Source organism: Deefgea sp. CFH1-16, assembly GCF_016881365.1.
In the GTDB taxonomy this organism is placed as follows: domain Bacteria; phylum Pseudomonadota; class Gammaproteobacteria; order Burkholderiales; family Chitinibacteraceae; genus Deefgea.
Window position 1 is genome coordinate 518,247 of the sequence record NZ_WLYT01000001.1, and the last position, 111,654, is coordinate 629,900.

General features: G+C 48.2%; 123 protein-coding genes, 15 pseudogenes and 1 riboswitch (2 of these 139 running past the window's edge). Of the genes and pseudogenes, 66 read left to right on the top strand and 72 right to left on the bottom strand.

What is annotated here, in order from left to right; genetic code table 11:
- On the bottom strand, window positions 1-236 hold the 5' portion of the coding sequence (locus tag GKO28_RS02710) for a ComEC/Rec2 family competence protein (RefSeq protein WP_182075271.1). Its footprint begins 1,285 nt before the window's first position; the window shows 236 of its 1,521 coding nt (coding positions 1-236); its start codon is at window positions 234-236; the stop codon falls past the left edge of the window.
- Between the two features lie 75 nt (window positions 237-311).
- On the opposite strand from GKO28_RS02710, the gene GKO28_RS02715 reads away from it, so the two are divergent.
- The 5 genes from GKO28_RS02715 (at window position 312) to GKO28_RS02735 (ending at window position 4,481) form a co-directional block, all read left to right on the top strand.
- Window positions 312-1,493 (top strand): UbiH/UbiF family hydroxylase, encoded by a 1,182-nt coding sequence (locus GKO28_RS02715; protein WP_182075272.1) that lies wholly within the window; start codon window positions 312-314, stop codon window positions 1,491-1,493.
- A 55-nt stretch (window positions 1,494-1,548) separates the two neighbouring features.
- Window positions 1,549-2,283 carry a DsbC family protein gene (locus tag GKO28_RS02720; protein ID WP_182075273.1) on the top strand — a complete coding sequence of 245 codons (735 nt, stop codon included), beginning with the start codon at window positions 1,549-1,551 and terminating at the stop codon, window positions 2,281-2,283.
- 201 nt (window positions 2,284-2,484) lie between these two features.
- The gene (locus tag GKO28_RS02725; protein ID WP_182075274.1) at window positions 2,485-2,781 is read left to right on the top strand and encodes a hypothetical protein; all 297 of its coding nucleotides are present in this window, start codon (window positions 2,485-2,487) and stop codon (window positions 2,779-2,781) included.
- A gap of 145 nt (window positions 2,782-2,926) precedes the next feature.
- Window positions 2,927-3,436, top strand: coding sequence for a hypothetical protein (locus GKO28_RS02730; RefSeq protein ID WP_182075275.1), 510 nt, complete (start codon window positions 2,927-2,929; stop codon window positions 3,434-3,436).
- Window positions 3,437-3,449: 13 nt separating this feature from the next.
- Window positions 3,450-4,481, top strand: coding sequence for a methyl-accepting chemotaxis protein (locus GKO28_RS02735; protein ID WP_182075276.1), 1,032 nt, complete (start codon window positions 3,450-3,452; stop codon window positions 4,479-4,481).
- 41 nt (window positions 4,482-4,522) lie between these two features.
- On the opposite strand, the gene bioH is transcribed toward GKO28_RS02735, so the two are convergent.
- From bioH to bioF, 4 genes are all read right to left on the bottom strand, one after another.
- A complete protein-coding gene (gene bioH / locus GKO28_RS02740) occupies window positions 4,523-5,287 on the bottom strand; it encodes a pimeloyl-ACP methyl ester esterase BioH (RefSeq protein WP_182075277.1) in 765 nt (254 codons plus the stop codon).
- A gap of 405 nt (window positions 5,288-5,692) precedes the next feature.
- Window positions 5,693-5,917: a DUF2520 domain-containing protein gene (locus GKO28_RS19070; RefSeq protein ID WP_247646302.1), complete on the bottom strand. Its 225-nt coding sequence runs from the start codon at window positions 5,915-5,917 to the stop codon at window positions 5,693-5,695.
- Window positions 5,898-6,554: a Rossmann-like and DUF2520 domain-containing protein gene (locus tag GKO28_RS02745; RefSeq protein WP_247646304.1), complete on the bottom strand. Its 657-nt coding sequence runs from the start codon at window positions 6,552-6,554 to the stop codon at window positions 5,898-5,900. Before GKO28_RS02745 ends, GKO28_RS19070 begins: the two co-directional genes overlap by 20 nt.
- Window positions 6,555-6,570: 16 nt before the next feature.
- On the bottom strand, window positions 6,571-7,785 hold the full coding sequence (gene bioF / locus GKO28_RS02750) for an 8-amino-7-oxononanoate synthase (RefSeq protein WP_182075278.1): 1,215 nt from the start codon (window positions 7,783-7,785) through the stop codon (window positions 6,571-6,573).
- 282 nt (window positions 7,786-8,067) lie between these two features.
- Here bioF and GKO28_RS19075 point away from each other — a divergent pair, with 282 nt between their 5' ends.
- From GKO28_RS19075 to GKO28_RS19085, 3 genes are all read left to right on the top strand, one after another.
- The gene (locus GKO28_RS19075; RefSeq protein WP_247646306.1) at window positions 8,068-8,478 is read left to right on the top strand and encodes a hypothetical protein; all 411 of its coding nucleotides are present in this window, start codon (window positions 8,068-8,070) and stop codon (window positions 8,476-8,478) included.
- On the top strand, window positions 8,429-9,031 hold the full coding sequence (locus tag GKO28_RS19080) for a nitronate monooxygenase (RefSeq protein WP_247646308.1): 603 nt from the start codon (window positions 8,429-8,431) through the stop codon (window positions 9,029-9,031). Before GKO28_RS19075 ends, GKO28_RS19080 begins: the two co-directional genes overlap by 50 nt.
- A 136-nt stretch (window positions 9,032-9,167) precedes the next feature.
- Window positions 9,168-9,344: a hypothetical protein gene (locus GKO28_RS19085; protein ID WP_247646310.1), complete on the top strand. Its 177-nt coding sequence runs from the start codon at window positions 9,168-9,170 to the stop codon at window positions 9,342-9,344.
- Window positions 9,345-9,418: 74 nt separating this feature from the next.
- Here the strand turns inward: GKO28_RS19085 and GKO28_RS20970 are convergent, their stop codons facing one another.
- Together GKO28_RS20970 and GKO28_RS20975 are read right to left on the bottom strand one after the other, a co-directional pair.
- Window positions 9,419-9,889, bottom strand: a complete 471-nt coding sequence (locus tag GKO28_RS20970) for a dihydrodipicolinate synthase family protein (protein ID WP_203563866.1) — start codon at window positions 9,887-9,889, stop codon at window positions 9,419-9,421.
- Between the two features lie 11 nt (window positions 9,890-9,900).
- Window positions 9,901-10,281 (bottom strand): dihydrodipicolinate synthase family protein, encoded by a 381-nt coding sequence (locus GKO28_RS20975; protein WP_182075280.1) that lies wholly within the window; start codon window positions 10,279-10,281, stop codon window positions 9,901-9,903.
- Window positions 10,282-10,363: 82 nt separating this feature from the next.
- Window positions 10,364-10,587, bottom strand: a riboswitch (Lysine riboswitch).
- A gap of 96 nt (window positions 10,588-10,683) precedes the next feature.
- Here GKO28_RS20975 and GKO28_RS02770 point away from each other — a divergent pair.
- The gene (locus tag GKO28_RS02770; RefSeq protein WP_182075281.1) at window positions 10,684-11,664 is read left to right on the top strand and encodes a type II secretion system F family protein; all 981 of its coding nucleotides are present in this window, start codon (window positions 10,684-10,686) and stop codon (window positions 11,662-11,664) included.
- Between the two features lie 82 nt (window positions 11,665-11,746).
- Here the strand turns inward: GKO28_RS02770 and GKO28_RS02775 are convergent, their stop codons facing one another.
- The 3 genes from GKO28_RS02775 to GKO28_RS02785 form a co-directional block, all read right to left on the bottom strand.
- Window positions 11,747-12,010 carry an AzlD domain-containing protein gene (locus GKO28_RS02775; protein ID WP_182075282.1) on the bottom strand — a complete coding sequence of 88 codons (264 nt, stop codon included), beginning with the start codon at window positions 12,008-12,010 and terminating at the stop codon, window positions 11,747-11,749.
- 51 nt (window positions 12,011-12,061) lie between these two features.
- A complete protein-coding gene (locus GKO28_RS02780; RefSeq protein WP_182075283.1) occupies window positions 12,062-12,745 on the bottom strand; it encodes an AzlC family ABC transporter permease in 684 nt (227 codons plus the stop codon).
- A gap of 165 nt (window positions 12,746-12,910) precedes the next feature.
- Complete coding sequence (locus tag GKO28_RS02785; protein WP_182075284.1) at window positions 12,911-14,092, bottom strand: glycoside hydrolase family 18 protein; 1,182 nt, start codon at window positions 14,090-14,092, stop codon at window positions 12,911-12,913.
- A gap of 252 nt (window positions 14,093-14,344) precedes the next feature.
- Here GKO28_RS02785 and GKO28_RS02790 point away from each other — a divergent pair, with 252 nt between their 5' ends.
- From GKO28_RS02790 to GKO28_RS02805, 4 genes are read left to right on the top strand one after another with little or no spacing between them, the layout of a single operon-like run.
- Complete coding sequence (locus tag GKO28_RS02790; RefSeq protein WP_173533543.1) at window positions 14,345-14,893, top strand: chorismate lyase; 549 nt, start codon at window positions 14,345-14,347, stop codon at window positions 14,891-14,893.
- Window positions 14,893-15,777, top strand: a complete 885-nt coding sequence (ubiA, locus tag GKO28_RS02795; protein WP_182075285.1) for a 4-hydroxybenzoate octaprenyltransferase — start codon at window positions 14,893-14,895, stop codon at window positions 15,775-15,777. Before GKO28_RS02790 ends, ubiA begins: the two co-directional genes overlap by 1 nt.
- Entirely contained in the window at window positions 15,774-16,598 is an 825-nt protein-coding gene (locus GKO28_RS02800; RefSeq protein WP_182075286.1) for a hypothetical protein, read from the top strand. The genes ubiA and GKO28_RS02800 overlap by 4 nt, the downstream gene beginning before the upstream one ends.
- Window positions 16,599-16,600: 2 nt before the next feature.
- The gene (locus GKO28_RS02805) at window positions 16,601-17,245 is read left to right on the top strand and encodes a glutathione S-transferase N-terminal domain-containing protein (protein WP_182075287.1); all 645 of its coding nucleotides are present in this window, start codon (window positions 16,601-16,603) and stop codon (window positions 17,243-17,245) included.
- A gap of 26 nt (window positions 17,246-17,271) precedes the next feature.
- Here GKO28_RS02805 and GKO28_RS02810 read toward each other — a convergent pair whose 3' ends face one another.
- The 4 genes from GKO28_RS02810 to GKO28_RS02825 all read right to left on the bottom strand — a co-directional run bounded on the left by GKO28_RS02810 (window position 17,272) and on the right by GKO28_RS02825 (window position 20,565).
- On the bottom strand, window positions 17,272-18,822 hold the full coding sequence (locus tag GKO28_RS02810) for a S41 family peptidase (RefSeq protein ID WP_182075288.1): 1,551 nt from the start codon (window positions 18,820-18,822) through the stop codon (window positions 17,272-17,274).
- 207 nt (window positions 18,823-19,029) lie between these two features.
- Entirely contained in the window at window positions 19,030-19,785 is a 756-nt protein-coding gene (locus GKO28_RS02815) for a S41 family peptidase (protein ID WP_182075289.1), read from the bottom strand.
- Window positions 19,748-19,888 (bottom strand): hypothetical protein, encoded by a 141-nt coding sequence (locus GKO28_RS02820; protein ID WP_182075290.1) that lies wholly within the window; start codon window positions 19,886-19,888, stop codon window positions 19,748-19,750. Before GKO28_RS02820 ends, GKO28_RS02815 begins: the two co-directional genes overlap by 38 nt.
- On the bottom strand, window positions 19,885-20,565 hold the full coding sequence (locus GKO28_RS02825) for a PDZ domain-containing protein (protein WP_203563867.1): 681 nt from the start codon (window positions 20,563-20,565) through the stop codon (window positions 19,885-19,887). The genes GKO28_RS02820 and GKO28_RS02825 overlap by 4 nt, the downstream gene beginning before the upstream one ends.
- A 364-nt stretch (window positions 20,566-20,929) precedes the next feature.
- On the opposite strand from GKO28_RS02825, the pseudogene GKO28_RS02830 reads away from it, so the two are divergent.
- Window positions 20,930-21,660: pseudogene (locus GKO28_RS02830) on the top strand (YebC/PmpR family DNA-binding transcriptional regulator).
- 233 nt (window positions 21,661-21,893) lie between these two features.
- Here the strand turns inward: GKO28_RS02830 and GKO28_RS02835 are convergent.
- From GKO28_RS02835 to GKO28_RS02850, 4 genes are all read right to left on the bottom strand, one after another.
- Window positions 21,894-22,739, bottom strand: a complete 846-nt coding sequence (locus tag GKO28_RS02835; RefSeq protein WP_182075292.1) for a hypothetical protein — start codon at window positions 22,737-22,739, stop codon at window positions 21,894-21,896.
- A gap of 657 nt (window positions 22,740-23,396) precedes the next feature.
- Complete coding sequence (locus GKO28_RS02840; protein WP_182075293.1) at window positions 23,397-23,645, bottom strand: C13 family peptidase; 249 nt, start codon at window positions 23,643-23,645, stop codon at window positions 23,397-23,399.
- Window positions 23,646-23,660: 15 nt separating this feature from the next.
- Window positions 23,661-23,897: a hypothetical protein gene (locus GKO28_RS02845; RefSeq protein WP_182075294.1), complete on the bottom strand. Its 237-nt coding sequence runs from the start codon at window positions 23,895-23,897 to the stop codon at window positions 23,661-23,663.
- 483 nt (window positions 23,898-24,380) lie between these two features.
- Window positions 24,381-24,686 carry a hypothetical protein gene (locus GKO28_RS02850; RefSeq protein ID WP_182077534.1) on the bottom strand — a complete coding sequence of 102 codons (306 nt, stop codon included), beginning with the start codon at window positions 24,684-24,686 and terminating at the stop codon, window positions 24,381-24,383.
- On the opposite strand from GKO28_RS02850, the pseudogene rph reads away from it, so the two are divergent.
- Window positions 24,674-25,391: pseudogene (rph, locus tag GKO28_RS02855) on the top strand (ribonuclease PH). The gene GKO28_RS02850 and the pseudogene rph overlap by 13 nt on opposite strands.
- A gap of 52 nt (window positions 25,392-25,443) precedes the next feature.
- Here the strand turns inward: rph and GKO28_RS02860 are convergent.
- On the bottom strand, window positions 25,444-26,616 hold the full coding sequence (locus GKO28_RS02860) for an HD-GYP domain-containing protein (RefSeq protein WP_182075295.1): 1,173 nt from the start codon (window positions 26,614-26,616) through the stop codon (window positions 25,444-25,446).
- A 318-nt stretch (window positions 26,617-26,934) separates the two neighbouring features.
- On the opposite strand from GKO28_RS02860, the gene GKO28_RS02865 reads away from it, so the two are divergent.
- The 7 genes and pseudogenes from GKO28_RS02865 (at window position 26,935) to GKO28_RS02890 (ending at window position 31,628) form a co-directional block, all read left to right on the top strand.
- On the top strand, window positions 26,935-27,189 hold the full coding sequence (locus GKO28_RS02865; RefSeq protein WP_182075296.1) for a hypothetical protein: 255 nt from the start codon (window positions 26,935-26,937) through the stop codon (window positions 27,187-27,189).
- Window positions 27,186-27,320 (top strand): hypothetical protein, encoded by a 135-nt coding sequence (locus GKO28_RS20980; RefSeq protein ID WP_282099212.1) that lies wholly within the window; start codon window positions 27,186-27,188, stop codon window positions 27,318-27,320. The genes GKO28_RS02865 and GKO28_RS20980 overlap by 4 nt, the downstream gene beginning before the upstream one ends.
- Before the next feature lie 21 nt (window positions 27,321-27,341).
- A pseudogene (locus tag GKO28_RS02870) lies at window positions 27,342-27,765 on the top strand (transposase); the annotation flags it as partial.
- Between the two features lie 282 nt (window positions 27,766-28,047).
- Window positions 28,048-29,535 carry a Fic family protein gene (locus GKO28_RS02875; protein ID WP_182075297.1) on the top strand — a complete coding sequence of 496 codons (1,488 nt, stop codon included), beginning with the start codon at window positions 28,048-28,050 and terminating at the stop codon, window positions 29,533-29,535.
- Between the two features lie 182 nt (window positions 29,536-29,717).
- Window positions 29,718-30,431 (top strand): DGQHR domain-containing protein, encoded by a 714-nt coding sequence (locus GKO28_RS02880; protein ID WP_203563868.1) that lies wholly within the window; start codon window positions 29,718-29,720, stop codon window positions 30,429-30,431.
- Entirely contained in the window at window positions 30,406-30,693 is a 288-nt protein-coding gene (locus GKO28_RS02885; protein ID WP_203563869.1) for a hypothetical protein, read from the top strand. The genes GKO28_RS02880 and GKO28_RS02885 overlap by 26 nt, the downstream gene beginning before the upstream one ends.
- Entirely contained in the window at window positions 30,693-31,628 is a 936-nt protein-coding gene (locus tag GKO28_RS02890) for a hypothetical protein (protein WP_182075298.1), read from the top strand. Before GKO28_RS02885 ends, GKO28_RS02890 begins: the two co-directional genes overlap by 1 nt.
- Before the next feature lie 127 nt (window positions 31,629-31,755).
- On the opposite strand, the pseudogene guaA reads toward GKO28_RS02890, so the two are convergent.
- From guaA to GKO28_RS02910, 4 genes and pseudogenes are all read right to left on the bottom strand, one after another.
- A pseudogene (gene guaA, locus GKO28_RS02895) lies at window positions 31,756-33,343 on the bottom strand (glutamine-hydrolyzing GMP synthase).
- Window positions 33,344-33,571: 228 nt separating this feature from the next.
- Entirely contained in the window at window positions 33,572-33,718 is a 147-nt protein-coding gene (locus tag GKO28_RS20985) for a hypothetical protein (RefSeq protein ID WP_307838933.1), read from the bottom strand.
- 40 nt (window positions 33,719-33,758) lie between these two features.
- A complete protein-coding gene (dacB, locus tag GKO28_RS02905) occupies window positions 33,759-35,012 on the bottom strand; it encodes a D-alanyl-D-alanine carboxypeptidase/D-alanyl-D-alanine-endopeptidase (RefSeq protein WP_203563870.1) in 1,254 nt (417 codons plus the stop codon).
- 86 nt (window positions 35,013-35,098) lie between these two features.
- On the bottom strand, window positions 35,099-35,302 hold the full coding sequence (locus GKO28_RS02910; protein WP_182077381.1) for an oxidoreductase-like domain-containing protein: 204 nt from the start codon (window positions 35,300-35,302) through the stop codon (window positions 35,099-35,101).
- Between the two features lie 36 nt (window positions 35,303-35,338).
- Between GKO28_RS02910 and dnaX the strand changes: the two genes are divergently transcribed.
- The 3 genes from dnaX to recR all read left to right on the top strand — a co-directional run bounded on the left by dnaX (window position 35,339) and on the right by recR (window position 38,263).
- A complete protein-coding gene (dnaX, locus tag GKO28_RS02915) occupies window positions 35,339-37,036 on the top strand; it encodes a DNA polymerase III subunit gamma/tau (protein WP_182075300.1) in 1,698 nt (565 codons plus the stop codon).
- Between the two features lie 100 nt (window positions 37,037-37,136).
- The gene (locus GKO28_RS02920) at window positions 37,137-37,469 is read left to right on the top strand and encodes a YbaB/EbfC family nucleoid-associated protein (protein ID WP_173531996.1); all 333 of its coding nucleotides are present in this window, start codon (window positions 37,137-37,139) and stop codon (window positions 37,467-37,469) included.
- 197 nt (window positions 37,470-37,666) lie between these two features.
- Entirely contained in the window at window positions 37,667-38,263 is a 597-nt protein-coding gene (gene recR / locus GKO28_RS02925) for a recombination mediator RecR (protein ID WP_173531997.1), read from the top strand.
- A 145-nt stretch (window positions 38,264-38,408) separates the two neighbouring features.
- Here recR and GKO28_RS02930 read toward each other — a convergent pair whose 3' ends face one another.
- Entirely contained in the window at window positions 38,409-39,098 is a 690-nt protein-coding gene (locus GKO28_RS02930) for a Bax inhibitor-1/YccA family protein (RefSeq protein ID WP_182075301.1), read from the bottom strand.
- Window positions 39,099-39,196: 98 nt separating this feature from the next.
- Window positions 39,197-40,274: pseudogene (locus GKO28_RS02940) on the bottom strand (enoyl-CoA hydratase/isomerase family protein).
- A gap of 103 nt (window positions 40,275-40,377) precedes the next feature.
- On the opposite strand from GKO28_RS02940, the gene GKO28_RS02945 reads away from it, so the two are divergent.
- Window positions 40,378-41,238, top strand: a complete 861-nt coding sequence (locus tag GKO28_RS02945; RefSeq protein ID WP_182075304.1) for a transglycosylase SLT domain-containing protein — start codon at window positions 40,378-40,380, stop codon at window positions 41,236-41,238.
- 144 nt (window positions 41,239-41,382) lie between these two features.
- Here GKO28_RS02945 and GKO28_RS02950 read toward each other — a convergent pair whose 3' ends face one another.
- The 6 genes from GKO28_RS02950 to GKO28_RS02975 all read right to left on the bottom strand — a co-directional run bounded on the left by GKO28_RS02950 (window position 41,383) and on the right by GKO28_RS02975 (window position 46,044).
- Complete coding sequence (locus GKO28_RS02950) at window positions 41,383-41,613, bottom strand: hypothetical protein (protein ID WP_182075305.1); 231 nt, start codon at window positions 41,611-41,613, stop codon at window positions 41,383-41,385.
- 54 nt (window positions 41,614-41,667) lie between these two features.
- The gene (locus GKO28_RS02955; protein ID WP_203563871.1) at window positions 41,668-42,441 is read right to left on the bottom strand and encodes a phytanoyl-CoA dioxygenase family protein; all 774 of its coding nucleotides are present in this window, start codon (window positions 42,439-42,441) and stop codon (window positions 41,668-41,670) included.
- Between the two features lie 82 nt (window positions 42,442-42,523).
- Complete coding sequence (locus tag GKO28_RS02960) at window positions 42,524-44,029, bottom strand: ATP-binding protein (RefSeq protein ID WP_182075306.1); 1,506 nt, start codon at window positions 44,027-44,029, stop codon at window positions 42,524-42,526.
- Window positions 44,022-44,738: a response regulator gene (locus GKO28_RS02965; protein WP_182075307.1), complete on the bottom strand. Its 717-nt coding sequence runs from the start codon at window positions 44,736-44,738 to the stop codon at window positions 44,022-44,024. Before GKO28_RS02965 ends, GKO28_RS02960 begins: the two co-directional genes overlap by 8 nt.
- Window positions 44,739-44,792: 54 nt before the next feature.
- Window positions 44,793-45,590, bottom strand: coding sequence for an ABC transporter substrate-binding protein (locus tag GKO28_RS02970; protein WP_203563872.1), 798 nt, complete (start codon window positions 45,588-45,590; stop codon window positions 44,793-44,795).
- A 4-nt stretch (window positions 45,591-45,594) separates the two neighbouring features.
- Window positions 45,595-46,044, bottom strand: a complete 450-nt coding sequence (locus GKO28_RS02975; protein WP_203563873.1) for a hypothetical protein — start codon at window positions 46,042-46,044, stop codon at window positions 45,595-45,597.
- Between the two features lie 354 nt (window positions 46,045-46,398).
- On the opposite strand from GKO28_RS02975, the gene GKO28_RS02980 reads away from it, so the two are divergent.
- The 7 genes from GKO28_RS02980 (at window position 46,399) to GKO28_RS03010 (ending at window position 51,337) form a co-directional block, all read left to right on the top strand.
- Window positions 46,399-46,566, top strand: a complete 168-nt coding sequence (locus GKO28_RS02980) for a hypothetical protein (RefSeq protein ID WP_203563874.1) — start codon at window positions 46,399-46,401, stop codon at window positions 46,564-46,566.
- Window positions 46,556-47,644, top strand: a complete 1,089-nt coding sequence (locus GKO28_RS02985) for an extracellular solute-binding protein (RefSeq protein WP_203564293.1) — start codon at window positions 46,556-46,558, stop codon at window positions 47,642-47,644. The genes GKO28_RS02980 and GKO28_RS02985 overlap by 11 nt, the downstream gene beginning before the upstream one ends.
- Window positions 47,645-47,933: 289 nt before the next feature.
- On the top strand, window positions 47,934-48,839 hold the full coding sequence (locus GKO28_RS02990; RefSeq protein WP_182075308.1) for a carbohydrate ABC transporter permease: 906 nt from the start codon (window positions 47,934-47,936) through the stop codon (window positions 48,837-48,839).
- 162 nt (window positions 48,840-49,001) lie between these two features.
- Window positions 49,002-49,538, top strand: coding sequence for a carbohydrate ABC transporter permease (locus tag GKO28_RS02995; RefSeq protein ID WP_203563875.1), 537 nt, complete (start codon window positions 49,002-49,004; stop codon window positions 49,536-49,538).
- A complete protein-coding gene (locus tag GKO28_RS03000; protein WP_203563876.1) occupies window positions 49,438-49,842 on the top strand; it encodes a carbohydrate ABC transporter permease in 405 nt (134 codons plus the stop codon). The genes GKO28_RS02995 and GKO28_RS03000 overlap by 101 nt, the downstream gene beginning before the upstream one ends.
- A gap of 348 nt (window positions 49,843-50,190) precedes the next feature.
- Entirely contained in the window at window positions 50,191-51,006 is an 816-nt protein-coding gene (locus GKO28_RS03005) for an ABC transporter ATP-binding protein (protein WP_182075309.1), read from the top strand.
- Window positions 50,942-51,337: a TOBE domain-containing protein gene (locus GKO28_RS03010; RefSeq protein WP_203563877.1), complete on the top strand. Its 396-nt coding sequence runs from the start codon at window positions 50,942-50,944 to the stop codon at window positions 51,335-51,337. The genes GKO28_RS03005 and GKO28_RS03010 overlap by 65 nt, the downstream gene beginning before the upstream one ends.
- Before the next feature lie 67 nt (window positions 51,338-51,404).
- Here GKO28_RS03010 and GKO28_RS03015 read toward each other — a convergent pair whose 3' ends face one another.
- The 6 genes from GKO28_RS03015 to GKO28_RS03035 form a co-directional block, all read right to left on the bottom strand.
- Window positions 51,405-51,962, bottom strand: coding sequence for a hypothetical protein (locus GKO28_RS03015; protein WP_182075311.1), 558 nt, complete (start codon window positions 51,960-51,962; stop codon window positions 51,405-51,407).
- Window positions 51,925-53,421, bottom strand: a complete 1,497-nt coding sequence (locus GKO28_RS03020) for an Ig-like domain-containing protein (protein ID WP_307839073.1) — start codon at window positions 53,419-53,421, stop codon at window positions 51,925-51,927. Before GKO28_RS03020 ends, GKO28_RS03015 begins: the two co-directional genes overlap by 38 nt.
- Window positions 53,409-54,383, bottom strand: coding sequence for a fibronectin type III domain-containing protein (locus GKO28_RS03025; protein ID WP_182075313.1), 975 nt, complete (start codon window positions 54,381-54,383; stop codon window positions 53,409-53,411). Before GKO28_RS03025 ends, GKO28_RS03020 begins: the two co-directional genes overlap by 13 nt.
- Window positions 54,296-54,847: a fibronectin type III domain-containing protein gene (locus tag GKO28_RS03030; RefSeq protein ID WP_182075314.1), complete on the bottom strand. Its 552-nt coding sequence runs from the start codon at window positions 54,845-54,847 to the stop codon at window positions 54,296-54,298. Before GKO28_RS03030 ends, GKO28_RS03025 begins: the two co-directional genes overlap by 88 nt.
- Before the next feature lie 296 nt (window positions 54,848-55,143).
- The gene (locus GKO28_RS19095; protein WP_307838934.1) at window positions 55,144-55,362 is read right to left on the bottom strand and encodes an HAD hydrolase-like protein; all 219 of its coding nucleotides are present in this window, start codon (window positions 55,360-55,362) and stop codon (window positions 55,144-55,146) included.
- On the bottom strand, window positions 55,268-55,915 hold the full coding sequence (locus GKO28_RS03035) for a hypothetical protein (RefSeq protein WP_307838935.1): 648 nt from the start codon (window positions 55,913-55,915) through the stop codon (window positions 55,268-55,270). The genes GKO28_RS19095 and GKO28_RS03035 overlap by 95 nt, the downstream gene beginning before the upstream one ends.
- Before the next feature lie 233 nt (window positions 55,916-56,148).
- Between GKO28_RS03035 and GKO28_RS03040 the strand changes: the two genes are divergently transcribed.
- From GKO28_RS03040 to GKO28_RS03075, 9 genes and pseudogenes are all read left to right on the top strand, one after another.
- Window positions 56,149-56,745, top strand: coding sequence for a YigZ family protein (locus tag GKO28_RS03040; protein ID WP_182075315.1), 597 nt, complete (start codon window positions 56,149-56,151; stop codon window positions 56,743-56,745).
- Window positions 56,746-56,824: 79 nt separating this feature from the next.
- On the top strand, window positions 56,825-57,871 hold the full coding sequence (locus GKO28_RS03045; RefSeq protein WP_182075316.1) for a hypothetical protein: 1,047 nt from the start codon (window positions 56,825-56,827) through the stop codon (window positions 57,869-57,871).
- 79 nt (window positions 57,872-57,950) lie between these two features.
- Window positions 57,951-58,433 (top strand): iron-containing alcohol dehydrogenase, encoded by a 483-nt coding sequence (locus GKO28_RS20990; RefSeq protein WP_282099213.1) that lies wholly within the window; start codon window positions 57,951-57,953, stop codon window positions 58,431-58,433.
- Entirely contained in the window at window positions 58,414-59,106 is a 693-nt protein-coding gene (locus tag GKO28_RS20995; protein ID WP_282099214.1) for an iron-containing alcohol dehydrogenase, read from the top strand. Before GKO28_RS20990 ends, GKO28_RS20995 begins: the two co-directional genes overlap by 20 nt.
- A gap of 64 nt (window positions 59,107-59,170) precedes the next feature.
- Window positions 59,171-59,482: a hypothetical protein gene (locus tag GKO28_RS03055; RefSeq protein WP_182075317.1), complete on the top strand. Its 312-nt coding sequence runs from the start codon at window positions 59,171-59,173 to the stop codon at window positions 59,480-59,482.
- The gene (locus GKO28_RS03060; protein WP_182075318.1) at window positions 59,452-60,177 is read left to right on the top strand and encodes a lipopolysaccharide assembly protein LapB; all 726 of its coding nucleotides are present in this window, start codon (window positions 59,452-59,454) and stop codon (window positions 60,175-60,177) included. Before GKO28_RS03055 ends, GKO28_RS03060 begins: the two co-directional genes overlap by 31 nt.
- Before the next feature lie 293 nt (window positions 60,178-60,470).
- Window positions 60,471-64,333 (top strand): annotated as a pseudogene (locus GKO28_RS03065) (DUF3683 domain-containing protein).
- A 137-nt stretch (window positions 64,334-64,470) separates the two neighbouring features.
- A complete protein-coding gene (locus GKO28_RS03070) occupies window positions 64,471-64,884 on the top strand; it encodes an HIT family protein (protein ID WP_182075319.1) in 414 nt (137 codons plus the stop codon).
- Window positions 64,881-66,488, top strand: coding sequence for a hypothetical protein (locus GKO28_RS03075; protein ID WP_182075320.1), 1,608 nt, complete (start codon window positions 64,881-64,883; stop codon window positions 66,486-66,488). Before GKO28_RS03070 ends, GKO28_RS03075 begins: the two co-directional genes overlap by 4 nt.
- A gap of 18 nt (window positions 66,489-66,506) precedes the next feature.
- Here GKO28_RS03075 and GKO28_RS03080 read toward each other — a convergent pair whose 3' ends face one another.
- The 8 genes from GKO28_RS03080 to GKO28_RS03110 all read right to left on the bottom strand — a co-directional run bounded on the left by GKO28_RS03080 (window position 66,507) and on the right by GKO28_RS03110 (window position 71,691).
- Window positions 66,507-66,962 (bottom strand): hypothetical protein, encoded by a 456-nt coding sequence (locus GKO28_RS03080; RefSeq protein WP_203563878.1) that lies wholly within the window; start codon window positions 66,960-66,962, stop codon window positions 66,507-66,509.
- Window positions 66,963-66,987: 25 nt separating this feature from the next.
- Window positions 66,988-67,275, bottom strand: a complete 288-nt coding sequence (locus GKO28_RS03085; protein WP_203563879.1) for an MBL fold metallo-hydrolase — start codon at window positions 67,273-67,275, stop codon at window positions 66,988-66,990.
- 3 nt (window positions 67,276-67,278) lie between these two features.
- Complete coding sequence (locus GKO28_RS03090; protein WP_182075321.1) at window positions 67,279-67,878, bottom strand: FHA domain-containing protein; 600 nt, start codon at window positions 67,876-67,878, stop codon at window positions 67,279-67,281.
- Window positions 67,879-68,098: 220 nt separating this feature from the next.
- Entirely contained in the window at window positions 68,099-68,869 is a 771-nt protein-coding gene (locus GKO28_RS03095) for a Stp1/IreP family PP2C-type Ser/Thr phosphatase (protein ID WP_203563880.1), read from the bottom strand.
- 535 nt (window positions 68,870-69,404) lie between these two features.
- The gene (mtgA, locus tag GKO28_RS03100) at window positions 69,405-70,106 is read right to left on the bottom strand and encodes a monofunctional biosynthetic peptidoglycan transglycosylase (RefSeq protein ID WP_182075322.1); all 702 of its coding nucleotides are present in this window, start codon (window positions 70,104-70,106) and stop codon (window positions 69,405-69,407) included.
- Window positions 70,107-70,168: 62 nt separating this feature from the next.
- Window positions 70,169-70,774: a shikimate dehydrogenase gene (gene aroE / locus GKO28_RS03105; protein ID WP_374220706.1), complete on the bottom strand. Its 606-nt coding sequence runs from the start codon at window positions 70,772-70,774 to the stop codon at window positions 70,169-70,171.
- Window positions 70,771-71,052 carry a hypothetical protein gene (locus GKO28_RS22615; RefSeq protein ID WP_374220707.1) on the bottom strand — a complete coding sequence of 94 codons (282 nt, stop codon included), beginning with the start codon at window positions 71,050-71,052 and terminating at the stop codon, window positions 70,771-70,773. The genes aroE and GKO28_RS22615 overlap by 4 nt, the downstream gene beginning before the upstream one ends.
- A gap of 162 nt (window positions 71,053-71,214) precedes the next feature.
- On the bottom strand, window positions 71,215-71,691 hold the full coding sequence (locus GKO28_RS03110) for a rhodanese-like domain-containing protein (RefSeq protein ID WP_247646314.1): 477 nt from the start codon (window positions 71,689-71,691) through the stop codon (window positions 71,215-71,217).
- A 281-nt stretch (window positions 71,692-71,972) separates the two neighbouring features.
- Between GKO28_RS03110 and glnA the strand changes: the two are divergent.
- Window positions 71,973-73,383: pseudogene (gene glnA / locus GKO28_RS03115) on the top strand (type I glutamate--ammonia ligase).
- Window positions 73,384-73,626: 243 nt separating this feature from the next.
- On the opposite strand, the gene GKO28_RS03120 reads toward glnA, so the two are convergent.
- From GKO28_RS03120 to GKO28_RS03125, 3 genes and pseudogenes are all read right to left on the bottom strand, one after another.
- Window positions 73,627-73,965: a hypothetical protein gene (locus GKO28_RS03120; protein ID WP_203563881.1), complete on the bottom strand. Its 339-nt coding sequence runs from the start codon at window positions 73,963-73,965 to the stop codon at window positions 73,627-73,629.
- A pseudogene (locus tag GKO28_RS22620) lies at window positions 73,853-74,281 on the bottom strand (hypothetical protein); the annotation flags it as partial. The gene GKO28_RS03120 and the pseudogene GKO28_RS22620, both read right to left, overlap by 113 nt.
- A gap of 132 nt (window positions 74,282-74,413) precedes the next feature.
- Entirely contained in the window at window positions 74,414-74,605 is a 192-nt protein-coding gene (locus GKO28_RS03125) for a hypothetical protein (RefSeq protein WP_182075325.1), read from the bottom strand.
- 430 nt (window positions 74,606-75,035) lie between these two features.
- On the opposite strand from GKO28_RS03125, the gene GKO28_RS03130 reads away from it, so the two are divergent.
- The 8 genes and pseudogenes from GKO28_RS03130 to ntrC all read left to right on the top strand — a co-directional run bounded on the left by GKO28_RS03130 (window position 75,036) and on the right by ntrC (window position 81,584).
- On the top strand, window positions 75,036-75,260 hold the full coding sequence (locus GKO28_RS03130) for a hypothetical protein (protein WP_182075326.1): 225 nt from the start codon (window positions 75,036-75,038) through the stop codon (window positions 75,258-75,260).
- Window positions 75,261-75,552: 292 nt separating this feature from the next.
- Window positions 75,553-76,362, top strand: a complete 810-nt coding sequence (locus tag GKO28_RS03135; RefSeq protein WP_182075327.1) for a transporter substrate-binding domain-containing protein — start codon at window positions 75,553-75,555, stop codon at window positions 76,360-76,362.
- A 223-nt stretch (window positions 76,363-76,585) separates the two neighbouring features.
- On the top strand, window positions 76,586-77,428 hold the full coding sequence (locus GKO28_RS03140; RefSeq protein ID WP_182075328.1) for an MASE1 domain-containing protein: 843 nt from the start codon (window positions 76,586-76,588) through the stop codon (window positions 77,426-77,428).
- Window positions 77,410-78,069 carry a GGDEF domain-containing protein gene (locus GKO28_RS03145; protein WP_203563882.1) on the top strand — a complete coding sequence of 220 codons (660 nt, stop codon included), beginning with the start codon at window positions 77,410-77,412 and terminating at the stop codon, window positions 78,067-78,069. The genes GKO28_RS03140 and GKO28_RS03145 overlap by 19 nt, the downstream gene beginning before the upstream one ends.
- 62 nt (window positions 78,070-78,131) lie before the next feature.
- Window positions 78,132-78,425, top strand: coding sequence for a SelT/SelW/SelH family protein (locus GKO28_RS03150; RefSeq protein ID WP_173532027.1), 294 nt, complete (start codon window positions 78,132-78,134; stop codon window positions 78,423-78,425).
- A 68-nt stretch (window positions 78,426-78,493) separates the two neighbouring features.
- On the top strand, window positions 78,494-79,015 hold the full coding sequence (locus GKO28_RS03155; protein WP_282099215.1) for a DUF4124 domain-containing protein: 522 nt from the start codon (window positions 78,494-78,496) through the stop codon (window positions 79,013-79,015).
- A gap of 114 nt (window positions 79,016-79,129) precedes the next feature.
- Window positions 79,130-80,188: a nitrogen regulation protein NR(II) gene (gene glnL, locus GKO28_RS03160; RefSeq protein WP_173532029.1), complete on the top strand. Its 1,059-nt coding sequence runs from the start codon at window positions 79,130-79,132 to the stop codon at window positions 80,186-80,188.
- A pseudogene (gene ntrC, locus GKO28_RS03165) lies at window positions 80,185-81,584 on the top strand (nitrogen regulation protein NR(I)). The gene glnL and the pseudogene ntrC overlap by 4 nt, the downstream one beginning before the upstream one ends.
- Window positions 81,585-81,721: 137 nt before the next feature.
- Here ntrC and GKO28_RS03170 read toward each other — a convergent pair.
- From GKO28_RS03170 to GKO28_RS03185, 4 genes and pseudogenes are all read right to left on the bottom strand, one after another.
- Window positions 81,722-82,021: an STAS domain-containing protein gene (locus GKO28_RS03170; protein ID WP_173532031.1), complete on the bottom strand. Its 300-nt coding sequence runs from the start codon at window positions 82,019-82,021 to the stop codon at window positions 81,722-81,724.
- Window positions 82,022-82,124: 103 nt separating this feature from the next.
- The gene (locus GKO28_RS03175; RefSeq protein ID WP_173532032.1) at window positions 82,125-82,901 is read right to left on the bottom strand and encodes a ferredoxin--NADP reductase; all 777 of its coding nucleotides are present in this window, start codon (window positions 82,899-82,901) and stop codon (window positions 82,125-82,127) included.
- 127 nt (window positions 82,902-83,028) lie between these two features.
- Window positions 83,029-83,970, bottom strand: a pseudogene (locus GKO28_RS03180) (electron transfer flavoprotein subunit alpha/FixB family protein).
- Window positions 83,967-84,713, bottom strand: coding sequence for an electron transfer flavoprotein subunit beta/FixA family protein (locus tag GKO28_RS03185; RefSeq protein ID WP_182075331.1), 747 nt, complete (start codon window positions 84,711-84,713; stop codon window positions 83,967-83,969). Before GKO28_RS03185 ends, GKO28_RS03180 begins: the two are co-directional and overlap by 4 nt.
- Before the next feature lie 156 nt (window positions 84,714-84,869).
- On the opposite strand from GKO28_RS03185, the gene GKO28_RS03190 reads away from it, so the two are divergent.
- On the top strand, window positions 84,870-86,510 hold the full coding sequence (locus GKO28_RS03190) for an electron transfer flavoprotein-ubiquinone oxidoreductase (protein WP_182075332.1): 1,641 nt from the start codon (window positions 84,870-84,872) through the stop codon (window positions 86,508-86,510).
- A gap of 47 nt (window positions 86,511-86,557) precedes the next feature.
- Here the strand turns inward: GKO28_RS03190 and GKO28_RS03195 are convergent, their stop codons facing one another.
- Both GKO28_RS03195 and asd read right to left on the bottom strand, forming a co-directional pair.
- A complete protein-coding gene (locus GKO28_RS03195; protein ID WP_182075333.1) occupies window positions 86,558-86,836 on the bottom strand; it encodes a SemiSWEET transporter in 279 nt (92 codons plus the stop codon).
- Window positions 86,837-86,988: 152 nt separating this feature from the next.
- Window positions 86,989-88,096 (bottom strand): annotated as a pseudogene (gene asd, locus GKO28_RS03200) (aspartate-semialdehyde dehydrogenase).
- Window positions 88,097-88,292: 196 nt separating this feature from the next.
- Between asd and GKO28_RS22115 the strand changes: the two are divergent.
- The 4 genes from GKO28_RS22115 (at window position 88,293) to GKO28_RS03215 (ending at window position 90,663) form a co-directional block, all read left to right on the top strand.
- Window positions 88,293-88,613: a D-aminoacyl-tRNA deacylase gene (locus GKO28_RS22115; protein ID WP_307838936.1), complete on the top strand. Its 321-nt coding sequence runs from the start codon at window positions 88,293-88,295 to the stop codon at window positions 88,611-88,613.
- Window positions 88,543-88,743, top strand: coding sequence for a D-aminoacyl-tRNA deacylase (locus GKO28_RS22120; RefSeq protein WP_307838937.1), 201 nt, complete (start codon window positions 88,543-88,545; stop codon window positions 88,741-88,743). The genes GKO28_RS22115 and GKO28_RS22120 overlap by 71 nt, the downstream gene beginning before the upstream one ends.
- A gap of 247 nt (window positions 88,744-88,990) precedes the next feature.
- Window positions 88,991-89,302 (top strand): hypothetical protein, encoded by a 312-nt coding sequence (locus GKO28_RS03210; RefSeq protein WP_182075334.1) that lies wholly within the window; start codon window positions 88,991-88,993, stop codon window positions 89,300-89,302.
- 2 nt (window positions 89,303-89,304) lie between these two features.
- The gene (locus GKO28_RS03215; RefSeq protein ID WP_182075335.1) at window positions 89,305-90,663 is read left to right on the top strand and encodes an MATE family efflux transporter; all 1,359 of its coding nucleotides are present in this window, start codon (window positions 89,305-89,307) and stop codon (window positions 90,661-90,663) included.
- 152 nt (window positions 90,664-90,815) lie between these two features.
- Here the strand turns inward: GKO28_RS03215 and GKO28_RS03220 are convergent, their stop codons facing one another.
- From GKO28_RS03220 to GKO28_RS03280, 13 genes and pseudogenes are all read right to left on the bottom strand, one after another.
- Window positions 90,816-91,418, bottom strand: coding sequence for a flavin prenyltransferase UbiX (locus GKO28_RS03220; protein WP_182075336.1), 603 nt, complete (start codon window positions 91,416-91,418; stop codon window positions 90,816-90,818).
- Complete coding sequence (locus GKO28_RS03225) at window positions 91,415-91,954, bottom strand: Gx transporter family protein (protein ID WP_182075337.1); 540 nt, start codon at window positions 91,952-91,954, stop codon at window positions 91,415-91,417. Before GKO28_RS03225 ends, GKO28_RS03220 begins: the two co-directional genes overlap by 4 nt.
- A complete protein-coding gene (locus GKO28_RS03230) occupies window positions 91,935-92,342 on the bottom strand; it encodes a NusG domain II-containing protein (RefSeq protein ID WP_307838938.1) in 408 nt (135 codons plus the stop codon). Before GKO28_RS03230 ends, GKO28_RS03225 begins: the two co-directional genes overlap by 20 nt.
- The gene (gene rapZ / locus GKO28_RS03235) at window positions 92,320-93,186 is read right to left on the bottom strand and encodes an RNase adapter RapZ (protein ID WP_182075338.1); all 867 of its coding nucleotides are present in this window, start codon (window positions 93,184-93,186) and stop codon (window positions 92,320-92,322) included. Before rapZ ends, GKO28_RS03230 begins: the two co-directional genes overlap by 23 nt.
- Window positions 93,186-94,130: pseudogene (gene hprK / locus GKO28_RS03240) on the bottom strand (HPr(Ser) kinase/phosphatase). The gene rapZ and the pseudogene hprK overlap by 1 nt, the downstream one beginning before the upstream one ends.
- A gap of 112 nt (window positions 94,131-94,242) precedes the next feature.
- Entirely contained in the window at window positions 94,243-94,716 is a 474-nt protein-coding gene (ptsN, locus tag GKO28_RS03245; protein WP_173534556.1) for a PTS IIA-like nitrogen regulatory protein PtsN, read from the bottom strand.
- A 104-nt stretch (window positions 94,717-94,820) separates the two neighbouring features.
- Window positions 94,821-95,147: a ribosome hibernation-promoting factor, HPF/YfiA family gene (gene hpf / locus GKO28_RS03250; protein ID WP_173532048.1), complete on the bottom strand. Its 327-nt coding sequence runs from the start codon at window positions 95,145-95,147 to the stop codon at window positions 94,821-94,823.
- Window positions 95,148-95,190: 43 nt separating this feature from the next.
- Window positions 95,191-96,573, bottom strand: coding sequence for an RNA polymerase factor sigma-54 (locus GKO28_RS03255; RefSeq protein WP_182075339.1), 1,383 nt, complete (start codon window positions 96,571-96,573; stop codon window positions 95,191-95,193).
- 28 nt (window positions 96,574-96,601) lie between these two features.
- Window positions 96,602-97,324 carry an LPS export ABC transporter ATP-binding protein gene (gene lptB / locus GKO28_RS03260; RefSeq protein ID WP_173532050.1) on the bottom strand — a complete coding sequence of 241 codons (723 nt, stop codon included), beginning with the start codon at window positions 97,322-97,324 and terminating at the stop codon, window positions 96,602-96,604.
- Window positions 97,321-97,707, bottom strand: coding sequence for a lipopolysaccharide transport periplasmic protein LptA (gene lptA / locus GKO28_RS03265; RefSeq protein WP_182075340.1), 387 nt, complete (start codon window positions 97,705-97,707; stop codon window positions 97,321-97,323). Before lptA ends, lptB begins: the two co-directional genes overlap by 4 nt.
- Window positions 97,708-97,773: 66 nt before the next feature.
- Window positions 97,774-98,370, bottom strand: a complete 597-nt coding sequence (lptC, locus tag GKO28_RS03270) for an LPS export ABC transporter periplasmic protein LptC (RefSeq protein ID WP_182075341.1) — start codon at window positions 98,368-98,370, stop codon at window positions 97,774-97,776.
- Window positions 98,371-98,379: 9 nt separating this feature from the next.
- Window positions 98,380-98,895 (bottom strand): HAD family hydrolase, encoded by a 516-nt coding sequence (locus GKO28_RS03275; protein WP_173532053.1) that lies wholly within the window; start codon window positions 98,893-98,895, stop codon window positions 98,380-98,382.
- Window positions 98,896-98,987: 92 nt separating this feature from the next.
- Complete coding sequence (locus GKO28_RS03280) at window positions 98,988-99,974, bottom strand: KpsF/GutQ family sugar-phosphate isomerase (RefSeq protein ID WP_182075342.1); 987 nt, start codon at window positions 99,972-99,974, stop codon at window positions 98,988-98,990.
- Window positions 99,975-100,118: 144 nt separating this feature from the next.
- Between GKO28_RS03280 and GKO28_RS21005 the strand changes: the two genes are divergently transcribed.
- Genes GKO28_RS21005 through GKO28_RS19105 form a run of 3 tightly spaced genes read left to right on the top strand, consistent with a single transcriptional unit; the run spans window position 100,119 to window position 102,124 of the window.
- Window positions 100,119-100,340, top strand: a complete 222-nt coding sequence (locus tag GKO28_RS21005) for a cation:proton antiporter (protein WP_282099217.1) — start codon at window positions 100,119-100,121, stop codon at window positions 100,338-100,340.
- Window positions 100,315-101,211, top strand: coding sequence for a cation:proton antiporter (locus GKO28_RS19100; RefSeq protein ID WP_282099380.1), 897 nt, complete (start codon window positions 100,315-100,317; stop codon window positions 101,209-101,211). Before GKO28_RS21005 ends, GKO28_RS19100 begins: the two co-directional genes overlap by 26 nt.
- Window positions 101,204-102,124, top strand: coding sequence for an NAD-binding protein (locus tag GKO28_RS19105; RefSeq protein WP_307838939.1), 921 nt, complete (start codon window positions 101,204-101,206; stop codon window positions 102,122-102,124). The genes GKO28_RS19100 and GKO28_RS19105 overlap by 8 nt, the downstream gene beginning before the upstream one ends.
- Window positions 102,125-102,250: 126 nt before the next feature.
- On the opposite strand, the gene GKO28_RS03290 is transcribed toward GKO28_RS19105, so the two are convergent.
- On the bottom strand, window positions 102,251-103,369 hold the full coding sequence (locus tag GKO28_RS03290; protein WP_182075343.1) for a trypsin-like peptidase domain-containing protein: 1,119 nt from the start codon (window positions 103,367-103,369) through the stop codon (window positions 102,251-102,253).
- A gap of 32 nt (window positions 103,370-103,401) precedes the next feature.
- Here GKO28_RS03290 and GKO28_RS03295 point away from each other — a divergent pair, with 32 nt between their 5' ends.
- The 7 genes and pseudogenes from GKO28_RS03295 to GKO28_RS03325 all read left to right on the top strand — a co-directional run bounded on the left by GKO28_RS03295 (window position 103,402) and on the right by GKO28_RS03325 (window position 108,626).
- Window positions 103,402-104,154 (top strand): Nif3-like dinuclear metal center hexameric protein, encoded by a 753-nt coding sequence (locus tag GKO28_RS03295; RefSeq protein ID WP_210768885.1) that lies wholly within the window; start codon window positions 103,402-103,404, stop codon window positions 104,152-104,154.
- On the top strand, window positions 104,151-104,636 hold the full coding sequence (locus tag GKO28_RS03300) for a hypothetical protein (RefSeq protein WP_182075344.1): 486 nt from the start codon (window positions 104,151-104,153) through the stop codon (window positions 104,634-104,636). Before GKO28_RS03295 ends, GKO28_RS03300 begins: the two co-directional genes overlap by 4 nt.
- Before the next feature lie 114 nt (window positions 104,637-104,750).
- Window positions 104,751-105,335, top strand: coding sequence for a ubiquinol-cytochrome c reductase iron-sulfur subunit (gene petA, locus GKO28_RS03305; protein WP_182075345.1), 585 nt, complete (start codon window positions 104,751-104,753; stop codon window positions 105,333-105,335).
- A gap of 11 nt (window positions 105,336-105,346) precedes the next feature.
- Window positions 105,347-106,621, top strand: a complete 1,275-nt coding sequence (locus GKO28_RS03310; protein ID WP_182075346.1) for a cytochrome bc complex cytochrome b subunit — start codon at window positions 105,347-105,349, stop codon at window positions 106,619-106,621.
- A gap of 10 nt (window positions 106,622-106,631) precedes the next feature.
- Window positions 106,632-107,390 (top strand): cytochrome c1, encoded by a 759-nt coding sequence (locus GKO28_RS03315; protein ID WP_182075347.1) that lies wholly within the window; start codon window positions 106,632-106,634, stop codon window positions 107,388-107,390.
- 149 nt (window positions 107,391-107,539) lie between these two features.
- Entirely contained in the window at window positions 107,540-108,145 is a 606-nt protein-coding gene (locus GKO28_RS03320) for a glutathione S-transferase N-terminal domain-containing protein (protein WP_182075348.1), read from the top strand.
- Window positions 108,146-108,201: 56 nt separating this feature from the next.
- Window positions 108,202-108,626 (top strand): annotated as a pseudogene (locus GKO28_RS03325) (ClpXP protease specificity-enhancing factor).
- 77 nt (window positions 108,627-108,703) lie between these two features.
- On the opposite strand, the pseudogene GKO28_RS03330 reads toward GKO28_RS03325, so the two are convergent.
- From GKO28_RS03330 to purN, 4 genes and pseudogenes are all read right to left on the bottom strand, one after another.
- A pseudogene (locus GKO28_RS03330) lies at window positions 108,704-110,024 on the bottom strand (RsmB/NOP family class I SAM-dependent RNA methyltransferase).
- A 67-nt stretch (window positions 110,025-110,091) separates the two neighbouring features.
- Window positions 110,092-110,412: a DUF3108 domain-containing protein gene (locus GKO28_RS03335; RefSeq protein WP_182075349.1), complete on the bottom strand. Its 321-nt coding sequence runs from the start codon at window positions 110,410-110,412 to the stop codon at window positions 110,092-110,094.
- Window positions 110,412-111,302, bottom strand: coding sequence for a hypothetical protein (locus GKO28_RS03340; RefSeq protein ID WP_182075350.1), 891 nt, complete (start codon window positions 111,300-111,302; stop codon window positions 110,412-110,414). Before GKO28_RS03340 ends, GKO28_RS03335 begins: the two co-directional genes overlap by 1 nt.
- 3 nt (window positions 111,303-111,305) lie before the next feature.
- A pseudogene (gene purN / locus GKO28_RS03345) lies at window positions 111,306-111,654 on the bottom strand (phosphoribosylglycinamide formyltransferase); it runs 293 nt beyond the window's last position.

The window sequence follows — 111,654 nt, forward strand, 5'->3', positions numbered from 1 at the left end:
ATCCGAATTTTCGCCCGCCATGTGGCCCAAGCAAAACCCAAACTGAACGCCACAACTATCAGCACCAGCCATTGCAGAGCGCGGCTTTGATTAAAGCGCCTCAGACAAAACCATAGCCCCAGCGCTAAGCAAGACATCGCCAGCGGCCAAGTAACCGCAGGCAAAGTCGCTTGCCATTGCAGCGTAATCACGCCAAGCACCCAAGCAAAAATAAATAATAAATAGCGACTTAACATCCATCTAGCTTAGGCAATCGAGTGCTGACTAGCCCAAGAAATCACCTTGCACGAATCATTCACAATGTTAAACTCATGCGCATGAAAAATTTCGATGCCGATATCATTATCGTGGGTGGTGGTTTAGTCGGTGCCGCTTTGGCGCTGGCCCTCAAAAAAACCTCGCTCTCGGTCATCTTGCTCGAAGGCCGTGCGCCTTGCCTAGATTTTGATCTCTCCACGTGGGACCAAAGAGTCTATGCCATTAGCCGCGCTAGTCGTCAGCTCTTAACGCAGATTGGTGCTTGGCAACGCATTCGCCCAGAACGTTTATCGCCGATTTGCTCGATGAAAATCCGCGGTGACGCCGTGGATGCCCTGTTGGAATTTAACGCCCTAGAAAGCGGCGTTGACGAGCTGGCCTTTATCGTTGAAAACCGTGAATTACAGCGCGCGCTTTGGTTGGCACTGGCTGACTGCAGCCATGTTGACATCATCACTCCCGCCAGCGCGCAAGCGCTATCGGTCGATCTGGATGCTGCTACGCTCACCTTGGCCGATCAACGCCAATTACGCGCACGTTTAGTCGTTGGCGCCGATGGGGCGCAGTCTTGGGTTCGCGGGCAAGCGGGGATTCAAGCCAGCACCAAACCCTATGCACAATTTGGCGTTGTCGCCAATTTCGCCATTGAAAAACCGCACTACGGCTGTGCCCAACAATGGTTTAAAACCGACGGAATTTTGGCGTGGCTGCCGCTCGCCGAGCAAAAAATGTCGATGGTTTGGTCGTGCGATGCCGAGCTGAAAGATGAGTTACTCAATTTAAGCCCCAGCCAACTGACAGCCAAAGTCGTTCAAGCCGGCAATGCTTCACTGGGCGAACTCACTTTAATTACCCCACCCGCTGCGTTTGAGCTAAAACTCAATCAGATTGAGCACTGCGTCAAACCGCGTTTAGCTTTGGTTGGCGATGCGGCACATACGGTGCACCCTTTAGCTGGGCAAGGCGTTAATTTAGGTTTTGGTGACGTTGCCGAACTGGCTGACTTATTAACAAAAACGCATCCGGAACGAATCGGCGATTATTTAGTCCTAAGGCGCTATGAGCGCGCCCGCCGCGAGCCGGTACGATTAATGCAATCCGTTTGTGATGGATTGCAGCAGCTCTTTAATAATCACCATCCCGTTTTAATGCGTTTACGCAATTTTGGGCTGGGCTTTACCAATGCTTTACCATGGCTAAAACGGCAATTAATTCGCCACGCAATGGATTCATAAAACCGCTGATCGCTGCTGCTGTTGCTAGCACACTTACCAGATTGAAGGAAAACACATGAAACACCTGACCCGCACCCTCATTGCCGCCGGCATGATCGCGCTCACTGCATGCAGTGCACAAGCGGACGCGCCTCCGAAAGACTTGAAAGCCAATTTGGCTAAAAAAATTGGCCAGCCGGTTGATTCTGTACGTGAAACGCCGATCAAAGGCTTGTATGAAGTCGTTTTAAACAAGCGCCATATTGTGTATTCCGATGCCAAAGGTGAATTTGTCGTCGTTGGCGATATGGTCAATGTAGCGACTAAAAAAAGCCTGACCGAAGCGCGTATGGCCGAACTCAATAAAGTGGACTTCGCCAAATTGCCACTGGCTGACGCCATCAAAGAAGTGCGCGGCAACGGTAGCCGTAAATTAGTGGTGTTCTCTGATCCAGATTGCCCATTTTGCAAACGCCTTGAAACGCAAAGTTTGGCAGGCATCGAAAACATCACGATTTACACTTTCTTGATGCCACTGGCTGGCTTGCACCCAGATGCAGCGCGTAAATCAGAGCTCATCTGGTGTAGTGTAGTGAAAAACCCACAAAAAGCATGGAGCGAATTCATGCACAACGGCAATCTGCCTACCGGCGGCAAAACCACCTGCGACAACCCAATCGCACGCAGTGTTAAACTCGGCGAATCACTCGGCATCAACGGCACGCCAGCGTTGATTTTTGCGGATGGCCAAATCGTTTCGGGTGCAATTCCAAAAGACGAAATCGAAAAAATCCTCGCTACACAAAAATAAACACCACGCTCAATTCGCTGGCAAACAAGCCTCGTTTTTCCAAATGGAAGGGCGGGGCTTTTTATTTGGCTCACCACTCAAAATCTTCGTAATTAATTCATTCCAAACCTAGCTTTAGCTAAATTCGACAAAACAATTTCACCTATCCTTCTTGAAGATTACTACTTATAGTGGACTGTCGATTGTATCGAGATTTCAGTCATGCACATGCTATTTTCACCGGCGATTGCCTTGGTTTCAAAATTACGCTTTGCGCAAAAATTCATGCTGATTGCCTGCATTTTGGCGATTCCAACATTATTTATGCTGAATCGAATTGTGGTGAATTTTAATAACGAACTCAGCACAATTGAAAACGAACGCGTTGGTTTACAGTACGCCAATGCAATGCGCGATGTCGTCAATCAATTGCAGCGCCATCGCGGGCTAACTACCGCTTTTTTGCAAAGAAAAAACCGACTTTGCACCGGCAATTACCGAGTCAGAACAAAAGCTTAAAACCGCGATTGATCAAGTTAAAACACAAGTCGACGCTGCGCCGCTCACCAACGTTGTTGAAAAATGGCAAAAACTAGAAACCGCAATCACCCCTTTAATCACACAATGGCAGCAATCAAAGAATAACTTCCAGCAACACAGTCTTGTGATTGCACAAAGCCTCTCCTTATTAGGCGATGTCGCACATCACTCGGGACTATCGTTAGACCCAGAAAGTGACAGCTACTATCTGCAAGATATTTACTTTGCTGACTTAATACCTGCCGCAGAAACCTTAGCTAAAGCACGTGGTATCGGCACTCGACTGGCCACCGAAAAAACCGCTACGCCCGAAGAGGCGATTCAAATAAGTACGCTCGCGCTTTTAGCACAACAGGCTGCAGAGCACATCAATAGCAAACTAGATCGCACCTCGGTTGAACAACTAAAAGCAGTCGGAAAAAAATCGGGAGAACAACTCAATCAAAATGCCCAATACCTTCAAAGCCAGTTTGCGAGCACCACGATTAATGTCGATCCCGCCGCCCATTTTGCACAACTCAGTAGCACTATCGACGCACTCAATCAATTCTCTGTTCAAGTGATTGCCGAAATAGAAACTGCGTTAACAATGAGAGAAAATCGAATTCTGGGTCACGCGCAATTTTATTCTTAGCCTTGCGCTTATCATGCTGGGTTTAGGTGCCTATTTATTGGTGGGGGCATATTTCTCAATCCATGGCTCGGTCAATCAATTACGTTTAGAAGCACAATTACTCGCCAATGGTGACTTAAGCCGCACGATTCATCTCAATATCAAAGATGAACTCGCTGATGTCGGCGAAAGCTTTAATATTATGGCGCTCAGCTTACGGCATTTAATCGGCCAAATTCGTCAAAACGCCAATGCCGTTTCAAACTCAGCAGATCGACTCAATCAAAACTCAGACCAAGTGGTGCAAGCCTCGCACCACCAAGCCAGTGCATCCAGTGAAATGGCCGCGGCCATGGAACAAATGAGCGTGAGCATCGCCACCGTTTCAGAACATGCCGCCTCATCAGAGCAGCAAGCGCAAGCGGCGCAAAAAGATGTACAGCAAGGGCAAACGCTGATGCAATCGGTGTTGCACGAAATCAGTGAGCTCTCCGATAACCTGCAAGATTTAGGCGGCAAAGTCGACAATATGCAAGTGCACTCCACTGAAATTGGCAGCATCGTGCAAGTCATTAAAGAAATCGCCGATCAAACCAATTTATTGGCGCTCAATGCCGCCATTGAAGCCGCCCGTGCCGGAGAGCAAGGCCGAGGGTTTGCCGTGGTAGCCGATGAAGTTCGCAAATTAGCCGAGCGCACTAGCGCATCAACCACCGAAATCACCAAACTTGTTACCACCATTCGTCAAGACACCGATGAAGCGGTCAAAGGCATGGTCATCGCTCGCGAAGAAATGGCGCGCGGTAGCGAACGCGTGAGCGATGCCAGCAAGGCGCTCAGCAATATCAATAGCAGCAGCCGCGAAGAACTGAATGCCATTGCTGAAATCAACACGGCCATGGCCGAACAAAAACTAGCCAGCCACGCCATCGCACAAAGTGTCGAAAAGATTGCCCGTTTGGCCGAAGACAATAGCCTGAGTGCCGATGCCAATGCAGATTTATCACTCGACCTGAAACGCAGCGCCACCCAATTAGATCAGCTCGTTACCCAGTTCAAGCTTTAAAAATCGATCTCGCAACACACTCCTTACCCGAGCGGCTACGATTAATTTTTAGCCAGAAACGCCAGCTGCGTCGCCAAAAATGCGTCGCGATGCGATAAAAACGGCGCGTGTGCGGCACCTTGATGAATGTCTAACGTCACATCACTCAATTGACTGGCCAGCCAATGCGCCACCGCCACTGGCGTTAAGGTATCGCGATCACCGTATTGCAGCAGCACAGGGCAATCAATTTGGCGCATTTGCGCGCGTAAATCGGTATCGCGCAATATCGCCAAGCCCTCACTCAGCGCAGTTAAACTCGGCTCACCGTGCTTGAATAAATCAGCCAATAATTCCTTGGTCACCGCGCGCGCGCTAGCGTCGCCCATTGCTTGCAAACTAATAAAGCGTTTCAGTGTACCTTGCCAATCTTGCTGCAATTGCTCGGCAAATTGCGCCAATATACCGTGGCTGGCATCGCGCTGGCCCAATCGGCTTGCTGCATAAAAACACGGACTGGATGCAATGAGGCTCAAAGACTTCACTTTTTGCGGCTGACTAATCGCCCAAGCGGCCGCCACCGCGCCGCCCAAAGACCAGCCGATCACTTGCACCGGCCAAGGAAACGCCGCATCCACCGCCGCCACCATCGCTGACAAACTTAATGGCCCTTCGGCAGGCGACGCACCATGGCCGGGTAAATCGACTAAATGCACGCAATACTCTTGCGCCAAAGCATCCGCAATCGAATTCCATACCGTGCTATTCATTGCCCAACCATGCAACAAAACCACATCAGGCCCTTGGCCCCGCGTTTCAATCCACATTCATTTATTCCCAGTCAATCGATTTAGGGCTGACATATCCCCATTATTTCAACGTGCTCAGATCTAGTGTTGATGCTATGCCGCACTCGTTGGTACGGGGCTTAAAACCCGTCCAAGCGCACCGAGTGAGTCAGAGACAAACAGCTTTATCGTTTGGCTCACGATCGATCAAGGGCACAGCGGAGCTGGGCGAGATCAAAATCGCCTTTCTTTCCCCCTCTTTCTTTGACGAGTCAAAGAAAGAGGGGGGAAAGAAAGAGGGTTCGCCACTGACTGCGACTGTAAATCACCGTACCGCAGGCACTTAAAACCATCAACATGTCATCCGAACAGCACTTATATCGTTTGGTATCTATATGCAGTGTTTTAATTTTATAGCCTGCAATCATATACCCACCCAACACCTCATTGCTTATGTAAATATTGCGCCAGCGCTTGCTGCTGCTGCGGGTTTAAACGCTCGCCAGCTAAGCATTGCGTGTGTTGCCCTAAAACTTGATACAGCACGCGATGCTGGCTGGGCAAAACCGCCAAGTGCTGGGCGACGGTGGCACTATCTCCACGCACAATCGGCCCCGTCAATGCCGCAGCAGGCCCAATGGCGACGATATTATTTAAAGTTTGCTGCATCAAAGCCCAACACCAAGCGCTGCGCCATCTCCGGCGCGATACCCGCTTGATTGGCCGTTTGCAGCGATACTTCAGCCAAAGTCACCAAATAATTGGCAGCCATCGTTAGCGCGGCGTGATACGCCGTTTTACCGCCAGCTTGCAGTGCAAATGGCACGCCGCCCACAGCACTGACCCACGCTTGCAAACGCGCACACGCCACAGCGTCGCCTTCAATCGCGCACAGCGTGCCAGCAAAAGTCGCCACGGCTCGCGCGGGATCGGCAAAAGAAAACGCCGGATGCACACTCGCTAGCTGAGCGCCTTGCGCGCGGAGTGGCGCCAGCTGTTGCGCATCTAAGGCGCCGCTAGCATGAAATACCACATTCCCTGCAGCAACTACGCCTGCCTGAGCCAGCTCGCTCGCCACCGCAGCAATGGCTGAATCGGGCACGGCAAGCAACCATAAATCAGCGGCGGGCAAAGCCGATAGCGTAGCTACCACCTGCCCTGCGCCGATAAAATCCAGCGCCTTGTGCGCCGCTGGCGTTCGCGCCAATACGCCAGCAATCTGATATTGCCCCGATAATTGCGCCAAGCGGGCCATCGATTGCCCCAAGCGGCCAGGGCCGATGAGATTGAGTTTGAGTTTGAGCATAAAAACGCCTTAATCCTTAATCGATTACGCCTGCAGCGCTTGAACCCGCCGCTGGCGTTAAATCGGCCGCAGGCAATGCCGACAAAATCAGCAACAACTGCTCACACAATGCCGCCACTTCATCCTGCGTATGCGCGGCACTGAGCACCACCCGCAAACGCGGCGTGGCCACCGTCGGTGGGCGAATTGCCGCCACCCAAAATCCAGCGGCAAATAAAGCCGCAGACACTTGCACCGCAATTTCACTGCTGGGCAAAATAATCGGCTGAATCGCCGTTTTTGATGGCAATAAAGTGCAAGCACTCGCCAAACGTTGGCGGAAATACGCAATATGCTGCTGCAAGCACTCACGCCGTGCCACATCGTGCTCAATCAAATCCAAGCTGGCATGCATCGCCGCAGCAATTAGTGGCGGCGCAGCCGTGGTATAGATATACGGCTTGGCAGTATTGACCAGATAATCAATCACCACCTGCTCTGCAGCAATATACGCCCCGGCAACGCCCGCAGCCTTACCCAACGTCGCCATATAAATAATCCGTGGCGACGATAAACCCAGCTCAGCCAAAGTGCCACGCCCATTGCCTAATACCCCAAAGCCATGCGCGTCATCGACATAAAGTAGCGCGTCGTATTGCTCGGCCAATTTCAGCATTTCGGCCAGCGGCGCAATATCGCCATCCATACTAAATACCGCGTCGACCACAATCATTTTGCGTGCAGCTTTGGATGCGGCCAGTTGCCGCGCCAAGGCTGGCAGATCGCCATGCGCAAAACGTTTTACGTCGGCACGCGACAACACCATCGCATCATTGAGCGAAGCGTGATTGAGCTTATCGGCAAAAATCGCATCGCCACGCGACATCAATCCGGTAATCACCGCCAAATTGGCCATATAACCAGTCGACAAGGTGATCGCCGCCGGTTTATTCGCCCACGCCGCCAAGCGCTCTTCCAGCTGCTGCTCCACCGCAAAATGCCCGGCCACCAAATGCGAAGCACCACTGCCGACGCCCCAACGCGCCGCGCCTGCTTGGGCTGCAGCAATCAATTGCGGGTGGTTAGCCAAGCCTAGATAATCATTACTGCAAAAATTACACAACACTCGATCTGCCACAGTGACGTGTGCGCCTTGTGGCGAAGCCAGCACCCGGCGCGATCGATAGAGATGCGCTGATTTTCGCTCGGCGAGTTCGTCTGCTAGTTGTGAAAACCAGTGCAACTGCGACATAGCAGGTCCTTTTGTATCGAAGTGAGCATTCTAAATGATTTAGATTTGAAATTCTCTTTACATCCAGCCTCTATATTTCTGACTAAAATGGAAACAACCACGACAAATACAATTAAATTTTGCAAGAAAAAAGAGTTACACAATGATGCCTTTGGCAAAATCTTGCGTATTGTCATCATTGACACAAGCCAAAAACCCCTTTTACACGTTATCATTCGCCATTGAAAAATTTTACTCATCATTGAGCTGGCCTTAAAACCAGCTTAAGAATGGAACGATCTAATGAAGCGTGTTGATGATTTTCGTCTGAAATTTGGTAAAGAAGAGTATGTGCCGATTATGATCGGTGGCATGGGGGTAGACATTTCCACAGCCGACTTAGCACTAGAAGCTTGCCGTCTTGGCGGTATCGGGCATATCTCCGATGCGATGATTAATACGGTCACCGATCGTCGCTACAACACAAAATACGTCAAAGACAAACTCAAGCAATACAAGTTCAATGTCGCCAATAGCGACAAAGCCGTGGTGCAATTCGATTTAGAACAGCTGGCCAACGCCACCCGTTTACACGTTGAAGCCACCATGGCGCGTAAGCAAGGCAATGGCATGATCTTCATCAACTGTATGGAAAAAGTTGACGATGAACGGCCCAAAAGAAACCTTGCGCGTGCGGATGAATGCTGCGCTTGATGCCGGCATCGACGGCATCACCTTAGCCGCCGGTTTGCATTTAGGCTCTTTTGCGCTGATTGAAAACCATCCGCGCTTTCATACTGCCAAGCTCGGGATTATTGTTTCCTCAGTGCGTGCCCTGCAATTGTTTATCAAAAAATCGGCCCGTACGGGCCGTTTACCCGATTTTGTCGTCGTTGAAGGCCCATTAGCTGGCGGCCATTTGGGCTTTGGCATGGATTGGGCTGATTTTAAGCTGGAAGACATCGTGGCCGACGTGCTCGCTTGGGTGCAAAAAGAAGGCTACGAGAATATGCCGGTGATTCCAGCCGGTGGTATTTTCACTGGTTCTGATGCCGTCAAATTCTTAGAAATGGGCGCAGGTGGCGTACAAGTCGCAACGCGCTTTACCGTGACCAAAGAATGTGGCTTGCCAGACGATGTGAAGCAAGAATACTTTAAAGCCGATGAAGACCTGATCGAAGTGAATCAGATTTCACCCACCGGCTACCCAATGCGGATGTTGAAAAACACACCCCGCCATTGGCTCTGGTATTCGCCCCAATTGTGAAGCGTATGGGTATTTGCTCGATGCCAGCGGCAACTGCTCTTACATTCAGGCGTATAACAAAGTGATCGAAGAAAATCCGAACGCGAAAAAGATTTCTGAAATTCACGTTTACGAAAAAACTTGCTTGTGCACGCACATGCGTAATTTTGATTGTTGGACTTGCGGCCACTACACTTACCGCCTCAAAGACACCACCAATCGCCTTGCCGATGGTCGTTATCAATTGCTCACTGCTGAGCACGTGTTTAAAGACTATCAATTTAGTACCGACAACCAAGTGGCTCTGCCCGAATTGGATGAAGCTGCGGTCTAAGTTAAGCAGCAAGCACAAAAAAACCGCCCTTTTTGATGGCGGTTTTTTTATTCCAATCGATGACTCGTTTGCGCTTAAGCCGCCGCCCATTGCAAATCAGCCGCCAATAACGGCGCCAGCGAAGCTAAATCTTCGGCGCATAACGGTAAGCGCAATACATTACTGGCAATGCGCTGCTGATAATGCATTAAAGCTTTGGTCGGAATCGGGCTTGGTGCGACAAATAAGCTCTCCGCCGTCTCGCGCAATACCGCACCAATGGCCTCGCCGGCCAAGCCTTTAGCCACAATATCGGCCACTTGCTGCGGCCAAACATTACTCGCCACCGAGACTAAACCGGCCGCACCCAATAAGGCATGCTCGGCAAACCACACGTCGTCACCCGAGTACCAGGCAATTTGCGGAAACGCTGATTTAAGTTCCGCAAAGCGCAGTGGATTGCCGCCAGACTCTTTCACCGCCCAGAAATTCGGATGCCCAATTAAAGCGGCAATCGCCGCTTCGGCCAAAGCCACGCCCGAGCGCGATGGAATGTTATATAACATACACGGTTTGCTCACCGCATCGAGTAAGGCTTAAACCAACGCTGCTGACCTTGCGCGCCGGGTTTGGCATAAATCGGCGTGACCAATAAATACGCCGACACCGGCTGCGTTTCGCAAAAGGCCAACCAATCTAATTGGCTGGCCAAATCCAAACCACCCACGCCCACCATCAGCGGCACATTCAGTTGCAAACGACAGGCATGCTCGATAATCGCTTGGCGCTCGGCCAAACTTAAATTCGCGCCTTCGCCGGTTGAGCCCAGCAAAGTAATGCCATTGCCGGCAGTAGCTTGCTCGTACAATAAACGCGTTAACGCCGCAAAATCCACGCAGCCATCGGCTTGCATCGGCGTAATCAGTGCGGTCCAAAGTGGGGTCTGGGTAACAGTCATGGTGATCTCCAATAAAAGACGCTTGGAGAGAGGAAAAGTGCGGCAATGATGCGCTGGCAACACGCCAGCTGACAATGAAATCATCACCAAGAGCACTCCAGTAATCGATGATTACTGACAGTTCAGAGGATTCAGCCTCTGTAACCAGCAATCGGAGATTCAAGTCCCCCATCGCTTCGGCCTTGCTCCCCCTAATACCACCGATGGTGCTGCATGGTTCAATTGGGGGAAGCCAACTGCGCCTAGCGCACACAGAGCTTGATCTCTGCGGTAGTACGACCTGGGCAAGGCGCCTCTCTTGTCGTTCAAGAACTGCTATTGCAACTGAAGCCGGTCTGATTGTCAACCACCTGACAGCCATCACAGTCGCCTTTTTAAGCTCAATCAGCAATACTGCAGCTTATGAGCTCATTTTCGCCACTACCGCATCCGATTCGTGCCGATTTATTCAATCAATTGGCCGTGCTTGAGCGCGCCGGCTTGCCGACAGCGCAGGCTTTTGCCAGCCTGAATCTAGCGCCGCGCTATCAGCCGCAGTTAGCCGCGATGCGTAAAGCCTTGGCGCGCGGCAAAAGCATTGCCCAAGCGGGCGTGCAGGCGGGACTATTTAATCCACTGGACGCAGCACTCATCGCAGCATCTTGCCATGCCGGCAGCCCTGCCCTGCTGTATCACCGCCTAGCCGAGCAATCGGCGCTGATTGCCCGCTTAACCAAGCAAGTTCGCGCCAAATTAGCCATGCCCGCCCTCACCCTATTACTGGCGCTACTGATTAATCCACTACCCGCATTGATAATGGGATCGCTCAGTTTATCGAGCTATGCTCTGGGGATTATTACGCCGCTGCTCTTAATTTACTTGATGTATCGGCTTGGAAGATTGGTACTGCAATCGTTTGAGCGCAATACCTCAGCAACACTGGTAAAAGCCCTGCTGCAAACGCCGCTATTGGGCGCTTGGTATTTACGCAGCAAGCAACATGATTTTATCGCCAGTTTGGCGCTGCTGCTGCACGCTGGCGTGTCGATGTTTACTGCCATACCCATTGCCCAATCGACGCTGAACTGCGCGTATTTGCAACAGCAAACTCAGCCATTATTACGGCAATTAAAGCGCGGCCAAACACTCACCGCCGCTTTCAGCGCCGTGCCATGGTTGGCCGATCCGCACTTAGTGGCGATGGTGCAAACGGGCGAAGCCAGCGGTACATTGCCGGAAATGCTGCAACGCGTTGCCAATCAACAAAGCGCCGATCTAGCGCACAGCGCCACGCAAATGGCCGCCTGGTTGCCGCGCCTCATTTATGTACTGATCGCCGGCTGGATGGCGTGGGGTATTTTGACCAGCGGCGCATTCATGCCGCAAGTGCCGGCTGATTTATAATTGCTTTGAGTTTAAAGCTGCAGCTTTTGTATTATTGCTGCTGCGCGCCTCAAACTAGGACTTAACACCATCGGCGGTAACGCTAAAGTAAGCGCAAGGCGTAATACACCGCCATGCCCAGCACAATCCCCAGCATGAGTTTTTTGCTACGCCACACGATCAAGCCGGTCGCAATACATCCGCCCAATTGTGGGCTCAATGCTTGCCAATGTCCTTGGGACATAAAAATTTCTGGGGTAATAATCGCCGTTAATACCGCCACTGGCACATAGCTTGCCGCTTGGCGTAACACCGGCGGAAAGCGCTCGCCCACGCCGGGGAGAAAAAAAACACACCCGCAAACCATAAGTCACCAAGGCCATGCCAAGCAGCAAGCCGATTGTAGTCAGTATATCCATCAAGCCTTTTCCTTAAATAGCATTGCCGCCCATACCCCAAGCAACACCGCCAACAATAGGCCTAATTTATACGGCAAGCCATGCGCCAATAGCGCCGTCGTCCCAGCCACCACCGCACATAGCACTTGTGCGCGCGACACCAGCAACGGCACCACAATGCCGATAAAAGTCGCCACCATTGCAAATTCAAGTCCCCAATGCTGCAACTGCGGAATGTTGTTGCCCAGCACAATACCGATGCCGGTAAATACAACCCACGTGCTGAAATTGACCAAACCCGAGCCCAGCATCACCGAATCAAGTGGCAGCATTTTGCGGCTGGCCGCGCTTTGCACCACGGCAAAAGTTTCGTCGGTTAAAAAAAACGCCAGCAGCGCGCGCCGCCAAAATGGCAGATGGGCAAACGGCAGCTGCAAGGTGGCGCTATACAAGGCATGGCGCAAATTAATAATCAGCGTGGTAAAAATAATCACCGGCAGCGCTGCGCCGACAGCCAGTAAGCTGAGCGCCAAAAACTGGCTGGATCCGGCGTAGACCAATACCGACATCGCCATGGTTGCCCATGGCGATAAACCTGCGGGCCCCGCCAAAGTACCAAAAATGAGCGCAAACGGGGCCACGCCCATTTGTAAAGGTAGGGTATCGAGCACACCGACTTTGAAAGCTGGATTTAAATTTTGCATTGCAACATATTATGACAGTTCAATATTACTGACAACCGCCATCAGCCAAGCCCAAGCGCTAAAACCGCCGATTACGCGCCAGCGTGCACCTCGCCAATCGCGTTTAGATATAAAAACGCCCCATTCACAGCAATGGGGCGCGGGCCAAATCCAAGCCAATAACGATCAGCTAAATGGTTTGGCGTTTAAACTTCGGCGCAAGCTTTTAAGTAAAGTAAAATCCGCATCGTCTTGCGTGATTTCCCAAATCATCACCCCACCGAGTTTTTTGTCTTTAACGAATTTGACCTTCTCAGCCAAAGAAGTCGGGTCGTCAAAGGTGATCAGCTCTTTTTTAGCGGCATGGTAAAGATACGGCGTCTGCCCTGACTCAGCATTGCGATGCACTTGCCAGCCTTGACTTGGCAACTGCGCCGCCTGCAATTGACCCCACGTCATCACGCCAACTTCCGCCTGATCGTTCAAACCCGGGCCCGACATACTTTGTGCCAAACCATCACCATTTGGCCCTGCGGCAACATTGCCTAAACCACGGGCATAAAACGGCACGCCGAGCACCAATTGCGACGGCTTAGCGCCTTGCGCCAAATAATATTCAATGGCTTTGCTGCTGGAGAAAACCCCACCATCTGGGTCGCCCGGCACCGCATGCAAGCTCGCTTGCAAGGTGGCGGTTTTACTCCAGCCGCCTGCGCGATCATAGGCCATTAAAAACACCCAATCGAGCATCGGCAACGCCGCTTTTAAGTCATACCCTTGCATCACCCAACCGCCATTATTGCCCGGGGTGGCAACGCTTAACACATAGGTTTTTTTATCTTTTTTACCCGCCGCGTCTAAGCCTTGGCGCAAATCACGAATTAAACTCACCCAGTTTTGCGCATCTGCGGGTGATGCGTCTTTGGCATAGTCGCCCCCCGTCACCGGATGCTCCCAATCCAAATCCAAACCGCTGCATTGGTAATCGCGCATAATGCCAATCGCCGATTGCACCAGTTTTTCGCGCCCCGCTTCGGTTTGCGCAGTTTTGGCGATATTGCGCGATCCGGTCCAGCCACCAATGGCCCACATACAGTTAAATTTGGGATTGACCTTTTTGGCTTTAACAAACTCAGCACGCCACAAATCAGCCCCAGCTTTAGCCGCTGGCGAAAGAAACGCTTTGCCATCGGCGTCCACTTCGATAAATGACAAAATGCCATAATCGAGCACCGGCAGTTGCTGGCCTGCTTGGCTCACTACTTTGGCATCACGCCAAGTCGGTAAATACGACACTAATTTTTCTGCGGCAAAACTTGGCGCAGTGAAAGCCAGCGCACTCAAAAATAACACCGATAATCTCATCATGATGCAGCTCGAAGGGGTTAATAAGGGGCATTACGATAGCGATACAGCAAACTCAGCTCAGAGCATACGGACTTCCTTACATGGATTAAATGTCCCAATCAACCGGCGATTTGTCTCAATCACACGGCAGACGCCCATATTCGCCCGAAATGCTTGCTCGTGAACAAATCCAGCGGCGCAATGCTGGCCCGACAGGCTAACGAGGCTTTTATGGCATAATGGCTCGGTTTTGATGAACCCCTTCTGTGCCCTATGCTGCATACCGCTTTTTGGCATACGCCCTTGGCCTTGGCGCCGTGGTCGTTGCGACCTTGGTTGAGCGAACGCGGCTCATTAACCCAACGTTTAATCGCGCATTTTCCGCAATTAACCGTGCGCGTTTTACAACAAGGCTTTCGCCGCCCACACCCAGATGAAACGCAAATTTTGCAGCTGCCAAGCGCCAGCCACGTCGCAACACGCGAAGTTTTACTGTGTAGCCAAGAGCGCCCCTTGGTATTTGCCCATAGCATTACCTGTCGACAGCACTTACAAGCCGGCTTTCATTTGTTTGAACGCTCCGGCAGCCGCCCTTTAGGCGCGCTGCTGTTTGCCGATCCGTGCATTCGTCGCTCGACATTGGCCTGGTGTAAGCTCAGCCCGCGCCATCCTTTATGGCAAAAAGCCCAAGCCGCCGTCGGCGGGCAAGCCGCGACTTTATGGGCGCGGCGCTCAGTGTTTTATTCTGGCGCGGCGCAGCTGTTGGTCACCGAAGTTTTTTTAAGTGATTTTCTTTTGCCTTCACCTTGCGAACCCATTTAATGCCAACGCCCCTTTTCAAACCGCAGCGCTGGTCGGCGTATATTCGTTTAGCCCGTATGGACAAACCCATCGGCACTTTATTACTGCTCTGGCCCACGCTCTGGGGCTTATGGATTGCCGCGCAAGGTCGGCCGGATTGGTCTTTGTTATTGATTTTTTGCCTTGGCACTTGGCTGATGCGCTCCAGTGGCTGTGTGATGAATGATTGGGCCGATCGTGATTTTGATGGCCATGTTGCGCGCACCCAAAATCGGCCTTTAGCCACTGGCGAGATTAAGCCCAAAGCCGCGCTGTATTTTGCCGCTGCCTTGGCGTTGCTGGCTTTATTGGTGGCGTTGCCGCTGAACCAGCTGGCGTTATTACTCACTATTCCTGCGGTATTTTTGGCGGGATCTTACCCTTTTACCAAGCGCTTTTTAGCCATCCCACAAGCGTATTTAGGCATTGCGTTTAGTTTTGGTATTCCAATGGCGTTTGCCGCCCAAACCGGCAGCGTGCCCTTGATTGCTTGGGCGCTGGTCGCAGCCAATCTACTCTGGACCGTGGCTTACGATACCGAATACGCCATGGTCGATAAGCCCGACGATCTAAAAATCGGCATCAAAACCTCAGCTATTACCTTTGGCCGCTTTGACGTGGCAGCGGTGATGCTGTGCTTTGGCGCATTTGTGCTGTGCATGTTGGGCATTGGTTATGCCACTGGCCGTGGGCTGATTTATTTTGCCGGTTTGGCCTTGGTGATGCTGGCCGTGATTGATCAGTATCGGCGGATTCGTGGCCGGCAGCGCGACGCCTGCTTTGCGGCTTTTTTGGCTAATAATCGCATCGGTGCACTGATTTTTGCCGCCTTAGTACTCGATTACGCTTGGCCGATTGCACTATGAACACCGCGCTGACCACAGCAGAGCAAGGCGGCTTAATGCGGCGGATTTCAGATTTAGAATCGGGTTCGGCGCGGCAATGGTATTGGCTAGAAATCGCGCAAAATTACCCGCACGGCACGGCAAGTAAAAAAGAAAAAATCCTTGGTATTGCCCTGCAGATATTTGGTATTAACGCCTGCCAAGCCATACTGCAAAGATTAGGTCTAACCGGCTTGGCGCTCTATCAAACTGCTAGCGATACTTTTTGGCGCTTGCTACAACACAAAACCAATGACGCCATCTTGATCATCGGCGGGGCATTGGCGCTGCTCATCGGCTTTAATCGCCTGCCTGCCAGCCAGCAATTGGCCGCATGGTGCTTGGCCATCGGCGGCGCATTTTGGCAAATAATTCGCATTTTTCGCAGCCCAGCAGCAGCGCCAAGCAGCGAAGCACTCGGCGCGGAAGACAGCTTAGGTTTGCAAGGACTGCTACTCACAGCGGGCGTCACGCCGGTGGTATCGAGCGCTTTAGTCAAAGGGCTGATTCAAGCGCCACAACAATTTTTAGCGCCGTTACTGGTCAACCTACCCGAACTCGCTCCCGCGAGCCAACCCAGCCGCGCGCAGCAATACTATTGCAGTGCGCTACCGTGGTTGCTCATTGGCACCACCAGTAGCGCCATCATCGGCGCATTGCCGCCGATTTGGGGCGGCATTACTGTGTTATTGCTGCTACTACTGTTGGCCTACGGCATTCACCGCAGCGCCAAACCATTGGCGTTGTTGGCAATCAGTTGGCTCACTTGTGGGCTATTGGCGCAACTTACGCACTGGATTTAAGCATGTCGCACACCCCCATTTTGTATTCATTTCGCCGCTGCCCCTACGCGATGCGCGCCCGTTGGGCCATTTGGCATACGCAACTTCGCGTTGAAATCCGTGAAGTGGTATTGCGAGAGAAACCAACTGAACTGTGGGCGGTGTCGCCCAAAGGCACGGTGCCGGTGCTATGTCTACCGGATGGCCAAGTGATCACGGAGAGCTTAGAGATTATGCTGTGGGCGCTGGGCCAAGATGCTTGGCATCCCAGCGATTTGGCTGTGCAGCAAATGGCTTTAATCTTGCAGCACGACATCGAATTTAAGCCCTTGCTCGACGCCTACAAATACCCCGAGCGGCATCTGGCATTGAGCCACCAGCAGCATCAAGACAATGCCATGTATTGGCTTGAAGCTAATATCTGCAATAGGCTAGCAGCACATACCTATTTGATCGACGCGGAGTTTCGCCTTAGCGATGCCGCCATTGCGCCGTTTATTCGGCAATTTGCAGCAGTTGCTCCAGATTGGTTTTTACAGCATGCCAATCCACTGCTACAGCAATGGCTCGCGCGCGTATTGCAGGACGATTTTTTTGACGCTGGTATGCAAAAATATCCGCGCTGGCAAGCGGGTGATGCCCCACGCTATTTTCCGACTGAGGTATAAACGCGCCATTGGACTAAGCGCAGCGCCTATTTCGGCCATGCCAAGTATTGATTTTTATACATTTCTGGTTTGGCAATATACGCAGTTGGATCAGTAGTCGCAGCACCAGCGGCACCGAGCGCTGCCCCCGTCGCCACAGAGCGATTAAGCGCAATCGGCGGCTTACACGAATTGGGGTTGCTGCGCCGATATAAAGCCGCTGCCAGCATGCCTTCGTTGATATCGCCCAAAGGCCGGCTAAAATCATCATTGGCGATGCATTGCGGCGCAAACCCTTCGGTAAAATCACTAAACCCTTTGGCATTACTGCCAATAAATTCAATCGGAAAATAAGAAATCCCGCAATTGGATTGACCAATAAAGCCGTACGGTTTGCCACAGGTGGTTTTACCAATGATTTGCACATCAACATCAATCCCGCGCAAACCATTAATGATTGCTTCACTGGCTGAACAGGTATTTTCTGTGGCTAAAATAAAAACCTGTTTTAAATTCAAATTGGGCAATAACTGCCCCGCCATTCCCGATTGTGTGGATTGTGCCGTGGCATAAAATGGGATGACATTTGACGCCGTTTGCGCGGGGCGTTGATCACTAAATTGCAAACGATCAAACACCCGATTTTGAATTTGATTCGGCCCGGCAATCATATACGCCAATTCACTGGCAATATATAAATAACCGCCACTGTTATAGCGTAAATCTAAAATTAATGATTGAACATTATTGTTTTTAAATAAATTAATCGCATCAATTAATGGTTTTTCGGCGCTGCTGATATGCGAATTAAACACCAAATACCCCACTGGCCCACTGGCGGTATTGATAATCTGTGCCGTCAATACCGGCATGGTTTTAGTGCTATCGGCTACAACATTAAAACTCAATACACTCGCGCCGCGCTGAAACACCATATTATGTGAGCTCGCGGCTTTGGGATATAGCGCAGCATTCACCGCCGCTTGATTGCTGGCCGTACCATCAGCAGGCAGACCATCAATGGTTTTTAATTGGTCCCCCCGTAACACCCCAACTAACGCCGCTTGCGAGCCGGGTGACACATACGCCACTGTCATTTGCCATGGCGCGCTAGTGCGACTGTAATGCCATTCGATACCATAATTTAAAACGGCACCGCTTTCTAAAAAACCTAGCCAATCACGCGTTAACGCCGTGAAACTAAATTGATCTTTTTTTGCACCCGACGCAGTTAAATTGGGCGATTTAAGCGCCTCGAAATAATTATCCAGCGATGCATAAGGATTGGCTTCTTGGCTAAATTGCGCCAACGCCGGATTCACATTCGGTATTTCTAGATACCATAAATATTTTTCCTGCATATTGGCTTTCAACCATGCTTTTTCGTCATTCAAAGTGCCGGTGGTACTAAAAGCGGTATCGTCAAACCGATAGGGATTATTAGGGGAGCATTTTTGCGCAATTGCCGTACCCGGAGTGGGCGTTGGGCTCGGTGTAGTCGATGTTGAACCACCACCGCCACCGCCACCGCCACCGCCGCCACAAGCAGTGAGCAAGAAAATCAGCCCGCAAAGCACAAACCCACTATTAAATTTCATTTGGCTTTCACCGATGGAAATACATACTCCATGCTAGTGGGCAAGCGACAAAAAACAAGCGACGTCAGCGTTTAAATCCCCCTCGGGTCTGTTGACGTATGGTTTGCCTGCCGCGTTTACACGGATTTTGGCCTGAGGCAAGGCAGGAAGCGCGCATAAAAAAACGCCAAGACATCACAGTCTTGGCGTTTTTTCACGTTGGCTAACTTAACGAACAGTCCAATACTTATTATTTTGCATTTCAGGTTTGATCACCAAGCCTTGCGAAGCGCCCTGCCCGATTCGAGCCGTACCGGAATAAGCCATCGCTGTAGCGGGTTTACATAAATTCGGATTGGCTTGACGATAAATCGCGGCGGCAAGTAGACCTTCGCTGCTATCGCCCAATGGCTTAGTAAAATCATCATTAGCGCTGCACTGTGGCGCAAAACCATCAGCAAAATCACCCATGCCTTTATCATTTACGCCTTTAAATTCCATCGGGAAATAAGAAATACCGCAATTGGATTTACCCATAAAGCCATAAGGTTTACCACACGTGGTATTGCCAATAATTTGTACATCAATATCAATACCGCGCAAGCTATTAATAATTGATTCACTCGCTGAACAAGTATTACCAGACGCCAAAATATAAACCCGTTTAAGATTTAAAGTCGGTAAAAATTGATTTTTATCCGTTGCATTGAAAAACGGCATTACACCATTGGCGGTGTCGACAGGACGTTTATCATTGTATTGCAAACGCTCAAATACTTTATTTTGTGTTGCTCTTTCCCCTGCAATCATATAGGCCAATTCACTGGCAATATATAAATACCCGCCGCCGTTATAGCGTAAATCCAAAATTAATTCGCTGACATTATTATCTTTAAATCCTTGCACCGCCTTAATTAAAGGCTGCTCAGCGGTTGAGATATGCGAATTAAATAATAAATACCCAGTTTTTTTTACCGGCCACATCGATGACTTTATTCATCGGCACCGGAGAAATGGTGATGTCGGCTGCGGCCATGCTAACGGGTTGCACGCTACCAGCCCGTTCAAAAATAAATTGATGCGTCACACTATTGCGTGGATAGAGTAAGGCCGAAAACCGGCAACGCTACCGTCGCCCACTACACCATCCACCGATTTCAATACATCACCGCGCACAATACCAGCCAGTGCTGCCGGTGAATTCGGTTCAACATAAGCCACCCGTATTGCCAGCGGTGGCGCGTCGCCGGTGTAGTGCCACTGAATACCGTAGTCCAGTACCTTGCCTGACTCGAATAAACCATTCCATTCGCGGGTGATTTCCATGAAACTAAATTTATCGGTTCTAGCGCCCGAAGCGGTCAGCGTCGGCGTTTTTAGCGCCTCAAAATATGCCGACAAAGCGCCATACACTTGGGATTCATTACTAAATGCCGGTGCCGCAGCATTCACCACTGGCATGTCTTTATACCAAAGGTAAGTTTTACTCATATTGTCTTTGAGCCAGGCTTTTTCATCATTCAAAGTACCGCTAGTACTCAATGGCGTGTCGTCAAAGCGATAAGGATTATTCACTGAACATTTTTGCGCCACCACCGCCGTGCTGGGTGCAGGTGTGACGACTGGCTTATTCCCCAAATCGGGTTGTGGGCCATCAAAAATCCCTGGGCCATCACCGCCACCACCGCAAGCACTCAATAACGCCGTGAAACCCATTGCCGAACAACGCAATGCCCATTTTTGCCCCTGATTAAATCGCATCATATTCACTTTTAAATGTAATTTTGAAAGATGCTAGACGCATAAACAAGAAACATCAAGCTGACTAAACAAGAAATAAATAAATAATAAAACGCTGATATGTAAATAAAAACCCTAGTGTGTTAATTCAAAGGCAAATACGCACTTTGAGCGACGAAATGCCGACAACGGCTGACAATATCTAATGCAGCATCACCGCGCTCAGCGTCGCATAAAGGTGACAATGCCACTTTATTCAAGGCAATACCGCGTCATAAACTCTGCGCCCAATCAAATGGCGAGCAATGACCGTCTGCGGATATTTTTTGCTATCGACGACCGTGCTAGAATATCGTCCTATCGACTCAATGAAAAATACAGGTGCAGCATGGCAGGTCATAGCAAGTGGGCAAATATTCAACACCGCAAGGGCCGTCAAGACGCCAAGCGCGGCCAAGTTTTCACCAAATTGATCAAAGAAATCACCGTTGCCGCCAAAATGGGCGGTGGCGATGTACTGATGAATCCTCGTTTGCGTTTGGCGATTGATAAAGCCAAAGCGCAATCGATGCCAAAAGACAATATCGAAAATGCGGTTAAACGCGGCTCAGGCTCGCTTGACGGTGTGGATTATTTAGAGACACGCTACGAAGGTTACGGTCTCAATGGCGCAGCAGTGATGGTGGATTGTCTGACTGACAATAAAGTGCGCACCGTGGCTGACGTTCGTCATGCTTTTGCCAAATACGGCGGCAATATGGGTTCGGACGGCTGCGTGTCGTTCCAATTTAAGCATTGCGGCTATTTGATTTTCGCGCCGGGTACGGATGAAGATGCGTTAATGGAAGCCGCGCGCTCGAAGCCGGTGCTGATGATGTAACGACCAATGACGACGGCTCAATCGAAGTGATCACCCCACCTTACGATTTTGTCACCATCAAAGAAACGCTCGAAGCGGCCGGTTTTAAAGCCGAAATGGGCGAATCCACCATGAAACCGCAAGCCGAGACTGAGCTTGAAGGCGATGATGCGATCAAAATGCAAAAACTGATCGACGCCCTAGAAAGCCTAGACGATGTGCAAGAGGTGTATACCACGGCGGTATTTGACGAAGAATAATTCCAGTTCTGAATTCAAACCTGACTTTGTCGGCAGCACCTTGCCGTGCTACAGCACTGTCTACGGCTCACCTTCGTGTCAGCTTTGATTCATAACTGGAATAGGCTGCGTTCAAGCATCGTGAAATTGCAGCATATAAAAAACCACCAAATATTTGGTGGTTTTTTTTTATCGCGCAAAATCGTAGGATGAGTGGAGCGAAGCGATACCCATCCATTTTCTGCGAGGTTTAATCAATACCAGATACGGATGTAATTCTGTTGTTGATTTGGATAAACCACAAATTCCTGAATCAACATACGAGTACCAGCAGTATCAGTCAGCGAATAAAACATGAAGCTGCGTTTGCCGATACCATCAGCCGTTAACACATGGCCACCATTTGCCAGCAATAGCATTTGGCTAGCGCTAATCGCTTCTGGCTGGCTGCCGCTTTGAGTGGTATTCAAAGTCACATTGCCAGAGGCATCAAATTGCATAACACTTAATGCTGCTGAACACTGACTTGCAGTAAAATTCTTAGCTTGCAAAGTTTGATTTTTAAACTGTGCCAAGCTGTCTGCAAACACCCGCTGTGCATCCGCATTCACCAGAAAATATCGCTTACCCGGCGTGCATAGCGCAATAAAATCGCGAACCGCCGTCGCCTGATTAGCCAAGCCGCCACCGATCAGACTCACCGATTTATCGTCTGGATAATCCACCGTGAATAATTTTTTACCGTTGATTCCCTGCATCGAGCGCGAGATTTTGCTCGCGTCTTCCTGCCACGGTTGACCGGCACTAAAGGCTAATTGGCCATCTGGCATTGCTGCGGCTTGGAAATTACGCCGAGTGCCATCAAGGTCAACGGCACCATCTACACTCGCAACCAATAGCTTGGTCGTGCTAGTGCCGGTTTCGGGCTGAGTAAGCATAAATTGGCTTGGACCAGTCCAAGCTTTTAATGGTGGCACAGGGGTTGGCGTAGGGTTAATCACCAGGTCGCCCCCTCCACCGCCACCACAAGCAGACAGTAGCGCAACGAGGGCCATACTGGCAGTGACAGCTTGCCATTTAGAACGAGATAAGTTTTTCATCAGTTTCAGCTTTATATTTTAAAAAAAGTGGTATGACTTACTGGAGGTGCCACCCAAGCATGGGATGTTAAAACACCAATAAGGCGTATAAAGCAGCCAAAACCACCATAAAAAACAAATCTTTTCTTAGAGGGTATGGACTTTAAGCCTCTCTAGCTGCCAAGTTAAACTCAACATCAAAGGCTAAATACGCCAGTCAACGAGCCGAATTCTATCAAATGTGTACTTTTACACATTCATACTTTTCACCAAATTTAACACAACTATTTACTTTTATTTGTCATAAAACACCACTCTCAAGCGCAAACATTTGGTGGCGCTCTAAGCATCGATTGATTTGGCCGACACGTACGCGACAGTCAACTCTGCGGTTTAACAAAGAATATGCTGAATTTGAAGCATAAAAAAAGCCCAAAAAATTTTGGTGGCTTTTTCATATCCAGCAAAAATCTAAAGTGAGCTCAGCCAAGCGATGGCCATCAATTTTCAGCTCGGGATATCAGCAAACAACGTAGTTCACGCTATTTATGGGTTTACTGTGACGACGTGATTGATTCAGCGTTAAAGCTCGCCAAATACGCCGCAAAGTCCGGTCCCATCCAAAACTGTGGATTCGAATGCTCAAAGCCTCGGCCTTGCTCTCTGTCTTTCACATTTTTAACCGTATCTTGAAAAAATCGAATACCAATCCACTGGAGCAGCAAAATTGCGATCATTGAGTAATTCATTACCAAAATAGGTATATTTCTGACCAAAATTACAGCCAAATGAAGGATGCGTGGCATCTGCCGCTGTCATCACCATCGATTTACTGGTTTTTAAGGTGTCCATAAAGACACCTGAATAGCAGGCAGAAATAAATACCGCTTTCCACGGTGTCGGCGCTTCAAGTAAGGCCAGTTGCATCTGATAAGGAGAAAGCTAAACCAATGGCACGCCACTCTGCTTTAAGGCCACGCCATCTTTACTACCGTGCGATACGATGTAGACCACCAATAAATCTTCCTCGCCATTCATTTTTTGTGAGAACTTATCAATCGCTTTCTGTAATCGAAATGGTGTTACTTGTGATATTAACTCGGCATCTTGTGTCGAATTACTCAGCAGCAAAGTCCGCGATTGCGCATTAAAAACCTTGCCCAACTGCTTAGCCGCCAATTTCATTTCATTGCTAAACACACTGCAGGTTGGTCAAACCCAGCGATCACCAATAAAAAGGCTTCTTTCTTACCTTCAACACCCGCTGGAATTTGCTTCAATTGCTGCTCAACCATCGCCTCCATTTGCAGATTCGATTGCGGTGGCACCGTGGTGCAAGCTGTAGCCAGAAGGAGCGTAAAAAGTATCAGAAGTGATTTCAAGATGACGGCTCAATAAATAAAAATGCCATTATTTATTAAGATGTAAATTTGTAGCAAGCAAAACAAACAATTAAGTTTGATTTTTCACGGATTACTTTACACAATATTTAATTATATTACATTTTAACAGTGCAAAGCATTACACACCACAGATAAGAAACTGCGAAAAAATACAAATAGTAAGTCACATTAGAGCGTCAATGCCTGTAAAAAATTGCACCGCATCACAATCCAATACACCAATTCGCTCAGCTTTTGATACACCACAAAAGCTTCCTGCTCAGCGGAACAAGAAATAATAAATCACATAAAACCAGCTCAAAAAGCCGTGAATAATCGCCCATAAAATGGAGTGATTGGCGCTCCATGACAGCGCGACGGCGATGAGAGTGCCAAGACTAAATCCACCGATAACGTTTTTCATTGTTGCTATCTCCATGTATTGATCGTAAGTCATGATAGCTGAATCCAGTTGGCTGTCATACTGCGCCAAAATGCCCGCGATGCGTCTGCGCCGAGGCAACGCGCTGCGGTATACTGGTGCGCAATTTAATCTGTCATTAGGAAATTCCCATGCGCCCTTCACAACGCCAACCGAACGAGCTTCGCACCGTCACTTTAACTCGCAATTACACCTGCCACGCCGAAGGCAGTGTGTTGATTGAGTTTGGCGCGACCAAAGTACTGTGTACCGCTAGCGTTGAAGAAAAAGTACCGCCGTTTTTAAAAGGCAAAGGCGAAGGCTGGGTGACGGCAGAATACGGCATGTTGCCACGTTCTACCGGTAGCCGGATGCGCCGTGAAGCCGCAAGTGGCAAAACAAAGCGGTCGCACCCAAGAAATCCAGCGCCTGATCGGTCGCTCATTGCGCGCGGTGGTGGATTTAAAAGCTTTGGGTGAGCGCCAAATTACGATTGATTGCGATGTAATCCAAGCCGATGGCGGCACGCGCACGGCAAGTATTACCGGTGCATTTGTTGCGTTGACTGATGCGATCAATGGCTTAATTGCCGAGGGTAAACTAGCCTCAAGCCCGATCCGTGAGTCGGTAGCGGCCATTTCAGTGGGTATTGTTGGCACAACGCCGGTGCTGGATTTGGATTACATCGAAGATTCGGGCTGTGAAACAGATATGAATGTGGTGATGACGGCGGCAGGTCAGTTTATCGAAATCCAAGGCACTGCCGAAGGTGAGGCGTTTAGTCGTGCAGAAATGAATGCATTACTTGATTTAGCTGAACTGGGCATCCAGCAATTGATCGAAAAACAAAACGTAGCGCTCGCAGTTTAAGTACCCGCGCCAGCCTGTTGCAACGCCTGCAACCGGCTGGCTCAGCATAAAATCATAACGTTGAATATTGCGGTATTGTTGGCGTCGCTTCGACCAACACATCATCTTGAAAATTGAGCGCAATCTCGCTGAACTCGTGGCTTAATTCAACTAAGGCCGCAACGCAATCGGCATCGAGTTGCCCCACTTGCACCATCCGCTTTAATTCAGCACACGCTTTTTCCATTGACCATGCCGCTTTATAAGGGCGCGGGCTAATTAAGGCATCAAAAATATCTGCGACCGTGACAATTCGCGCTTCAATTGGAATATCACTTTCAGTTAATTGCTGGGGATAGCCACTGCCATCTAAAAATTCATGATGGCATCGCACAATGTTTAATAAAATTTGTGAATCCGATAATTTCTGCAGCCCAAAATCACCAATAATTTTTTGCACCACGGCAACGCCTTTTTGTACATGAGTTTGCATAATGCGCTTTTCTTCGCTAGTCAATTTTCCAGGCTTGAGTAAAACGTGGTCAGGAATGCCAATTTTGCCAATATCGTGCAGTGGTGCAAATAAAAAAATATGCTCGATGGTTTCATCGCTTAATTGATGTTTTTCGGCAATTTTTTTGGCAATCATTCGCGAGAAACGTGCCATTCTTTCTAAATGAGCACCCGTTTCAAAATCACGTAAATTAGCAAAATCACGCGCCATATTGGCCGATGCCAGTGTAATACGCACAATAGCCAGCTCATTTGAAATCAACATATTAATCAAATTACAATACAAGATTAAATCGCGCTGTACTGCTGTCGTAAACGCCGATGGCTGTAATGAATCAAAAAAGATAAACCCTAAAAACCCCCCTTCGTCATACATTGGTACGGTAAATGATGAACGATAACCTTGCTTTAATAGCCAATCAGAATGCGCAGTACCGACACCAATCGTTTGGGATATTTCACTTAACACTCGGTACTCTGAATTTTTAGCCAACAAATTTAATTCATGGCTGGTCGATAATTTACATTGATAATTATTAATGGCTTCCCCATTACGAGTACTATTGATAAATGTTTTTAGTAAGTCTTCTTTTTCTTCATAAATTGCACAGGCAATTCGATCAATATTGGGAATGCGCACTAAAATTTGATCATGCAGCTGCACTAATTTTTGATTGAGTTTATCGCTATGCTCAAACACTGGGTTATTAAAATGATGATTGACTTGAGGCATGATGGCGATGTGCTCCTAATGCTTAAGTTACAAAACCAACAAAACCTTCCATAAATCTGACTTATATCGTTAAATATAACTTTAGTCGAAAAAAAATCCTTTACCAATCAACAAGCGATATTGCACTGCGCAATGGCGATTGACGGCTGTTTTATGCGCAGCGAATGTAAGGGCTGGCCGTTCCACCTCAATTGTCGTTTTAATTCAGGCATGCTGCGCTTTTGATTTTTGGGTGTGCCGCATGAGACGGTGGATTGATGCTTTGCAATGGGTGCAACATTGTAGGCTAGCGGTTTAACTCAAGCCGAGTTTATCCGAGTGCTCCAGCTTAAACACACTACTTTTGCCAGTTTGCAGCGCCGTAGCCGCCTCGAGTCTGCCGCCCTACCTTCAGTCACCATCGCCGAATCGCCGACCGGCCCGAAACCATCTGCTTCAAGCTTCGTGCCCGCACAATGGCCAGCCCCCATTGCGGCGCAGTTGCAGTTGAACTGCCCCTCCGGCGTAACGCTAACTTTGCCAGCTGCGACCGATCTGGCTTGGGTCGCAGCTTTATTGCGCGCTTTGGCATGATACCGCCATTGGCTTCGCTGCAATTGGTTGTCGAACCGGTCGATATGCGCCTTGGTATCGAGGGTTTGTCGGCCAAGATTCATGCCAGTTTGCAGCGTTCACCGGCTTTGTTGCACAAATCAGCGGCGTAGTGCTGCAGGTAGAATAGCGACATGAGCAAACCTGCACCCAACAAATACAAAACCACCAACTGGCCAAGCTATCACGCCGCTTTGAAATCTCGCGGCGCATTGATGATTTGTCGATCCAACACTGAAATGGGCTGCTGAGCCCACAGGCAAGCGCGGATGAAACCCCACTTTCAGTGACGCTGCAATTCAATTCTGCCTCGCATTGCGCCAAACCACAGGCATGGTGGAAAGCCTGCTTCGACTCGCCAACTTAGATTGGATCGTCTCTGATTCGAGTACGATTTCTCGTCGACAAAAAACACTGAAAGTCACAATTTCTGCCCGTCAAAGCCAAGGTGGGTTGCATTTATTGGTCGAGAGCACGGGCATCAAAATGCTCGGTGAAGGCGAATGGAAAACCAAGAAACATGGCGCTGAATATCGTCGGCGATGGCGCCTACGACACTAAAAAATGCCACAATGCCATTGCGGCCCGTGGAGCATCAGCGATCATTCCACTCAATCATTAATAAGCAGTATAAACCCATGATTTATAAGTAAAATATATAAAGCAGAAAATACGAAACCATGAAAAATACTATGATCAGTTCATCGCGTTTCTGCCCCTCTAGCACACCTCAGCGCAAGCCAGCCAACTTAGCCTACCAACCCCAAACCCGTCTGCTATAATCGTTTTTATTAAAAAACTTAAGTTTATAACTGTTTTTATGGCGGAGTAATCGATTTTATGGCTGAGATCGGGTATCAATGGCTATCGCTGACCTACAACGTGCATGCAGTACACCCGCTGGCCGTACAGAGTGAAATTGGACGTAACCGCTCCACGTCAAGTGGCGGTGACATACGTTTCGAAGTTTACCCAGAAATCTACCGCCCTCTTGACAGTTTTAGTGAGCAACTGGCGTTTGCTTTCAAATATGAAGGCATCCATCTGGAATTTCTAGCTCGGCTTTTTTCTCAAGTTTTGGCCAAGCAAGAGCTGGAACAATGGATTGCGCGAGAACCAACGGGAAGTTATGCCCGCCGCGCCTGTTTCTTGTATGAATGGTTATTGGATGACCCGCTAAATGCACCAAATCAAACGCGAGGCAACTACATTGATGCACTTGACCCCGGCCTGTATCTAGTCGGCACACCAATCAATTGCCCACGCTGGCGAGTTCGTGACAATCTGCCGGGCAATCGTGATTACTGCCCTATTGTTCGTCGAACTGCAACCATACAGGCGACTGAAACCTACGACTTGCCAGCCAAACTGGCCGAGCTGGAATCAGATTTCGGCGTTGATCTGATTTTACGCAGTACAGTTTGGCTAACAGTCAAAGAGAGCCGCGCCAGTTTTTTAATTGAGCGTGAGCAGGATAAAGAAGACCGCATTCGCCGCTTTGCCGCAGTCATGGAAAACGAATGCGGACAGCACGACAATCCATTTACTGCTGATACCTTGAGCCTATTACAACGCGGCATATTGGGCGATATGGCACTACGTTACGGGCTACGCCGCTCCCCTGTTTATGTTGGGCATTCAGCTCACTACCAAGCCGTTGTTGATTACATCGCCCCACATTGGGAACAAACAAACGCGCTACTTTCTGGGCTTGCGCATTTTCTCGAACGCAGCCAAGGCACATCGTCCATCGTGCGCGCCGCGGTCGCCTCTTTCGGCTTTGTCTATATTCACCCGATGGCGGATGGCAATGGCCGAATTTCGCGTTTTTTAATCAATGATATTTTGCGCCGCGATGGGCTTGTTCCCGCGCCAATTATCCTGCCTGTTTCGGCGACCATCGCCGATAGCACTCAGGCACGCGCCGCGTACGACAAAGTGCTTGAGCGTTTTTCGCGCCGCTTGATGCGTAAATATGCCGATCAATATGCATTTGGCGAGCAAGCCATCGCCGAAGATGGCGTTGAATACAATCTTTATTTCAGCGCTTACAACGATGCACTGCCCGCATGGCGCTACCCTGACCTCACGGCACACGCCGAATATCTCGCCAAAATCATCGACACTACGCTGACACAAGAAATGCGCAAAGAAGCCCGTTTCTTAAAAGCCAACGACCAAGCCCGCAGCGCCATCAAACAATTTTTAGAAGCGCCTGATAATGAACTCGACGGGATTATTCGCAGCATTCGGCAGAATGGGAACGCGCTGTCTAATCAGCTTTGCAAGCGCTATCCAATACTCGCTGAAAAAACCAGTGCTTGGTGAACGGGTTGTTGATGTTGTGACACAGGCTTTTGCTGATTAACGGTGTAAACTGCACCTTACCTTATGGCAAAGTTTATCATCGAGAAGCTTGCTCAAATTAATTAAAATAACTCCTTGCTGTATCGCCAAATTTTTCAGTTTTAAAAACACAAAGAAATAATTATTTTTAATAGGGATAGAAAATGACAACAGAAAATATTTCAGTAACGCTTATTACTCAAGGAAGTCATAAGTTTTACTCTGGAACTTTAGATATTGATATTATTGCAAATTCATGTTCAACAAACCCTCGAGCTAACGATCCAATTGAAGGATTTCAACGAACCTTAGATGAAGGTCGTGCAAACTCAATTGCTGAGTACATTCGTAATGGTGGCACTATTCCGTCAGGAATTATCCTGTCAGCTCAAGTGAATTCCATGCTAACTTATAACTCAAAGAATAAAACTATTACTTTTGAAGTAATACAAGGTGCATTTTTAATATTAGATGGTCAGCATAGGGCTTATGGATTTAGAAAACTATTGAATGAAGGGGTTAAATATCGCGTCCCTGTAATAATCTACAATGAACTTACACCAGTACAAGAGGCGCGATTATTTATTGATATAAACACACTTCAGCGCCCAGTCCCCAAAGAATTACTACTAGACATTAAGCGACTAGCCGAAAGAGAATCAGATGATGAGAGATTACTCGATGAACTTTTTACTAGCTTTGAAGTTGAAGTCGATAGTTATTTATTGAATAAACTTAGCCGTGTCGATAAACAGCGAGGAAAGATATCAAAAGTCACCTTTTACGACTCGATGAAACCAATCCTGAAAGAATTTAACATTTCAAGCACTGACAGGCTTTATAGAATAATAAATGCCTTCTTTTTTTGCAGCCAATGATATTGCTACTGAGAATAACTTTAATTTTGAAAGCTCGATTACAAAGGCAACCTTTTTCAAAATACTCGTATCGCACTCGCGCGCGATTATTTCTATAATATCTGACAATAATCCAGATGATCTAGATAAAATTAGCGAACATAAAAAATATTTACGCAGAACCTTACCGGGTTCATTTTCTGAAATATCAAATTCAAAGACATACTTAAAATCTGTTGAATTTCTTGATAGAAAATTACTGCGTAGAAATGTGACTATTTAATGGAACTGAACAAACTCACCCGTCTTCTTACTCCAATACTAATAGAAGGAGTATTATCTGCTCGTCGAAGCTCATACGACAGGCTAATAGAAAAAATTAATTTATTAGAATTTGTAACAAACAGCGTGGTTGTTACTACAAATGAGATTGTAATTGAATTACAGATATTGGATCTAGACTTGCTATATCAGCTTCTAGCTGGTGAAGCCAACCAATTTTTACTTGCTTCCAGAGTAACTTATGATCGTGCAACTCAGGGACAGCAAGAAAATGCTTCATGGCAAATAGTTGAGCATTATTATGCCGCCTACTATGCAATTCATTACCTTATTCGCTTAACTGGTGTAAGTCTGACCAATCTTGACTCAAGTGCAAGTCAGCGCATAAAGAGTTGCTACTTTGGAACTCAACCTATTGCTGATGTTCCTACTGGTTTATATACATTAACTTACAGCCATAGCACACATACACTTACCCTAAAGAAAAACATAAAGAAAAAAGCTGGCGGCTCTCACCAAGATGCATGGCAGCTTTGGGAGAATTTAATTGATAAACTGTCTGCGAGAAGTAATTTAGATCCAGCTGAATATGCAAACGAATCACTAGATCTGGTTGTACATAGAAAATTTTTAGTGAAATCCACTGGTAAATTCAATCCACCAGACATTCGTGGAGAAATTAATTACCAATTCAAAGGTAGTTCATGGATTTTTGAAAAAAGTGCGACAGCATCTATACGTAATATTCAGCTATTGATATCTGATTCCACCTCGTTTCAACCACTTTCAAGCCCAACAGTAGAAGGATTAATATCAAATAACAAATTAATTATCGCGCTAGCCAAATCTATATTTCTACATTCTTCTGAAAAATATCCAAAAAGCATATGCCGATCACTCAGTAATAAATTCCGTCAATACTTAGCTAAACCATGAAAAACCAATGATTGGTGGTGCTAAAACTTGCCAGTCAATGCCAAGCCAAGACGTGAAAAAGCCCGCAGGAATGCGGGCTTGAGGGATGTTTGCTGCTACTTAGTGCCGGACATTGCCAGACGCGGGATCATTCCCACTCAATCGTCGCTGGTGGTTTGCCGGATACATCGTAAACCACGCGGTTGATGCCACGGACTTCGTTGATGATGCGGTTAGACACTTTACCGAGCAAATCGTATGGCAATTCAGCCCATTTGGCGGTCATAAAGTCGCTGGTCACAACGGCACGAAGTGCAACTACGTAATCGTAGGTGCGGCCATCGCCCATGACGCCGACTGATTTCACTGGCAAGAACACCACAAACGCTTGGCTGGTCAGTTGGTACCAGTTTTTTACCGCTTTTCTCGTCTTGGGCGGCGCGCAATTCTTCGATAAAGATCGCGTCGGCACGTTTGAGTAGTTCGCAATATTCTTGCTTTACTTCACCCAAGATACGCACGCCAAGGCCTGGACCTGGGAATGGATGACGGTAAACCAATTCTGGTGCAAGACCCAAGGCAACACCGAGTTCACGCACTTCGTCTTTAAATAATTCACGCAATGGCTCAAGCAAAGAGAGTTTCATGGTTTCTGGCAAACCGCCCACATTGTGGTGGCTCTTAATTGCGTGCGCTTTACCGGTTTTGGCACCAGCCGATTCGATCACATCGGGATAAATTGTGCCTTGGGCCAACCATTTAGCGCTTGGCAATTTGGCTGATTCGGCTTGGAATACTTCAACGAATTCACGACCGATGATTTTACGCTTGGCTTCTGGATCAGAAACACCAGCGAGATGGCCCATAAACTGTGCAGTGGCATCAACGTGGATTACGCGAACACCGAGGTGCTCAGCAAAAGTTTCCATCACTTGTTTGCCTTCGTTCAAGCGCAACAAGCCGTTATCTACAAACACGCAAGTCAGTTGATCGCCAATCGCGCGGTGAATCAATGCCGCGGCAACCGATGAATCCACGCCGCCCGACAAGCCCAAAATCACTTCGTCAGTGCCGACTTGTTCGCGAATTTTGGCAACCGCTTGGTCGATGTAGTTCGGCATGGTCCAGCTTGGTTCAGACGCGCAAATATCCAATACGAAATGATTAATCATTTCGCGGCCTTTGAGCGTATGGGTGACTTCTGGGTGATATTGCACCGCGTAGAAATTACGCGTGGTATCGGCCATTGCCGCGATTGGGCAAGACGCGTTGCTGGCGATCACTTCAAAACCCGCTGGCATGGCAGTCACTTTGTCGCCGTGGCTCATCCAAACTTCAAGGCAAGTCTTCGCCAACTCACCTTCGCCGTGAACGCGGTCTGACAAATCTTTAAATAATGGGTTAGCTGGGTTAACTTCGATTTCAGCAAAGCCAAATTCGCGTACCGTGCCGGCTTCAACTTTACCGCCCAAGCTTTGCGCCATCCATTGCATGCCGTAGCAAATGCCCATCACCGGAATGCCAAGCTCAAACAATGCTGGGTCAGCTTGGTAATCTGACTCGTAAACCGAGTTAGGACCGCCAGACAAAATAATGCCCTTTGGATTAAATTCTTTAATAAAGTCGATCGAAACATCAAAAGAATGCAGTTCGCAATACACATGCGCTTCGCGCACACGACGGGCAATCAGCTGCGTAACTTGTGAGCCGAAATCAAGAATGAGAATCTTATCCATATCGAATTGTCCAATGGTGTGCGGGAAAACGCGGCATTTTACCAGCATTTAATACTTCCTTCCCAAGCTCTTTATCAATTGGGCGCTGGACTGCAAAAATACCTGTATTTTTGCCGCAATTACGGCTTAAAACCCAGTTTCAAGCCTCGAAAATGCCCTCGCTGACCGCAAAATGCCTGACTAACGGTGGCATCGAGCCAAACACCGCCGGCGCACGCCGGCTGAGGTTTAATTTAGCGCGGAGGTTTTACGTACTGATTGCAGTAATTCATCGAGTGCGGCCATGCCTGCGGGTGCGTTGTTGTGATTAATCATCGCCGCCACCGCCCACGTTTTGCCTTGTGCATCGCGGATATAGCCTGCTACCGCACGCACGTCTTTGAGGGTGCCGGTTTTAATATGCCCTTGCCCAGCGCTAGACTCGTCTTTTAGGCGTTTTTTTCATCGTGCCATCAAGACCAACAATCGGTAATGAGGCGATAAATTCAGCCGCCAATGGCGACTGCCATGCGTCTTTCAGTAGTTCTGCCAAATGTCTGGCGCTGATTTGCTCTTTACGTGATAAACCAGCGCCATTTTCCAGCACCAATTCTTGGTAATTGAACCCCTTACTTTGCAACCAACGAGCAATGACCGCATTGGCGCGCACCGCGCTATGCGCGCCGTCTTGCGGCAAGCCTTGCACGGCACCCAGCGTTAAATACAATTGCCGCGCCATCATATTGTTACTGTATTTATTAATATCGCGAATGGTATTGGTGAGCGAATCAGATTGGCTACTCGCCAGCAAGACGCTTGAGCTGGGCGTAACACCCAACTGCATTTTGCCGCTGATTTTGCCTCCGGCTTCTAACCATAAATTACGAAACAACTGATAGGTATAGGTCGGCGCATCAAATACCGACATATATTTGTCGCCAATACACCCAGCGGGTACTTCACCCACCAATTGCAGCATTAATTGTGGCGTGGCTTGCCCAGTTCGAAATTGCACGCGTTTTTGCCACGCATCACAACTGCCGCCCGCAGCAATCGCCAATTGATTACTCAGGCGCACTTCTGGCCAATCGGGCTCTGCCGACACCCTAACACGTTCGCCATCACTACGAATGCGTAAGCGAATAGACTTAAAGTTAGTCAGTAAAGCATCGGGTTTAACCATAAACGGCCGATCACTGGCCTCACCATCATCGTCAAACGCCGGCTCTTTTTCATCAATCACAAAAGCACTGCGATCGAGCACAACATCACCGCGAATTTCATCCACCCCTGCTGCTTTTAAATCGCGCACCAATAACCACATTCGCTCGAGCGTCAGCTTTGGGTCTCCCGAACCTTTTAAATACACAGGGCCTTCTAAGACGCCCTGTTTATTCGGCAAAGCATTGGCACGCAACTCAGTACGCCATTGCCATGCTGGCCCTAATAACTCTAAGCCAGCATAGGTAGTGATTAATTTCATCGTTGAGGCTGGATTGGATGGCACATCCGCCCGATAAAATTGCGCTTGCCCGGCGCCATCGAGCGGCAGCATCGCAATCGAAATCGCATCAGTTGGAATTTTGGCCGCGTTTAAAGCATTGCTCACGCCAAGCGGTAATGTCTGCGTTTGCGCCGCCCAGCTACTGTTCATGGCCAAGGCCAGCAAAGTGATCCATTTTTTCAACATGAAATTCCTGTCAACTCATAAAAAAAACAACGCTTGGTGCCCAAGCTATGCGGGCTGATGTCAAAACGAAGTTCAGTTGGGGATATTTAAATCGACTCAGGCGCTGCAATAGCGCCGCTTTGCCGCGCTTGCCACGCGGCTAAATCCAACCGATATTGCTGCAGCTCTTCGGTATACACATCAAAAATACAGGGGTAGCAGCCACTACTGCAACACGCCTCAAGTGGCGGTTCAATCGGCGCTTCAGGCTTAGGATCGTGGTTTTCTGGTAATGCTTCAGGCGGATTCATCGTCATTTCATCTATCGCATCTGTTAGAATGTCGCTATGAGCTATCAAGTACTAGCCCGTAAGTGGCGACCAAAAACTTTTGCCCAATTGGTCGGGCAAGAACACGTGATTAAAGCGCTGGCAAATGCGTTTGCCTCTGAGCGCTTGCATCATGCCTATTTGCTCACCGGCACCCGTGGTGTGGGTAAAACCACGATCGCCCGGATTATGGCCAAAGCGCTCAATTGCGAAACCGGCATTACGTCTGAGCCTTGCGGCGTTTGCTCAGCGTGTACGCAAATTGATGCGGGGCGTTTTGTCGATCTACTTGAAATCGACGCGGCGTCCAATACCGGTATCGATAATATTCGCGAAGTCTTGGACAACGCGCAGTATGCACCGACCGCTGGCCGTTTCAAAGTTTACATTATCGACGAAGTGCACATGCTCTCCAAGTCGGCATTCAATGCCATGCTGAAAACACTGGAAGAGCCGCCCAGTCACGTCAAATTTATCCTGGCCACCACCGATCCGCAAAAAGTACCGATTACGGTACTGAGCCGTTGCTTGCAGTTTTCATTACGGCAAATGACGCCACAACAAGTCACTGGCCATTTGCATCAGGTATTACAAGCCGAACAGATCGAATTTGAGCCCCTCGCACTCAATCTCATCGGTCACGCCGCCAGCGGCTCGATGCGGGATGGTTTGTCTTTGCTTGACCAAGCCATCGCCTACGGCGCGGGTAAAGTTGAAGAAGCCGACGTGCGCGCCATGCTCGGCGCGGTTGATCAAAGCTATTTATTTGATTTACTCACGGCACTGGTAGCCAAAGACGGCAGTGCCTTACTCAAAACCGCCGATGCCATTGCCGAGCGGGGCCTCTCGTACGAGGCGGCTTTGCATGAATTAGCCGCTTTATTACAACAGATTGCGCTGGTGCAAGCCGTGCCCAATGCGCTGGCAGATGATTTACCGCTGCGCGAGCAAATTGTCGCCACGGCGCAAGTCATTTCTCCCGAAGACATCCAGCTGTATTACCAAATTGCGCTGCATGGGCGACGTGATTTACCGCTGGCACCGGATGAATACGCCGGCTTTACGATGACAATTTTGCGGATGCTGGCGTTTGCGCCAAGTAGCGCAGGCCATACGGCGTTGCCAGCCACCAGTCACCCTCCCGCTGTACCGAGTGTGCCAGCGCCAACGAATCAGGCCTCAACAAATCAAGCACCAAGTAATACGGTCGCAAACAATCTAGCGCCGAGCAATCCTGCCAGCGCCCCAGCTCGCAATGAATCTCCACCTTGGCAGCAAGATGCCACGCCTGCGGCCATGTCGACGCCCGCTCGCGCCAGTGCGCCTGTCAAGCCAGCTCAGTTTAATGGTGATTGGCGTGCGTTGGTGGTGCACCTCAAATTGGGTCAGGCAGGTATGCTCGCGCAGCATTCGGAGCTACTAAGCTACAGCGACATACAGTTCAATATTAAAGTTGAAGAAGTGCATCGCAGTGTGGCAACGCGTGATTATCAAGAAAAATTACGCAGCGCACTGAGCGAGCATTTTGGTCGCGATATCGCACTCAATGTACAAATTGGCGAAGTTCAAACTGAAACGCCAGCCGATATTCATTACCGTGAAAAGCAAGAGCGCCAAGATCAAGCCGTTGCGGCAATTAATAACGATCCTTTCGTGCAAACCATGGTGAAAGAATTTGGCGCAAGTATTGCATTGGACTCAATCAAACCCATTTAAAAAAAATCAGCCAGCGAAACAAAGATGGATCGCAAGCAAACGCTTTAAGCCCCATCTTTTCGCTGGCAGCTTTTCTCTTCATGATTAAAAAGGAAATCTTATGTTTGGTGGTAAAGGCGGAATGGCTGGCTTGATGAAACAAGCGCAGCAAATGCAAGAGAATATGAAAAAAGCCCAAGACGAATTGGCCAACGTAGAAGTTGAAGGTCAATCGGGCGCTGGCATGGTTAAAATCACCATGACCTGCAGTAATGTTGTTCGCCGCGTTGCCATTGACGACAGCCTATTGTCGGATGACAAAGACATGCTCGAAGATTTGATCGCTGCCGCATTTAATGATGCGCTGCGTAAAGTAGAAGCCACCAGCCAAGCCAAAATGGGCGGTTTCACCGCCGGCATGCAATTGCCGCCTGGCTTTAAAATGCCATTTTAATGGGCTCACATCGCCATAGCGTCGCGCGCAAGTCGTGAGCAATGGCGATGCTTTACTCGTGATACGATGCAGCGCCCAAGGCGTTATCTCTACGAGATAGCGCCTTACTAATACCAACAAACAGTTATCCACGCCATAACAACACCCGTGGTATTGCTATTTAGGCACCAACCACAAACGCCACCAGAGCAATACCTATGCCTATCCCTGCCTCATTACAAAATCTGATTGATGCATTGCGCGTGTTACCCGGCGTTGGCCCCAAATCGGCGGCACGAATGGCGTTTCATTTAGTACAGCGCGATCAAGTCGGCGCGTCGGACTTGGCCCATGCCCTCGAAAATGCTTTGGGCACCCTCAAGCATTGTCGCCATTGCAATACCTTTACCGAGGCCGATACCTGCGACATTTGCTTGGATGAACAACGCAATCATGCGCAATTATGCGTGATAGAAATGCCAACCGACTTAATGTCGATTGAGCAAACACGCAGTTATGAAGGTTTGTATTTTGTCTTAATGGGTCGTTTAAGCCCACTCGATGGCATAGGCCCACACGACATTGCACTCAAACAATTACTCGAGCGCGCCAGTGATGGCCAAGTGACTGAAGTGATTTTGGCGACCAACTTCACCACCGAAGGCGAAGCCACCGCGCATTATGTCGCTGAAATGCTGCGGGCGCGCGGCCTAAAAGTCAGTCGGATTGCCCGCGGGCTCCCTGTGGGTGGCGAGCTGGAACATGTTGACCCCGGTACCTTGGCGCAAGCACTGATCGAACGCCGTGGCTTATAAAACCCTGGGGTCTGTTGACGTTTGGTTTTCCGCCACCCCTGCCCATTCGACCACAATCTACGACATTCGATAACACCAAGGCTTGGGTTTCAACATAAAAAAACGCCACTTTGACAGTGGCGTTTTTCAACACATCTAAAATGACTTAGTCTCGGCTATTGCCAGTGAACGCCATAATGATACTGAGCAAATTAACAAAAATATTGTACACATTCAGGTACAAGCTCAATGTGGCGCTGATGTAATTGGTTTCACCACCATTCACGATACGGCTCACATCGTACAAAATATACGCCGAAAAAATCATGATTACGGCAGCAGAAATCGTCAATGACAAAGCAGGAATCGCAAAGAAAATATTGGCGACTGCTGCCAACAAAACAATCACCATGCCGATAAATAAGAATTTACCCATAAAGGAAAAGTCTTTTTTAGTCACCGTTGCGATGGTCGCCAAGGTAAAGAAAATCGCGCCGGTGCCAATTGCAGCCATGCCAATCATTTCTGGACCATTGCTAAATTTCATTGCCATTTGCAAAATTTGGCTGAGCCACAAGCCCATAAAGCCAGTCCAGCCCAACAAAATAAACACGCCAGCACTGCTTTCTTTGGTTTTTTCGATGGCATAAAACGCCCCGAAGCTCACTAACATAAATAAGCCAAAACCTAAAAAGCCGCTCATACGAAACTGCATAGACATACCGAGCAAGGCGCCTGCTGCGGTTGGCAACATCGTCAAAGCTAATAAAAAGTAGGTATTACGCAGCACTTGATTGCGTTCTGCCGACAAGGTGCTATTGCCATACGTCGTGGTATTGGTATTAAAAGATTGCATTTTGAATCTCCTGATTGATCGGTGTCGATACTGTATCACCTGCTAAGAGGGCGGCAAAGACAAAAAGTTTCAAACTTTCACATCGATTATACAAATAATCAATTACATAACATCGGAAATGCTTGAGCCAAATTAGTGACTTCCAATTGATTGGCCTGACTTTGTTGCCAAACGGGGGAATGGTTGCGATCAAATAATGTGGCATAAATGCCGGCGGCAAAATCACCATAGCGTAAACAAGCCGCACTGACCTCGGTTTCTAATTGCACCGTCTGTTTAAACGACAATGCTGCACAGCGTTGTTGTAAAGTCCATGCAAGCCACAACGACGTGGGTGACGCGCGCTGCACTCGCAGTGCCGCGGCAGCGAGCCAAGCATCATCCAAAGTCGAAAAGTAACTCATGTGGTGTAAAGCATCGCTCAAACTACCGTTGCACACAAGCGCGCAGCAAATCTGGATGTGCTGGTAAATGTCCATCAGGCAACGTGAGCTCGGCTTGCTGCGCCGCTTGCGTTAAATAATCGCTCAATACAACGTGATCTAATTCTGGCTGCCCCTGCCAAGCTAAGGCGCTTAAATCCATTAACACTTGATGCCGACTTGATTCGGGCAAGGCCCACTGGGCGGCACCGCAATACAGTGCATCGCTGGCATTGATCGCCACGCCAGACAGCGCTAAAAAAGGACCGAACCCTGCCAACTCGTTCAGCCAGCGACTCGCCGCCACATCCGGAAACAAACCAATCGCCGTTTCTGGCATCGCCAATTTACTGCGTTCAGTCACAATTTTATGGCTAGCGGCAGCAAATAAACCCCAACCGCCGCCCATTACAATGCCATGCCCCCACGCCATCACAGGCTTGGCATAGTCACGAATCATTTGACAGAGTAAGTATTCTTCAGCAAAAAAAGCATCGCCTTGCGCCAACTCACCCGGCTGAGTCATCGCGGCATGTAAGGCTTTTAAATCACCACCAGCACAAAACCCACGCTCACCGGCACCAATCATCACCACGGCAACAATCTGCGCTTGATCACGCCAATCGTTTAGCGCTGCGCATATTTGCCGCACCATGCTTAAATTTTGCGCATTAATCCGCTCTGGCGCTGATAACGCTAAAATACCAATTTGAGTGCCATTGTGGCTCGTCATCAGTCGCACGTGAACTGTCATTCAAATATCCTTTTCGCTCAAAGCCTTTAATCAGACGCAATAACTCCCGCAATCGGATTAAGACTATGCTGATTCCCTATCGCCAACCATTAGGAAAACCGCCATGCTGACAACAATATTCAGCATAACCTTGGCATTGTCGGCGGTTTCTGGCGATAAAAATGAAGCGCAATGGCAATCACGACTGGAAAAAGCCACACAACAAGAAATGCATAATCCATGGGCAGCGGCAGTCACGTATTGCTATGCGGCGCGATTAGGCATTACCGAAGCCCAATATCGTTTAGCCATGCTGTATGCTTTTGGCTTTGGCGTGCCAGAAGACCGCGTGGCTGCAGCGAGTTTATTATCCATCGCCGCTGAACAAGGCCACCAAGAAGCACAAAAAATGCTAGAAACCATTCGCATTACGGGCCATCGTTTACCGCGCTGTGTTGAGTCCGATGTCGAACCCGAAATAAGCAAACCTATCGTCATTAGCCGTAAAATGAATGCCAATCAGCAAGTGGTTGCCAATATTATTAGCAAAGTCGCCACTTGGCACGGCGTTGATCCATCATTTGCACTGAGCATCGCCAAAGTTGAATCGGGCCTCAATAGCAGCGCGGTTTCCCCCAAATCAGCGATGGGCGTGATGCAGCTCATTCCCGAAACCGCAGCGCGGTTTAATGTCAAAGATGTCTTTAATACCAGCCAAAATGTAAAAGGTGGGGTGCGCTATTTGCGCTGGCTACTTGATCGCTACCAAGGCAATATCGCCTTAGTGGCCGCCAGTTACAATGCCGGGGAAGGAAAAGTAGATCACTACCGTGGGATTCCGCCTTATCCAGAAACACAGCAATACGTGAAAAAAGTGCTGCAACTCTACCCTTTTTCAGTTCACCAAACACCGAATGATCGCGGCCGCGATATCAATGTTTTTCCAGAACCAGCCAAAACTAAAAAAGCAAAGGTATATCGCTAGAGACTCTATTTTAAAAAAGCCTAGCTGCATATACCTTTATCTAGTACCACTCACAAACCTGACTTCCAAACCCGATTATTGGCTTACTTTTGCATCACGCACGCCAATAACTAAGCAGGTTTCAAGTGTTAGCAGCAGTTCGATTTAATCTTCGTCTTGATCAAACGCGTCTTCAGTGGCTGCGGCATTGGCTTTTTCAATTTCTTTGCGCTGGCGCTGAGCTTCACCCAATGCTTGCTCATAGGCATGACGCTGCTCATCGGTCATTTCCGGTTTGAGCATTTCCAGCTCTTTGGCCGCTTGATACGCCGGCATGGGCTGCAATTGAGTCACTAACTGAATCAGGGACGAGAACTGCTCTGGACTAACCGGCATCTGAATCTCCTTAAAAAACAATGAGGGTCTAAGTCAACCCAACGTCAACAAACCCTAGCAATCTACACCGGGCTCAGTCGCAGATCGACTATTTTTGAGTGGTAAATTATCACTGGCATGGTAGCTCATCACTAAAGAATACTTGGTTTTTTCGGTGCTATTGCGGCTCGCGGCATGAAAAGTGCGCGCATCAAATAACACCACATCGCCTGCGCTCAGGCGCGGAAACTGTGCTTTGGCAATCCACGGCGCAGCAACTGGATGATCAGCAAGCAAAAATTCTCGCGAATCAAAAGCAGTTTCAGGCAAGGTCAAATTATGTGATGCGGGAATAAATCCCAAGCCGCCGTTTTCTGGATTTTCATCGCCTAAGGCCAACCAGCAAGACACCAATTGCGGCCGACTAAAACGCCAATAGCGTAAATCACGATGCCATAACGTATCGCTACTAAAGCTCGGTTGCTTGGTCATCAAGCTATTGTGGTGCACCTGCGTTAAGGTAATACGCTCGCCGAGCAAAGGCCGCAATAACGCCAACAAGCGTGGATGCGTCGCCCATTGCATAAAAATAGGCGAGCGCGCCACCATGCCGCGTAAACGGCGAATTGTCTGGCCGCCTTGCGCATCAATCGACGTTGGTGCGCCCGGATACGCCAAGCTCGCTTCCAGTTCCAGCGGTTCTTGACGCGCTGCCAGCGCCTGCATTGCCGCATCTCGAATCAAAGCGACTTCAGCCGGCGGTGCAAAGCCGCGTAAAATAACCAATCCTTGCTCAGCAAACGTGGCACGCAAAGCCGATATATCCATCGGATGAGAAAATTCAAGCACCGTATTGCCTTATAAAAGATTCGAAAATTTGGATTGTACTGGAACTCTCAACGCCATGCGCCCATGGGATTTCACCCAGTTTTCAATCCTTAGGTAAAATAATCATCGCTTGCAAACCGCCTTGTGCATGATTACTTAGCTCTAAAACACCACCGTGGGCCTGAATAATATTGCGTGCAATCCCTAGGCCCAGACCATGCCCTTGATGATTGTGCTGCCGGCCATGCTCTAGCCGAACATAAGGATCAAACAACGTCGCCAGTGCCTCATCGGGAACGCCCGGCCCATGATCACGCACGACGATAACCACCTTGCCCACGCCTTCAAGCACCGAGATCTCAACCCGTTCACCGTAAAACAGCGCGTTGTCGATCAAATTACTTAAGGCGCGCTTTAATGCCAAAGGCTTAACCATCACCCATAAACCGCAGCGGCTATAGGCAATTTCATGCCCAGCCATGCGCGAGTCTCTAACCATCCGCCCAAGCAGCGCATCAAGACGAATTCGGGTGCGGTTTTCATGAATATCGCTGTCTTTCACGCTTTGCAAAGCGCCTTTGACCATCATATCGAGCTCGTCGAGGTCTTCATGAAACTCCAACCTGACCGCTTCATCGTCGAGCATTTCGGTGCGTAATTTCAGCCGAGTGATGGGGGTGCGTAAATCATGCGAAATCGCGGCAAAGAGTTTTTCACGGTCTTCTAAATAGCGTTGAATCCGCTCGCGCATCGCGCCAAACGCGTTCGCTGTGCGAATAAACTCTTCGCTACCTTCGGCTGGTAGCGGCGGCGACTCGCCCTTACCAAACGCTTCGGCCGCTTCCGATAGCGCGGCTAATGGCCGCGTAATCCAGCGCACCACCACCCAAGTCAACAGCAATACCGTAAATAAGGTAATCAATTGCAATAGCCAGCGCTCAGGCGGCATCGGATCGCTATTATCCAAAAAATAAGGATCTGGCATTAAGGTGGCCAAATACAGCCAATGCCCGGGCTCAATTTCAGTTTGAATCACCAACACCGGCGCTGGGCGCGGCGCCATCAACAAGGTGTTTTTAATCCAGTGATCGGGCAATTGCGAAACAGTCATCCCATCGCTAGACACTGCCAATTGATTGGGCCAAGCAAACGCCAAACGCAAATCAGTCAATTGCGGTAGTTTTTGTTCAAATATTTGACGTATAACCTGCAAAACTTGATTAGATAATGGCTGTGCGGCAATACCCTGCACAGGGATCGGGCTATCATTAACCGTTACAAAAAACCGCGTACCGCCCATTTCGCGCAATTGCTGAATCACCAACGGCCGATAATTGGGCGGTAAACTTTGAAAAAAATGCACCGCACTCACCGCGCCAAGCGCAATATGATCGGCCGCCGCACTGACCTCTTGCTCGGATTTATTTTGCAAATAATTGGCCCAAATTGCATTGCCAATTAATTGCGACGCCAACACCCCAACCGCCATCACCCACAATAACCGCGGCAATAATCGCGATGGCAAAATATGCTCTAGCCAACGTGGCATGCTCATTAAACGCGCACGCCGCGCCAATTCTCGCAGCCATTGCCACTGCCCTTTAAACATGACTAATGGTCACCTCGGCTGAGAGCACATAACCCGCACCGCGCACGGTTTTAATCAAATTGGGGTGCTTACCATCGTCTTCTAAGCGTTGCCGTAAGCGGCTCACTTGCACATCGAGCGAGCGATCCAGCGGCCCAGCATCACGGCCACGCGTTTCTTCGGCCAATTGGCTGCGATCCAAAATCTGCCCCGGGTGCTCTAAAAACATTTTTAACAACTGAAAATCTAAACCGGTGAGCTTCACGACATCCCCATCGGGCGACATTAAATTACGCTCAACCGTATCGAGCGTAAAACCGACAAAACGATAGTAGCGCCCAGTCCCTGTACCCGTCTCAATACCGGTACGGCGATGAATCGCTTTGATGCGCGCCAGTAATTCACGGGGGTTATACGGCTTGGCAATATAATCATCGGCGCCCAATTCAAGGCCGACAATCCGATCGGTTTCGTCCGAACTGGCGGTCAGCATAATAATGGGCACATTGCTATTTTTTCGCACCGTTTGGCATAACGCAAAGCCATCGGTATCCGGTAGCATCACATCTAAAATCACCAAACTGAGCTCGTCTTTATAACGCTCAAATTCGCTCAAAAATGTTTCGCCATCGGGGGCCAAACGCACATCATATTGATTGCGCTCCAAATACGCTTTGAGCAATGTGCGGGTTTTTAAGTCATCATCCACAATCAAAATCTTACGGCTCATTCCCTGTCCTTTTCCATCGAGCGATCCTTCGCGCCGCGGTATCCGCAGCGTCGATTACTCATCTTTGCGATTAAGCGCTTTCACCATCGCCGCTAAACGCTGCTGCGTTTCAGCGACTGAAATTTTGTCATCTAAATAAAAAGTTTGAATCTGCGCCACCACTACGTCTTTAAAGGTTTCATCGGCGGCCATTCGGTGCACTAGGCTTGGTGCCTGAAACGCGCGGCCGCGTGAAAAAGCGCGCCATGAGGCCTTACTACAACGATCCAAACTGCCAATGTCGATATCCCGTCGCACTGGAATCGAACCTTTAATCCGGTTGTAACCGATTTGCACCGCCGGTGACACCATCAATTGTGCAAAGCGCTCCTGATTGACTTGCTTGGCATAATCCCCAGCAAACATCACCAAGGTATCAATGCTGTAGAGATGCACGTCCTCGGTCTTAGGCACGACGCTACAGGCAAAATCAACGTCCAAGACCAAGCCTTGCGCCACCAGCTCGCCCTTCATCCAGTCGCCCATCACCAACATCGCCGCTTGCCCGCTAGCAAATTGCTTGGCCACTTCAGTCCACGGCAAATCACCCGTGGTTTTATGCGTATAGGTTTTCCATTCGCGTAAACGGTTTAATGCTTGCGCAAAGCGCGGGTCTAAATAGGCTTGTGGATTTTTATGCACAAATAAATCACGATAAAACGCTACGTCGCCCTCGGCCAGCACCAGCGTTTCAAATAAAGTGGCCACTTGCCAAGCTTCACTGCTTTGCGCCAAAGGGGTAATCCCAGCGGCCTGCAATATTAAAGCAATCCGGCGAAAATCGTTAAAATCACGCGGCGGTTTTAATCCCAAGCGATCAAATATTTTTTTTGTTATACAGCAAGGTATTAATGCGATGAATCCCCAAAGGCACCGCCACCGTATGTTGCCGATGCTCGACCAGATTCCACACGGTGGGAAATAGCTGGCTTTGCCAGCGTACCGCCGCGCTGTCTAATTCTAAAATCAGCCCCAGCTCAGCCCATTCATTGATGGCCGGACCAATCAACTGCGACACCGCTGGCGGCTTGCCCGATAACACGCGGCTTTTGAGCACCTTCATCGCGCCAACGCCGGCGCCACCCGGAATCGCCGAGTCTCGCCATTCAATATTGTCTTCCGCCATTTTTTGCCGCAAAAAATCCGCTGCCCGCCGCTCATTGGGCGAAGTCCACCAATGCAAGACATCCAGCGGCTCAGCCGCATGTAGTGTGCAACTGAGCAGCAACAAAACTAAACTGATTGCAGGGTATTTTATGATTTTCACTATTGATTCAAACACCTGTCGCAATTCTCCATGAATTAAGTCGACTATATCGTAAGCTTCCAAGGAAAAGCGTAATAAAACATTTCTTTTTATGCCGATATGCAATCAGCGTAAACAAGGGGATTACATAGGATAAAGCAGGCTTTGTCAGCATTTTGCCGTTTTTTGGCAATTTTCCTGTGATTTTTTGTAACGTACAAAATGCAGACCAATGTCATGTAACTCAACAAATTCAACAACATCAGCATAATTTTGCGAAAAATCCCCGCCGCTAGTGTCACAAATTACTCGATGCTAATTTAGCGCCACCGAGACAAATAGATCACGGCATACATCACACGAGGATTTAATCGCATGCGCACTCTGAACACACGTCATCTTGTACTAGCGACTTTATTGGCAGCAGGAACAGCTCAAGCGGGAACCGTGAATATCGAATCATGGCGAGTCGATGATAAAGCCCTATGGGAAGAAGTGTTAATTCCAGCGTTTCAAAAAAAAGAACCCAGGCATTCAAGTTAAATTTACGCCAACGGCTCCCACTGAATACGATTCAAGCTTAACCGCCCGCCTTACCGGTGGTACTGCTGGCGATTTAATCACTTGCCGTCCATTTGATAAATCACTGGATTTATTTAAAAAAGGTCAGCTCGAAAAACTCGACGGCAAAGCCGGCATGGAAAACTTCCCCGCCTCTGCCAAAGTGGCATGGCAAACCGATGATGGCAAAGCGACGTACTGTATGCCAATGGCCTCGGTCATTCATGGGTATTTTTACAATAAAAAAATCTTTAAAGATCTGAACTTGCCAGTACCCAAAACGCAAGCTGAGTTCTTTGCCGCCATGGAAAAAATCAAAGCCGCCGGCAAAACGCCAATCGCTTTAGGCACCGCCGATCAGTGGGAATCAAACCAAACTGTCTTGACCAATGTTGGTGCCAATAGCTGGAAAGGCGAAGAAGGCCGCAAAGCCTTAATCGCCGGTAAAGCCAAATTTACCGACCCACAATTTGTTGCCGCTTGGGAACAACTGAGCAAAATGGGCCCGTTGATGGGTAAAGGCGCTTCAGCGCAAACCTATGCTGATAGCCAAAACTTGTTTGCCATGGGCAAAGCCGGTGTGTACCCAGCCGGTAGCTGGGACATCGCTTACTTTAATAAAGAAGGCTTGGATTTTGGCGCCTTCCCACCGCCAGTCGCCAAAGCGGGTGACCAATGCTATATCTCGGATCACACCGATATTGGTATGGGCGTAAACCCAAAAGCCAAAAACAAAGCCGATGCGTATAAATTTTTGACTTGGCTTGGTTCACAAGAATTTGCCGACCTCTACACCAATAAAGTCACCGGCTTTTTCTCGCTTTCGAATCACCTGATTGCAGTACAAGACCCAGTGGCCAAACAAATGCTCGATTGGCGCAAAAGCTGCAAATCCACCATTCGTCTCAACGCGCAAATCATGAACCGTGGCACACCGGCGATGGAAAATGAATTGTGGAATGTCAGCTCGCAAGTGCTCAACGGCAAAATGGCACCGAAAGACGCCGCAGCGCAAATCCAAACTGGTTTTGCAAAATGGTACGCCCCGCAGCAAAAATAATTGATCCGCCTCTCACCCCAGCGTGAGTTTAGCTGGCGGCTTGCCGCCGGCTTTTTTTTCGTAGGCGGGGTTATTGAGCGGGGCGACAACCCATCCAATACATCCCCTGTGCTTGACCCGTCTTTTTTGATTTATTGGAGTTGCGATGCAGCGCTGGCATATCGTTTTATTTCTTGCGCCTGCGGTACTGATTGATTCGGCTCGTAGGGTGGGTTACGGAGCGTAAGCGACAACCCACCATATACATCCACTGTGATTGACCCATCTTTTTTGATTTTTGGAGTTGGCAATGAAACGCTGGCATATCGTCTTATTTCTTGCGCCTGCGGTACTGATTTATTCGGTCTTTAGCGCCTTACCTTTACTCGACACTTTGCGTCTTGGCTTTTACGCCACCAACGACACTGGTGCCAGCCATTTTTCGGGATTGAGTAATTACCTAACTATTCTCACCGACCCCGCTTGGTCAAGCGCGTTTTGGAATGCAATGGGCAATAACTTTAAGTTTTTTTTGATTCATTTACTGATTCAAAACCCAATTGGCTTGATCTTAGCCACGCTGTTATCACTCAAAGGGCTCAAGTTCACGCGGCAATACCGCACTTTTATTTTCCTCCCCACGCTGCTCTCAGTGGTGATTATTGGGTTTATTTGGCAGCTGATTTTGTCGCCACTGTGGGGCGTTTCAGAATCAATGCTCAATGCCGTCGGACTGGGGGAGTATTTTAAGCCATGGCTCGGTGAAGAAGGCTCAGCGCTGATTACCCTCGCTTTAATTTCAGTTTGGCAATTCGTTGGCATCCCAATGATGCTGATTTACGCCGCGCTACTGGCCGTACCTGAAGACATTGTCGAAGCGGCCTACGTCGAAGGCGCGTCTGCTTGGCGTATTTTCTGGGAAATCAAACTGCCACTGATTTTACCCACGCTAGGACTAGTAACGATTCTGACTTATGTCGGCAACTTTAATGCCTTTGATTTGATTTACTCGGTGAAAGGCGCGATTGCTGGGCCGAACTACAGTACCGATATTTTAGGGACTTTGTTTTACCGCACCTTCTTTGGCTACCAAAGCCAAATCGGCAGCCCAACCATGGGCGCGGCAGTGGCAACGCTGATGTTCCTGGTCATCCTCTGTGGCGTCGGCGCTTACTTTTACTTCGTGCAGCGCAAGCTGACGCGTTACGAGTTGTGATGTGAAACATGAACCACAGAGGCACAGAGACGCAGAGGAAAACCAGCCCCAGCCCTATCTCTATAAAGGCGCTGTTTAGATTTTGATTTTTCTCCGTGCCTCTGCGTCTCTGTGGTCGTTATTTGTTGCAATCTCATTTTAATCTCGTCATTAGGAATTTTTATGACACGAAAGATATACAAACCACTCTCCGCCTTTGGCGTGCATTGCATGCTCGGTGGCTACACGCTGCTGGCTTTGTTTCCGATTGTATTAATTTTAATTAACGCCTTTAAAACCAAAGCGGCGATTTTTGATAATCCGCTGGCTTTTCCCACCGCTGAAACGTTCTTTTTAGGCGGCTTTGAAAAGGTCATCGCGAAATCGCATTTCATGCTGTATTTCGGCAATAGCCTGACCGTCACGCTGGCCTCACTGGCGTTGATTTTGCTATTTGGCGCAATGGCGGCTTGGGCGCTGTCGGAATACAAATTCCGTGGCAATCGTATGCTGGCGATTTATATGATGATCGGGATTATGGTGCCAATTCGCTTGGGCACAGTGTCGATTTTGGAGCTCATCGTGCAGCTCAATCCTGATCAACACCCTAACCGCCTTGGTGCTGGTCTACACCGCGCAAGGCTTGCCGCTGGCGGTGATGATTTTGAGCGAGTTTATCGCGCAAATCCCAAAAGAGCTCAAAGAAGCCGCGCGCTGTGATGGTGTTGGTGAATTTAAGATTTTCTTCCAAGTGATTTTGCCGCTCATTCGCCCTGCCGTGGCCACGGTCGCGGTGTTTACGATGATTCCGGTGTGGAACGATTTATGGTTCCCGCTGATTTTAGCGCCCAGCGAAGAAACGCAAACCGTCACGCTTGGTGTGCAGCAATTTATTGGTCAATACGTCACCGACTGGAACTCCGTCTTGGCCGCACTCAGCCTGGCAGTGATTCCGGTGCTGATTTTATACAGCATCTTCTCACGCCAACTGATTCGTGGCCTGACTTCGGGGGCGGTGAAATAAATTGGGTAAAAAATCTTGCACCACAGAGGCGCAGAGACACAGAGAAAAACGCATGGCGATTTTTGAAGTTCTTAACGCTGAGCGGTGAAATAGGTGGGTAAAAACCCCTTCACCACAGAGGCACGGAGACACAGAGAAAAACGCTAATGCGGCTTCTAAAGTGCCCTGTGGACAACATGGAAAGGAGTAACTCGAACTTGCATCATCGAGAACGATAAACAAACCAAGCAATTTGCTAGCCCAGAACACGGCAGCGAGCCAGTTATTTCCTCTGTGTCTCTGTGCCTCTGTGGTGGATGTTTTTAACACGATCACGCGACTTAAATTATTGTTTTCAAGAGGTGCCTTATGGCCAACGTAACACTAAATAATCTTTCTAAATCCTACGACGGCAAAGCCAAAGTATTGGATGGTATCCATCTAGATGTACAGCACGGCGAGTTCGTGGTGCTGGTCGGCCCGTCGGGCTGCGGTAAATCGACGCTGCTGCGGATGATTTGCGGTTTGGAATCCATTACCGGCGGAGAACTTGCCATTGGTGACACCGTGGTCAATGATCTGACTCCGGCCGAGCGCGGCATCGCGATGGTGTTCCAAAGCTACGCGCTGTATCCACATATGAGCGTGTACAAAAACATGGCGTTTGGCCTCAAAATCGCCGGTGAAAACAAAGCGCAAATCGACGTGCGGATTAAAAATGCCGCCAAAATTTTAAAAATTGATCATTTGCTTGAGCGCCTACCGCGCGAACTCTCCGGCGGCCAGCGCCAGCGTGTGGCAATTGGTCGGGCAATTGTGCGTGAGCCGAAATTATTTTTGTTTGACGAGCCACTATCGAACTTGGACGCCGCATTACGGGTACAAACGCGACTGGAAATCGCTAAATTGCACCGCGATTTAAACGCCACAATGATTTATGTGACGCACGATCAAATCGAAGCGATGACACTCGGTGACAAAATTGTCGTTATGGAAGGCGGCCATATTCAGCAAGCCGGCACGCCGCTTGAACTCTACCAGCAACCCGCCAATTTATTTGTCGCCGGATTTATTGGTTCGCCCAAGATGAATTTTACTCCAAGGCGTGGTGCAAGCCATTTTGCCCGAAGGTTTATCGATTACTTTGGCGGGTGGCATCGATATTACCGCACTAGTAGCCAATGACAGCGCACAAGTGGGCGATGCGGTCACAGTAGGTATACGCGCAGAGCATTTAATTGAAGAGGCTCACAGCGGCATACCCCTAGTTGGGGTCGTTAATTTAGTGGAACATTTAGGTGAAGCCAATTATCTGTATCTCACGCTGGCCAATGGCGTCGATATCGTGGTTCGCGGCGATGGCGAACGCGAAGTCAAACTCGGTACGCCAATCAGCATTAGCGCGCCAAGTCATGCGTTTCATGTCTTTAATGCCGATGGTCAAGCGCTACGCCGCTTAAAACCCGGCAATATGCAGTCGTCGCGCCAGCACAAAAATGTACTTAACGAAGTTTAAAAAAAAAGAACACCGCAGCGGCGACAAACATGCTGCGGTGTTCTTGATTTAACCTGCGATATAAGGCTTACATCTGTTTCACATATAAAGTACTGTTAAGACCATCACTTAACGACACCTCAAGTTGTCCGCCGACGACATTAGCAGGTAACTGTAATGATTTACGCCCGCCTTGCAAAGATAAGCCTAAGACCCTACGCTGCCCATCTGCCGCGAGATATGTTGCATCAGCCCATGTATAGCGAGCGGAATCCCAAGTCAATTGCACTGAATGGCCAGTAATTTGAATTAATGCAGGATTTGGACTCGTCCAATTTGATACTCGCAGTTGAGAACGAGCCATCATTTTTGCTTGCATTTTCAATGGCACGGCATTTTTTACCACTTCTATTCGCACAATATCGACCACAGCGGCAGTTAACACAGAAAAATGTCGTTCATCAGTATGGCTAACTTCCATTGGAACAATACGCTCTACTCTCACTTTACCGTCAGCAGTATAAATATATATTTCATACTGATCTTTACTTGGTTTACCTAAATCTGAGTTTAACTCTCCCGCCCCAAGTAAGCGAACTGGATCAAGACTAGCGACTCCATTCGCAAATAAAGTACCTGAAATCATCAACCGATTGCTCTGAGAAGTTTTTTTGTTTAATTGCCAATTTTTGGTTTGCACTTAAAGTCTTTGGCAACGTAAACAGGCTACTTCTTGAAATATAATCAGACATCTTGGAATACGTATATTCAGAAAACCAAATACCCGATGAACAATACCCCATCAAGTCAGCAGTCCATACATTGTTAGCAATCAACTCACCAGAACGAAGATCAAAAATAGGGGCTTCACTGCGCACGCCGTTACTTGCGCCTGGCCATGCCTCCGGAAATTGCTTCCAAAATGAATCCAGACCACCACTAGTTCCGCATGAAGCATGGTTTAGATTCAAGTTATGTCCCACTTCATGAGAAAAAGTAAAATGAAATGCATTTGGGTCGCCCTCACGACCTGCTGCTGCAGGATAACCCACATACCCCATCCCAATCACACCACCACCATATGGCGGGGAAATAACACCATAGTAATGACTACTAGGGTTTTCTTGTTTTCTTAAACTATCTGCAATTTTCAATGCCGCAGAAGTACCAACCACCGAAGAATCGACATCAAATGGCTCGCGAATAGTGACCTCAGCCTGAACAAACGGCATTTTAGTCATAATTTCTTCTTCAATTTGCGCTTTAGTTGGTACTTTAGGCACTACACCATCACGACGAAATGGCACAACAACGACACGCATTAAGCCATTTTGATGCACCTTTGGCGCAACTTGCGCTGAAAGATCACCATCAACCTGAACTTTCACTTGTAAATCATTACCCATAATGGCTTTAACATCTGGCCCATCGATCCAAGCATAACAAGTATCTGCTAATTTATAGCTTGGTTTAATCTGTGCCCCGTCCAGATTCCAAGGCAGAGTATTCGGGCAGGTCATCGGTTTGATTAATGCCTTTCCGCCCCCTTGCACATGTAAAGTCACTTGAGCTGTGCTTGTTGCATTTTGAGTCGATGAAATATAAGCACGCACTAAAGCAGGACGCCCTGGTACTAATGTTTGAAAAACACTATTTGGTACATGTAAAAGGCTACTACCTATTTCAAGGCGATTTATTCGTAAATTTTGAGGTGTTTTCACAGAAAGCTGATAAGCCGCTTCAGCACCGTTATAACTTGCTGGTAATTTAGCCACAATTCGCGTTGAACCCACACTAATTGCCGTAACTACCCCCGTTTCTGCATCAACTCTGGCAATCAGTGGATTCTCGCTGTGATAACGCACAGCATTTGTCTGCAGCTCTTGCTGATCACTAATTCGTGTGACCTTAAAATTTAATAACTTAGCTGCTGGCGTGGTTAAATAAACCTCGGCATTCGGAGAATCAAAAGTAATATTTGCTGCAGTTGTACATGTAATTTGTACTACAGCCGCTTTGCCGCCATTATTAAAGTACTTTCCAGAAGCATTCGAAGTGCAAGTTTGCCCAGTTCCTGACGCCCCCCTTACATCTACGCGATATATAGCCCCCGGCCATAAATCTCTCGACCATTGAGGATTTTGCCATTACGAGAAAAACTTGCGTATTGATCTAAATACATCGTCGAACCATTTTGTTCCGTATATACATGAAGTGGTACTGAAGAATTTGTCGAATCATCGAAACCTGAAACCTCAAAAAAGAGTTGTTCACCAGCACGAGTAGTCACTTCTTGTGTCGGCCCCTCTGCCGAACAAGAGTTCGCATTACACGCTTGCAAGGAATAACGATAGGTTTGACTCGCTGTTAATCCAGTATCGGTATAATTCAAGTCAGTAATATTGCCGCCAATGGGCGCATCATTACGACTCAATTTATAAAATGTTGCACCATCTACCGCAGGCCAGCTTAAGGTAATCACTTTACGACCATCAACCAAAGCATTAGGTGCAGGAGGTACAATCAAGCTCTTAGGTAAAGTTTTTATATTTAACTCAGTACTCAATGCTGAACAAATATTTCCACTACACGCCTTCACGGCGTAACGATACGCCGTATCTGCAATAAGCCCATGATCTACATAGCTATTTGCCGCAAAATCACTCAATAAAGCACTGTCGCGCATTAATACATAACGATCAGCACCATTTACAAGTGACCAAGCTAAATCAATTTGATTTTCTTTAATATTTGAAGCATTTAAACCAGTAGGAGCACTTGGTGTTGGCTTTGGTGTAACAACAGGTGTCGCCGAAACAACTGGTGTGGGTGTAACGACGGGTGTTGGTGTAGTGGCCACTGCTGTAGTGCTTACTTCAAACGCAGCACTTTTTGCAGAGCACCCTGCTAAATTACATGCTTGCAATTGATAACGATAAGTTGTTCCTGCTTGCAAGTTTTTATCAACAAAACCTGTGCTTATAATATCTGCGCCACCTGCAATAGCCCAGTTTTCATCCCGCCAGAGGCGATAATAGCTTGCCTTTTCAACATCATCCCAAGCCAATTCAATTCGATCTGAAAATACTTGCTTTGCACGCCCAATTGTATTAACATTTCAGGGGGGGATTTAAGCGGTGGCAAAGTGCTAACATTCAACTCTGTACCTTGATTGCATTTGGTATTGCAAGCTTGAACTTTATAGTTATAACTTTGATTCGCATCTAACTGGCTATCAACAAACTCTGTTGTTGAGATATTTGCAATTTCACCCCATTCCAACTCTCGTGACTCTTGCCCTGCTAAATTCATTCTCCTTAATACTTTATACGAATTCGCTTTTGCCACAGCATTCCAGCGCAAAGTAATTGTGCTATCAGAAATGACAGGATCTTGAAGTACGACCGCAGATAATTCTGAATTATCTCCACCGCCAAGTTCAGGCGAAATCAAATGATCGCCCTCCCCATCACCACTAGAGCAAGCAACTAACAAAGTGAGTGCCACTAGCATTAAATATTTTTTAGACATATACCTTCCTCTCATTTAATCAGCGTAAACCTCGTACATCCGACAAAAAACGATTTATAATCAACAATCTAAAATGAAAAACATGGAAAATTTTCTTGGTAATTTCATTTATATCGGAACAACAAGCAATCGTTAATTAGTAAATACTAATATTCTAGAAAGATAAGGTACAGCTATTTAAAATCAATGAGGTTTAAAAACGTCAGATGCAAAAGATCAAATTGAAATTGAAAAACAACACAAAAAAGCCGTGCTGATTTACATCAACACAGCGCTTCAAAATACGGACTTTAGGGTTACAGCTGAGCAAATTCAATTTCACCCACGTCGTTAAATACATAATCAGGGCGATATGGGAATTCATTGAGCATGTCGAGCTTAGTCACGCCCGACAGCACCAGCGCGGTTTTCATACCAGCTTCAAGGCCGCCAACAATATCGGTGTCCATCCGGTCGCCGACCATCAAGCATTCTTCGGGATGAACGCCCAATTTTCGACTGGCGATCATCATCATTAATGCATTCGGCTTGCCGACGATATACGGTTTTTTTGCCGGTGGCTGCCGAAATCGCTGCCAAAATCGTGCCGGCTGCTGGCTCGTAACCGCCCTCAACCGGGTCTATCATATCGGGATTGGTGCCGATAAATTTGGCGCCATGGTCGATAAAGTGCACGGCTTTTTTCAGTTGCTCAAAACTAAACGTGGTCGATTTGGCCACCACCACATAATCGGGATTGGATTCGGACATCGAAAACCCAACGTTATACAACTCATTAATCAAGCCGCCACCGCCAATCACATACACTTTGGCGCCCTCTTTTTGGCTGCGTAAAAACATCGCAGTGGCCATTGCGCTGGTAATAAAATTGTCTTCAGTTAGGCCATGAATGCCTAAACTTTCCACTTTAAGTTTCAAATCGAGCGGCGTTTGTGACGCATTGTTGGTCAAAAACAAAAACGGTACATTGGCCGAAAGCAATTTCTGTACAAAGGTATCTGCCCCCGGAATCATTTGCTTGCCGCGATAAATTACGCCATCCATATCAGAAATAATGCTTTTAATCACAGCGCAACTCCACACCATTAAAAAAACAATAAGGCTACACCATGGGGCTGCGCAGTGCAGCTCGATTAATACGCTTTTTTGCGTTGCCCCCCAATCAATCGATTAAATAGCCACGTCATTGGGGCTAGATCAAACAAAAAGCTGCGACGTTCACGCGGCATGCGGGCAAAGCCCACGGCGGCAAGCCCACTTTTACAGATCGACTTATCCAGCATGGCGGGTAAAATGCTGACATGAGCACCACACTAGCCAATGCGGTTGACGCAGAAATCATTATTAAAAAAAGTCGTTTTATCGGTTATGTCATTCCGGTAAGTAATCGCGCCCAAGCTTTAGCCTTAGTCGCCGACTTTAAACAACAACACCCCGAAGCACGGCATGTTTGCTGGGCCTTACTCGCTGGTGGTGAATCGGGAATGTCGGACGATGGTGAACCATCGGGTACTGCCGCGCGGCCGATGATGCAAGTTTTGCAACATAAGCATTTAGATGGTGTTTTGGCGGTGGTGATTCGTTACTTTGGCGGCATTAAGCTCGGGGCCGGTGGCTTAACTCGGGCCTACACCGATGCGATTGCGCGCCCTTTATTGGCCGCTGAATATATCGAAACCGTGCCAATGGATGTATTGCAAGTGGCGCTGCCGTTTGCCGAAGAAAATAAAGTTCGCCACTACTTGCAACAACACAGCATTGACATTGGCCGCAGCGATTTTACCAACACCGAAGTCATTCTGAGCTTAACGCTCCCTCGCCATTTGCGAGAAACCACACTCAATCAACTACATCAACTCTGTCGCGGGCAATTACGCTTACTTGAAAGTGACACATAGTCATCGTTTTTTCTAAATATATTGATAGCTCATCGTACAGCGCGTAAGCTTTAAGTCCGCATTGTGCAGGTGCAGCAAAATGAACTCATCGGAAAGTCAAGTTTTAGCCTTACTTGAGCGCAGCAAGCAGCTCACGTATAGCGAGCCTAACACTTCATTGGCACTGGCTACAGAAGCGGCTCAGCAGGCTAAAACGGGCTGCTCCCCGCGTCTGCAAATTGCCGCCTCACATCAACAGATGAGCATGTTGTTTGCTTTTGGCCAAATCCATGAAGGCTGTCATGCCCTACTGCCCGCTTTAGTTATCGCCGAAGCCAATGATTTAGAAGCCGAGCGCGGCGATCTATTGCATCACTTGGGCGTCGCGCACTACACCCTCGGTGAATACAGCACAGCGATTGATTATTGGTCTGATTGTCTTGATTTGGGCAATGTCCAATTTGCCAATGAAACACGGATTAATGCGCATATTGGTTTAGGGCAAATCTATTTCGCCTGTAGCCGCTTTGCCGATGCGCTGCGCCACCATCGTCAAGCCGAATCACGGATCAATGCGCAGACCAATCATGAATTGCAAGCTCGGCTGTGTATTAATCTAGTGGCTGATTTATACGCGCTAGAGGATTTTGCTGCGGCGCAAGTCGCGCTCAATAAAGCCGAAGCCATTACTCGTACCATCCAGCATTTAGAATATCTTGGCGAGGTATTTTCTTATAAGTCACTGCTGGCCTTAGCCCGAGGCGAATACCTAGAGGCCAATGCCTATATTCAAGAAGGCCGCCACATTGTACATTTTTGGGCTTGGGGTGAAATTAGCTGGCACATCGTCCATGGTCGCACCCAGCAAGCGCAAGGGCAATTGTCGGCGGCTGTGGCCAGCTTTATGAGTGCACTCGATATGTCCAAGCGCATGGGTTGTGGGCATAAGATTTTTTTAATTCATCAATTTTTAGCCGGTCTATTTCGTGAAATGGGCCAAGCTCCCGAAGCGGAATATCATCATCGGCTTTATCAAGAAAATTTCCACCGATTGCTCGACCCACAGTTGTTTGCGCGGCTAGCGCAACTTGAGCAACAATTACTGCAAAGTCATCCAACGACCTCGTCAATCGTTGTGCCAGCATAAACAAATCAAACACAGTAAGGCATTGCGCCACCACACCGCGATATACTGGGTCTATTGACTGACTTTTTGGTGGCGAACAATGCAAAACTTTAGCTTTCATAATCCCTGTCGTATCGAATTTGGTCACGGCAGTATCGCCAAAATCAGCACATTAATTCCCCCGCAAGCGCGTGTTTTATTGCTCTACGGCGGCGGCAGCATTCATCGCAACGGCGTGTATGACCAAGTTTGCAGCGCGCTTAAAAGTCATCACTGGCAAGCTTTTTCTGGCATTGAAGCCAATCCTGAATACGAAACCTTAATGCAAGCCGTGCGTTTTGGCCGTGAGCAGCAACTCGACTATATCTTGGCCGTCGGCGGTGGCTCGGTCATCGATGGCGCTAAATTTATTGCCGCAGCCATCCCACATACTGGCGATTGCTGGCTGATCGTTGGCAATCGCACGCCACTACTGAGCGCATTACCGATTGGCGTAGTGTTAACGCTACCCGCCACCGGATCAGAAAGTAATTTTGCCGCAGTGATTTCACGCCGTGAAACCAATGACAAAACTCTCGTTTAAAAACCCTTTAGTGTTCCCCAACTTTGCCATTCTTGATCCAAGCAGCACGCTGTCTTTGCCTGCTCAACAAATTGGTAATGGCATTGTCGATGCCTTTGTGCACACCACCGAGCAATACCTGACTTATCCATGCGATGCGCGAGTTCAAGATCGTTTGGCCGAAGGCATTTTGCAAACACTAATCGAAGTCGGCCCGATTACTTTACATGATCCCAATGATTATGCGGCACGCGCCAATATGATGTGGGCTGCCAACCAAGCCTTGTTTGGCTTAGTCGGACTGGGCCAAGCCCAAGATTGGGCCACGCATGCCATGGGCCATGAGTTAACGATGTTGTATGGCCTTGATCATGCGCGCACCTTGGCAATTATTTTGCCCGCCCTGTGGCGTTATCGTTTTGCCGCCAAACAAGCCAAATTAACGCAAATGGGCCGCCGCGTTTGGCAGCTTCACGGTGACGATATCAGCGTCGCGCAGCAAGCCATTGCCGCGACTGAGCAATTTTTTATTGCCATGGGTTTGCCGACACGATTGAGCGACTATCAAATCGATGCCGCTGAAGCCGCCGATCGCGTGGCAGCACAACTGATACGCCACAATCGCTTACTACTTGGCGAGAAAGCTGACTTAAATACCGAGGATTGTCGTGCCATTTTACTGACAACAAGCTGATAGGCTTGTAAATTTTAAATATAACAATGGTATGCTGCTGATTCCGCCTAATGCGATATCAATAATGACCCTTGTTGAACTTGAACGTAGCCTCAATCGTGCGCAAAAATTAGTCCATACCCAAAGCGCCGAGGCCTTGCAGCTGGCCTTGAGCGCCAAGCCTCTGGCTCAGCAACTCAAAGCAATCCGCCTGTTTGCGCAAGCGCTATTTTTATGCGCGCAAGCGCATTTTAATTTTGGTCGCTACCTTGAATCATTACGCGATTTAGCTGAATTAAATACACTCGCCAATCTAGAAAATATTGCTACGTATGAGGGTGCACGCCTTAATCTATATATGCTCGTGTGCAATATACCCTTGGTGCCTATCATCTAGCTCGTGATAGCTGGAATCGCTGCCTCACCCTACCCGACGAGGCCATCGCGCTGGAGTCTCGCGTTCAAGCACATATTGGTTTAGGGCAACTGTATTATGCCCATGAACACTATCAAACAGCGCTCACCCATCACCGCAAAGCGCAAGAGCTCGCCAGCCATGAAGACCATCATTTACATGCCAGTATTTTAATTAATATTGCGGCAGATTTAATCGGCTGCGCGCAGCTCGACGAAGCCTATCGCAACTTAAAAAGTGCCCTGCCCTTAGTCAAAGCCGATCAAAGCTATCGCAATGAGGGTGAGATTTATATGAATATTGGCTTGATTCAATTCTTACGTGGTGATCTGGATCGCGCCACCATTAGTTTGATGGTGGCACTCAAAATCAATCGTCTGCATCACCATCAATGGAGCGAAGCCAATACCATGCTGGTGTTAGGTCGATGTCAAACCGCCAAAGGCGACGTTGATTTAGCCATTGAAACACTGCATTCGGCGCTGTATACCGCCAGCCATTTAGGGATTCGTCATCAGCAAGCCAGCATTCATGCTGCCCTAGCGCAAAGTTACACCGTCAAACACGATCCCGAATCCGCCCAGCGTCATCAAGACCAACACCAGCATTTACGGCTGCAATTACGCAACGAAATTCATCAAGCCGAACTCGAGACGATGGAGTTGCCGTTTGCCTAGGGTCTGTTGAGCCGTACTCAACGTCAACCCCAACCCAAGTACCGCCACAGCGATTAAACATAGATTCTGCGTAATACTGTCGATTACGACGATTGACTAATGGCAAAGAGTCAGCAAAAAACAAGAAACACTGCGTAAAAATCAAAATAAAACCAGCTTAACGTCAGTCAATTATGTTTTTTACGATACCCACATTAAATTTGCGACTTTCATCGAGCATTTTTTCCGTTAAAAATTCACTCTTTAGCCGTAATTGCCTGCTGGAGACGCCCTTCATGATGGATCCCACCGCCGTGAGCCACGTGACCTCGCCTGAACGTTTGCGCGAAATTCCCTACAACTACACTTCTTTTTCCGATCGTGAAATTGTCATTCGCCTGATGGGTGAAGATGCATGGCGGGTACTGGATGAATTACGGCAAGAGCGTAAAACCGGCCGATCGGCACGGATGCTGTTTGAAGTATTGGGTGATATTTGGGTCGTGAAACGCAATCCTTACGTCCAAGACGATTTACTGGAAAACAATAAACGCTTACAACTCTTAGTTGAAGCAATGCACCACCGTTTGCACGAAATTGAAAAACGCCGCCAAAGTAATGAGCGAGTAAATATTTTACTCGCTCGCACACGGCAAGCGGTGGATGCGTTTGAACGCGAATTTCGTGACGTTGCCATTTTGCGCAAAAAAACGCTTAAAAAAATGGCCGCCCACACCCGCCGCGATAATATCCAATTTGATGGTTTAGCGCGCGTGAGCCATGTGACGGACGCCACCGATTGGCGCGTTGAATATCCATTTGTGGTGCTGTGCCCAGATACCGAAGCCGAAATGGCCCCCTTGGTTGCGGCCTGTATTGAGCTCGGGTTAACCGTGATTCCTCGTGGCGGCGGCACCGGCTATACCGGCGGCGCAGTGCCGCTCACGCCGCTCTCGGCGGTGATTAACACTGAAAAACTCGATCGCCATCAAGGCGTAGAGACCATGCGCATTGCTGGTGTGAATCACGACGTCACCACCATTCATTGCGGCGCAGGCGTTGTGACCCGCCGCGTGATGGAAGCGGCGGAAGAAGCCGGTTTAGTGTTTGCAGTCGATCCAACTTCGGCCGATGCTTCTTGTATTGGCGGCAATGTGGCGATGAATGCTGGCGGTAAAAAAGCCGTGTTGTGGGGCACAGCGCTCGACAATCTGGTGAGCTGGAAAATGGTCGACCCCGATGGCAATTGGTTGTTCATCGAGCGGATGGATGGATCACAATCTGGGCAAAATCCACGATGCGCCGCAAGCAACGTTTTGCATCAGCAAAATTTAAACCCGATGGCAAAACCAAAATCGGCGAAGAAACCTTGGTGATTCCAGGGGCCAAATTTAGAAAAGAAGGCCTGGGTAAAGACGTTACCGATAAATTCTTAGCAGGCTTGCCGGGCATTCAAAAAGAAGGCTGTGATGGCTTAATTACCAGTGCGCGCTTTGTTTTACACCGCATGCCGAATCATATCCGCACCGTGTGTTTAGAGTTTTTTGGTGAAGTCAGCCGCGCAGTACCGTCGATTGTTGAGATTAAAAATTATCTGGATGCCCATCCAACGGTGCAGCTGGCGGGTTTAGAGCATTTAGATTGGCGCTATGTGCGCGCCGTGGGTTATGCCACCAAGGCCAAGAGTAAAGGTCGCCCCAAAATGGTGTTGATCGCCGATATTGTATCGGACGATGAACGCGCACTCGGCGAAGCCACCAGCCATGTGGTGCAACTCGCCAACGCGCGTGGCGGCGAAGGATTTGTGGCGGTATTACCTGAACAACGCAAAAAATTCTGGCTCGATCGCGCTCGCACGGCCGCCATTGCCAAGCACACCAACGCCTTTAAAATTAATGAAGACGTGGTGATTCCACTACCGCGTTTGGGCGACTATTCTGATGCGATTGAGCGTATTAATATTGAATTGTCGATTCATAACAAGCTCGAGTTACTCGACAAACTAACGGCGTTTTTCCAGCAAGGACGCCTGCCGTTTGATACCAGCGATGCGCCGGTCAGTCACGATGTGCTGATTGGCGATCGCCGTGAATCGGCGCTGGCCTTTATTGAACGTTCGCGCATTCACTGGCAATGGGTCGGTCGCAATTTGGATGATGCGTTTGAACTGTATCAAACCGCATTCCCAATGATGCCGCTAGAAAAAATCCTCGATCCGGATGAATTACCGCAAAGTGTATTTCATGCCCTGCGCGACTCAGTGCTGCGAATTTCATACAAACGTGAATTACTCACTGATTTAGAAACGCTGTTTGGCGGGCGCACCGACAAATTAATTTTGGATGCGATTCACGCAATTCAGCAAAAAGTACTCAAAAGCCGCACCTGGATAGCGCTGCATATGCACGCCGGTGACGGCAATGTGCATACCAATATCCCAGTGAATTCTGACGATTACGAAATGCTGCAACGCGCACACCATGCCGTTGCCCGCATTATGCGCGTAGCGCGTGAGCTCAACGGGGTGATTTCTGGCGAGCACGGCATCGGCATTACCAAGTATGAATTCTTAACGCGCGAAGAGCTGGCGCCGTTTGAAGCCTACAAACAACGTATCGATCCAAACGGGCACTTTAACAAAGGCAAGCTCATGCCCGGCGCGGATTTGCGCGATGCGTATACGCCATCGTTTAGCCTGCTGGGCACTGAATCGCTGATTTTAGAGCAGTCAGACATCGGCAATATCAGCAATATGGTCAAAGACTGTTTGCGCTGCGGTAAATGTAAACCGGTCTGCTCAACGCATGTACCACGGGCGAATTTACTCTATAGCCCGCGCAATAAAATCTTAGCCACGGGGTTGCTCACCGAAGCCTTCTTGTACGAAGAACAAACGCGGCGCGGGATTTCGCTTAAGCATTTTGAAGAACTCGGTGACGTGGCTGACCATTGTACGGTTTGCCATCGCTGTGTGAATCCATGTCCAGTTAAAATCGACTTTGGTGACGTGACCATTGCCATGCGTAATTTCTTACGTAAAGAGGGCAAAAAGAAATTCAATCCCGGCTCTGCGCTGGGCATGGCGTTCTTGACGATGAAAGACCCAGCCACCATCAAATTGATGCGTACTGTCATGATCGGCTGGGGCTATAAAGGCCAACGCTTGGCGCACACGCTGGCCAAACGCTTTGGCTTAATTAAAAACGTCACCAAAGCACCACCAGCGACGCTAGGCACGGCATCGCTCAAAGCACAGGTCATTCACTTTGTGAATAAACCGATGCCCGGCGGCTTACCGAAAAAAACCGCCCGCGCTTTACTCGATGTTGAAGACAGCAATGTGGTGCCGGTGATTCGCGATCCAAAACGCCTGAATGAAGACACTGAAGCGGTGTTTTACTTCCCAGGTTGCGGCTCAGAGCGCTTATTTAGCCAAGTGGGTTTAGCCACACAAGCCATGCTGTGGCATGTGGGCGCAACCACGGTGTTGCCACCGGGCTACCTCTGCTGTGGGTACCCACAAACCTCGAGCGGTCAACAAGACAAGGGTGACAAAATTACGATGGATAACCGCGTGTTATTTCATCGGCTGGCTACCACCTTGAATTATCTCGACATTAAAACTGTCGTGGTGTCGTGTGGTACGTGTATGGATCAGCTGCAAAAATATCGCTTTGAAGATATTTTCCCCGGTTGCCGCCTACTCGATATTCATGAGTATTTGCTTGAAAAAGGCGTCAAACTTGAGGGTGTGAGTGGTACCCAGTATATGTATCACGAGCCATGCCATACCCCGATGAAAACCTATAAAGGCATCGATGTCGCTAATGAATTGATGGGGCAACGTGTTGATCTGAATGATCGTTGCTGTGGTGAGTCCGGCACGTTTGCCGTAGCCCGTCCTGACATCTCGACGCAAGTGCGTTTCCGTAAGCAAGAAGAGATGGAAAAAGGCGCGGCTAAACTGCGTAGCGATGCCAATGACACGAAAGCCAAAGTGAAGATTCTGACTTCATGTCCGTCATGCCTGCAAGGTTTAAGCCGATATGATAATGATGCAGATACCACGGCTGATTACATTGTCATTGAAATCGCTAAAAACGTGCTTGGCCCGAACTGGATGCCTGACTATGTCAAACAAGCCAGCCAAGGTGGTATTGAGCGCGTGTTACTCTAGGGTCTGTTGACGTTTGGCCCAATACTGCGTTACAAACTAGGTAACCCATCAATAGCAAGAGGGCGCGATATTTCGGCGCCCTCTTTTTTAACTTCTATTTTTTGCAACGATCAGTTCGATTGCGTAGAGGATTGCTCATGCAGGCCAACTGTCTACTGTGTACCACCGAGGGTGGCGAGTTAATGTGGCAAAATGATTTTGCACGCATTATTTTGGCCGATGAGGCCGGCTATCCGGGACTATGCCGCGTGATTTTAAACGCGCATCGGGTTGAAATGACCGATTTAACGCCGTCTGAGCGAAATCAGCTAATGAACCTCGTTTGGGAAGTCGAACGCATCGTTCGGCAATGCTTAAATCCGCATAAAATTAATTTAGCCAGCTTAGGTAATATGGTGCCACACGTGCACTGGCATATTATTCCGCGCTGGGAAAATGACCCGCACTTCCCTGCGCCCATCTGGGCCACCGCACAGCGCCAAGCCGAACCGATGGTCAGCACTGATCAACTGGCACAATTAAAACAACAATTAATGCACATCGTTGTATGAATATCCCACGCCCCACTGCCATAGATGCAGCAATCGCCACGCCACCATTTCAAGACGCCAGAAGCGCCAGAGATTGGCTGAAATTACTGCCTTTAATTAATGTGCCAGTGGCGCATGCAGAAGTCCGCTCAGCCATCACCGCGCTCAATCACAGCCAACTGGCGGCTTTAGATCGCCTAAAAATTATTGAGCAATTTCGCGAAACCATCCATGTATTACAAGACGGTTTTTTAAATCGTTACACCCAAAAAGCACTGCCACTGACCGAGATCGAACATCAATCTTGGCAAGCAGCGCTTACGCTATGGCAAGACTTAGAACAAAGCTATGCATCGATTTGGCAAGCGGCCATCGCTGGCCAGAGTGATGTTGCTGAATATATGACCTTATTGGCTGAACGTACTTTGTATTACAGCTTACAAGTCAATATTTGTTATATTTTGGTGCACCGTGTCATTCCACAAGCACAATGGGCGCAGCAATTTAGTCATTACACCCAAGCACAGCGCTTGGGGGTCGCGCAGCAAAAAGCCAAAGATAGTTTAATTACAATTGGCGGCGTCACCACGCCAGAAAATGTGTTTATCCATAGTTTATTACTGTCGGCAGCGAATCCGTTTCAATACAATTTGCGCAATCTAATGTGGATTTCAGCGTGTTTAGAAGTATTTTCTAGCCGTTGCGCCTTAGAGCATATTGCCGAAACGCTACCGAATCGCCCAGCTTTCACCATTGATTTTGAATTACCTGCTGCGCCAGAGCGCCGTGATCGGCCAAGCAAAGACAGCGAAATGGCCATCAGCACCTTGCAATTGGCTCAAGCGCTCAGCAAACGCATTAAATTACTCCGCCGTGGCGAAATGCCAGAAAAAATCGGTTTAGGTACCACATTAAGCCTGCAAGCGGCAGAAGCGCTGCTCACCGATTTATATCGGCAATGGTGCGAGCACCCTGTTGAGCGTTGTTTAGCACGTCGGGCAAGCCAAAAAACCGCTCAAATCGGTTTTGGGCTGAGCAATTTACACCAATGGATGGCGGTAGGTCGCTTTACGCCACCACCGCAAGCTGAGGCGCAAATCAGCAGCGAAGAATTAATGCAAATTCGTTTATTCGGTCAAACGAGCGCGTCTGCGCAATCGGCACCGGTAATTCGTACCCTGCCTTGGCAGGTGATTGATGAAACCGCCACTGGTTTACGCTTAGCAGCGCCGATTGGCGAAGAACGCATTGCTTTACAGCAATTATTGATTATTCAAGACCAGCAGCAGTATTTGATGGGGCAGATTCGTTGGCTTTCTGAACAAGACCAACAGCTCACCATCGGCGTGCAATTGCTACCCGGTGTACCACAAGCAGCATCCATTCGCGCCCAAGATGCGGCGCGCTTTGGGCAAACTGATTATATGTCGGTGCTATTGGTGCCGGCGCTTGTGGCCTTAAAGGTACCCAACTCCTTGCTACTGCCTACCGGCTGGTTTCGCCAAGGTCGATTGCTCGAATTATGGGATGGCTACCGCAAAACACGAATTCGCTTAGTCAGTATTTTAAGTCGCGGCGCTGATTTTGAGCGCGTCCATTTTGTGGCTTCTGGGACAATGGATTAGCTTCCCCTGCCAACGGCGCTAAAACTGAATAATTTCCCCCTGAATTAAGCGCCGTACCGCAGTTGTGGGCAACAATGCCAAGATCTGCGCCATGGTTTGCTCATCTTCGCTGGGTTTTAAATGGGTAATTAACACCTCAACGCCGGCGGGCGCTGATTTTAACTCGCGGGCTAAAGTGCTCGGGCAAAGGTGTTTGGCTAATTGGGCCAGTTTGGCATTGGATTCGGCAAATGCAGTTTCAATAATTAGCACCTTTAAGTCGCTAATCTGATTCACCGCCTGCCAAAATGCGGCTCCACCAATGGTATCGCCACTCAACACCAGCGATGCCGTTAAATTGCTCACTTGAAACGCCAATGCCGCAACCGTGTGCTCGGCGGGCAATGCCGTGATGGCCAAATCATCAATGCAATGCGTTTGCCCCACTTCAATCGGCACATATTGCAGCAAGGGCTGCTCAGCCGATGGAATCACACTAAAGTCGGGCCAAATTAGCCAATTAAAAAATATGCGTTTTCAGCGTTTGAATCGTCGCGGCACAAGCATGCACAATCACTGGACGCGTCCGTGCCCCCAACGTGGCGTCGAGCAATAAAGGTAAATAGGCAATATGATCTAAATGCGCATGCGTGAGAAAAACGTGTTCAATTTGCAATAATTCTGCACTACTTAACTCAGCCACGCCGGTGCCGGCATCCAGCAAAATAGTTTGATTCAATAAAAAAGCGGTGGTGTGGTGGGCGCCACCAATACCACCACTACACCCTAATACACGCAATGAAGTCATAATTTACCGAAAGAAAAACGCCATTCGAATACCTAAAATCTCAATTAAATCTTCTTCGTTTAATCGCAGCTCTGCCGCCTCAAGTGGCCGCCCATTCACACGGGGGCGTTGTTGTCCTTCGCTATGGGTAATAAAAAAACCCTGCTCTCGGCGAGAAATGACCGCCACTTGCTGCCCTACTTTACCCAAAGTATTACGCTCTTTATTGAGCAATAATTCACGCCCAGCATTCGCACCGGTGAGTACGCGAATCACCGCCTGCTTGGGTGCCGACTGCGTTTGTTCGATCAACGCCGATTGCTGCAGTGATAGTTGGCGATCACTGATGAATTTCAAACGATATTTGGCAATTTTAATTTCATCGCCATGATGTAAAGCATGGCGTTTAATTTTTTTACCATTCACCGATGTGCCATTGGTGCTTTGCTGATCTTCAATAAAGTAATGATCCCCAATGCATTCGAGTACCGCATGCACACCTGAAACGGCTAAATGATCAATATGAATTGCATTATTTGATCGACGCCCAATTAAAGTACGCTGGGCGCTTAAATTGATTTCTTTGACGGGTTTATCTTTCAAACTTAATACTAATTTAGCCATAAATCCAGACTTCCAATGCAGTAAACCCAGTGCAGTATGCTGCTGTCAAACTAAGTCGTTAAACAATTATCTTCTTGCATCGTGACCTCGCCTTGCCATAAAACTGAGCGTCACGCATAAAACCTTCAAAATTCTAAATGAAGGTGTGCTTTTAAAAAACGACTAACTTAACCAATCACCTACTTTTTTTAATAACCCTGTTGGTGCGGAAAAATCCCGATTAATTTTTTACCAAAATCACTGAAATATTATCTTTACCACCATGGGCATTGGCTAATTCAACCAAGGTACTGGCGATTAAATTTAAATTGCACTCGGGCGCGGCCATTTGCAAAGCGATCACGTCATCGGTCAGCATATCGCTCAAGCCATCAGAGCAAAATAAATACAGATCATCGATTTCAACGGCAAAATCATGAATCTCAGCCTGCACCTCAGGACCAACCCCAACCGCACGCGTGACTAGATTTTTATGCGGCGCATGGCGCGCATCCTCAGCGCTGATTAAGCCGGCATCGATCTGCTCTTGCAACAAGGAATGATCGTGTGACAACTGCTGCAACTGCTGCTGCCGAAAGCGATAAGCCCGCGAGTCACCGACATGCGCAATCGCCACCCGATTATCAAAAAATAAGCCACTGACCAAGGTCGTTCCCATGCCAGCGCATTGCGGATGTTTTTCACCGGTTTGAAAAATCATCGCGTTTGAACGATCGATCGCGATGGTGAGCATTTCAGCGGCAATTGCCGATAGGTTTTGCGAATTTTTATTGTGTAGCGCGATCATGGCCAATTGCGCCTGCATCACTTCATGCATCACCTCAACGGCAATGCTACTGGCCACTTCTCCGGCGTTGTAACCACCCATGCCATCGGCCAAAACTAAAAAACCCAATTCGGCATCGATGCGAATCGTATCTTCATTGTGTGAACGTAAACGCCCCACATCAGTCAGGCCCGACATCTCCAGCGCCGTGGCTAAGCTGCGCATTGGCCGCTCCTAGCTATATCGTCACCGCAGCAATCGGCCGCAGCTAAACGGCAAGGCGTTGTGAGCATGCGCAATGAAATATCCGGCAGCCCAAGTGTCATCCAACGCCAGTTCAAGCTGTGCCACAGAACGAGGCGACACAGAACCGGACGAGGATATACGACAACGTTGGAGGTATGATTTACAGATTTTACTTGCACTAAAATAGCACTCATCTCAGGGGTATATTTGCGCAAACTATTAAATTATTGCTATTCAAGCCAATACGTTAACAACAAGAATAAGGAAGTGCTGCGAACAATCTTTACGAAAAGCGTTCGCGGTAACAGTTTAATGAACGCTGCCAGTGAGATCTGCGGCGTGCTTTCTGCACTCATTACTGACATTAATTGAAATATTAAGTCAACCATTACGGCAAAGCCAATCCGCCGCGTTAGCAAGGAATCAGTCCGCAAACTACATATTGCATGTTCTAGCGGTGCTCTAGCAAACTCGACGTGTGCAATCGACGCGGTCTGTGGCTCAAACGTGGCATTTATGGGATTTCGGCGTATGGCATGCGCCGTTGGATAATCGCCGCTTTACGCAGTAAACGTCGATCTTTACGATTTTGATCAAAATAGCGCGGGTTGGTCACCATCGAGGCGAGTTTCGCTGCTTGCGCGGCGGTTAATTTTTTGGCGTCGATTCGATAATAATGCTGCGCAGCCGCTTGCACGCCAAAAACACCATCGCCCCACTCGATCACATTTAAATAAATCTCAAAAATTCGCTGCTTATCCAGCAAAGCTTCAATCATCACCGTGAGTACCGCTTCTTCCACTTTACGCAGTGGATTGCGACTACCCGATAGAAATAAATTCTTTGCCAATTGCTGCGTAATGGTCGAACCACCGGCGACAATACGACCTTTTTTGATATTTTTTTCCCACGCCGTTTGCAAGCCTTCCCAATCAAAGCCTTCGTGATCCAAAAATTTAGCGTCTTCTGCTGCCACTACGGCGCGTTTTAAATGCGGTGAAATTTGCGCGTAATCGACCCATTCAAACTCAAGCTGCGCCGCTGGGTTTTCGGCCTGTAGCCGCTCCAACTGCGTTTGCATAAATGCGCTATCGCTCGGATTAATCCAGCGCCAAGCCAAAATATGCAAAAACATCCAAACATTCCACAATAAAACCAAAATCAGCAACGCCGCCAAACTGCGGCCAATCCAGCCGAGAATCCCCGTTTTTTTCATTCTTTACCTATGGGTATATAAATGTAGGCCTTATTAAAAAATAGCTACATTCATATACTTAATTAAATTTGTTCGCGCATCCATTGCAATACCGGCGCAACATCAGGCCGTAAACCCGTCCACAACTCAAACGCCTCTGCCGCTTGCCCAACGAGCATCCCCAAGCCGTCGACACGCTGCTGCACCCCCGCTTCACGCGCTTGCGCCAAAAACGGCGTTTCGTTCTTGCTATACATCATGTCGTAAGCCAAGGCATTAGGCGCAAATATCGCATCGCCAATCGGTAAGCGCTCACCACTTAAGCTGGCGGACGTGGCATTGATCACAACGTCAAATTGCGAGCGATTGGCGATGGCCACATCATCGAGCAAATCATGAAAGCCCAGCGCCAGCACCGGCAGTGATACACCCTGAGCATGCAGCCAAGGCGCAGCCACTTCATCTAATAACTGCTGCGCTTTGCTTTGCGTTCGATTAGCAACCGATAGTGATTTGGGTTGTTGCTGTAATAACGGCAACAATGCGCCGCGTGCCGCGCCACCGGCGCCGAGCAATAAGATTCGTTGATCACGCAAATCAATGTGCCGCAAAAGATCGGCGACTAAACCGGCGCCATCGGTATTGTCTCCTTGCCAAGTGCCGTTAGCCTGTCGCACCAAGGTATTCACCGCACCGCAGCAGCAGCAGCACGCTCAGTCAGTTGCTCACCGACCCAACGAAAAGCTTCTTCTTTGAACGGCACAGTCACATTCGCCCCACGGCCACCCACATCGGCAAAGGCCTTCACCGTTGCCGCAAAACCATCTAAGGGCGCAAGTAATTGCTGGTAGACAAAACCGGCTATGGCGGGATGATCCGCGAACTGAGCGGCAAATGCAGCATGGATCTGTGGTGATTTGGAGTGCGCAATCGGATTACCAATCACAACATACGTCGGGTGAATCATCGTGCAGAACCCATTAAAAAGTGAGGTATAAGTGTTAAGAAAAAATCAGCTGGCATCGTGGCTTTACCTTGTTGGTACTGTACGGTCTGCGATTTAAGCGCATGGGCAATAATTCGATTGGTGAAGACTTTGCATGCGCCTCACTGTCGCAAGATTACAAAATCAAGCGCCGCCACTGCGCAAAATCACCCCTGTGTCCAAGGCAAACCTGCCCGCCTGCCAACCATTTTTACTGCCACGATGACTGTGCGCGTCTTTGTCACCCTCAAAGCCTTCTAAAATATTCATTGCCGCAGTGTAACCATGCTCGGCGGCCAGAACCGCAGCGTCATGCGAGCGCGCGCCCGAGCGGCATAAAAACAGTACCACCGCTTCAGGATCAACAGCGGCTTTGAGTTGCACTAGAAAATGCGGATTATTGGCCATCGTCGGATAGGTTTTCCATTCGATCATCTCGGCGCCAGGCACCACGCCAACAAACTGCCATTCGGCATGTGTACGCACATCAACCAACTGCACACTGGGTAGACTTTGCAATAAAGTCCACGCTTCGCTAGGGGTGACGATGCCAGCGTAAGGTAACCCTTGGCTCATGGCACGAGAACGCGCATTTTGCAAAATTTCATTATTTTGGCTCATCAAAATCCCCTTATTTTGTACATTCATCGAGTGGTCTATTTTAGCGGCATGTCTTACGTTACAGCTACATTTATTGACGCACCAAATCAGTGCAACAAACCAGTGCGCGCACTAAAAAAATACGCAAAAGTAAGTCCGCGACAGCAAAAAGATGTGGCACAATAGCTTGCATGTAAGATTTTGCTTGGCACACTTTGTGCTTGTAATCACTGCAACAGCATTTAATGCCGTTTTATCCCACTTTTAATTTTTGTTCATACTCGTCCTACAGGAGCGACAACATGGCGGTAGCCGACGTTCTCAAGCTTATTAAAGAAAACGACATTCGTTTCGTTGACTTGCGCTTCACCGACACTATTGGTAAAGAGCACCACGTAACTGTTCCTTCTCACGTCGTTGATGAAGAATGGTTCGAAGCGGGTCACGCTTTCGATGGTTCATCGATCGCCGGCTGGAAAGGCATTCAAGCTTCCGACATGCTGTTGTTGCCAGATCCTGCAACAGCCAATATCGATCCATTCTTTGATGAGCCAACGCTGATCATGACTTGCGATGTGATCGAGCCAGCAACTGGCAAAGGTTACGATCGTGATCCACGTTCATTAGCACGCCGCGCTGAAGCTTATTTGAAAACCACAGGTATCGGCGACACCGCTTACTTTGGTCCAGAGCCAGAATTCTTTATTTTTGACAGCATCCGTTGGAACACGGATATGTCAGGCTCGTTCGTAAAAATCGGTTCAGACGAAGGCGCTTGGGCCACTGCTGACGAAGTACAAGGCGGCAACCTCGGTCACCGTCCACGCGTTAAAGGCGGCTACTTCCCAGTACCTCCAGTTGACAGCCATCAAGACATCCGCGCCTCTATGGTGTTGATCTTGGAAGAAATGGGCGTGCCAGTTGAAGTGTTCCACCACGAAGTTTCAAACGCAGGTCAAAATGAGATCGGTACTAAATTCTCTACTTTGACCCAGCGCGCTGACTGGACTCAAATCCTGAAATACGTGGTGCACAACGTTGCCAACCAATACGGCAAAACAGCCACGTTTATGCCAAAACCAATCGTTGGCGACAACGGTTCAGGCATGCACGTTCACCAGTCAATCTGGAAAGACGGCAAAAACTTGTTTGCGGGTAATGAATACGCAGGCTTGTCTGAAACTGCTCTGTTCTACATCGGCGGTATCATCAAGCACGCCAAAGCATTGAACGCGATCACCAACCCAGGCACGAACTCGTACAAACGTTTGGTACCGCATTACGAAGCACCGGTTAAATTGGCTTACTCGGCTAAAAACCGTTCTGCATCGATCCGTATTCCGCACGTTGCGTCTGAAAAAGGCCGTCGTATCGAAGCGCGCTTCCCAGATCCATTGGCTAATCCGTACCTATGCTTTGCCGCTTTGATGATGGCTGGCTTGGATGGTATCCAAAACAAGATTCACCCAGGCGATCCAGCGGACAAAAACTTGTACGATTTGCCACCAGAAGAAGACAAATTGATCCCTACAGTTTTGCTCATCTTTGGATCAAGCTTTGGAAGCACTTGATGCAGACCGTGAATTCTTGACTCGTGGTGGCGTATTCACTAACGAATGGATTGATTCATACATCGAGCTCAAAATGAACGATGTAAACCGTTCACGCATGAACGTGCATCCAGTTGAATTTGATATGTATTACTCATTGTAATTTTTAGGGCGGATAGCTCCGCCCCAAAAATTGACGCAAAAACCCGCACTCAGCCTCGCTGATGCGGGTTTTTTTATGGCTAACGATCAAGGCAAAAGGGTTCAACCGCGCCACCGGCGGCTATCGCTGCCGCACTAGCCACAAAGAAAGCTTTTTTTGCGCGCAAGACCGGATAAAAAATGCCGCTCACTTGGCTTAAGTGAACGGCATTCGGTTTTTGTCGCGATTGAGGATTAGCCTCAATTAATCATTCTTTTCTAGCTCGAAATAGAAAAACTCACTGGTACCATCATCGTTATCACTGGCGATTGCGCCTTTGATTTCGTCTTCTTCGCTACTAATAATCGCCAAAGATTCCGCTTTGGTAATCACAACGCGACCGCCTTGGTCAAGCAAAGGTACTGACGTTGGCGTCAAATTAAGTACCACACCGTCTTTCAGTTTTTCCAATGGAATGACACCAATGAAGCTACCCAAAATTTGGCCATCGTTGTAAGAGTCGCCAGTGGCTTCCACTGAGGCGGTGTAAACCAAACCTGTTATTTTTCGCCCAGAAATCGCCGCCAGATAGGCCCGCTTCAAAGTTCGCCACGACTGGCAAAGTTACTTTGAAAGTGTCTACTTTGCTGAAGGTTTCTAGTTTATTGAACATATATTCAATCAACTCATGCTGCTTCACAGCAAAAATCAGATTGCCGCCACCATTGCCACGGTTGAAGATGTACGCTTTGCCGTTGCCTAGAGCCACGCCTTCAATATTGAGTTCAGCAATACCCGCTGCCGTTTTCAGCTGCGTGTATAAGCTAGTCAGGCTACGCTCATGTTTGCTAATGCGATCGCTAGAGAGCAAAAAGCCCACTTCGCGATTTGATTTACTGCCCGAGCCTAGCGTTAAGCTCCAAGTTTGTTTACCTTGGCGAAATTGCGCTAAGGCTTCAAAGTCAGGTTTTACTTTTTTTTATTGATCCGGCCCGTAGCTGGGTCGATTGGATACTCCTTAATCAACTGTTTATCAGTGATATAGAAATTCTTATCGAGTTTCAAACAGCCATTGAGCATCATCACCCACCGCATAGAAAAAACCATTGCGATAATTCAGACCAGAAGCCGATGGCAGATCACGGTTGATGTGAGCTTGACCCAACTCCAGTGTGTAGCTTTCGGCATTGGCGTGCAGGGCAAAAGTAGCTGCGAGTGTTGCGGCGAGAAGATGTTTAAGCATGGTGTCCTTACTCTATTAGACGTAAAAAAATATAAAATTGGGTTGTTTTATCGCGCCAAATAATGACTCAAATATTACATTTTTTTTACATAATTGTGTGTATTATTTCCATTGCTTTCTATAAAATCTTACTAATCACTCATCAATAGAACAGGGTGAGTTGATTTAAATTTTTAATCTAAATTAATGGCTTACGTTACGTATAAGGTATTGATGTATTTTGCTTGAGCTCTTTTTTTGTAAAGCTTAGCGAGCAATACCTCGGCCAATTCCTATGCCTTGTTAAGCAACAGCCTCTGCATGATTGTGTTGGTTTGATGAAGAAAAATAGTCAGATTCCTGAATTAAATTCGCCAAGTAAGCAGTAGCAAGGCAAGATGCTGGGCGACCTGATGTAGATCCGCTCGTTTATAAATTAAAGCCCTAAATTATGGCAATGAAATTTAATGGCATTAATCTGTATACGCTGGCGCCAATCCTCAGCCAAGAGCCAAAACGACATGCGCAAATATTAAATATTGCGGGTGAATGGATGGTTTTGTTGGGTAAGAAAATGGCGTTGACCGACGACGCAGATTTGCTCGGCTATTGCACGAAGCGCATGTATTCGTGCCGCAAACGTTTGCTGATCAGCGTGCAGCAGCAGATTTTCTAGATGCGCATACAGCGCGTTTTGCCAGTGTGTCGTGGTAAAGGCTTTGCGCTCCTATCCAAATAAGATCTCGCGCCACTGCCACCATCAGCTGTACTACTAACGCTTACGCTATTCACTGATATTTTAATCGCAGGTATATCGCCTTATCAGGCCGCCGCGAGTGGACGTATTGAAGTGATCTGCAGAGCAATGTTGATGTTAAAAATCAGCTTGATCTGTGACTGCAAAAATTAAATTCGATATCGCAGTTGTAATAGAACCACGCATTATTTATTTAAACCAAGGGATTACTATGTTCAAAATTGGCACGGCTTTGGCAGCCGTTCTTGTCTTTCAATTGGCTCAAGCGGCATCACTAGAAGCTATTCAAAAAAGTGGCCAAATTGTCATTGGCGTAAAAGACTCTTCGCCGCCATTCTCACAACTCGATGTTAAAACCCGCGCCCTCAAAGGGTATGACATTGACTTTGCCTTGGGCATTGCCAAGCGCTTGAAGGTGAAACCTGTGTTTAAAACCTTAGAGTCAGACGATCGCATTCCTTGGGTTAAGGAAGGTAAAGCGGATATTGTCATCGCTGATTTAGCGCGGAGCGCGGAGCGCGAGAAAGAAGTCGCTTTTAGTACCGGTTATTTTGTAACTGATACGCGCATTCTGGCCAAAAAAGGGCGCTTTAAATCTGAAAGAGATTTAGCAGGCAGCCAAATTGCGCTGACTTCGGCATCCAGCTCGGTCAAATTAATGCGCAAGTCTTTCCCCGATACTAAACTCGCTGAATTTGAAGATAAACCAGAAATGTTAAAGGCGGTATTGGCGGGGGTTGTCGACGGAATGTTGGGTGACGGGCCAGTGATGACCGCCACATTGGCGCAAATTCCTGCAGCACAGCGTAGTCAATTTGAGGTGAGTGATTTTGCGTTGGATACGAAAACCTTTGGTGTCGCTATGCCCAAAGACGAAAAAACGCTACAAATTGCAGTGAATAATGCGCTCGTCGATATGGAGACCTCAGGTGACGCTCTGGCGATCTTTAATCGCTGGTTTGGCCCGCAAAGTAGCCAACCAATGGGGCGAATTTTTAGAATTAGCCCAAGCCGAAATTAACTCGCACCAATCGCTTCCTCAATTTAATACGGCTAAGAAAAAACCGGACCTCAGTGGCATCGTGCCGTTCACTTAAGCGCAAGTGAGCGGCATTTTTTATTGCCGATGCTTTGCCACACACATCATCAAAACAACAATATATGACTTACTATACCCACAACTTTAATACACGCTGACTCAAACTCGTCTCTATACTTATGAAAAACATACCTTATGTATAAAAATGAGCGCTCATACAAAATTCATCACCGCTACCCTATTTTTAGTCAGCTACTTACTTGCTGGCGTGTTATCCATTCAACTCGGGACAATTAATCCTGGCAATATGGGCTTAATTTGGCTGGCCGCAGGGATTGGCTTATTTACCGTTTTGCAATTAGGCCGCACTGGCCTTGTCATCGTTTACGTTGGCAGCTTTGCCATCAATACCCCGTATTTATTTCATGGCCACTGGCAACATCAAGTGGCCAGCATTTTAATCAGCGGCGGTATTTTTGCTGGGATTGACACATTGCAATCCTATTTAGCAGCACGCGCCTATCAAGCCCTAGCCAGCCAATACGGTAACACCATGTGGCGACAACCCACGGTATTACCTAAGATCTGGCTGCGTGTCTGCTTTATTCCCGTTGCAATAACAATGCCATTATTTATTGTATTGCAATTTTATTCGGGTTTGATTTCAAGCAGTTTAGACTCCATATTAATTAGAGGCATGATATTAATGTTGGCGGATTGCTCTGGGCTTATTTTATTTGTCCCACTTTACCCTTATCTTAAATCAGGCAGTCTAATTAAAGAGTTAACAAAATCAATTTACTTCCTCAGCATCATCCCTATCCCAATCATCATCAATTATTTTATTCTAGATAGGACCTTGATTTTATTACTACCACTCATGCTGTATATTGCAGTGCGCTTTAAAATAGCTGCAACCAATGTCTCACTGCTACTCATTACATTAATGTGCATCGGTTTAACCGCAAAAGGCTATGGATTTGTAAACACACAAATATTGTTGTTTCATTATTACAAATCCAAATCTTTGTGTTTTCTATTACATTAGCTTTACAATATTTAGCACAAACGCAAACACAAATTATGTATAACCAAGCTTATTTAGAGCAAGAGGTGAAGTCACGAACTGAAACACTCGCGCAACTCAATCATGAATTAAGCATTCTTGCCACGACGGACGAACTCACCCAACTGAGTAATCGTAGGGAGTGGCAATCCAAAGCTCACGCGAGTTTTTTAAACGCCTTGCGCTATCAAAAAAATCTAAGCTTAATGATGATCGACGTGGATCACTTTAAGAAAATTAATGATCAATATGGGCATTTATTTGGTGATCAGATATTAAAACAAATCGCACAATTATGTATGCTCAATACCCGTGCCACCGATTTAGTCGCTCGCTGGGGTGGCGAAGAGTTTGTGGTTTTACTACCTGAAACCACGCTTGAGCAAGCTAAAATTGTTGCCGAAAAAATAAGGTACGCCATTGCCAGCAACGCATTTTCTCAGACAGACAATCCACAACTCACCACGACAGTGAGTATCGGTTTGTCCAGCCTAGTTGCGCATGATCAATCGTTAGATGACTTACTCTCGCGCGCCGACAATACGATGTATTTGGCTAAAGCCAAGGGTCGCAATTGCATACAAGCGGATACATCTACAATAACGGCTAGCAGTGTGGCCTAAAATTATATTTGCGGATTGCTTAATTGTAGGCAAAATAGCAACTTCACCTTCATCTGATCATCATGAGCTCACTCAAAAAACCGCGAATCACCATACACTATTGCACTCAATGCAGTTGGTTACTGCGCAGTGCATGGCTAGCCCAAGAGTTACTCTCAACTTTTGCTTTTGAATTAGGCGAAGTGGCATTACAACCGGGCACGGGTGGCGTATTTTTAATCCATTGTGATGAGGTTTTAGTCTGGGATAGAAAAATTGAAAACGGTTTTCCAGAAGCTAAAATTTTAAAGCAAAGGATTAGAGATCTGATTGCGCCCGATAAAACCTTAGGACATTCGGATAAAACCAACAATTAAATTCATTTGTATTACATTTCACTGCCCGCTGATTAGGCACAAAGCGCAGGCTGTGATACCTTTCTGATATGCACTCAAAACGACTGATTGGCCTTCTATTTCTCTGCAATATGGCACATGCCGATATCTACAAATATGTAGATAGTAATGGCAATGTGACATTTACTAATTCACCCATTAAAGGTGCGGTACGCATCATGAGTGAATCGCAACCGGTAGCCAACCCAGTTCGGCGTAATAACGAGAGCATTAAATCGCCTCGAGTCGCGATTCCTTCTCCGGTGAATTTCCCTAAAGTGGATGCGGCAACCCAAAAAAGTCGCGATAGTAATCGTAAATTAATTTTAGAAGAAGAGCTCAGCAGTGAGCGCGAGCTCTTGAGCAAAGCTAAAAAGAATTTGCAAGATGCCGACGCTAATCGCTCCGCAGCAGAGCAAACCAATCCTAAACTTTATCTAGAACGCATTGGCCGCCTACGCGAAGCCATTGTGATGCACGAAAAAGAACGTCTCCGCACTGCAAGCCGAGCTAACCCGAGTGCGCTAATGCGCCATAAAAGGCGTAGCAGCACCAATATTGTGCAAAGATGAATCGTTTTCGCCGCTGAACATGCTAAAAAGCTGGCCTAAATTTTGCTTTAGTTCATCCATCTCTGCGCGACAATTCGTCTTTTTTAAATCAGCTGCTATCCGATGGAGCCGCATATGAGCCACCCTACTTTTGCTGGCCTCGATTATCTCGATGCGGCCGTCTTAGCGGTCGATCAGGACGGTTATATTCGCTACGCTAATCCGGCAGCGAATAGTTTATTTAATGTAAAGCCACACGAACAACAATCGTTAATCCATTGTTTTGGTGAGAATTCACCTTTAGTTTTTGCCGCACAAACGGCATTAGAAAAACGCATCTCAATCACTGAGCATGAATTAGTGGTGTTTGGTATTGAGGGCGAAATGTATGTCACGCTCGATGTCACACCCATTGAATCAACCGCGGCGGCAGTATTGCTAGAAATACGGCGCATTGATCAACAACGCCGCATTATTAATGAAGAGCGTCTACAAGCGCAGCAACAAGCCAATCGCGAATTAATTCGTAATTTAGCGCATGAAATTAAAAATCCACTCGGTGGCATTCGTGGTGCAGCCCAGCTATTGGCGCATGAATTACCCGACCCGCAGCTCAAAGAATATACCGACGTGATTGTTGATGAAGTCTCTCGCCTGCAAAGCTTACTTGATCGCCTACTCACGCCGCATCGTTTACCGCAACTCAAAGAGCTCAATATCCATGAGGTGTTAGAGCGTGTACGTAGCCTTGTTTTGGCAGAAACGCCCAATGGCTTGGCGGTAAAACGCGATTACGACACCAGTATTCCAACTTTAATTGCCGATAAAGAGCAATTAATTCAATCCGTGCTCAATATTGTGCGCAATGCCATCCAAGCCATGTCCAATATTGGCGAAGTGATCTTACGCACCCGCATTGCCCGTCAAGTCACACTCAATCGCCAACGCTACCCTTTGGCCTTACGCATCGACATTAGTGATAACGGCCCGGGCATCCCTGAGCATTTGAAAGAAACGCTATTTTATCCGCTGGTTTCTGGCCGCCCCGGCGGCACCGGTATCGGCTTACATTTAGCGCATACCTATATTGCTCAGCATCACGGCGTAATTGAATTTGAAAGCCGAGCAGGACACACCACATTTAGCCTTTTCTTACCCCTTAACGCATGGCAAGACACAGGAAGCACATCATGAAACCAGTTTGGGTGATTGACGACGACAAATCGATTCGCTGGGTGTTTGAAAAAGCACTCAGTCGCGAGCAAATTACCCATACCACCTTTGCTTCTGCTACCGAGGCGCTGATTCGATTACAAACCGAGCGCCCACAAGCAGTGGTGTGTGATATCCGTATGCCCGGCGAATCGGGACTCAGTTTTTTAGAGATGATGACACGCGAATGGCCCGATATTCCGGTGATTATCATGACCGCACATTCCGATTTGGATAGTGCCGTTTCGGCGTTTCAAGGCGGAGCATTTGAATATTTAGCTAAACCATTTGATGTCGACCCTGCGATTGCGCTGATTCGTCGCGCCATGCAAGAGAGTGAAACGCTCAGCCCAAACCACGAAACGGGCTCTGCAGTCCCTGAAATGCTTGGCCAAGCGCCAGCCATGCAAGACGTGTTTCGCGCCATTGGCCGCCTCTCGCACTCGGCCGCAACGGTGATGATTACCGGTGAATCTGGCAGTGGTAAAGAACTTGTTGCCCGTGCACTACATCGGCATAGCCCGCGCGCCAGCAAAACATTTGTCGCCATCAATAGCGCGGCCATCCCTAAAGATTTATTAGAGTCCGAATTATTCGGTCACGAGCGTGGTGCCTTTACTGGGGCCGACGCCAAACGCATTGGCCGCTTTGAACAAGCCGAAGGCGGCACGCTATTTCTTGATGAAATTGGTGACATGCCATTTGATTTACAAACTCGTTTATTACGGGTGCTCTCGGACGGTTTTTTCTACCGCGTTGGTGGTCATCAACCGATTAAGGCCAATGTTCGGGTCATTGCCGCAACGCATCAAGATCTGGAAGATCGGGTCAAAGAAAAATTATTTCGCGAGGACCTTTATCATCGACTCAATGTGATTCGTTTGCGCTTACCGGCACTGCGCGAACGTAAGCAAGACATTCCGCTATTGGCGAAGCATTTTCTCTCGCAGTCGGCACAAAACCTCGGAGTGGAAATCAAACGCCTGAGCGACGCCGCAATGCAGCAGCTGACTCAATATCATTTTCCGGGTAATGTGCGCCAGCTCGAAAACATCTGCCATTGGATTAGCGTGATGGCACCTGGGCAATGCGTTGAAAGCAATGATTTACCGCCAGAATTGCGTGCCGTACCGCAAGTGACTAATCAGCTCGTTGGCGACTGGCAGTCGTCCTTAGCTGCAGAAGTGCAACACCGCTTGCAACGCGGTGACAGCCGAATTTTAGACAGTATGATGCAGGACTTTGAGCGCACCGTGATTGAGCAAGCCTTAGCTCAAACGGGGGTAAACGCATAGAAGCCTCAGAATTACTTGGCTGGGGGCGAAATACCCTCACTAGAAAAATCCAAGAGCTGGGAATCGATGAGCATAGCGCCTAATTTGAAACCCTGCGCAGCCTAAGGGCAGATCAAGCCAATGGTGTGCGTTAGTTAGTAGGCACTCAAATGATGTGCAATAAAAAAGCCCGTGGATTTTTCTCCTCGGGCTTTTTTGCATCATGGCGGTATTGAATGGCTTAACGAATTTCGAAAATTTTACCAAAGTTCGCAATATCGAGCACTGACTTCACTGTGCCTTTACAATTGACCAACGTAATTTTCTTGCCTGCTGCACGCTCATTGAGTAGCAACAACATCCCTAAGGCGGCTGAATCCATATAATCCACTGCCGAAAAATCGATCTCGATATCAGAGAGGCCCGGATGCTGTAAAGCCGAGGTCGTTGCGTGTTTAAACTCACGATGAAATTCAAACGTAAAATTGCCATTCAAAGCTAAGATGGCGCGGTTATTATCAAAGCGTACATTCACTTGCATAGACCTACTCCAAAAACGTTGATGACTGTATGTACAATATAGTCTAGCCAGAGAGAAGACTTATGCAAAGCTTGCAATTAAAAAAAGCCCACCAATCTACAGATTATTTTTCAACGAATGCACGTTCAATCACATAATCACCCGGTTCACCAATTCGTTTAGACACTTTAAAGCCCAATGAGTCGAGTAGATTACAAGTGTCTTCTAGCATTGCAGGGCTACCGCACAGCATGGCGCGATCGGTTTCTGGATTCAGTGGCGGCAAACCGATATCTTCAAACAATTTACCCGAAGTAATTAAATCAGTCAGACGGCCTTGATTACGAAATGGCTCACGCGTCACAGTTGGGTAATAAATTAATTTATTGCGCACTTCTTCACCAAAAAACTCATTATTTGGCAATTCATGTTCAATATAATCCGCATACGCTAATTCGCTTACCGTGCGAACGCCATGAATCAAAATAATTTTATCGAATTTTTCATACGCTTCAGGATCTTTAATCAAGCTCATGAAAGGCGCTAAACCGGTACCGGTACTGAGGTAATACAAATGCTTGCCCGGTTTTAAATCAGACAATACCAAAGTGCCGGTGGGTTTACGGCTCACTAATAATTTATCGCCTTCTTTTAAATGCTGCAGACGCGAAGTCAGCGGACCGTTTTGCACTTTAATGCTAAAAAATTCGAGCTCTTCCTCGTAATTGGCACTGGCAATTGAATAAGCACGCATTAATGGCTTGCCATCCACTTCCAAACCAATCATGACAAACTGGCCATTTTCAAAACGCAGCGATTCATCACGCGTCGTGGTAAAGCTAAATAAAGTATCATTCCAGTGACGAACACTGAGCACTGTTTCATGGGCAAACTTAGACATTTAACTTCCTTCAAAAACAATCACCACACAGGCACACAGACAGAGAAAAAAGCATCGATGTCCAAAAATTGGACCGCTTTATAGTTCTATTTATCTTTGCGCCTCTGCGTTTTTGTGATTCAAATTATTAAGCTTTTAACGCCGCTTCTAACTCAGGAATCACGGTAAATAAATCTGCGACCAAACCATAATCAGCCACTTGGAAAATCGGTGCATCCGCGTCGATATTCACCGCCACAATCACCTTACTGTCCTTAATCCCGCCCACGTGCTGTGCAGCACCCGAAACGCCAAAAGCCATATACAGCTCAGGTGCTACCACGGTACCGGTTTGACCAACTTGGCTATCATTGGGTGCCATGCCAGCATCCACCGCTGCGCGAGTGGCACCGATGGCTGCGCCAAGGACATCAGCCAATGGCGTAAGCGTGGATTTAAAGCCTTCGGCACTACCGAGTGAACGACCACCGCTAATTACCACACGTGCAGTTGCCAGCTCTGGGCGATCAAGCTCAACCAAAATCGCGGCTTACCCATGTGGTTTGTCCTGTCTCGGCCGTTGCTGTCAACGTTTCCAGTGCCGCAGCACCACCGGTCGCGGCAACGGCTTCAAACACCGTTGGACGAATCGTCAAAATCCGTAAACCGGCTGGGGCAACAACGGTGGCATTGATATTGCCAGCGTACATTGGTCGCACAAAGGTCGTGGCATTGATAATTTGAATCACTTCAGACACCATCGCCACATCGAGCAATGCCGCAGCGCGTGGCAATACATTTTTGCCAAAACTCGTCGCCGCAGCGATCAATGCAGAATAATTGGCAGCGAGTTGCACCAATAAAGGAGTGAGGTTTTCTGCCAAACCATGGGCATACGCCGGCCCATCTGCATGCAGTACCTTGCTCAAGCCCTGAATCTTTGTGGCCTCGCTAGCAATACCTGCTACATCATTGCCCGTCACCAATAAATGGACCTCTTCGCCCAATTGATTGGCGGCGCTAATCGCAGAACGCGTAGCGGCTTTTTAATTCCGTGGCTGTCTAATTCAGCAATCACTAAAACGCTCATGGCAACACCTTCTCTGCTCGCAATGCAGCGACCAACTCTGTCACGTTATTTAAAATTTTCCCCGGCTTACGTGCTGGCGGTTCAGCAATTTGCAATACCGTTAACGCTGGAGCGCTGACGGCAAAATCAGCAGCAGGCAAAGTTTCAATCGGTTTTTTCTTCGCCATCATCAATGCAGGTAATTTGATAAAACGAGGTTCATTCAGACGAAGATCAACAGAAATCACCGCAGGCAATTGCAAGGACAAGGTTTCCTGACCGCCATCGATCTCACGCACCACGGTAGCGCGGCCATCAGCGAGCTGGATATTTGAAGCAAACGTCGCTTGCGACCAATTTAATAAGCCGGCCAGCATTTGCGCCGTTTCAGCCGCGTCATCATCAATCGCTTGTTTACCGGTGAGCACCAAATCTGGCGTTTCACGCTGCACGATGGCTTGTAAGTATTTAGCGGCGGTTAAAGGCTGCACCACACTCGGGGTCTCGATCAAAATGGCCCGATCCGCGCCCATTGCCAAAGCGTGACGTAACACATCTTGATTGGCAGCCGTGCCAACCGCCACCACCACCACTTCGCTGGCCACGCCGGCTTCTTTCAAACGAACCGCGCCTTCGACGGCATTTTCGTCAAAAGGATTGATGCTCATTTTTACGTTGCTGAGCTCAACATCCAAACCGTCTTGCGTTGGCCGTGGCCGGATTTGATAATCAACGACCCGTTTAATGCTGACTAAAATTTTCATGGTGCTTCCTGCTTGCTGCGAATTGACCACCATCAACGCGCGCGATTATAGAACAAATGCCATTTTGCAGAAGATTGTATTCGGCGGTAAACTATATGTAAAACACATTATTATTATAAACATATTCGATTTTACAGATATAGAAGCGAGATTGAGATGCAAGAACGCGATGTCATGGAATACGACGTGCTGATTATTGGTGCAGGCCCAGCGGGTTTAAGCTCGGCCATTGCGATAAAGCAGCTCAACCCCGAAATTTCAGTCTGTATTTTAGAAAAAGGTGCGCAAGTGGGCGCGCATATCTTGTCTGGCGCGGTGATTGATCCGATTGCGCTCAATCAGCTGATTCCCGATTGGCAACAACGCGCGCCGCAATTGGCGACCGCAGTCAGCCAAGACGAATTCTTTTTACTCGATGAAGATACCGGCATTAAGATTCCACAAATCTTACTGCCACCTCAATTACACAATGATGGCTGTTTTATCGTTAAGCTGGGCGAAGTCTGTGCTTGGCTTGCCAGCGAAGCTGAAAACCTTGGCGTTGAAATTTATCCCGGCTTTGCCGCTGCCGAAGTATTGTACGACGACGCAGGCGCCGTCATGGGCGTGGCCGTTGGCGATATGGGCATCAATAAATTAGGCCAACATAAAGCCGATTACGCGCTAGGCATGGCGATTCACGCCAAATACACGCTGTTTTGCGAAGGCGCGCGCGGCTCACTCGCTGGCGATTTAGAAAACAAATTTGCTTTACGTCAAGACGCCGATCCGCAGCATTTTGGTCTTGGCGTCAAAGAAGTATGGCAAGTTAAACCCGAACAGCATCACCTCGGCTTAGTGCAACACGCCCAAGGTTGGCCACTCGACAACAGCACCAGCGGTGGCGCGTTTATTTATCATTTGCCTGATCATCTGGTAGCGATTGGTTATGTAGTGCACTTGAATTACCAAAACCCAACGCTATCACCGTTCGAAGAGTTACAACGCTTTAAAACCCATCCAAAAATTCGTGGCACTTTTGCTGGCGCCAAACGCATTGCTTACGGCGCGCGTGCGATTGCCGAAGGTGGGCTGCAATCCTTACCTAAAATGACCTTCCCTGGCGGGATTTTGCTTGGCTGCTCAGCGGGATTACTCAATTTCCCACGCATTAAAGGCACGCATAATGCGATGCTGTCAGGCATGTTAGCCGCACCCGCTATCGTAGAGGCCATTGCCAGCGATCGGCAGCGCGATGAACTGCTTGCTTTTAATAGCGCCTTTGCACAATCAAGTATTTGGCAAGAACTACAACAAGTGCGCAATATCAAGCCGGCGATCTCTAAACTCGGTACTTTGGCGGGCACGATGTATGCCGGTGCAGAGCTTTGGCTATCTAAGTTAGGGATCAATACCCCTTGGACATTACGCCATAGCACGCCCGATAATGCCACGCTCAAACGCCTTAACAGCGTTGCAGCGATTCATTACCCCAAACCCGATGGCGTACTGACGTTCAATAAGCTCGATTCTTTAATGCTGGCCAATGTCTCGCACGATCACGATCAACCCAGCCATTTACAATTACGCGATACCTTAATCCCGATTACCGTCAATCTGGCCCAGTATGGCTCACCAGAAAGCCATTACTGCCCTGCTGGCGTGTATGAAATTATTCAGCACCACGACGCTCCGGCCTTGCAAATCAATGCGCAAAATTGCTTGCATTGTAAAACCTGCGACATCAAAGACCCACAGCAAAACATCCACTGGGTGCCACCCGAAGGTGGCGGTGGACCGCTCTATACGGGCATGTAGTATTTTAATGTGGCTCATATTGAATATGAGCCACATTGAAATACCCATCATTTAGGTTTTTTATTATTACGTAAATCAAAATAAATCTTCATCACCAACACCGCCCCCGCCAGTGCCAAAGTCACTGAATTGGCCAAAATCAACGGCCAATCACCGAGCATAAAGCCATACACCAGCCATAAACTCACCCCAGTAACAAAAATCAAATACATGCCTAAGGAAATGTCTTTCGCCGAACGGCTACGCCAAACCTGCCAGACTTGCGGCACAAAAGCGATCGTGGTGCATAGCGCTGCGGACATGCCAATTAAACTCAATATATTCATCGCTCAATACTCATTCATTGGGTCGGCAAAGTCAGCAACAAGTCGTCATCACAGTACGCCTCGCAACTGCACATCAATAAACCGACACACACTCGGCCGACAGCTCATAAAAAAACGGCGCTCTGCGCGCCGTTATCTTGAAAAACTAAACCTTATTTCGCCAGCAAAATCCGCAACATGCGGCGCAGTGGCTCAGCAGCGCCCCAAAGTAATTGGTCACCAATCACAAATGCGCTGATGTATTCTGGGCCCATATTCAGTTTACGCACACGGCCAACACCAATATCGAGCTTGCCGGTGATTTGCGCTGGGATCAGCTCTTTTACGGTCACTTCGCGATCGTTCGGCACCCATTTCACCCAATCGTTACCCGACTTGATGATGGATTCGATTTCAGCCAGTGGCAGATCTTTTTTCAGTTTGATGGTCAATGCCAAGCTATGGCAACGCATCGCACCAATCCGTACACACAAACCATCGACTGGAATTGTGGTGTCAGAGCCGAGGATTTTGTTCACTTCGGCTTGGCCTTTCCATTCTTCTTTGGATTGGCCGTTGTCGAGTTGCTTGTCGATCCACGGGATCAGACCACCAGCGAGTGGCGCACCAAAAAATTCAGTCGGTACGTCGTTTGAAATGGTGTGTGCGACTTTTTTGTCGATGTCTAAAATCGCTGAAGCTGGCGTTGCCAACTCATCGGCTACGGCGTTGTATACCACGCCCATGCCTTTAAGCAATTCGCGCATGTGGTTCGCGCCGCCGCCGGATGCCGCTTGATACGTCATTGACGATACCCAGTCGACCAAACCGGCTTTAAATAAACCGCCCATACCCATCAACATGATCGAGTTGGTACAGTTGCCGCCGATGTAGTTTTTTACGCCACGGGCCAAAGCGCCTTGGATCACATCGTCATTCACCGGATCGAGCACGATGACGGCATTGTCTTCCATCCGCAAGGTAGAAGCGGCGTCAATCCAGTAGCCTTCCCAGCCGCTAGCACGCAGTTTTGGGAAAACTTCGGTGGTGTAGTCGCCGCCTTGGCAAGAAATAATCACGTCCATTGCGGCCAATTGGGCAATATCGTTTGGCGTCTTGCAAGGTGCCAGCGTCTTTACCAAAATTAGGGGCAGCTTGGCCTGCTTGCGACGTTGTAAAGAAAACCGGATCGATCACATCGAAATCTTTTTCTTCTTGCATGCGTTGCATCAGAACCGAACCCACCATACCGCGCCAACCGACTAGACCCACCCGTTTCATGATTACATCCTTTAGCGACAACAATTAATTAATTCGAGTCTTAGATATTAGTGAAATTCCGTATGCCTGACTAGCCAGCAAAGCCAATTAAGCGCGCTTTTACCCAATTTAAATGTTTCCAAACGTACCTTCACGCTGCAGCATGCCCAGCCAATCGGCGTTAAAATTAGGCTTTTTGCGATCAAAGAGGACTCCGGTGCGCGTTTTAATTCAAAGAGTCAAACAAGCTCAAGTCGATGTTGGCCACGAAACCATCGGCCAAATCAATGCCGGTTTATTGCTGTTGGTTGGCGTTGGTCATGAAGATGCGGCGGCAGATATCCAATGGCTGGTGAATAAAATCGCCAATTTACGGCTATTTAATGATGAAAACGGCGTGATGAATTTATCCATCCTCGATGTGGGGGCGGACGTTTTGGCGGTCAGCCAATTTACGCTGTTTGGCAATGTCAAAAAAAGGCAATCGACCCAGCTGGGGCGAGGCCGCACCCGGGCCAATCAGTCAGCCATTATTTGATGAATTCATTCACCAGCTCAGCCTCAAACTGGCCAAGCCCGTGGCGACGGGGCGATTTGGTGCTGATATGCAGGTGGCTTTAATCAATGACGGCCCAATCACTTTGTTGATTGATAGCAAAGCGCCCTAAATAAGGCTTTACCCGTACTTGACCGAAACAACATGCCAAGTGCAAAATGACCTTAGCGCCGATTTGAAACCCAGCTTGCGGGCGCTTTATAAATACTCGCTAAAGCGTGCAAAACCCACTGCACGTGGGTTTTTTGTTTTTTGCGCCAATTAATCGACAAATTGCGGGGCGCGTTCGAAATGCCGCTAAAGCGTCGGTGATTCAACCAAAAAACAGAATCACCGGCGAGTTTCTTAGGAGCTTGCCCATGTATGATTGTTTAGAAGCAACCACGATAAGCCCCCCAGCACCAACGGGATTACGCAAAAACCGCCGCCTTAACCTTGACAGGTATCGCGAGCACCACTGCTTACAGCTTCGCGCCGCGCCCTATACCGGCCCGCATTCCTTAATTCGGGCGTTTGCCGCGGCTCAAAGCTTACACCTACCAACGCATAATTTACCCGATGGTAGTTTATTGATTTTGGATTTGCTTTGCACTGAAGCCTTATTGTTTCAACGCCGCTTTCCTGATTTATTGGCCATTTATGAGCCTGCACGCCCCATTCCCAAAGGATAGCAATGCCCCGTTTGCAAGACGTTAAAGCCACCTGGATTCTCGCATGGCCGATTATGATCGGCCAACTCGCTCAAACTGGCACCGGCTTTGTCGATGCCGTGATGGCTGGCCACTTATCGGCTGGAGACTTGGCCGCAGTTTCAGTCGGTACGTCGATTTGGAGCGTGATGATAGTCACCATGTTTGGCTTATTGATTGCCATTAGCCCAATGGCGTCGCAAAAAGTCGGCGCCAAAGCGTGGCATGAAATCCCGTCGTTAACGCAACAAGCCTTATATCAAGGGCTGTTTATCGCCCTAATCATGATGCTCATCGCGCATAGTTTGCTGCCGATTTTTTCACATATTGGTTTAGCGCCCGATGTGGCCGAAAAAGGCAGTCGCTTTTTAGCGGTGATTTCATGGGGGTTTCCGGCGGTAGCGATTGCGCGGGTATTGTATGGCTATAGCTCGTGCTTAAATCAAACCAAGCCGATGATGGTGATTTCTATTATTGCGCTGCTGCTCAATATCCCCGCCAACTACGTGTTAATTTATGGGCATTGGGGGTTTCCGGAGCTGGGCGCCGTTGGCTGCGCTTGGGCAACAGCGATGTGCATGTGGTTTAGCGCCATCATGTGGATTATCTGGATTCGCATCTCGCCGATTTATCGAGATACGCACCCGTTTCGTCATATCGAAGGTCTACGTCTACAGACGCAAAAACAATTGGCTAAGTTGGCCATTCCGATCGGCATTATGTTTTTTGTTGAATCGAGTGCGTTTAGTTTGATTGCCCTGATGCTGGCTAAGTTAGGCACCACCACCGTGGCATCGCATCAAATTGCGCTGAATTTTTCTTCGCTGACTTTTATGATTCCATTGGCCATTAGCACCGCGCTCACCGTTCGCGTTGGGCAAGCCGTTGGCGCAGGTGATTTTAAGCTGGCGCGCTTTATTGGTGAGACTGGGATTTACCTGGGCTTTATCTTGGCGATTATTTCTGGTTGCATGATTATTCTCTTTCGCGGCACAATTGCGGCTTGGTATACCAGCGATCCAGCGGTGATTTTGCTCGCGGCCAAATTGCTATTGTTGTCGGGATTTTTCCAATTTTCAGATGCCACTCAGATTGTGGTTGCGGGTGTATTGCGCGGTTATAAATCAACGCGTATGCCGCTGATTATCCACTTAACTGCATTTTGGGTGATTGGTATTCCGCTCGGTTACGCGCTAACGTTTGGTGTCGGCCCATTTAGCCCTCACGGCCCGGCAGGCTATTGGCTGGCGCTGGTCATTGCGCTGACGTTTGCGGCGATTGCGCTGTATGCATTTTTTAGACGCATCAGTATTCGGGCGCTGCATAACGGTATACCAAGCTAGCGCTTTATTGCCTTGGGCTAGAGGTCAATACCGTGCTATAGCAGCATTATTCAGATTAGGTGCGATGCGACGGGGTTTTAAGCCCCAGACCGACGAGCGCGGCACGGCATCAACACACGTAATCTGAACAGTGTCTTATCGCGACATTAACCTCAGGACTCGCCCCAGCGCTGCATGAGTTGATGCGGTACAGCCAGCTGATCTAAAATCCGTGCCACGACAAAATCGACTAAATCTTCAATGGTTTTTGGATGGTGATAAAAGCCCGGATTGGGCGGCAAAATCACCACGCCAAGGCGCGATAATTTCAGCATATGCTCAAGATGAATCGCAGAAAATGGCGTTTCGCGCGGCACAATAATCAGCGTTTTACGCTCTTTAATCATCACATCAGCCGCACGCTCAAGTAGATTGTCTGACGCACCATTGGCAATCGCCGACAAGGCGCCCATGGTACACGGCACCACCACCATACCGTCCCCAGGGTTACTGCCCGAAGCCATCGGTGCAAACCACTCTTGTTGACCATAAACCTGTAACTGCTGTGCAGTCACGCCATACTGCGCGCGCAGTAACTCGGCCAAATCCGCAGCGCGGCTAGGCCAAGTTAAATCAAGCTCTTGTTTGGCAACAATTTGCGCCACTTGGGTATACACCAAACGCACTTTACAACCGGCCGACAGCAAGCACTCTAGCGTGCGTAATCCATAAGGCAAACCGGATGCGCCAGTAAAAGCCAGCGTAATTGTCTTCATTGTGTCGTATCCACGGCAGGGTGAGTTCGCAATAAATGAGTGGCAATCAAGCCATTCACTACGCCAAAAATAATGGCCATTGCTAACAGTAAAGGAATTAAAACAAAAATGCCGTTATGCGGAATTAACCATAAACGAGCGATCAGCAGCTGCCCAACTAAATGCGCCAAAGCCGAACACAGTGACCAAGTCACCAAGCCAAAATAACGTTGCGGCAAATATTGTACCAGCGCCAAGGCCAACACACTGGCAAAGCCGCCCGCCAAGCTTAAAGCAAAACCTGGGGAAAATACCCCGCCTAACACCAGACTCGCCCCTAAGATACGCAACATCGACACCCACGCCGCTGCCGACCAGCCCAAACGCTGTAAAGCGATTAAGGTGACAATATTGGCCAGCCCCGGTTTAAAGCCCGGAATGGGCGATGGAATCCCCGATTCAATCACCGCCAACACAATGGCGCACGCAGCAAAGCGAGCAATTTGCTCGTCGGTGCTGCTGACATTTAAAGTGATTTTAGTAGCTGAGACTGTCATAACTGGCAGGACGCTGACCGACGAGTTCAATACTGGTGCGATTGGGCAAGCAAATGGCACTTTGCCCCGCTTGAGTCAGCCATCCAGCACGCACACAATACTGACGCGGGCTTGGGTCGCTGGCGATCCGCGCCCGTCCTGCGGCCACCTCGATGGTGGTTTTTCCGAGCGGGCCATCAATAGCCAAGGTGCGCGCTGCGGCTAAATCTAATTCGGCGTACAGTTGGCCATCTTGAAAAATCTTAACGCGAGTTGCCCCGGCTTGTGACCAACATAAGGGAGTGATCACGCCCCACAGCACAACAAAAAAACCGATCACCACATAATCGCCTGAGCGCAATAAGCTCAGCCAATCTCGCCATGATTTAGCTGCGCTGATGTTGTTCACGATGCCGAACCAAGACCTGACGATTGCGTGAAAAATGTCGGCGTAGCTCTTCAGCCAAATACACCGAACGATGCTGGCCACCCACCGTGCAGCCAATGGCCACCGTGACATAACTGCGCTGATCGCGCTCAAATTCAGGCAGCCAGCGCTCTAAAAAGCCCAAAATATGCGTCAAATAATTGCCGACACTGGCTTGCCGCATTAAGAAATCAGCCACCGGCTGATCCATTCCCGTTAAAGGGCGTAGCGCCGGGTCATAAAATGGATTAGGCAAACAACGCGCATCAAAAACAAAATCGGCATCCAGCGGCAAGCCATGCTTAAAGCCAAACGACTCAAAAATCAGCATTAATTTGGCTTGATCGGTTGCGATAAATTCCCGCACCCACGTGCGTAATTGCGCTGCCGATAAACCGGAAGTATCGATGACATGCGACATTTCACGGATGTTTTCCAGCATTTCGCGTTCAACCACCACCGATTCGCTCACCGTTAATTCCCCCAACGACAAGGGATGGCTACGACGACTTTCAGAATAACGCTTCACCAAAACTTCGTTATTGGCTTCTAAAAACAGCATCCGAACATCTAACCCCAAATCCATCAAAGCGGCTAAATGATCGGGAAAAGTGGCTAAATTATGCGCGCTACGGGCGTCAATCCCGATGGCAATTTTGGGGTAGCCATCCAAATCGAGCATCGACACTGCCTGCGGCAAAAGCGGTGCGGGTAAATTATCTAAACAATAAAAGCCCAAATCTTCCAATGCTTTTAAAGCGACGCTTTTTCCTGCGCCCGATAAGCCCGATAACAAGACCAATTGTTGATGTTGGCTATGCTCCATTACTCCCCCATCTCCATAAATTTCTGGTGGCGCTCAATAAACTCACGCGTTGAATCAATTCCGCGTAATTGTAAAATATAATTGCGCACCGCCGACTCGACCAGTACCGCCAAATTACGACCGGCCGCAACTGGAATCACTAATTTTCTGACTGGCACATCCAAAATCGCCTGCGTTGCCGCCTGCATTTGCAAGCGATCAACCGGGGCAACATTCTCGCCCCCGGCCTTGGCCAAATGCACAATCAATTTCAGCGTTTTTTTTCGGCCTAACCGCCGTTTCACCAAAAATGGTTCTAATATTGAGCACCCCAATCCCGCGCACCTCTAAAAAGTCGCGCAACATCGGTGGACAGCGCCCTTCTAAGGTTTCTGGGTTGGTGCGATATACCTCAACCACATCATCGGCCACCAAGCCGTGGCCACGGGAAATCAGCTCCAGTGCCAGCTCGGATTTACCCATCGACGACTCACCAGTCAGCAAAACACCGACTTCCAACACATCCAAAAATACCCCATGCAGGTGTGTTGATACAGCCAGCGCTTTACTTAAATAGTAGCGCAATACCTCCATTAAATAAGGAGATTGCTCCGGACTAGTCAGTAAAGGAACATGATGACGCTCAGCCGCTTCTCGCAAAGAATCGGGCACCGCTTGTCCATTGGCGACAATCATCGCCGACATATCATTGGCAAATAGCTGATTGAGACTGGAATGCTGCACTTCGGTCGATAAACCATGAGATACGCGACTTCCGCAATCCCTAGCACTTGAATGCGATTGGGATGCACAAAGTTCAAATGCCCAACCAAGGATAGCGATGGCTTTTGCTCTGACGCATCATTGGACAATAAATTATTTGCCCCCGACTGCCCAGCAACCCAAGTCAGACGCAGTTTTTCGGCGTTATCAATAAATAATTGTCGAGCGGTGATCTGCGGCATGCGGCCTCGCTATGGCTTAAAAAGCAGTGATTTTATGCCAGTATGGGTCAAAAACGAAATTGGCATCGGGCAAAAAATAAACCCTCAGATCTAGGCTGAGGGCTCAAATCGATCAGGAGAAATCGGGAGCATAGGGCTCCCATGTCGAAATCCGCTGCCACACCGCTTCGGGGTCGGGCAAGGTCATTAATTCTTCACGCAATTGCTTATCCGAAAACAGCTGCGCTAATTCTGACAAAATTTGCAAATGTAAATCAGTGGCATTGGCTGGCACTAAGAGCACAAAAATCAATGACACTGGTTTGCTATCCGGCGCATCAAACTGAATGGGCGCACTCAAGCGCACAAAGGCCCCTACCGCTTCTTTTAAGCCTTTAATCCGACCATGCGGAATGGCGACGCCTTGACCCAAACCCGTTGAGCCGAGCTTTTCACGGGCAAATAGGCTGTCAAAAATTACGCTACGCGCAATCCCATGGCTGTTTTCGAACAGAATACCCACATGTTCAAAAACGCGTTTTTTGCTACCCACATCCAAATCTAAAAAAACATTGGCGACTGGAAGTATTTTGCTAATTAGGCTCATGTTCAAACTTATGTCCTTAAAGGAGCTGCTATTGTAACTTGCACTCCGATAAACAAAAACGGGAACGACTCGCGGCGTTCCCGTTGTGTTGCTTGTGCAACGGATTATTCTTCGATTACCACTTGATGCTTCAGGGCATCATTACGATGACCAGATAATTTTTCTTTGTATTTAATAATCTGGCGATCTAGTTTATCGACCATGCTATCGATGGCTGCATACATATCGCTATCGATAGACTCAACATGCAGATCTTTACCAACGACATTGATTGTCGCCTCGGCCTTATGTTCCAGCTTATCCACTGACAAAATGACTAAAACATCAATCACATTATCAAAATGACGGGTCGTGCGTTCAATTTTACCTGAAACGTATTCACGAATCGCTGGTGTAACTTCCAGATGATGACCACTAATGTTGAGGTTCATATACTACTCCTTCGGTTCTTCATGCTTTTATAAGGCAGTGCTTTTATAAGCACTTGCGCAGATTAACGGGAGGAATCATTAATGCCTCCCTGTACTTAGCAACGGTGCGCCGCGCAACCACAACACCTTGCCGTGCGAGTTCTTCAGTTATAGCACTATCGGATAATGGCTTGTGCTGATTTTCTTGCTGTACCAGTTGTTTGATCAAAGCCTTAATCGATGTTGCTGAGTTTTCACCACCGCTTTCACTTTCAACATGACTGCCAAAAAAATATTTGTATTCAAAAACACCGCGCGGAGTCAGCATGTATTTTTGCGTTGTTACCCGAGAAATCGTCGATTCATGCAATTCAAGCTCATCGGCAATATCGCGCAGCACTAAAGGCCGCATTGCCACTTCACCATACTCAAAAAATGCTTTTTGTCGCATTACGATAGCTTCTGCGACCCGTAAAATCGTACTGCCTCGTTGCTCAACACTTTTAATCAGCCAACGTGCTTCCTGTAGCTTACCACTGAGTGCTGCCGCTGAGTCGCCTTGTAGTAACTTTGCATACAATTCATTGACTCTTAGCTTGGGCTGGGCCGCACTATTTAAGCGTACCTGCCATTGCCCACGCACCTTGGTCACAATCACATCAGGGAGCACGTAGCGTGTCGTCTCTGCTGACCAATTGGCACCCGGTCTTGGCGTTAAACGCCGAATTAATATTTGCGCTTCTTTGAGTGCCACTTCATCGCACTGCAGTTGACGTTTAAGTCTAGTGTAATCCCGTTGCGCCAATAAATCGAGACCTTCATTCACCAATCGAATGGCAATATTTCGAATGGTGCTTTCTGGCAAGACTCGCAATTGCAATGTTAACGACTCGGGCAAATCACGTGCGCCGACCCCGAGAGGTTCTAGTTGCTGTAAATGTTGTAGCGCAATTTGTAATTCTTCTGGCTCCAACTCAAGCTCTAACACCAAGCTCTCTGGTAGCTGCGCGTAAATTTCTTCCAAGCTCTGACTCAACATCCCGTCATCATCTAGCGCATCAATCAGTAATGAAATCAATGCATTATCACGAGCAGACAAGGGTAAGCAGCCAGTTTGCGCTAACAAATAATCACGCAACGAATACAGCTTCGCCACCCGCAAAGCGGGGTCATTTTCATCCCCTTCATCAAACGAGGCGTTGCTGCGCACCTCATCCCAGCGCAAGCTATCGCCATCCTCAACGATCTCACTGGCCTCCGGTTTTTCAGCTTCTTCACCCGCATCTTGCACGCCATCTTCGCGTTCAAGCATTGGATTTTCGGCTAAAAATTGCTCTATTTCTTGTTGGAAATCAAGCGTAGACAACTGCAAGAGCTTAATCGATTGCTGAAGCTGCGGTGTCAAATTGAGCTGTTGCGACATCCGCAACTGCAAGGTTTGCTTCATGAAGGGAATAACCTAGTTGGCAAAAACACTACATTTTAAAGTGCTCGCCCAGATAAACTTGGCGAACATCTTCATTATTAACAATTTCATCGGGCTTACCAGCAGCCATCACGGCACCCTCCGAAATAATATAGGCACGATCGCAAATCCCTAAGGTTTCGCGAACATTATGGTCAGTAATCAATACCCCAATGCCGCGCCCTTTTAAGAACCCGATAATGCGCTGAATATCAATGACCGCAATCGGATCAACCCCCGCAAATGGCTCGTCCAGCAAAACAAATTGTGGATTAGACGCGAGTGCGCGGGCGATTTCAACGCGGCGGCGCTCACCACCAGAAAGACTCATTGCGCCACTTTCACGCAAATGCGCGATATGTAAATCATGCAGCAGCTCGTCTAAGCGCGATTCAATTTCTTCTTTACTGCTGTAATGCAGTTCAAGCACCGCTTTAATATTCTCAGCGACGGTCATTTTGCGAAAAATCGACGCTTCTTGTGGCAAATAGCCTAAACCGAGCCGAGCACGCTTATGAATGGGCTGCTGACTGACATCCACGCCATCGAGCTCAATGCGTCCAGCATCCATTTTCACTAAACCAACAATCATATAAAAACTGGTGGTTTTACCAGCGCCATTGGGGCCCAATAAACCGACCACTTCACCACTGGCGACTTCTAAAGAAACGTCACGCACTACGGTGCGTTTCTTATAGGATTTTTGTAAATGCTGCGCTTTCAACACACTCATTTGGCGGCGTCTTTCTTTTTCGGGTTGATAGTAATGTTCACTCGATTACCCGGCTTACTTTGTGCCTGATAAAACTCAGTATTGAGATTGTAGTTAATGGTGTCACCCATAACGATATCTTGGCCTTTTTTAACCCAAGCTTTATCGATTAATATCATTTCGCCTTTCGCACCGTCGTAATCAAAACGCAGTGACTCAGCGTCGAGCATTTCGCCGCTATCGAGTTTTTGCTTAAAGCGCACCGGACGACCTTCGCCTTTGGCGAACTGCTTACCAAAAGCGTCTTCGCTCATAGTCACTTTATCGGCACGCATATTCATCGTGCCTTGCGTGGCAATCACATTACCAGTACAGACTGTTTGTGAATTTTTTTTGATCCGCAACGCAATTGTCTGCGGTGATATTCATTGGTTTTTTCACGATCAGCCGTTTCTGCCAATGCGTGTGAATTAATGAGCAGGGCGAACAGCGGCAGGACGAGGAGTCGGGACATAGGTCATCTTTACTTGTGATTTAAGTTCTAAAGTTTGCAATTTATTATTGGCGATAAAACCCACCGCTTCGGCATGATTTTTGCCCATATCGGCGGTGACAAACTGATCTGATTTGGCAAGCTCAGCTTGACCATCAATCCATATATCACGGCCATTGATGATCAATTCAGCACTGCCTTCATACGGGGCTCGGCGCAATTGAGTTGCTTCATAAAACCAAGTTTCTGAGCCCTTATGGATCGATTTTGCCCGCGTACCAATGACCACCACCGTCGGTTTACTCGCCTCTGTTTGGGTCAACACCGGTTTTTCATACAGCATGGTGTCTTGCAGCGGCACATGCGTGACTCGACTTGCGAGCAACTGTGAACGCTTTACACCGGCTTCGTCATAACGCCGCAATACGCCCTCATCCGCAATTAAATCGGGCGCATTTAAATCCAAGCGCTGCGGAACCGTTAAATTCGTTGCAACGCGACTTAAAGCCCAGATTAAACTACCGACCAAGAGCAATAAAAGCAAGGGTAAAACCCAGGTTGTTAAACTACGCAAACCAATCCCCTAGCGCAAATATGGCGCCATCGCAGCATCATAGGTGTTTTGCGATTGCATAATTAAATCACACACTTCACGTACCGCGCCCGAACCACCTTGGCTACCGGTGATGTAATGCGCGTGCTGGCGAACAATCGTCGGCGAATTTGGTACCGCAACCGCAAATGGCACGCGGCGCATAATGGGTAAATCAATCACATCGTCGCCCATATAGCCACATTCTTGCGCCGTAACGCCGGTATCTAACAGTAGCTGCTCAAAAGTGGCCAACTTATCATGTGCACCTTGATAGACCAAATCAATACCCAAATTTTTGGTGCGATGTGTGAGCAAGGTTGAAGTGCGCCCAGTGATAATGGCCAGCTGAACGCCACTTTGCTGCAACATTTTTAAGCCATGCCCATCCAATGAATGGAATGCCTTTAACTCTTCGCCAGCATCGGTGTAATACAAACGCCCATCCGTCATGACCCCGTCAACGTCAAAAATCATCACGCGAACTTTTTTTGCTTGCTCAAGCATTCAGCTTCCCTTCTATTAAAATTTTTTAGTTAAAAACTTACAGGTATTGAGTGCTAGACCAGATAATTAATAACACACAGCGCCATACCCAGCTAAACAACTCGGGCTCGTAGCAAGTCATGCATATTTAATGCCCCGACTAATCGGCCTTGATCTTGCACCAATAAACCATTAATTCGTCGTGATTCCATCAACTGAACCGCCTCTGCGGCCAGGCGCGAAGCCTCAATAGTAGCAGGATTTGCCGTCATCACGGCACTCACCGGTGTGGTACGAATATCAATATCCAAATCTAAAGTGCGCCGCAAATCACCATCGGTATACACGCCAACTAATAATCCCGCCGCATCAACCACTGCCGTCATCCCCAAGCCCTTACGGCTAATTTCCAGCAACGCATCGCGCAGCGGTAAATCTTGCCCTACCACCGGCAGACGCTCGCCTTGGTGCATTAAGTCACGCACATGGACTAATAAGCGTCGTCCTAAAGTGCCACCGGGATGCGATAAAGCAAAATCTTCAGCCTTAAAGCCACGCGCCTCAAGTAAAGCCACGGCCAATGCATCACCAAGTGCTAAAGCCACCGTGGTACTGGCAGTTGGCGCCAAATTCAATGGGCAAGCCTCTTCGCTGACGGCCACATCCAAATGCACGCTCGACTCTTGGCTTAAAGTCGAGTTCACATTGCCGGTCATCGCAATGAGCGGGATACCTAAGCGCTTCAAACTAGGCAGCAATGCAACCAATTCGTCACTCTCACCCGAATTGGACAAAGCCAAAACCACATCCGCCGAGGTAATCATCCCCAAATCGCCGTGCGCTGCTTCACCGGGATGAACAAAAAAAGCTGGGCTGCCGGTACTGGCCATAGTCGCAGCTATTTTACGCGCAACATGACCCGACTTTCCCATCCCCATCACCACAATTTCGCCCCGACAATTCAGCGCGAGCTGGCAAGCCTGATCAAACTGGGCGTCCAAACGCGTCGACACGGCCAAAATTGCAGCGGCTTCAATTTGCATCACTCGCCGCGCCACATCACAGGCCGACCAAGCATCTTTTGATTCTATGGCATTCATCACAGAGCAACACACCTAGCGCATAAACAATGCCGCAGTATAAAAGACCTCATCATTAGATAACAGTAGGCTGTGAATAATCAGTACGTCAGTAACAGGGCCAGCTCAGTTATAATCAAATAGCATCCAACTCTAATGAACCCTATGCCGATTAATTTACAATCCTTTCTAGTTCTGCTTGCTGCGGCCGTTATTACGGTTGTGCTCTGCCGCAAACTCAAGTTACCGGCCATGCTGGGTTATTTATTGGTGGGGATGCTAATTGGTCCGTATGCGCTGGGGTTTATTCAATCGAGCGATGAGGCCAGCCATTTAGCAGAATACGGCATTGTTTTTTTTGATGTTTACCCTCGGGCTGGAATTTAACCTTGCCAAACTCAATGCCATGCGCCGGATTGTATTTGGCTTAGGCGCAGCGCAAGTCACTGCCGTCTTGGTCTGCACTGCGGCAGCAGTGCTCTTTGCTGGACTAGATTGGAAAGCCGGTTTAGTACTTGGCGGTGCCGCGGCCATGTCTTCCACCGCGATGGTTTCGAAATTACTCAGTGATCGCAGCGAGCTCAATGCGCCACACGGGCAAAATGCAATTGGGATTTTATTATTCCAAGATTTGGCCGTTGTTCCTTTCCTCATTATCATCCCTGCCTTAAGTTTGCCCGATGGCAGCATCACCATTCCATGGATCAATTTCCAAGTTGATCAGCTGCTGTTTTCCTTATTTTTAGCCGCGATTAAAATTGTTTTTGTCTTAGCGGTCTTGCTCTCGCTAGGGCAAAAAATAATGCGCCCTTGGTTTAATTTGGTCGCCAAACAACATGCCAGCGAGCTATTTATGATCAATATTTTATTGGTCACCCTCGGTACGGCATGGCTAACAGAGCAAGCGGGGCTGTCACTGGCTTTAGGGGCTTTTTTAGCCGGCATGTTGATTGCTGAAACCGAGTATCGCTATCAAGTGGAAGACGATATTCGCCCTTTCCGCGATTTATTACTCGGCCTATTTTTCGTCACCGTAGGGATGAATTTAAACTTCAGCATCTTGATTTCAGAATGGGGCATCGTCCTCGCCAGTTTATTAATGCTAGGCCCCATCAAAGTCGCCATTATTGCCGGTTTAGCACGACTATTTGGCAATACCGCAGGCACCTCATTACGTACTGGATTTGCACTCGGTCAGGGTGGGGGAGTTTGCTTTTGTTTTACTGGCCCTCACCGCCCAAGGCGGCCTAGTGCCTAGCAATGTACTACAAGCGACCACCGCTGGCGTTATTTTGTCGATGCTCATTACCCCATTTTTAATCCAGCATTCAGACAAACTAGTACTGCGCCTAGCCAGTTCTGAATGGATGAATCTCGCCGCCAATTTGCACAATATTGCCGTGCGTAGTATGGCTGCCAATGGTCATGTTATTTTGTGTGGCTTTGGCCGTAGCGGCCAATCTTTAGCGCGTATTTTGACGCAAGAAGACATCCACTTTTTCGCCCTTGATTTAGACCCAGAAAAGGTTCGTGAAGCCGCTGCTGCGGGTGAATCGGTGGTTTTTGGTGACGCCGCCAAACGCGAAGTACTACTCGCCGCCGGTCTGATGCGTGCACGCGCCATCATCGTCACCTATGCCGATACGCATTCAGCGATGAAAATCCTTGAATTAGCGCATCAAATTCGCCCAGAAATCCCCGTCATTGTGCGCACGCAAGATGATAGCGATATTGATTTACTTAAAAACGCTGGCGCAGCTGAAGTCGTTGCCGAAATCATGGAAGGCAGTTTGATGCTGGCGTCGCACACCATGATGCTGTTGGGGGTGCCGCTCAATAAAGTAATTCGCCGAATTCGTGAAGTTCGTGAAGCACGCTATCAATTGATTCGTGGCTTTTATCGCGGGCTCAATGAAGACGCCGACGAAGGAGATCGTAGCTATCCACGGCTGCACACCTTGCAACTTACACAAAATGCGCACGCCATTGGCTACACCATTGCCGAGCTCAAACTCGAACAATTCCAAGTTGAAATTCGCAGTATTCGCCGCCGCAACATGCCACCGATTCAACCGGATGCAAATTTCCAGCTCAATAATGGCGATGTACTGGTACTGCTTGGGGAACAAGACAATTTGGCTGCCGCCGAGATGCTGCTGTTGCAAGGATAAAAACAACAAACCGCAAGCCTGAGTGACAGCACTCCCCCCCCTCTAGCCTGTGTTACTCAAAACGACATCAGCCAATACAAAAAGCACCGCAAATTTAAGCAGTGCTTTTTTATGATGCAATGCCAATTAACGGCGACTAAATTTAGGCCGCATGCCAATTTCGGCATTTAAAGTTAAGGGCTCGCCCTGGCGTATAACGGTAATCGGCGTTGCTTGCTCTGGCGGCAATGCGGCGATTAAATTCAACATTTGTGCTGAATTGGTCACTTCTTTACCATCAATATTAAGCAAAACATCCCCTGGACGAATCCCTGCCACTGCTGCGGGGCCATTGCGAACCACCCCCGCAATTAAAGCCCCTTTGCTCGAATCAAGTTTAAGCGACGCGGCCAAATCAGGCGTCACATCTTGCACCTCAATCCCCAACCAACCACGAGTAACACTACCATCTTTAATAATGGCATCCATCACCTGCTTCACAATATTGGCAGGAATCGCAAAGCCAATCCCTAATGAGCCACCAGTTTTAGAGAAAATGGCGGTGTTAATCCCCAGTAAATTGCCATGCACATCCACCAAAGCCCCACCTGAATTACCGGGATTAATTGCGGCATCGGTTTGAATGAAGTTTTCAAAGGTGTTAATGCCCAATTCACTTCGGCCTAAAGCAGAAATAATCCCCATCGTCACCGTTTGACCAACTCCAAATGGATTACCAATGGCCAGCACCACATCGCCAATTTCGGCTTGATCGACATTGGCAAAATCAATGGCAGACAATTGGTCCAAATCGATTTTAATCACCGCCAAATCAGTCTCAGGATCACTGCCAATTAATTTAGCACTCGCAGTGCGACCATCAGCCAATGCCACCTCGATTTCTGCGGCCGACTCAACCACATGGTTATTGGTCACAATATACCCTTGTGGCGAGACTAAAACGCCAGAACCCAAACTCGATGCTTTAGTGCCGTCTTCACCGTCTCGCTCACCAAAAAATCGCTTCAGTACAGGATCATTAAATAAGGCACGTCGCCCTGATTTGACTTCCTTGGAGGTGTAAATATTAACCACCGCCGCTTTAGCTCGCTTAGCGGCCCCACGATAAGAAAGCTCACTCGAAACGGGTGCCTGAGCAGGCACCTCTTTCACCGTTACCACCGCTGGTGGCGCTGGCGGTGGGCTTAATACCGAAAACAAAAACCAGATGGCTAAACCGATCGTGGTCGTTTGTGCGAAAATCAACCAAAGTTTTTTTCATATCTCGTAGATCTTTTATGCCTATACAACGTCAAGAATTAGAAGCTTACCTTGCCCAACTATTGTCTGTTGCGCAATTTAAGGATTATGCACCCAATGGACTGCAAGTCGAAGGCCGCAATCAAATTCAGCATATCGTCACTGGCGTAACCGCATCGCAAGCGCTCATTGATGCGGCCATCGCACTCAATGCCGATGCGCTGCTGGTGCATCATGGATTTTTTTGGAAAAGCGAAGCCTTACCCATTGTACGCACTAAAAAACAGCGCATTGCCGCCTTACTTGGCGCCGACCTCAACTTATTCGGCTACCATTTACCGCTCGACGCTCATCCTGAACTCGGCAATAACGCTCAGTTAGCCAAACAGCTGGGTCTTATACCCACAGGGCGCTGCGGTGATCAAAATTTAGTTTGGCTCGGCGAATTACCCGTACCGATGTCTTTTGATACTTTTACGCGACACATTGCCGTTACCTTAAATCGTCAACCACTCAGCATTGGTCCTGCCGATCAAATCGTGCGTCAAGTTGCGTGGTGCACCGGTGGCGCACAAGGTTATTTCCACGATGTCGCCAACTTGGATGTAGATTGCTTCATCACCGGAGAAGCCTCTGAGTTTGTAACTCACCTTGCCAAAGAAAGCGGCGTCAGTTTTATTGCGGCAGGCCATCACGCAACAGAACGTTATGGCATCGCGGCGCTAGGACAACACTTAGCACAGCACTTTGGACTACAACACACCCATCTTGATTTGGATAACCCAGTATGAAACTCGCTTACAACTTGCAAACTTGGCGCTCAATTCAGACGCTAAGTATCTTACTGGTTGCGAGCATTATCAGTGCTTGCACCACAATTTCGCCCCCAGAACAAGCAAGCTCAAATACCAACAATGCCTCATCTGTAAGCAAAAACCAGCCTAGCCCTAGCATCATTATTCCATCTCGCAGCAGCAAAGCCATCCTCGAAGATATCATTAAATACCGCAGCGACAAGGGGATGAAAATCCGCAGCAGAGGCAATCAAAGAGTCGAAATGATGATGCCGATGAGCAATACCAGCATCCCTACTGAAGCCAGAATGCAATACATTCTGACTCAAACTGAACAAGGTTGGCGCATCAATGTACGCGTTTTTCAAATCAGCAATCCTGGCAGCAAGCAAGAATCAGTACAAGAAATAACCCAAGCTTTAGCCGACAAACTAGCTGAAGAATTAGCGCTTTATGCCAAAATCGCTACAAAACGCTGACTTTTTGTAAAAATGCAGCGTCAGACGAGTGAAGCTGCTTTAAGTTCCAAGCTTCTTTCAGGTAGAATTTGCTACTTTAAAAGATATTGCGTTCAGTCAATCAGGGATTGGGTTATGAGTGACCAACAAGTAGATAATAGTAAAAGACGATTTTTGCTGATTGCGACCAGTGCTGCAGGTGGCGCAGCAGTCGCAGGGGTCGCAGTACCGTTTATTGCCAGCTTTTTCCCATCAGAACGGGCCAAAGCAGCAGGAGCATCGGTCGAAGTCGACATTAGTAAATTAGAGCCGGGACAAAAGATCACGATTGAATGGCGTGGCAAACCAGTTTGGGTGGTAAAACGCACCCCAGAAATGCTGGCACTCTTACCCAAAAATGATCCCAAATTGGCTGATCCGACGTCCATCGTCGATCACCAACCACTGTATTGCCACAATGCAACACGCTCGATCAAGCCAGAAATCTGGGTTGCGGTCGGCGTCTGTACGCATTTGGGCTGCTCACCCACTTTCCGCCCTGATTTAGCGCCTGCTGATTTGGGTCCAGAGTGGCTTGGTGGATTTTATTGCCCTTGTCATGGTTCCAAATTTGACTTGGCTGGCCGCGTATTCTTAGGAGTTCCTGCGCCAACCAACTTGATTATCCCCGCACACAAATACCTATCCGACACGCGCTTGTTGGTTGGTGAAGATAAATAAAGGGAGAAGACATGAGCAAACTAGATCAAGTGCCCGAAAAAGTACTCGGCTGGGTTGATGAGCGTTTTCCGCTCACTTCAACTTGGAAAGCACATATTTCCGAATATTACGCACCAAAAAACTTTAACTTTTGGTATTTCTTTGGCTCGCTCGCCATGATGGTCTTGGTCATTCAAATTGTGACCGGCATTTTCTTGACGATGAACTACAAACCGGATGGCAATTTAATTCCTGGCACCAATATTTCAGTGGCGTTTGCCTCTGTCGAATACATCATGCGTGATGTGGCCGGTGGTTGGGTGATTCGCTATATGCACTCAACGGGCGCATCGATGTTTTTCGTCGTGGTCTATCTGCATATGTTCCGTGGCCTGATTTATGGCTCATACCAAAAACCACGTGAATTAATCTGGATTTTTGGCATGATGATTTTCTTGTGCCTGATGGCTGAAGCATTCTTAGGCTATCTATTGCCTTGGGGTCAAATGTCATTCTGGGGTGCACAAGTTATTGTGAACTTGTTTGCTTCAATCCCAGTAATTGGCCCAGATTTATCTGAGTTGATTCGGGGTGACTTTGTCGTTTCTGATGCAACATTGAATCGCTTTTTTGCCTTACACGTAATCGCCGTACCTTTAGTGTTATTGGCGCTTGTGGTTGCTCACTTGGTGGCATTGCACGAAGTCGGCTCGAACAATCCTGACGGTGTCGAGATCAAAAAGAACAAAGATCCAAAAACCGGCATTCCACTCGATGGCATTCCGTTTCACCCGTATTACACGGTGAAAGACATTTTTGGTGTATCGGTGTTCTTAGTGGTGTTTACTGCCATCTTGTTCTTTGCTCCAGAGATGAACGGTTATTTCTTAGAAGCGCCCAACTTTGACCCAGCGGACGCCTTAAAAACACCGGCGCATATTGCCCCTGTTTGGTATTTCACCCCGTTCTACGCGATTTTGCGTGCGGTACCCTCGTTCTTTGGTTCGCAAGTCTGGGGCGTATTGGCGATGGGTGCAGCAACGATGATTATTGCTGCTTTACCTTGGCTCGATCGCTCACCGGTGAAATCAATTCGCTATCGCGGACCGATTTATAAATTTGCACTGACCCTGTTTGTCATTTCCTTCTTAGGTTTGGGCTACTTAGGGACACAAGCACCAACGACAATTGGCACTATTTTGTCGCAAGTGTTATCAGTCATTTATTTCTTATTCTTTATCGCGATGCCTTGGTATACCAAGATCGATAAAACGAAACCGGTTCCTGACCGCGTAACAATGAGATAAGGCGGGGAGCATGAAAAAAATTATTAATCATTTACTGTTTGCCTTGCTTGCGGCAGTCTCAATCAACAGCCAAGCCGCTGGTGGTGGAGTTGCACTGGACAAAGCGCCGATTGACTTACGTAACGCCGAAAGCCTACAACGTGGTGCACAAACGTTTGTGAACTACTGCTTAAGCTGTCATGGCGCGGTAGCAATGCGCTACAACCGCCTTGAAGATATCGGCCTAAGCAAAGAGCAGATCGAAAAAAATCTGATGTTCACCACCGACAAAATTGGTAACCCAATGAAAGTGGCGATGGACGCCAAAGAAGGCAAAGCTTGGTTCGGTGCTACACCGCCAGACCTGTCTTTGATTGCGCGTTCACGTGGTTCTGATTGGCTTTATACCTATTTACGTGGCTTTTATCGTGACGACACCCGCCCTACTGGCTGGAATAACACGGTATTTGATAAAGTCGGCATGCCAAACGTACTTTGGCAATTGCAAGGTCAACAAATTCTAGAAGTCAAAAAAGAAGGCGGGCACGAAGTGCATACGCTGAAGCTTGCCCAGCCAGGCCTCTTAACCCGAGGCACTGAAAGCGGCGGCTACGACAACAAAGAATTTGACCAACGCGTTGGTGATTTGGTGAATTTCATGACGTATATGTCAGAACCTGCTCAAGTTAAACGCGAACAAATCGGCTACGCTGTCGTGCTGTTCTTGCTGTTTATCTTAGTGCCTCTGACTTACTTACTGAAAAAAGAGTACTGGAAAGACATTCACTAAGCAGTTAAATCGATTTAAAGGGCGGACTAACCGCCCTTTTTTATTGCCATTTATTTATTTAATAACAAGCACTTATGACACTACACCTAGATATTGCGCTGCAAAAATAGTAAAATCCCATTCATTCTTAAAAGTTGATAGGCATCCTCATGATGAAATTATATTCTGGCACCTCATGCCCATTTAGTCACCGCTGCCGCATTGTACTATTTGAAAAAGGAATGGATTTCGAGATTCTCGATGTCGATATCCACAGCAAGCCCGAAGATTTAGCCATCATGAACCCCTACAATGAAGTTCCGGTCTTAGTTGAACGTGAATTGCAATTGTATGAATCAAACATTATCAATGAATATATTGATGAGCGTTTCCCACACCCACAATTAATGCCAGCTGATCCAGTGATGCGTGCTCGCGCTCGCTTGATGCTATTTAATTTGGAGCGTGAGTTATTTATCCACGTTAAAACACTCGAAGACAGCAGCTCAACGAAAAAAGCACTCGAACTAGCTCGTGCCACAATTCGTGACAATTTAACGCAAATCGCGCCACTCTTTACCAAGCAAAAATTCATTTTAGGTGAAGAGTTCTCGATGCTCGACGTCGCGATTGCACCTTTGCTGTGGCGTTTTGAACACTACGGCATTGAAGTGACCAAAGGTTTAGCACCGGTCATGAAATATGCAGAGCGCCTATTTAGCCGCGAAGCATTTATTGACTCACTAACGGCTAACGAAAAAGCAATGCGCAAGTAATGCTGTGAAGAGGTGTGAGGCATAAGCCCCACCTCACACTGCTCACGGAGAATCTTATGCAAACCATTTCAACCAAACCTTATTTATTACGTGCGATTCATGAATGGTGCACTGATCAAGGCTTCACGCCTTATTTGGTGGTGGCTGTTCGCGGCAAAATGCAAGTGCCGATGGAATACGTTAAAAACGGCGAAATCGTGCTCAACATTAGCTATAGCGCTTGCCGCAATTTAGAGCTGGCGAATGACTTTATTCAATTCTCAGCTCGATTTAATGGCGTCTCTCTCGCGACATCGCAATTCCTGTCGGCGCAGTGATTTCTATTTTCTCGCGTGAAAATGGCGAAGGAATGGGCTTTGAATATGAAGGTGATTTTGCTGATGCCGACGGCGAACCAGAAAGTGCACCAGAATCATCTGAAGAGCCTAAAGACCCGCCACCACGGCCAACTGGCAAACCGCAATTACGCGTCGTAAAATAAGTTACTGCTCAGATAATAAAAGTTCAGACAATAAAAAAGACCCTTCACGGGTCTTTTTTATTGGGTCACGCAACGCTTTATTCAGCGGCTTCCTCAGATTCAACCGCTGCAACCGCAGTAGGGACAACTCGCGTCATGACCGCAGCAAAAAAGGCATCGGTCTGATGCTGCTGTGGAGTCAATTGCAAATATTCATTCGCCAATTCAATTTCAACACGCTCTTTTTTCAAGATTTCACGTGCATCGAGCAATTTAAAATCGGCATGATTGGCTAAAAACTCAGCCACAATCGCTTTCATTTTCACTCGGCAAAAAGCTGCATGTAGCATAAACCAGACGACCGCCTTGTTTGACCATGCGCGCCGCTGATTTCAAAATGCTACTTTGTTTGGCATTTAACTCCAACACGCCCTCAGCGGTTTGCCGTGCTTTTAGATCAGGATTACGGCGCAAAGTACCCATACCTGAACACGGTGCATCCACCAAAACCACGTCCATTTTGCCAGCCAAACGCTTAATTTTTTGATCCGATTCACTCGAAATCAATTGTGGGTGCACATTAGATAAACCCGAACGTGACAAGCGTGGTTTCAGATTTGACAGTCGTTTTTCTGACACATCAAATGCATACAAGCGGCCGGTATTTTGCATCATCGCGCCCAGCAATAATGTTTTGCCACCCGCACCAGCACAAAAATCCGCGACCATTTGACCGCGTTTGGCACCACAAAGTAAGCCTAACAACTGACTACCTTCGTCTTGCACTTCAACGCGGCCTTCCATAAACGCTTTGTATTTATTAATCGCTGGCTTGCCTTCAACGCGTAAGCCCCACGGTGAATAGGGTGTTGGCGTGGTATTAATATCGCCAGCGGCTTTTAATTCTGCCGCCACTGCATCGCGCTTGGCTTTAATGCCATTCACCCGCAAATCAAGCGGAGCGGCTTGCAACATCGACTGACCCAAGGCCAAGATTTCGTCTTCGGTTTTGCCTGATGCCAACAGCGCGTCAATCGCCCACTGGGGTAATGCTGCACGCACGTGAAGTGGTGCATCACGCAGCGACATACCCTTCATACCAGCGGCACGTTCTTTATCATTATCACCAAATACCGCAGGCAACTCACGCAGATTTAAATGCTTAATCCGGGTAAAAAACGCCAACAATAAATCACGGGTACTCGGTAATTTGCTACCCGCGTCACCACCGGCTAACCAATCGAGCTGTGGCAAATGGCGCAATACACCAAATACCGTTTCAGCGACTACCGCACGATCTTTAGGGCCTAAATTTTTATTTTCACGAAAATGGCGTGAAACCACTGCATCAGCAGGCGCATTAAAACCCAGCGCGGCGTTAAGCACATCCAAAGTAGCGGAAAGCTGAATAGGGGTCATGATTTACTCTCTTTATTAAATACGTTTCACACTCAAATGAGCGCTCATTCATTACTGATCATCGACATTAAGGTCGGCGCTGCTGCTGATTTTGCGGGCTAATCCACTCTAGCACTTTACGCCCATCCAACGTCACTTCCTTGGCCAAAATTTCAAAACTACCATCTTTACCTAAATTGACCGACATTTTCACCGGCAGATTATTCCATTCCGGTGCCAACCAAAAATCAACCTGGCGATCACTCCACTGTGCGCGCATCAAGACCGCATCCACTTTAGTTGTTCCCAAAGTCAAAGTAGCCTCGCCTTTAAGCTCAAAAACCACATCAGGGTAGCGTTTTTTACCACTAAACAAGGACATGCCATAACTCGCTTGTCGACTGCCCATCAGTGCCAATGCAAGGCGGCGGATAATAAATCTTGATCGCCCGCCTCTAAAGGCTCGGTTTTTAGCGCATTCGGCGGGCCCACAACGGCCGTCTGCGTGGCCCAATCAAAATCAACCGAATTTTTAGGCACGCTTGGACCCAAACTCAAATCGGCAAAGCGCATTGGTGTTACGCCCTGTTTGGCGCTGATTTTGCCTTCACTCAAATACTCAATTTTTTTCCCAACTGGATTGGCTTGTAAGCGCAAAACATACTGATCTTTCTCGATCTTCCACTGCATTCGCGCATCAAACACCGTCCAGTAATAGCCAATATCCACCACTTTTGGAAAGCGTTTATTGGCTTCACGATTGAGCTCTGCCATCACCCGCGAGGCTTTATTGGCTACCTTACTCGCGGGCTCTGCCCCCGCAGTCGCTGCGATGGCTGGCTGACTGGCACTGGCCACTGGAGTATCGGCAACCGCACTGGCAACAGTGACACCTAAACTGTCACTGCCATCGACACTGACCGGCATTTTTTCGCTGGCCACGGCTGAGGCAAGCAAAACTTGAGAGGCCACAAGCGCAGCCGGTTTGGATGCCGACTTGAGTCGCGGTTTTGGCTGCGTGCTGGCGACTTTGGTTGCAGTCGGTTTAATGCTAGGTTCTGTCGCTGGCGCTAAAAACACTTGCTGCTGATCCACTGCTTTCACATTAGCCAACTCAGCCGGTTTTTCGCTCTCGTCCAAGCTTTGTTCGGCCAATTTACGCTCAGTTTTTCTCAGCGCAGTTTGCTCAAACTCAGGCTGCGTCCACCAATCATAAATCGGCCCAGCCAGTAGCACGCCCAAATGCAGCAACACCGAAGCCAGCAGAGCCAACCCCAACAGATAGCGCCAAATTTTCATTCCTTAGCCACCCGGCGCTTGTAAAAACGCCGCCGCATCATTGGGCGCGCTGACGCGTACCCGCGAACCTTGCACTTCAAGCTGACCAGAGACAAACCATTGCACCACTTTGGGATACACAGCTGATGCTCTTGCTGCAAAATCCGCTGCGCCAAACTATCGGCACTATCGTCCAGCAATACCGGCACGGCGGCTTGCGCAATAATCGGCCCGCTATCGAGCTCGGCCGTTTACAAAATGCACGGTGCAACCGGCTAATTTCACGCCTTCATCAATCGCCCGTTGATGGGTATTGACGCCAATAAACGCTGGCAATAATGAAGGATGCACATTAATTAAACGATTGACGTAA

Bases quoted from the DNA above. Each gene is read 5' to 3' on its own strand.
- GKO28_RS02715 (WP_182075272.1), top strand. From the start codon at position 312: ATGCGCATGAAAAATTTCGATGCCGATATCATTATCGTGGGTGGTGGT.
- GKO28_RS02720 (WP_182075273.1), top strand. From the start codon at position 1,549: ATGAAACACCTGACCCGCACCCTCATTGCCGCCGGCATGATCGCGCTC.
- GKO28_RS02725 (WP_182075274.1), top strand. From the start codon at position 2,485: ATGCACATGCTATTTTCACCGGCGATTGCCTTGGTTTCAAAATTACGC.
- GKO28_RS02735 (WP_182075276.1), top strand. From the start codon at position 3,450: ATGCTGGGTTTAGGTGCCTATTTATTGGTGGGGGCATATTTCTCAATC.
- bioH (WP_182075277.1), bottom strand. From the start codon at position 5,287: ATGTGGATTGAAACGCGGGGCCAAGGGCCTGATGTGGTTTTGTTGCAT.
- GKO28_RS19070 (WP_247646302.1), bottom strand. From the start codon at position 5,917: ATGCAGCAAACTTTAAATAATATCGTCGCCATTGGGCCTGCTGCGGCA.
- GKO28_RS02745 (WP_247646304.1), bottom strand. From the start codon at position 6,554: ATGCTCAAACTCAAACTCAATCTCATCGGCCCTGGCCGCTTGGGGCAA.
- bioF (WP_182075278.1), bottom strand. From the start codon at position 7,785: ATGTCGCAGTTGCACTGGTTTTCACAACTAGCAGACGAACTCGCCGAG.
- GKO28_RS19075 (WP_247646306.1), top strand. From the start codon at position 8,068: ATGAAGCGTGTTGATGATTTTCGTCTGAAATTTGGTAAAGAAGAGTAT.
- GKO28_RS19080 (WP_247646308.1), top strand. From the start codon at position 8,429: ATGAACGGCCCAAAAGAAACCTTGCGCGTGCGGATGAATGCTGCGCTT.
- GKO28_RS19085 (WP_247646310.1), top strand. From the start codon at position 9,168: ATGCGTAATTTTGATTGTTGGACTTGCGGCCACTACACTTACCGCCTC.
- GKO28_RS20970 (WP_203563866.1), bottom strand. From the start codon at position 9,889: ATGTTATATAACATTCCATCGCGCTCGGGCGTGGCTTTGGCCGAAGCG.
- GKO28_RS20975 (WP_182075280.1), bottom strand. From the start codon at position 10,281: ATGACTGTTACCCAGACCCCACTTTGGACCGCACTGATTACGCCGATG.
- GKO28_RS02770 (WP_182075281.1), top strand. From the start codon at position 10,684: ATGAGCTCATTTTCGCCACTACCGCATCCGATTCGTGCCGATTTATTC.
- GKO28_RS02775 (WP_182075282.1), bottom strand. From the start codon at position 12,010: ATGGTTTGCGGGTGTGTTTTTTTTCTCCCCGGCGTGGGCGAGCGCTTT.
- GKO28_RS02780 (WP_182075283.1), bottom strand. From the start codon at position 12,745: ATGCAAAATTTAAATCCAGCTTTCAAAGTCGGTGTGCTCGATACCCTA.
- GKO28_RS02785 (WP_182075284.1), bottom strand. From the start codon at position 14,092: ATGATGAGATTATCGGTGTTATTTTTGAGTGCGCTGGCTTTCACTGCG.
- GKO28_RS02790 (WP_173533543.1), top strand. From the start codon at position 14,345: ATGCTGCATACCGCTTTTTGGCATACGCCCTTGGCCTTGGCGCCGTGG.
- ubiA (WP_182075285.1), top strand. From the start codon at position 14,893: ATGCCAACGCCCCTTTTCAAACCGCAGCGCTGGTCGGCGTATATTCGT.
- GKO28_RS02800 (WP_182075286.1), top strand. From the start codon at position 15,774: ATGAACACCGCGCTGACCACAGCAGAGCAAGGCGGCTTAATGCGGCGG.
- GKO28_RS02805 (WP_182075287.1), top strand. From the start codon at position 16,601: ATGTCGCACACCCCCATTTTGTATTCATTTCGCCGCTGCCCCTACGCG.
- GKO28_RS02810 (WP_182075288.1), bottom strand. From the start codon at position 18,822: ATGAAATTTAATAGTGGGTTTGTGCTTTGCGGGCTGATTTTCTTGCTC.
- GKO28_RS02815 (WP_182075289.1), bottom strand. From the start codon at position 19,785: ATGTGGCCGGTAAAAAAAACTGGGTATTTATTATTTAATTCGCATATC.
- GKO28_RS02825 (WP_203563867.1), bottom strand. From the start codon at position 20,565: ATGATGCGATTTAATCAGGGGCAAAAATGGGCATTGCGTTGTTCGGCA.
- GKO28_RS02835 (WP_182075292.1), bottom strand. From the start codon at position 22,739: ATGAAAAACTTATCTCGTTCTAAATGGCAAGCTGTCACTGCCAGTATG.
- GKO28_RS02840 (WP_182075293.1), bottom strand. From the start codon at position 23,645: ATGCAACTGGCCTTACTTGAAGCGCCGACACCGTGGAAAGCGGTATTT.
- GKO28_RS02860 (WP_182075295.1), bottom strand. From the start codon at position 26,616: ATGCCTCAAGTCAATCATCATTTTAATAACCCAGTGTTTGAGCATAGC.
- GKO28_RS20980 (WP_282099212.1), top strand. From the start codon at position 27,186: ATGATACCGCCATTGGCTTCGCTGCAATTGGTTGTCGAACCGGTCGAT.
- GKO28_RS02875 (WP_182075297.1), top strand. From the start codon at position 28,048: ATGGCTGAGATCGGGTATCAATGGCTATCGCTGACCTACAACGTGCAT.
- GKO28_RS02880 (WP_203563868.1), top strand. From the start codon at position 29,718: ATGACAACAGAAAATATTTCAGTAACGCTTATTACTCAAGGAAGTCAT.
- GKO28_RS02885 (WP_203563869.1), top strand. From the start codon at position 30,406: ATGCCTTCTTTTTTTGCAGCCAATGATATTGCTACTGAGAATAACTTT.
- GKO28_RS02890 (WP_182075298.1), top strand. From the start codon at position 30,693: ATGGAACTGAACAAACTCACCCGTCTTCTTACTCCAATACTAATAGAA.
- dacB (WP_203563870.1), bottom strand. From the start codon at position 35,012: ATGTTGAAAAAATGGATCACTTTGCTGGCCTTGGCCATGAACAGTAGC.
- GKO28_RS02910 (WP_182077381.1), bottom strand. From the start codon at position 35,302: ATGAATCCGCCTGAAGCATTACCAGAAAACCACGATCCTAAGCCTGAA.
- dnaX (WP_182075300.1), top strand. From the start codon at position 35,339: ATGAGCTATCAAGTACTAGCCCGTAAGTGGCGACCAAAAACTTTTGCC.
- GKO28_RS02920 (WP_173531996.1), top strand. From the start codon at position 37,137: ATGTTTGGTGGTAAAGGCGGAATGGCTGGCTTGATGAAACAAGCGCAG.
- recR (WP_173531997.1), top strand. From the start codon at position 37,667: ATGCCTATCCCTGCCTCATTACAAAATCTGATTGATGCATTGCGCGTG.
- GKO28_RS02930 (WP_182075301.1), bottom strand. From the start codon at position 39,098: ATGCAATCTTTTAATACCAATACCACGACGTATGGCAATAGCACCTTG.
- GKO28_RS02945 (WP_182075304.1), top strand. From the start codon at position 40,378: ATGCTGACAACAATATTCAGCATAACCTTGGCATTGTCGGCGGTTTCT.
- GKO28_RS02950 (WP_182075305.1), bottom strand. From the start codon at position 41,613: ATGCCGGTTAGTCCAGAGCAGTTCTCGTCCCTGATTCAGTTAGTGACT.
- GKO28_RS02960 (WP_182075306.1), bottom strand. From the start codon at position 44,029: ATGTTTAAAGGGCAGTGGCAATGGCTGCGAGAATTGGCGCGGCGTGCG.
- GKO28_RS02965 (WP_182075307.1), bottom strand. From the start codon at position 44,738: ATGAGCCGTAAGATTTTGATTGTGGATGATGACTTAAAAACCCGCACA.
- GKO28_RS02980 (WP_203563874.1), top strand. From the start codon at position 46,399: ATGCGCACTCTGAACACACGTCATCTTGTACTAGCGACTTTATTGGCA.
- GKO28_RS02990 (WP_182075308.1), top strand. From the start codon at position 47,934: ATGAAACGCTGGCATATCGTCTTATTTCTTGCGCCTGCGGTACTGATT.
- GKO28_RS02995 (WP_203563875.1), top strand. From the start codon at position 49,002: ATGACACGAAAGATATACAAACCACTCTCCGCCTTTGGCGTGCATTGC.
- GKO28_RS03005 (WP_182075309.1), top strand. From the start codon at position 50,191: ATGGCCAACGTAACACTAAATAATCTTTCTAAATCCTACGACGGCAAA.
- GKO28_RS03015 (WP_182075311.1), bottom strand. From the start codon at position 51,962: ATGATTTCAGGTACTTTATTTGCGAATGGAGTCGCTAGTCTTGATCCA.
- GKO28_RS03030 (WP_182075314.1), bottom strand. From the start codon at position 54,847: ATGTCTAAAAAATATTTAATGCTAGTGGCACTCACTTTGTTAGTTGCT.
- GKO28_RS19095 (WP_307838934.1), bottom strand. From the start codon at position 55,362: ATGATGATGATCGCCAGTCGAAAATTGGGCGTTCATCCCGAAGAATGC.
- GKO28_RS03040 (WP_182075315.1), top strand. From the start codon at position 56,149: ATGAGCACCACACTAGCCAATGCGGTTGACGCAGAAATCATTATTAAA.
- GKO28_RS03045 (WP_182075316.1), top strand. From the start codon at position 56,825: ATGAACTCATCGGAAAGTCAAGTTTTAGCCTTACTTGAGCGCAGCAAG.
- GKO28_RS20990 (WP_282099213.1), top strand. From the start codon at position 57,951: ATGCAAAACTTTAGCTTTCATAATCCCTGTCGTATCGAATTTGGTCAC.
- GKO28_RS20995 (WP_282099214.1), top strand. From the start codon at position 58,414: ATGACAAAACTCTCGTTTAAAAACCCTTTAGTGTTCCCCAACTTTGCC.
- GKO28_RS03055 (WP_182075317.1), top strand. From the start codon at position 59,171: ATGACCCTTGTTGAACTTGAACGTAGCCTCAATCGTGCGCAAAAATTA.
- GKO28_RS03070 (WP_182075319.1), top strand. From the start codon at position 64,471: ATGCAGGCCAACTGTCTACTGTGTACCACCGAGGGTGGCGAGTTAATG.
- GKO28_RS03075 (WP_182075320.1), top strand. From the start codon at position 64,881: ATGAATATCCCACGCCCCACTGCCATAGATGCAGCAATCGCCACGCCA.
- GKO28_RS03085 (WP_203563879.1), bottom strand. From the start codon at position 67,275: ATGACTTCATTGCGTGTATTAGGGTGTAGTGGTGGTATTGGTGGCGCC.
- GKO28_RS03090 (WP_182075321.1), bottom strand. From the start codon at position 67,878: ATGGCTAAATTAGTATTAAGTTTGAAAGATAAACCCGTCAAAGAAATC.
- GKO28_RS03095 (WP_203563880.1), bottom strand. From the start codon at position 68,869: ATGCGCAGCTTAGCCACGGCGCTGGAGATGTCGGGCCTGACTGATGTG.
- mtgA (WP_182075322.1), bottom strand. From the start codon at position 70,106: ATGAAAAAAACGGGGATTCTCGGCTGGATTGGCCGCAGTTTGGCGGCG.
- GKO28_RS22615 (WP_374220707.1), bottom strand. From the start codon at position 71,052: ATGATTCACCCGACGTATGTTGTGATTGGTAATCCGATTGCGCACTCC.
- GKO28_RS03110 (WP_247646314.1), bottom strand. From the start codon at position 71,691: ATGAGCCAAAATAATGAAATTTTGCAAAATGCGCGTTCTCGTGCCATG.
- GKO28_RS03125 (WP_182075325.1), bottom strand. From the start codon at position 74,605: ATGCTTAAACATCTTCTCGCCGCAACACTCGCAGCTACTTTTGCCCTG.
- GKO28_RS03130 (WP_182075326.1), top strand. From the start codon at position 75,036: ATGGCAATGAAATTTAATGGCATTAATCTGTATACGCTGGCGCCAATC.
- GKO28_RS03135 (WP_182075327.1), top strand. From the start codon at position 75,553: ATGTTCAAAATTGGCACGGCTTTGGCAGCCGTTCTTGTCTTTCAATTG.
- GKO28_RS03140 (WP_182075328.1), top strand. From the start codon at position 76,586: ATGAGCGCTCATACAAAATTCATCACCGCTACCCTATTTTTAGTCAGC.
- GKO28_RS03150 (WP_173532027.1), top strand. From the start codon at position 78,132: ATGAGCTCACTCAAAAAACCGCGAATCACCATACACTATTGCACTCAA.
- GKO28_RS03155 (WP_282099215.1), top strand. From the start codon at position 78,494: ATGCACTCAAAACGACTGATTGGCCTTCTATTTCTCTGCAATATGGCA.
- glnL (WP_173532029.1), top strand. From the start codon at position 79,130: ATGAGCCACCCTACTTTTGCTGGCCTCGATTATCTCGATGCGGCCGTC.
- GKO28_RS03170 (WP_173532031.1), bottom strand. From the start codon at position 82,021: ATGCAAGTGAATGTACGCTTTGATAATAACCGCGCCATCTTAGCTTTG.
- GKO28_RS03175 (WP_173532032.1), bottom strand. From the start codon at position 82,901: ATGTCTAAGTTTGCCCATGAAACAGTGCTCAGTGTTCGTCACTGGAAT.
- GKO28_RS03185 (WP_182075331.1), bottom strand. From the start codon at position 84,713: ATGAAAATTTTAGTCAGCATTAAACGGGTCGTTGATTATCAAATCCGG.
- GKO28_RS03190 (WP_182075332.1), top strand. From the start codon at position 84,870: ATGCAAGAACGCGATGTCATGGAATACGACGTGCTGATTATTGGTGCA.
- GKO28_RS03195 (WP_182075333.1), bottom strand. From the start codon at position 86,836: ATGAATATATTGAGTTTAATTGGCATGTCCGCAGCGCTATGCACCACG.
- GKO28_RS22120 (WP_307838937.1), top strand. From the start codon at position 88,543: ATGTCAAAAAAAGGCAATCGACCCAGCTGGGGCGAGGCCGCACCCGGG.
- GKO28_RS03210 (WP_182075334.1), top strand. From the start codon at position 88,991: ATGTATGATTGTTTAGAAGCAACCACGATAAGCCCCCCAGCACCAACG.
- GKO28_RS03215 (WP_182075335.1), top strand. From the start codon at position 89,305: ATGCCCCGTTTGCAAGACGTTAAAGCCACCTGGATTCTCGCATGGCCG.
- GKO28_RS03220 (WP_182075336.1), bottom strand. From the start codon at position 91,418: ATGAAGACAATTACGCTGGCTTTTACTGGCGCATCCGGTTTGCCTTAT.
- GKO28_RS03225 (WP_182075337.1), bottom strand. From the start codon at position 91,954: ATGACAGTCTCAGCTACTAAAATCACTTTAAATGTCAGCAGCACCGAC.
- rapZ (WP_182075338.1), bottom strand. From the start codon at position 93,186: ATGGAGCATAGCCAACATCAACAATTGGTCTTGTTATCGGGCTTATCG.
- ptsN (WP_173534556.1), bottom strand. From the start codon at position 94,716: ATGAGCCTAATTAGCAAAATACTTCCAGTCGCCAATGTTTTTTTAGAT.
- hpf (WP_173532048.1), bottom strand. From the start codon at position 95,147: ATGAACCTCAACATTAGTGGTCATCATCTGGAAGTTACACCAGCGATT.
- GKO28_RS03255 (WP_182075339.1), bottom strand. From the start codon at position 96,573: ATGAAGCAAACCTTGCAGTTGCGGATGTCGCAACAGCTCAATTTGACA.
- lptB (WP_173532050.1), bottom strand. From the start codon at position 97,324: ATGAGTGTGTTGAAAGCGCAGCATTTACAAAAATCCTATAAGAAACGC.
- GKO28_RS03275 (WP_173532053.1), bottom strand. From the start codon at position 98,895: ATGCTTGAGCAAGCAAAAAAAGTTCGCGTGATGATTTTTGACGTTGAC.
- GKO28_RS03280 (WP_182075342.1), bottom strand. From the start codon at position 99,974: ATGAATGCCATAGAATCAAAAGATGCTTGGTCGGCCTGTGATGTGGCG.
- GKO28_RS21005 (WP_282099217.1), top strand. From the start codon at position 100,119: ATGCCGATTAATTTACAATCCTTTCTAGTTCTGCTTGCTGCGGCCGTT.
- GKO28_RS19100 (WP_282099380.1), top strand. From the start codon at position 100,315: ATGTTTACCCTCGGGCTGGAATTTAACCTTGCCAAACTCAATGCCATG.
- GKO28_RS03295 (WP_210768885.1), top strand. From the start codon at position 103,402: ATGCCTATACAACGTCAAGAATTAGAAGCTTACCTTGCCCAACTATTG.
- GKO28_RS03300 (WP_182075344.1), top strand. From the start codon at position 104,151: ATGAAACTCGCTTACAACTTGCAAACTTGGCGCTCAATTCAGACGCTA.
- petA (WP_182075345.1), top strand. From the start codon at position 104,751: ATGAGTGACCAACAAGTAGATAATAGTAAAAGACGATTTTTGCTGATT.
- GKO28_RS03310 (WP_182075346.1), top strand. From the start codon at position 105,347: ATGAGCAAACTAGATCAAGTGCCCGAAAAAGTACTCGGCTGGGTTGAT.
- GKO28_RS03315 (WP_182075347.1), top strand. From the start codon at position 106,632: ATGAAAAAAATTATTAATCATTTACTGTTTGCCTTGCTTGCGGCAGTC.
- GKO28_RS03320 (WP_182075348.1), top strand. From the start codon at position 107,540: ATGATGAAATTATATTCTGGCACCTCATGCCCATTTAGTCACCGCTGC.
- GKO28_RS03335 (WP_182075349.1), bottom strand. From the start codon at position 110,412: ATGGGCAGTCGACAAGCGAGTTATGGCATGTCCTTGTTTAGTGGTAAA.
- GKO28_RS03340 (WP_182075350.1), bottom strand. From the start codon at position 111,302: ATGAAAATTTGGCGCTATCTGTTGGGGTTGGCTCTGCTGGCTTCGGTG.